General features: G+C 68.0%; 81 protein-coding genes and 5 pseudogenes. 53 read left to right on the top strand and 33 right to left on the bottom strand.

The window, feature by feature from the left end; all coding sequences use genetic code 11:
• The 7 genes and pseudogenes from NN2_RS17210 to NN2_RS17175 form a co-directional block, all read left to right on the top strand.
• Window positions 1-368 (top strand): annotated as a pseudogene (locus NN2_RS17210) (LLM class flavin-dependent oxidoreductase); the annotation flags it as partial.
• A 2-nt stretch (window positions 369-370) separates the two neighbouring features.
• Complete coding sequence (locus NN2_RS17205; protein ID WP_063014837.1) at window positions 371-1,735, top strand: NtaA/DmoA family FMN-dependent monooxygenase; 1,365 nt, start codon at window positions 371-373, stop codon at window positions 1,733-1,735.
• Window positions 1,732-2,865, top strand: a complete 1,134-nt coding sequence (locus NN2_RS17200; RefSeq protein WP_063014835.1) for an LLM class flavin-dependent oxidoreductase — start codon at window positions 1,732-1,734, stop codon at window positions 2,863-2,865. Before NN2_RS17205 ends, NN2_RS17200 begins: the two co-directional genes overlap by 4 nt.
• A gap of 93 nt (window positions 2,866-2,958) precedes the next feature.
• A complete protein-coding gene (locus tag NN2_RS17195; protein ID WP_063014833.1) occupies window positions 2,959-3,822 on the top strand; it encodes an alpha/beta fold hydrolase in 864 nt (287 codons plus the stop codon).
• 9 nt (window positions 3,823-3,831) lie between these two features.
• Window positions 3,832-4,434 carry a TetR/AcrR family transcriptional regulator gene (locus tag NN2_RS17190; RefSeq protein ID WP_063014831.1) on the top strand — a complete coding sequence of 201 codons (603 nt, stop codon included), beginning with the start codon at window positions 3,832-3,834 and terminating at the stop codon, window positions 4,432-4,434.
• A 578-nt stretch (window positions 4,435-5,012) separates the two neighbouring features.
• Window positions 5,013-5,993, top strand: a complete 981-nt coding sequence (locus NN2_RS17180; protein WP_146098559.1) for a terpene synthase family protein — start codon at window positions 5,013-5,015, stop codon at window positions 5,991-5,993.
• A 149-nt stretch (window positions 5,994-6,142) separates the two neighbouring features.
• Entirely contained in the window at window positions 6,143-7,276 is a 1,134-nt protein-coding gene (locus NN2_RS17175) for a polyprenyl synthetase family protein (protein ID WP_082857041.1), read from the top strand.
• Window positions 7,277-7,348: 72 nt separating this feature from the next.
• On the opposite strand, the gene NN2_RS17170 is transcribed toward NN2_RS17175, so the two are convergent.
• Entirely contained in the window at window positions 7,349-9,262 is a 1,914-nt protein-coding gene (locus tag NN2_RS17170; protein ID WP_104363860.1) for a vWA domain-containing protein, read from the bottom strand.
• Window positions 9,263-9,337: 75 nt separating this feature from the next.
• Here NN2_RS17170 and NN2_RS17165 point away from each other — a divergent pair, with 75 nt between their 5' ends.
• The 5 genes from NN2_RS17165 to NN2_RS17145 all read left to right on the top strand — a co-directional run bounded on the left by NN2_RS17165 (window position 9,338) and on the right by NN2_RS17145 (window position 14,050).
• Window positions 9,338-10,024: a TetR/AcrR family transcriptional regulator gene (locus NN2_RS17165; protein ID WP_051755614.1), complete on the top strand. Its 687-nt coding sequence runs from the start codon at window positions 9,338-9,340 to the stop codon at window positions 10,022-10,024.
• Window positions 10,025-10,161: 137 nt separating this feature from the next.
• The gene (locus tag NN2_RS17160; RefSeq protein ID WP_063014825.1) at window positions 10,162-10,980 is read left to right on the top strand and encodes an SDR family oxidoreductase; all 819 of its coding nucleotides are present in this window, start codon (window positions 10,162-10,164) and stop codon (window positions 10,978-10,980) included.
• Window positions 10,981-11,017: 37 nt separating this feature from the next.
• Window positions 11,018-12,241, top strand: a complete 1,224-nt coding sequence (locus NN2_RS17155) for an acyl-CoA dehydrogenase family protein (protein WP_063014823.1) — start codon at window positions 11,018-11,020, stop codon at window positions 12,239-12,241.
• Between the two features lies 1 nt (window position 12,242).
• Window positions 12,243-13,013, top strand: a complete 771-nt coding sequence (locus tag NN2_RS17150) for an SDR family oxidoreductase (RefSeq protein WP_063014820.1) — start codon at window positions 12,243-12,245, stop codon at window positions 13,011-13,013.
• A complete protein-coding gene (locus NN2_RS17145) occupies window positions 13,010-14,050 on the top strand; it encodes a phosphotransferase family protein (protein WP_063014818.1) in 1,041 nt (346 codons plus the stop codon). The genes NN2_RS17150 and NN2_RS17145 overlap by 4 nt, the downstream gene beginning before the upstream one ends.
• An 11-nt stretch (window positions 14,051-14,061) precedes the next feature.
• On the opposite strand, the gene NN2_RS17140 is transcribed toward NN2_RS17145, so the two are convergent.
• Entirely contained in the window at window positions 14,062-15,042 is a 981-nt protein-coding gene (locus NN2_RS17140) for an Acg family FMN-binding oxidoreductase (protein WP_063014813.1), read from the bottom strand.
• A gap of 147 nt (window positions 15,043-15,189) precedes the next feature.
• The gene (locus tag NN2_RS17135; protein ID WP_146098558.1) at window positions 15,190-16,353 is read right to left on the bottom strand and encodes a PucR family transcriptional regulator; all 1,164 of its coding nucleotides are present in this window, start codon (window positions 16,351-16,353) and stop codon (window positions 15,190-15,192) included.
• Window positions 16,354-16,802: 449 nt separating this feature from the next.
• Here NN2_RS17135 and NN2_RS17130 point away from each other — a divergent pair, with 449 nt between their 5' ends.
• From NN2_RS17130 to NN2_RS17115, 4 genes are all read left to right on the top strand, one after another.
• Window positions 16,803-17,345: a DUF8020 domain-containing protein gene (locus tag NN2_RS17130; RefSeq protein WP_063014862.1), complete on the top strand. Its 543-nt coding sequence runs from the start codon at window positions 16,803-16,805 to the stop codon at window positions 17,343-17,345.
• A gap of 209 nt (window positions 17,346-17,554) precedes the next feature.
• Window positions 17,555-18,472 carry a DAPG hydrolase family protein gene (locus tag NN2_RS17125; protein ID WP_245658741.1) on the top strand — a complete coding sequence of 306 codons (918 nt, stop codon included), beginning with the start codon at window positions 17,555-17,557 and terminating at the stop codon, window positions 18,470-18,472.
• Between the two features lie 25 nt (window positions 18,473-18,497).
• Window positions 18,498-18,704, top strand: a complete 207-nt coding sequence (locus NN2_RS17120) for a hypothetical protein (protein WP_227463150.1) — start codon at window positions 18,498-18,500, stop codon at window positions 18,702-18,704.
• Window positions 18,705-18,798: 94 nt separating this feature from the next.
• Window positions 18,799-19,590: a tetratricopeptide repeat protein gene (locus tag NN2_RS17115; protein ID WP_063014809.1), complete on the top strand. Its 792-nt coding sequence runs from the start codon at window positions 18,799-18,801 to the stop codon at window positions 19,588-19,590.
• Here the strand turns inward: NN2_RS17115 and NN2_RS17110 are convergent.
• Window positions 19,578-20,306, bottom strand: a complete 729-nt coding sequence (locus tag NN2_RS17110) for a M50 family metallopeptidase (protein ID WP_218022031.1) — start codon at window positions 20,304-20,306, stop codon at window positions 19,578-19,580. The two genes, NN2_RS17115 and NN2_RS17110, sit on opposite strands and share 13 nt — an antisense overlap.
• Window positions 20,307-20,429: 123 nt before the next feature.
• On the opposite strand from NN2_RS17110, the gene NN2_RS17105 reads away from it, so the two are divergent.
• Window positions 20,430-20,765, top strand: coding sequence for a hypothetical protein (locus tag NN2_RS17105; protein ID WP_051755615.1), 336 nt, complete (start codon window positions 20,430-20,432; stop codon window positions 20,763-20,765).
• A 50-nt stretch (window positions 20,766-20,815) separates the two neighbouring features.
• Here NN2_RS17105 and NN2_RS17100 read toward each other — a convergent pair whose 3' ends face one another.
• Window positions 20,816-22,369 (bottom strand): succinic semialdehyde dehydrogenase, encoded by a 1,554-nt coding sequence (locus NN2_RS17100; protein WP_063014808.1) that lies wholly within the window; start codon window positions 22,367-22,369, stop codon window positions 20,816-20,818.
• A 243-nt stretch (window positions 22,370-22,612) separates the two neighbouring features.
• On the opposite strand from NN2_RS17100, the gene NN2_RS17095 reads away from it, so the two are divergent.
• The 5 genes from NN2_RS17095 (at window position 22,613) to NN2_RS17075 (ending at window position 27,871) form a co-directional block, all read left to right on the top strand.
• Complete coding sequence (locus NN2_RS17095; protein ID WP_063014806.1) at window positions 22,613-23,839, top strand: MFS transporter; 1,227 nt, start codon at window positions 22,613-22,615, stop codon at window positions 23,837-23,839.
• 216 nt (window positions 23,840-24,055) lie between these two features.
• Window positions 24,056-26,500 carry a sensor histidine kinase gene (locus tag NN2_RS17090; RefSeq protein WP_063014804.1) on the top strand — a complete coding sequence of 815 codons (2,445 nt, stop codon included), beginning with the start codon at window positions 24,056-24,058 and terminating at the stop codon, window positions 26,498-26,500.
• Window positions 26,478-26,903, top strand: coding sequence for a roadblock/LC7 domain-containing protein (locus NN2_RS17085; protein ID WP_030514365.1), 426 nt, complete (start codon window positions 26,478-26,480; stop codon window positions 26,901-26,903). Before NN2_RS17090 ends, NN2_RS17085 begins: the two co-directional genes overlap by 23 nt.
• Window positions 26,900-27,283, top strand: a complete 384-nt coding sequence (locus NN2_RS17080; RefSeq protein WP_030514366.1) for a DUF742 domain-containing protein — start codon at window positions 26,900-26,902, stop codon at window positions 27,281-27,283. The genes NN2_RS17085 and NN2_RS17080 overlap by 4 nt, the downstream gene beginning before the upstream one ends.
• 6 nt (window positions 27,284-27,289) lie before the next feature.
• Complete coding sequence (locus NN2_RS17075) at window positions 27,290-27,871, top strand: GTP-binding protein (protein ID WP_030514367.1); 582 nt, start codon at window positions 27,290-27,292, stop codon at window positions 27,869-27,871.
• A 30-nt stretch (window positions 27,872-27,901) separates the two neighbouring features.
• Here NN2_RS17075 and mtnC read toward each other — a convergent pair whose 3' ends face one another.
• The 4 genes from mtnC to NN2_RS17055 form a co-directional block, all read right to left on the bottom strand.
• Window positions 27,902-28,633: an acireductone synthase gene (mtnC, locus tag NN2_RS17070; protein WP_063014802.1), complete on the bottom strand. Its 732-nt coding sequence runs from the start codon at window positions 28,631-28,633 to the stop codon at window positions 27,902-27,904.
• The gene (locus NN2_RS17065) at window positions 28,630-29,202 is read right to left on the bottom strand and encodes a 1,2-dihydroxy-3-keto-5-methylthiopentene dioxygenase (RefSeq protein WP_063014800.1); all 573 of its coding nucleotides are present in this window, start codon (window positions 29,200-29,202) and stop codon (window positions 28,630-28,632) included. Before NN2_RS17065 ends, mtnC begins: the two co-directional genes overlap by 4 nt.
• Window positions 29,199-30,911, bottom strand: coding sequence for a bifunctional S-methyl-5-thioribose-1-phosphate isomerase/methylthioribulose 1-phosphate dehydratase (locus NN2_RS17060; protein ID WP_063014798.1), 1,713 nt, complete (start codon window positions 30,909-30,911; stop codon window positions 29,199-29,201). Before NN2_RS17060 ends, NN2_RS17065 begins: the two co-directional genes overlap by 4 nt.
• Before the next feature lie 634 nt (window positions 30,912-31,545).
• Window positions 31,546-32,790: a KasA/KasB family beta-ketoacyl-ACP synthase gene (locus tag NN2_RS17055; protein ID WP_063014796.1), complete on the bottom strand. Its 1,245-nt coding sequence runs from the start codon at window positions 32,788-32,790 to the stop codon at window positions 31,546-31,548.
• A 39-nt stretch (window positions 32,791-32,829) separates the two neighbouring features.
• Between NN2_RS17055 and NN2_RS17050 the strand changes: the two genes are divergently transcribed.
• Window positions 32,830-33,414: a TetR/AcrR family transcriptional regulator gene (locus tag NN2_RS17050; protein WP_063014853.1), complete on the top strand. Its 585-nt coding sequence runs from the start codon at window positions 32,830-32,832 to the stop codon at window positions 33,412-33,414.
• A gap of 49 nt (window positions 33,415-33,463) precedes the next feature.
• Window positions 33,464-33,904 (top strand): SRPBCC domain-containing protein, encoded by a 441-nt coding sequence (locus tag NN2_RS17045; RefSeq protein WP_030514373.1) that lies wholly within the window; start codon window positions 33,464-33,466, stop codon window positions 33,902-33,904.
• A 49-nt stretch (window positions 33,905-33,953) separates the two neighbouring features.
• Here the strand turns inward: NN2_RS17045 and NN2_RS17040 are convergent, their stop codons facing one another.
• The 3 genes from NN2_RS17040 to NN2_RS17030 all read right to left on the bottom strand — a co-directional run bounded on the left by NN2_RS17040 (window position 33,954) and on the right by NN2_RS17030 (window position 36,403).
• The gene (locus tag NN2_RS17040; RefSeq protein WP_082857040.1) at window positions 33,954-34,178 is read right to left on the bottom strand and encodes a hypothetical protein; all 225 of its coding nucleotides are present in this window, start codon (window positions 34,176-34,178) and stop codon (window positions 33,954-33,956) included.
• Window positions 34,179-34,213: 35 nt separating this feature from the next.
• On the bottom strand, window positions 34,214-34,969 hold the full coding sequence (locus NN2_RS17035) for an HNH endonuclease family protein (protein WP_063014794.1): 756 nt from the start codon (window positions 34,967-34,969) through the stop codon (window positions 34,214-34,216).
• 315 nt (window positions 34,970-35,284) lie between these two features.
• Window positions 35,285-36,403, bottom strand: coding sequence for an NAD(P)H-dependent flavin oxidoreductase (locus NN2_RS17030; protein WP_030514376.1), 1,119 nt, complete (start codon window positions 36,401-36,403; stop codon window positions 35,285-35,287).
• A 336-nt stretch (window positions 36,404-36,739) separates the two neighbouring features.
• On the opposite strand from NN2_RS17030, the gene NN2_RS17025 reads away from it, so the two are divergent.
• A complete protein-coding gene (locus NN2_RS17025; protein WP_036523855.1) occupies window positions 36,740-37,189 on the top strand; it encodes an SRPBCC family protein in 450 nt (149 codons plus the stop codon).
• Window positions 37,190-37,223: 34 nt separating this feature from the next.
• Here the strand turns inward: NN2_RS17025 and NN2_RS17020 are convergent, their stop codons facing one another.
• Genes NN2_RS17020 through NN2_RS17005 form a run of 4 tightly spaced genes read right to left on the bottom strand, consistent with a single transcriptional unit; the run spans window position 37,224 to window position 41,010 of the window.
• Window positions 37,224-38,567 (bottom strand): aldehyde dehydrogenase family protein, encoded by a 1,344-nt coding sequence (locus NN2_RS17020; protein WP_063014792.1) that lies wholly within the window; start codon window positions 38,565-38,567, stop codon window positions 37,224-37,226.
• Window positions 38,564-39,244, bottom strand: coding sequence for a DNA topoisomerase IB-related protein (locus NN2_RS17015; RefSeq protein ID WP_082857039.1), 681 nt, complete (start codon window positions 39,242-39,244; stop codon window positions 38,564-38,566). Before NN2_RS17015 ends, NN2_RS17020 begins: the two co-directional genes overlap by 4 nt.
• 51 nt (window positions 39,245-39,295) lie before the next feature.
• Complete coding sequence (locus NN2_RS17010; RefSeq protein ID WP_063014790.1) at window positions 39,296-40,339, bottom strand: MerR family transcriptional regulator; 1,044 nt, start codon at window positions 40,337-40,339, stop codon at window positions 39,296-39,298.
• The gene (locus NN2_RS17005) at window positions 40,333-41,010 is read right to left on the bottom strand and encodes a HEAT repeat domain-containing protein (RefSeq protein WP_156511360.1); all 678 of its coding nucleotides are present in this window, start codon (window positions 41,008-41,010) and stop codon (window positions 40,333-40,335) included. Before NN2_RS17005 ends, NN2_RS17010 begins: the two co-directional genes overlap by 7 nt.
• A 91-nt stretch (window positions 41,011-41,101) precedes the next feature.
• On the opposite strand from NN2_RS17005, the gene NN2_RS17000 reads away from it, so the two are divergent.
• Both NN2_RS17000 and NN2_RS16995 read left to right on the top strand, forming a co-directional pair.
• Window positions 41,102-41,716: a class I SAM-dependent methyltransferase gene (locus NN2_RS17000; protein ID WP_063014786.1), complete on the top strand. Its 615-nt coding sequence runs from the start codon at window positions 41,102-41,104 to the stop codon at window positions 41,714-41,716.
• Window positions 41,717-41,787: 71 nt separating this feature from the next.
• Window positions 41,788-42,249: a DUF8821 family protein gene (locus NN2_RS16995; RefSeq protein WP_030514381.1), complete on the top strand. Its 462-nt coding sequence runs from the start codon at window positions 41,788-41,790 to the stop codon at window positions 42,247-42,249.
• A gap of 7 nt (window positions 42,250-42,256) precedes the next feature.
• On the opposite strand, the gene NN2_RS16990 is transcribed toward NN2_RS16995, so the two are convergent.
• The 3 genes and pseudogenes from NN2_RS16990 to NN2_RS16980 form a co-directional block, all read right to left on the bottom strand.
• On the bottom strand, window positions 42,257-43,297 hold the full coding sequence (locus tag NN2_RS16990) for a fused (3R)-hydroxyacyl-ACP dehydratase subunits HadA/HadB (RefSeq protein WP_063014784.1): 1,041 nt from the start codon (window positions 43,295-43,297) through the stop codon (window positions 42,257-42,259).
• A 236-nt stretch (window positions 43,298-43,533) separates the two neighbouring features.
• Window positions 43,534-43,753 (bottom strand): annotated as a pseudogene (locus NN2_RS16985) (YciI family protein); the annotation flags it as partial.
• Between the two features lie 43 nt (window positions 43,754-43,796).
• Entirely contained in the window at window positions 43,797-44,294 is a 498-nt protein-coding gene (locus NN2_RS16980; protein ID WP_063014779.1) for a pyridoxamine 5'-phosphate oxidase family protein, read from the bottom strand.
• A gap of 230 nt (window positions 44,295-44,524) precedes the next feature.
• Here NN2_RS16980 and dinB point away from each other — a divergent pair, with 230 nt between their 5' ends.
• Window positions 44,525-45,751: a DNA polymerase IV gene (gene dinB, locus NN2_RS16975; RefSeq protein WP_063014777.1), complete on the top strand. Its 1,227-nt coding sequence runs from the start codon at window positions 44,525-44,527 to the stop codon at window positions 45,749-45,751.
• Between the two features lie 16 nt (window positions 45,752-45,767).
• On the opposite strand, the gene NN2_RS16970 is transcribed toward dinB, so the two are convergent.
• Window positions 45,768-46,187 carry an NUDIX hydrolase gene (locus NN2_RS16970; RefSeq protein ID WP_030514386.1) on the bottom strand — a complete coding sequence of 140 codons (420 nt, stop codon included), beginning with the start codon at window positions 46,185-46,187 and terminating at the stop codon, window positions 45,768-45,770.
• A gap of 104 nt (window positions 46,188-46,291) precedes the next feature.
• Between NN2_RS16970 and NN2_RS16965 the strand changes: the two genes are divergently transcribed.
• Window positions 46,292-47,251, top strand: a complete 960-nt coding sequence (locus NN2_RS16965; RefSeq protein ID WP_063014775.1) for a patatin-like phospholipase family protein — start codon at window positions 46,292-46,294, stop codon at window positions 47,249-47,251.
• 245 nt (window positions 47,252-47,496) lie between these two features.
• Window positions 47,497-47,944 (top strand): annotated as a pseudogene (locus tag NN2_RS36330) (DUF4158 domain-containing protein); the annotation flags it as partial.
• Here the strand turns inward: NN2_RS36330 and NN2_RS16955 are convergent.
• The 4 genes and pseudogenes from NN2_RS16955 to NN2_RS38610 all read right to left on the bottom strand — a co-directional run.
• Window positions 47,928-48,749 (bottom strand): annotated as a pseudogene (locus tag NN2_RS16955) (APC family permease); the annotation flags it as partial. The pseudogenes NN2_RS36330 and NN2_RS16955 overlap by 17 nt on opposite strands.
• 143 nt (window positions 48,750-48,892) lie before the next feature.
• Complete coding sequence (locus tag NN2_RS39210) at window positions 48,893-49,045, bottom strand: ArsR/SmtB family transcription factor (protein WP_218022030.1); 153 nt, start codon at window positions 49,043-49,045, stop codon at window positions 48,893-48,895.
• Between the two features lie 109 nt (window positions 49,046-49,154).
• A pseudogene (locus NN2_RS38615) lies at window positions 49,155-49,496 on the bottom strand (arsenate reductase ArsC); the annotation flags it as partial.
• Complete coding sequence (locus NN2_RS38610; RefSeq protein WP_245658739.1) at window positions 49,493-50,647, bottom strand: winged helix DNA-binding domain-containing protein; 1,155 nt, start codon at window positions 50,645-50,647, stop codon at window positions 49,493-49,495. The pseudogene NN2_RS38615 and the gene NN2_RS38610, both read right to left, overlap by 4 nt.
• A gap of 138 nt (window positions 50,648-50,785) precedes the next feature.
• Between NN2_RS38610 and NN2_RS16945 the strand changes: the two genes are divergently transcribed.
• The 4 genes from NN2_RS16945 (at window position 50,786) to NN2_RS16930 (ending at window position 52,988) form a co-directional block, all read left to right on the top strand.
• Window positions 50,786-51,496 (top strand): YoaK family protein, encoded by a 711-nt coding sequence (locus tag NN2_RS16945; RefSeq protein WP_082857036.1) that lies wholly within the window; start codon window positions 50,786-50,788, stop codon window positions 51,494-51,496.
• A gap of 177 nt (window positions 51,497-51,673) precedes the next feature.
• On the top strand, window positions 51,674-52,138 hold the full coding sequence (locus tag NN2_RS16940) for a DUF6325 family protein (protein ID WP_063014771.1): 465 nt from the start codon (window positions 51,674-51,676) through the stop codon (window positions 52,136-52,138).
• An 11-nt stretch (window positions 52,139-52,149) separates the two neighbouring features.
• Window positions 52,150-52,416: an SHOCT domain-containing protein gene (locus tag NN2_RS16935; protein WP_063014769.1), complete on the top strand. Its 267-nt coding sequence runs from the start codon at window positions 52,150-52,152 to the stop codon at window positions 52,414-52,416.
• Window positions 52,417-52,454: 38 nt separating this feature from the next.
• Window positions 52,455-52,988: an OmpA family protein gene (locus NN2_RS16930; protein ID WP_063910788.1), complete on the top strand. Its 534-nt coding sequence runs from the start codon at window positions 52,455-52,457 to the stop codon at window positions 52,986-52,988.
• A 3-nt stretch (window positions 52,989-52,991) separates the two neighbouring features.
• On the opposite strand, the gene NN2_RS16925 is transcribed toward NN2_RS16930, so the two are convergent.
• The 6 genes from NN2_RS16925 to NN2_RS16900 form a co-directional block, all read right to left on the bottom strand.
• Window positions 52,992-53,828, bottom strand: a complete 837-nt coding sequence (locus tag NN2_RS16925; protein WP_156511359.1) for a hypothetical protein — start codon at window positions 53,826-53,828, stop codon at window positions 52,992-52,994.
• 74 nt (window positions 53,829-53,902) lie between these two features.
• Window positions 53,903-54,781, bottom strand: a complete 879-nt coding sequence (locus NN2_RS16920) for a phosphoribulokinase (RefSeq protein WP_063014763.1) — start codon at window positions 54,779-54,781, stop codon at window positions 53,903-53,905.
• Window positions 54,782-54,807: 26 nt separating this feature from the next.
• Window positions 54,808-55,884 carry a class 1 fructose-bisphosphatase gene (locus NN2_RS16915; RefSeq protein WP_063014761.1) on the bottom strand — a complete coding sequence of 359 codons (1,077 nt, stop codon included), beginning with the start codon at window positions 55,882-55,884 and terminating at the stop codon, window positions 54,808-54,810.
• Entirely contained in the window at window positions 55,869-56,897 is a 1,029-nt protein-coding gene (locus NN2_RS16910) for an AAA family ATPase (RefSeq protein ID WP_082857043.1), read from the bottom strand. The genes NN2_RS16915 and NN2_RS16910 overlap by 16 nt, the downstream gene beginning before the upstream one ends.
• A 25-nt stretch (window positions 56,898-56,922) precedes the next feature.
• A complete protein-coding gene (locus NN2_RS16905; RefSeq protein WP_063014759.1) occupies window positions 56,923-57,345 on the bottom strand; it encodes a ribulose bisphosphate carboxylase small subunit in 423 nt (140 codons plus the stop codon).
• Between the two features lie 41 nt (window positions 57,346-57,386).
• A complete protein-coding gene (locus NN2_RS16900; protein ID WP_062964442.1) occupies window positions 57,387-58,829 on the bottom strand; it encodes a form I ribulose bisphosphate carboxylase large subunit in 1,443 nt (480 codons plus the stop codon).
• 192 nt (window positions 58,830-59,021) lie between these two features.
• Here NN2_RS16900 and NN2_RS16895 point away from each other — a divergent pair, with 192 nt between their 5' ends.
• The gene (locus NN2_RS16895) at window positions 59,022-60,017 is read left to right on the top strand and encodes a LysR family transcriptional regulator (RefSeq protein WP_245007374.1); all 996 of its coding nucleotides are present in this window, start codon (window positions 59,022-59,024) and stop codon (window positions 60,015-60,017) included.
• 2 nt (window positions 60,018-60,019) lie between these two features.
• On the opposite strand, the gene NN2_RS16890 is transcribed toward NN2_RS16895, so the two are convergent.
• Window positions 60,020-62,077 (bottom strand): TcpD family membrane protein, encoded by a 2,058-nt coding sequence (locus NN2_RS16890; RefSeq protein ID WP_146098557.1) that lies wholly within the window; start codon window positions 62,075-62,077, stop codon window positions 60,020-60,022.
• A 921-nt stretch (window positions 62,078-62,998) separates the two neighbouring features.
• Between NN2_RS16890 and NN2_RS16885 the strand changes: the two genes are divergently transcribed.
• Together NN2_RS16885 and NN2_RS16880 are read left to right on the top strand one after the other, a co-directional pair.
• Complete coding sequence (locus NN2_RS16885; protein ID WP_030514401.1) at window positions 62,999-63,457, top strand: MarR family winged helix-turn-helix transcriptional regulator; 459 nt, start codon at window positions 62,999-63,001, stop codon at window positions 63,455-63,457.
• A gap of 98 nt (window positions 63,458-63,555) precedes the next feature.
• Window positions 63,556-64,539, top strand: a complete 984-nt coding sequence (locus NN2_RS16880) for an aldo/keto reductase (protein ID WP_063014749.1) — start codon at window positions 63,556-63,558, stop codon at window positions 64,537-64,539.
• Between the two features lie 3 nt (window positions 64,540-64,542).
• Here NN2_RS16880 and NN2_RS16875 read toward each other — a convergent pair whose 3' ends face one another.
• Window positions 64,543-64,935, bottom strand: coding sequence for a PASTA domain-containing protein (locus NN2_RS16875; RefSeq protein WP_030514403.1), 393 nt, complete (start codon window positions 64,933-64,935; stop codon window positions 64,543-64,545).
• Between the two features lie 317 nt (window positions 64,936-65,252).
• Between NN2_RS16875 and NN2_RS38965 the strand changes: the two genes are divergently transcribed.
• Window positions 65,253-65,384 (top strand): hypothetical protein, encoded by a 132-nt coding sequence (locus NN2_RS38965; protein WP_255401990.1) that lies wholly within the window; start codon window positions 65,253-65,255, stop codon window positions 65,382-65,384.
• Between the two features lie 90 nt (window positions 65,385-65,474).
• Here the strand turns inward: NN2_RS38965 and NN2_RS16870 are convergent, their stop codons facing one another.
• A complete protein-coding gene (locus NN2_RS16870; protein ID WP_063014747.1) occupies window positions 65,475-65,903 on the bottom strand; it encodes a CBS domain-containing protein in 429 nt (142 codons plus the stop codon).
• 230 nt (window positions 65,904-66,133) lie between these two features.
• Between NN2_RS16870 and NN2_RS16865 the strand changes: the two genes are divergently transcribed.
• From NN2_RS16865 to NN2_RS16795, 15 genes are all read left to right on the top strand, one after another.
• A complete protein-coding gene (locus NN2_RS16865; RefSeq protein WP_174554979.1) occupies window positions 66,134-66,541 on the top strand; it encodes an Rv3143 family two-component system response regulator in 408 nt (135 codons plus the stop codon).
• A 344-nt stretch (window positions 66,542-66,885) separates the two neighbouring features.
• Window positions 66,886-67,266, top strand: coding sequence for an NADH-quinone oxidoreductase subunit A (locus NN2_RS16860; RefSeq protein ID WP_030514407.1), 381 nt, complete (start codon window positions 66,886-66,888; stop codon window positions 67,264-67,266).
• A gap of 103 nt (window positions 67,267-67,369) precedes the next feature.
• A complete protein-coding gene (locus NN2_RS16855) occupies window positions 67,370-67,924 on the top strand; it encodes a NuoB/complex I 20 kDa subunit family protein (protein ID WP_063014745.1) in 555 nt (184 codons plus the stop codon).
• A gap of 170 nt (window positions 67,925-68,094) precedes the next feature.
• A complete protein-coding gene (locus tag NN2_RS16850) occupies window positions 68,095-68,721 on the top strand; it encodes an NADH-quinone oxidoreductase subunit C (RefSeq protein WP_063014843.1) in 627 nt (208 codons plus the stop codon).
• Window positions 68,721-70,052: an NADH dehydrogenase (quinone) subunit D gene (gene nuoD / locus NN2_RS16845; protein ID WP_030514410.1), complete on the top strand. Its 1,332-nt coding sequence runs from the start codon at window positions 68,721-68,723 to the stop codon at window positions 70,050-70,052. Before NN2_RS16850 ends, nuoD begins: the two co-directional genes overlap by 1 nt.
• A complete protein-coding gene (nuoE, locus tag NN2_RS16840; RefSeq protein WP_063014743.1) occupies window positions 70,049-70,810 on the top strand; it encodes an NADH-quinone oxidoreductase subunit NuoE in 762 nt (253 codons plus the stop codon). The genes nuoD and nuoE overlap by 4 nt, the downstream gene beginning before the upstream one ends.
• Window positions 70,810-72,165 (top strand): NADH-quinone oxidoreductase subunit NuoF, encoded by a 1,356-nt coding sequence (gene nuoF, locus NN2_RS16835; RefSeq protein ID WP_063014741.1) that lies wholly within the window; start codon window positions 70,810-70,812, stop codon window positions 72,163-72,165. The genes nuoE and nuoF overlap by 1 nt, the downstream gene beginning before the upstream one ends.
• Window positions 72,162-74,630 (top strand): NADH-quinone oxidoreductase subunit G, encoded by a 2,469-nt coding sequence (locus NN2_RS16830; protein ID WP_063014841.1) that lies wholly within the window; start codon window positions 72,162-72,164, stop codon window positions 74,628-74,630. The genes nuoF and NN2_RS16830 overlap by 4 nt, the downstream gene beginning before the upstream one ends.
• 1 nt (window position 74,631) lies before the next feature.
• Window positions 74,632-76,485 carry an NADH-quinone oxidoreductase subunit NuoH gene (gene nuoH / locus NN2_RS16825; RefSeq protein WP_063014839.1) on the top strand — a complete coding sequence of 618 codons (1,854 nt, stop codon included), beginning with the start codon at window positions 74,632-74,634 and terminating at the stop codon, window positions 76,483-76,485.
• Complete coding sequence (locus NN2_RS16820; RefSeq protein ID WP_082857034.1) at window positions 76,482-77,381, top strand: NADH-quinone oxidoreductase subunit J; 900 nt, start codon at window positions 76,482-76,484, stop codon at window positions 77,379-77,381. The genes nuoH and NN2_RS16820 overlap by 4 nt, the downstream gene beginning before the upstream one ends.
• A complete protein-coding gene (nuoK, locus tag NN2_RS16815) occupies window positions 77,378-77,677 on the top strand; it encodes an NADH-quinone oxidoreductase subunit NuoK (RefSeq protein WP_025350204.1) in 300 nt (99 codons plus the stop codon). Before NN2_RS16820 ends, nuoK begins: the two co-directional genes overlap by 4 nt.
• A 1-nt stretch (window position 77,678) precedes the next feature.
• Window positions 77,679-79,583 (top strand): NADH-quinone oxidoreductase subunit L, encoded by a 1,905-nt coding sequence (gene nuoL, locus NN2_RS16810; RefSeq protein ID WP_063014738.1) that lies wholly within the window; start codon window positions 77,679-77,681, stop codon window positions 79,581-79,583.
• Complete coding sequence (locus NN2_RS16805; protein ID WP_063014736.1) at window positions 79,580-81,229, top strand: NADH-quinone oxidoreductase subunit M; 1,650 nt, start codon at window positions 79,580-79,582, stop codon at window positions 81,227-81,229. Before nuoL ends, NN2_RS16805 begins: the two co-directional genes overlap by 4 nt.
• The gene (gene nuoN / locus NN2_RS16800; RefSeq protein WP_063014734.1) at window positions 81,226-82,851 is read left to right on the top strand and encodes an NADH-quinone oxidoreductase subunit NuoN; all 1,626 of its coding nucleotides are present in this window, start codon (window positions 81,226-81,228) and stop codon (window positions 82,849-82,851) included. Before NN2_RS16805 ends, nuoN begins: the two co-directional genes overlap by 4 nt.
• A gap of 110 nt (window positions 82,852-82,961) precedes the next feature.
• On the top strand, window positions 82,962-83,783 hold the full coding sequence (locus tag NN2_RS16795) for an SAM-dependent methyltransferase (protein ID WP_063014732.1): 822 nt from the start codon (window positions 82,962-82,964) through the stop codon (window positions 83,781-83,783).
• The last annotated feature ends 142 nt before the right edge of the window (window positions 83,784-83,925 follow it).

Below are 83,925 nucleotides of genomic sequence, written 5' to 3'. Positions count from 1 at the left end.
CCGCCGCCCTGCGCACTCGGCTGCGCTCCGCGGCCGCCGCGGCCGGCCGGACGCCCGACGAGGTGCGGATCCTGCTCGACGTCGAGGTGCATCTCGCCGCGACGGAGGGCCGGGCCCACGCGGAGCTCGACCAGCTCGACGCCTGGGGGCCTGCGGCCCCGGCCGCGACCGTGCGCCACCTCGGCACCGCCGACGGACTGCGCGCGCTGCTCGACCGGACTCGGCGCGAATGCGCCGCCGACGGTCTGGTGTTGCGGCCACTGGCGATACCCGCGTTCAGCGCCGCACTCGTCCATCCAGCACGCAGCCTGCGCGGCCGCCTCGGCCTGACGCGCCCCGCCAACCGCTACGCACTCGCCCGAGGATGAGGATGCCGAAACAACAGGTACGCAAGCAGATTCACCTGGCCGCCCACTTCCCCGGGGTGAACAACACCACGGTGTGGAGCGTGCCGGAATCGGGCAGCCAGATCGAGTTCGACTCCTTCGTGCACCTGGCGCGCACCGCCGAGCGCGGCCTGTTCGACTTCTTCTTCCTCGCCGAGGGGCTGCGGCTGCGCGAACACCGCGGCCGCATCTTCGACCTCGACGTGGTCGGTCGTCCCGACACCTTCACCGTGCTCAACGCGCTCGCCGGGGTCACGACCCGCCTCGGCCTGGCCGGCACGATCAACACCACGTTCAACGAACCCTACGAACTCGCACGGCAATTCGGCAGCCTGGACCACCTCTCGGGCGGACGGGCCGCCTGGAACGCGGTCACCTCCTCCGACGCGTTCACCGGCGAGAATTTCCGCCGCGGCGGCTATCTGGACCACTCGCAGCGCTACGTGCGCGCGGCGGAGGTGGTCGACGCGACCCGCGCGATCTGGGACAGTCGCGCCGGCGGGGCGCCGGTCGTCGACCGCGAACGCGGGGTATTCGGCGGCCCGGCGTCCCGATTCGCCTATCGCGGAACGCAATTCGATATCGAAGGCGTCTACGGGTTGCCGGCGAGCCCGCAGGGATATCCGGTGCAGATTCAGGCCGGTGATTCCGAGGAAGGCCGGGACTTCGCCGCCGCGAAGGCCGATGCGATCTTCAGCCGCCACGGCGAACTCGAGGACGGGCGCCGGTTCTACACCGACATCAAAACCCGGCTCGCGAAGTACGGCCGCCGCCGCGACGATCTGAAGATCCTTCCCGCCGCCACTTTCGTGCTCGGTGACAGCGACGCCGACGCGCAGGAGCGGGCCCGGGAGATCCGCCTGCAGCAGGTGGGGCCGCAGACCGCGATCGCCTTCCTCGAACAGGTCTGGGGCCGTGACCTTTCCGGCTACGACCCCGACGGGCCGCTGCCCGACATCGATCCGGTCGACAACGCGAACATCACCCGCGGACGCGTCCGGCACGCCAAGGATCCGCGCGCGATCGCCGAGGACTGGCGCGCCAAGGCCGCCGCGGAGAAGCTGAGCATCCGCGAATTGATCATCGAGGTGACCGCGCGCCAGCAGTTCGTCGGCACGCCCGCTCGGGTCGCCGCGGAGATCGATCGGTACGTGCAGTCCGACGCCGCCGACGGATTCGTGCTTGTCCCGCATCTCACGCCCGCCGGCCTCGACGAATTCGTCGACAAGGTCGTTCCCGAACTTCAGGAGCTGGGCAGTTTCCGAACCGAGTACACCGGTGTGACCCTGCGCGAACATCTGGGTCTGCGCCATCCGCATCTCGGCAGCGAAGGAGTGCGAGCGTCATGACCGTGCCGTTGTCGATTCTGGATCTCTCCCCCGTCAGCGCCGGATCCACACCGCGGCAGGCGCTGCGCAACACCATCGATCTGGCCCGTCACGCCGAGGCGTGGGGGTATCGCCGATTCTGGGTCGCCGAACATCATTTCGTCGCGGTGGCCTCCTCGGCGCCGACCACCCTCATCGCGTTGATCGCGGCCGCCACCGACAGCATCCGCGTCGGCTCGGCCGCCGTGCAGGCCGGTCAATACACCTCCGCGGCGGTGGTCGAGGCGTTCGGCACCATCGACGCGCTGTATCCGGGACGGCTGGATCTGGGCCTCGGGCGCTCGGCGCATCGGATCGCGGAGGTGCGCTCGGCGGGGGTGAAACCCGTACCCGCGCCCGACCGCCCGACCCGGGTGCGCGATGGTGTGGTGATCCCGCCGCCGTTCAGCCCCGGGCGGCTGCTGGATACGACCCGGCTGGCGGCGAGTTTCGAGGCGCTGCAACTGCCCGGGACGAAGCCACTGGACTACGGCCGTCAGGTCCGCGAGATCCGCGACCTGCTCTCCGGGAACTACCGCAGCTCCGAAGGTGTTGCCCTGCATGCCGTTCCGGGCGAGGGCGCCGAGGTTCAGCTGTGGCTGTTCGGAAGTTCCGGCGGTGAGAGCGCCCAGCTCGCGGGCCGGCTCGGACTGCCGTTCGCGGCGAACTACCACGTCTCCCCCGGCACGATCGCGGAGACGGTGGAGGCGTATCGCGCCGCCTTCCGGCCCTCGGCGGTTCTCGACCGGCCGTATCTGGTGGTGTCGGCGGACGTGGTGGTCGCCGACGACGACGCGACCGCCACCCATCTGGCCTCGACCTACGGCCATTGGGTCTACAGCATCCGCAGCGGCGCCGGCGCAGCCGAATACCTCGATCCCGATACCGCTCCCCCGCTGACCGAACAGCAGCAGCGCCTGGTGCACGATCGCGTCACCACTCAGTTCGTCGGCGCGCCGAATGTGGTGGCCGAACGACTCTCGGCGCTGCAGCAGCTGACCGGCGCCGACGAACTCGTGGTCACCAGCGTCACCTACCGGCACGAGGACAGGCTGCGCTCGCACGAACTGCTCGCCTCCGAATGGGGTCTACCGCAGCTCCGCGCGGCCTAGGGCGGCGCCGCCGCTGGTGAACCGACTCCCGGACCGATGAGTTTCGGCCGCGGGACGAGTCTCCTCAACAGACGCAACCGCAGAGGAGTCGCCATGTCGCGTCATGGTCAACGCTCGTCCGAGCATCTGGTCGCCGTCGGTGACATCGACCTGTGTGTGTCCACCTTCGGAGACCGGCGACGGCCCGCGGCGGTGCTGCCGTCCACGTCGGGGCTCTTCTGGGAGGACGAGTTCTGCGACCGGCTGGCCGCCGCCGGCCGCTATGTCCTGCGCTACGACATCCGTGACACCGGCCGGTCGACCGCCTACCCGACCGGCTCTCCCGGCTACACCCTGCGTGATTTGGCTTCCGACCTGGTGGGGCTGATGGATCTTTTCGAACTTTGGCGAGCCCATCTGGTGGGGTTCTCGGTGGCCGGATGGATCTGTCAGCTCGCCGCGCTCGATCACCACGACCGGGTGTCGGCCCTGACGTTGATCAACACCAGGCCGACGTCTCCCGGCCCCGCGGACCCCGATCTGCCCGACCACTCCGACCGGATCATGGGCTTCTTCGCCGCGACACCGCCTCCGGACTGGTCCGACCGGGCCGCGGTGATCGACTACCGCGTCGAACAAGCCCGGATGCTCTCGGGCGCATACGGTTTCGACGAACAGCAAGCGCGACGGCAGGCGCGGCGCACGGTCGATCGCACCACCGATATGGGCTCCAGCGTGCTCAACCTGGCCTTCGTCGATGCGGGCGAGCGCTGGCGGGAGCGGCTGGGCGAGCTCACCGTGCCGACCCTCGTCGTGCACGGCACCGACGACCCGTTCTTCCCGTACGGCAACGGCCAGGCCATGGCCCGGGAGATCCCGGGCGCCGATCTGCTTCCCCTGCCCGGCATCGGGCACGAGCTGCCGGCGTCCACATGGGATCAACTGCTCATCGCCATGCTGGCACTCGAGGACACATAGAATGGACTCGTGAGTCCATTGACGGCCAAGGGGGCGGCCACCCGGCAACGCATCATCGAGGGCGCCGCCGCCGAAATCCGTGACCGCGGAGTCACCGTCGCCACCCTCGACGACATCCGGGCCCGCACCCGTACATCGAAAAGCCAGCTCTTCCACTACTTTCCCGACGGCAAAGAGGAATTGCTGCTGGCGGTCGCGCAGCACGAGGCCGATGCGGTGCTCGCCGACCAGCAGCCCTATCTCGGCGCGCTGGACTCCTGGGCGGCGTGGCAGCGCTGGCGCGACGTGGTGGTCGAACGGTACCGGGAGCAGGGCCGGTTCTGTCCCCTGTCGGTGCTGATGTCGGAGCTGGGTCGCACCACTCCCGGCGCCCAGCAGGTGAGCGCCGCCCTGCTGCGGCGATGGCACGGCGACATCGAGCGCGGCATCCGCGGCATGCAGAGCCAGGGCGAGATCGCGGTGCGACTCGACGCGGGCCGCGCCGCGGCCGCCCTGCTGGCCGGAATCCAGGGTGGTGTCGGCATCCTGCTGGCGACCGGTGACATCGGTTTCCTGGAGGCCGCCCTCGACACCGGAATCGACGCCCTGCGAACCGCCGACGAAACCTGCTGAACTGCAAGGTTTTCGGGCTGCCTCCCGGAGGTTCCGAGACATTCGCCGGCCCGGTTCGCGCTGCGCCGGGCGGGTAGCCTGCCGTAAGCTTGGCGGCGCCCGCGAAGGGTGGCGAAACGAGGGGGCCATGAGTTGTTCGCAGTATCGAGGGCGACGACCCGATCGGCATGCTGTGCCCGATTGCCACGATCGTGCTGAGGTCGGTGTCCGCCATCGCTCGTCGGCTGCACGCCGAGCACGAAACGCACGCACGTATGCGGCCGTCGAATGCCCGCCGAGTCCTCCCGTGGGGTACGGCGCCGCGCCGACCCCGGCCGGGCGGCACGGGCAGACTTCCGTGCCGGCCGTCGACGATCGCCGGGTGAATGCTCTCGGGCAGGTGGCGTATCCGCCGCTCGACTCGGGCGAGCTGTCCACTGTTCGGTCGAATCCGTCGGGAGCCGGGGTGCATGAGGGGTTGCGATCCGAATCCGTTGTGGCACTTCGTCTTGTCGTCACCCGGGATCGACCCGATATCGCAAACCGAATGCCCGGATTGCGGTACTCGCGTTAAACTGCTTGGGAGATAGGCGGTTTCGATGCATGTAACTGAGTTCTTCATGCCGTTCGATTCGGAGGGGGCCAATCCCGCCGAATCGGAGGCCGAGCAGGCCATGTGGGCCTGGCTCGAACGTTGTGATCTGGTTCCCTCGGAGCCGACCCGCCGGCGCATGCGCCGGACCCGGCCGGCTCGCATGTACGCGCTGTGGTGCCCGTATGCCGAGGCGGACGCGCTGGGATTGCTGAGCAGATTCACCGCATGGGCATTCATCGTCGACGATCAGTTCGACATCGAAATTCCCGACCCGGCACGGACATTGGCGACCATCACCGCACTGGAGGAGGTGTTCGAACCCGGCGCCCGACCGACAGGGGTCCTCGCGGTGGCCTTCGCCGAACTGTGGCGCGAACTGTGCGCGGGACGCTCGAGTCGGTGGCGTCACGCGGTGCGCACCGAACTCTCGGCATGGCTGTGGACCTACTACACGGAGAGCATCGGGCGGCTCACCGATCGCTATCCCGATCTGGACGACTACCGCGCCCACCGGCGGGACTCGGTGGCGCTGTACGTCTTTCTCGATATCAGCGAGATCGCCGAGGGCGTCGACCTGTGCGCGGGCGCGCGGGCGCTGCCGGCATTGCGCGCGATCCGGGAGGCATCCGTCGAACATATGGGCCTGTTCAACGACATTCTGTCCATCGATTCCGACGAGGCGTCGGATTATCTGTACAACTCGGTGCTGCTGGCCGAACGTCAGCTCGGTCTCGACCGGGACCGTGCGGTCGATGTGGTCGACCGCATGCTCACCGCATGCGTGCGCCGCATGCTCGCGGGCATCGACGCGCTGCCGGCCGAACTCGACGCGGCGGGACTGTCCGGCCGCGACCGCACCGATATCCTCACCATCGCGACCTGCTACACCCGATACGTCCGAGCCAACTTCGACTACCATTATCAGGCCGCGCGCTACACCAGCGCGCCGCGCGAGGCACTCGAGCACGGCGCTCCCCTGGCCTGACGACGAATCCGCGGGCGCAGGCGTTGCGCAAACGCAACCCGGGCCATCGCCCGGCCCGCGGGTTCCGGTGCGACGATGAATACTTCACGCACCGCCGACCGCGACGCGGAGCGGGCGCGGCGGCTGTGCCCTAGCGAGCGGGGCCGGTAATGCGAGCATCCAAACCCACCACTTACTCTCCGGCGCAACATCTTCCCACAGCGGACCGCAAGGACTGCGCGGTCGCCCGTGAACCCGGGCGCCGTCCACGCGCCACCACCGATGCCGCCCCGGGCGCGCGCACCGCGGCGACCCTGCTCGCCGATGCCCGCACGGCGATCGCGCCGGTCCTGCGGGCCGCCGTCGCCACCCTCGGCCACCCCCTCGACCGGATGGCCGGTTACCACTTCGGCTGGTGCGACGCCGAGGGCAACCTGCGCGCCGGCTCCCACGGCAAGGGGCTGCGCCCGGCACTGACTCTGGCCGCCGCGGCCGCCTGCGGCGCACCGGCCGCCGATGCCGTACACGCGGGCGCCGCGGTCGAACTGCTGCACAACTTCTCCCTCGTCCACGACGACGTGATGGACGCCGATCCACTGCGCCACGGCCGGCCCACGGTCTGGCGGGTGTGGGGCACCACCAATGCCACCTTGCTCGGTGACGCGTTGCAGGCCTTGGCATTCGCGGTGCTCTCCGACGGCGGAGTGCCGGAGGAGGCCGGCGCCGCCGCGGTGATCCGGCTGGCCCGCACCGCCGCGACCCTGTGCCACGGCCAATATCAAGACTGCGATTTCGAAACCCGCCCGGATGTGAGCGTCGAGGACTACCTGGCCATGGCGGCCGGCAAAACCGCTGTGCTGCTCGGCTGTTCCTGCGCCCTGGGCGCGTTGTGCGCGGGTGCGGATTCGCGAACGGTGGCCGCGTTCAACACCTTCGGCCGCAATCTCGGCCTGGCGTTCCAACTGGTCGACGACGCCATCGACATCTGGGGCGATCCGGCGGTGACCGGTAAACCCGCGCTCAGCGATCTGGCCGGCCGGAAGCGGTCGTTTCCGGTGGTGTGCGCGTTGGCCTCCGACACCGATGCGGGCCGCGAACTGGCCCGGCTGTACCGCGAGCCACGTCCGATGACCACGGCCGACGTTGCGCGCGCCGCCGAACTGGTCGCCGCCGCCGGTGGGCGTGAACTCACCCGCGAATACGCCGACCGGGCATTGCGTTCCGCGCTCGCCGGGCTGCCGTCAGGCGTCGCCCGGGGCGATCTCGAAACCCTGGCTCACGTGGTGGTCCGGCGGAACAGGTGAGCCGGTCCGTCATCACTCGCAAGCGATCACGGACCGGCCCTCGATTTCCGCCGGCTCCTCGGTAGCGGTGCCCTAGGGACGGGTGTCCTTGCGGCGGCTTCGTATCACCACCAGCGCGCCGAGCAGCAGTCCGAGGAGGACCACGCCGGCGATGACGGCCGCGACGACCGTCGGCGACACCCCGTCGCCGGATTCCGAGGCGGCCGACGCCCGCGATTGCCCGCCGTTGTTCGACGAGGACGAAGCCTCCGGTGTCTGCGTGGCATGCTCACCGAATATGCCGGCCGGCGTGGCGGATTCGTACCGCGGTCCGGGCTCGGCAGCCCCGCCGACGGTCACATCCAGGCGAATCGGGACGGGCGCACCGAGTCCTTCGACATTCGAGGCGCTGACCGAGACGGCGATGTAGTACCAACCGGCCAGGCTCTGTTCGGCGCTCTTGGCGTCCCCGGCCGTGCGATTGCTGTAGCGCACCGGCAACGTCGCCAGCGGACCACCGGCCGGCATCGTCGCCGATTCTCCGTTGTAGCTGCCGAAGTCGTGGTCGATCTCGGTGCGAATCGGCGAGTACAGCGTGGTCGTGACCCGCGACAGACCGTCGAGTCCGCGCTTGTCGGAATCGAGGAAATTCACCCGGTATGCGAGGCCCTGGCCCCATCCGAGCGCGACCCGATAGAAGACGAACTCGCCGCGCTGCAAGGTGTCGGAATAGCTACCGGAACCTTCCAATGTCGTTGCGGCATTGAACGATCCACTTCCCGAGACCGCGACGGCACTACCGGCCGGTGGCGTAAAGGCCGTCGGTGTGGCCGAGGCGGGCGGACCGGGGTCGCCGGCCGCGGGCTCGATTCCGAACAGCAACTCCATCGGCATCTGCTGCGGGCTGGTGTCGGCGACGCCGTGCCACTCGGGTGCGAAGTAGTAGCGACCGCCGCCGCGGCACGCGTTCGCGGCGCTGTCGGATCCGGAGTCGGTCTTCGTCGCGCCGTCCCACGCCTTCGTGACGGTCAGTGCCACGCCGTCACTGGTGTTCACCACCTGCTCGAACTCGAATACGTTGCAGTCCTTGCCATCCTCGCCGTAGACGCGCAGGTACAGAACGCTGTTGTCGTTGCCGGGCGGTTTCTGCCGGACGTGCGGGAAGGCCAGCGTCGCACTGAAGTAGGCCATCGCGCCCTGCGGCACGTCCAGTGCGTAGTACTTCGTCTCGTGCTGGGCGATCGTGTCCAGATATCGGCCCGGCCCGGCGACCGGCGCGTCCCGATAGGTCGTGGTGCCGGAAATCGGCGCGCCGACCGGCGTGTACGTGCGCAACGCCGCCTGACTCACCCGGGGCAGGACACGTTCGAGGGATGCGCCGTCGGCGGCGTCGGTGTACGTACCGCCGGTCTGCTGTGCGATGCACGTGAGCTGTTTGCGCGCGGGCCCGTCCACACCGAATCCGATGGCATGCACCACGATCGTGGCGCCCTGACGCTCGAGTTCCCGGGCGACTTCACACGGATCCGGTGGCGCGCAGGTGTCTTCGCCGTCGGAGACGAGGACGACCGACCGCGGGCCCTGCTTCGGAAGCGCGTCGGCGGCCGTGCGCAGCGCGGCGCCGATCGGCGTATATCCACTGGCCTCGACACCGTCGACGGCGGTATTCAGAGCCGCTCTGTCGATGATGTCGGCGCCGTGCAGCGTGCGCACGTCCGCACATCCGGCGGTCTTTTCCGCATCCGAGGATCCCGTTCCGGTCCCGTACACGGTCAGCCCCACCTTCGACCGGGCCGGGGCCGCGGCGACGAAACTGTGCACGGCGGCCTTGGCCGCATCCAGTTTCGTGCCGCCGGCGGGATCCGGAGCCCGCATGGATCCCGAGGCGTCCAGCACCAGCATGGTGGGGGCGTACTCGGGTTGCTGTTGCGCGTGCGCCGGAACCGCGGTGAGCGCAACCGCCGCTGCTGCCGCCCCGAGCGTCAACAGCTTCCTCAATATCGACATACTCTCCACTCCGATGACTTCCAAGATCAACAGACCCTACGTGCCGCCATCGGCCTCGTCGGCTATAACTGCTGCATGGGAAAGTTCGGCGAGGATGGTCGCAGCACGGACGCGGCGCCGTCGATGGCCCGGACTTCCCTGCTGAGGGAATTGCCGACCACCGAGCGCGGATTGCGTACCCGCTCGACGCTGATCGCCGCCGCGCGCCGCGTCTTCGAGACCAGCGGCTATCTCGACACCCGGCTGGTCGACATCACGACCGAGGCGCACTGCTCCTCCGGCACCTTCTACACCTACTTCTCCAGCAAGGAGGAGATTTTCGCGGCGGTCCTGGAGGTCGCCCAGGAGGACATGATGCACCCGGGGATGCCGCATGTTCCCGAGGCCGACGATCCGGCCGCCGTGGTGGCCGCGAGCAACCGCGCCTACTTCGAGGCCTATCAGCGCAACGCCAAACTGATGGGCCTGCTGGAACAGGTGGCCAATATCGACCCCGAATTCCGGGTGCTGCGCCAGCGCCGCGCCGAGGCATTCATCGATCGCAACGCTCGCAGTATCGAATCGCTGCAACGTCGCGGGCTGGCCGATCCCGAGCTGGATCCACTTCTCGCCTCGCGGGCGCTCTCCGGGATGGTCAGCCGCCTGGCCTTCGGGCATTTCGTGGCCGGTGACGACACCGATCGCCCGGTCGACCTGGACGAGCTCACCTATACCGCGACCCGCTTGTGGGTCAACGCGCTGCGTATTCCGGCCAAGTCCTGACTCGCCGTTTCGCCCTCCGGCGCGGCGCGGACCTGCTACAACAGCGGAGTGCGGCGCCCGCGCACACCCGAAATTGAACTTGACGTCAACCTCAACTACGGTGGGGTGACATCACGGACACGGACAGGGGTACGGCAGTGCAGGTTGCGCAGAAGGTGGCCATCGTGACCGGCGGCGGAGGGGGCATCGGCGGCGCTCTCGCCGCCCGCCTCGCCGAAGCGGGCGCGCGAGTCGTCGTCGCCGATCTCGACGAGGCCGCCGCGAAGAGCGTCGCCGACGCCGTGGCCGCCGACCATCCCGGTGCCTGCGTGAGCGCGGGGGCCGACGTCAGCGATCCCGAGGCGATCGCCGGTCTGATCACGCTGGCGGAGAACACGTTCGGCCCGGTGGACCTGTACTTCGCGAACGCCGGCATCGCCGGTGCGGCCGGGCTCGACGTCGCCGAGGCCGACTGGGACCGGTCCTTCGACGTGAACGTGCGCGCGCACATCCGCGCCGCCACCCAGCTCGTACCCCGATGGCTCGAGCGCGGCGAAGGATATTTCGTCAGCACCGCGTCCGCGGCCGGACTTCTCACCCAGATCGGGTCGGCCACCTACTCGGTCACCAAGCACGCCGCTGTCGGCTTCGCCGAATGGTTGTCGGTCACCTACGGCGACCAGGGGATTCGGGTCAGCTGCCTGTGCCCCATGGGGGTCGACACGCCCCTGCTGTATGCCGGGCGCGACTCCGGCGACCGGCTCGGCGCGGCCTCCACCCGGGCGGTGACCGCCGCCGGGGAGGTGCTCGAACCCGCGCAGGTCGCCGACGCCGTACTCGCCGCGATCGACGCCGAGCAGTTCTTGATCCTGCCGCATGCGAGTGTGCTCGAGATGTATCGGCGCAAGGGGGCCGACTACGACCGCTGGCTGGCCGGCATGCGCCGGTACCAGCGCAGCTTGCTCGACGAGAGCTGAAGCGTCACAACAGATTTCACAACGATCAGGAGATCACATGTCGATGTTCGACATCTCCGAGCGGGCCGAGAAGTATCGGGCCCAGCTGCTGGAGTTCATGGATTCGCACGTCTACCCCGCCGAGGCCGTCTACGACGAGCAGATGCGCGCCGCCGGCGATCCGCATTTCCAGCCGCCGATCCTGGAAGAGCTCAAGGCCGAGGCGCAGCGGCGGGGCCTGTGGAATCTGTTCCACCCCTACCCGGAATGGGGTCCGGGTCTGACCAACCTCGAGTACGCGCCGCTGGCCGAGATCATGGGCCGCAGCCACCTGGCGCCGGAGGCGTGCAACTGCAATGCCCCGGATACGGGAAATATGGAAGTCTTCACGCTCTTCGGCACCGACGAGCACAAGGAGAAGTACCTGAAGCCGTTGCTGGCGGGCACGATCCGCTCGGCGTTCGCGATGACCGAGCCCGCGGTCGCCAGTTCCGACGCCACCAATGTGGAACTGTCGATGGTGCGTGACGGCGACGAGTACGTGCTCAACGGCCGTAAGTGGTTCGCCTCCAACGCCTTGCATCCGAACTGCACCGTGCTGATCGTGATGGGCAAGACCGATCCCGACGCCGCGCCGCACCGCCAGCAGTCGATGATGGTGGTCCCCATCGACGCACCGGGCGTGACCGTCATGCGCGGCCTGCCGGTCTTCGGCTATCAGGACCGCGAGGGGCATGCCGAGATCGATTTCGAGAATGTGCGCGTACCGCTGAAAGATGTGCTGAAGGGCGAGGGCGAGGGCTTCGCGATCAGCCAGGCCCGGCTCGGCCCCGGCCGCATTCACCACTGCATGCGGGCCATCGGAATGGCCGAACGCGCCCTGGAGCTGATGTGCCGGCGCGCGAGTACGCGCATCACCTTCGGCAAGCCGATCGCCGCCAACGCCAATATCCAGGACTGGATCGCCGAGGCGCGCATCGATATCGAGATGATCCGGCTGCTGACCCTGAAGGCCGCCTATCTGATGGACACCGTCGGCAACAAGGAGGCGCGCACCGAGATCGCCGCGATCAAGGTGGCCGCGCCGAATATCGCCCTGAAGATCGTCGACCGGGCCATTCAGGTCCACGGTGGCGCCGGTGTCACCGACGACTTCCCGCTCGCCATGGCGTGGGCGCATCTGCGCACGCTGCGGCTGGCCGACGGCCCCGACGAGGTGCACAAGCGCACACTGGCCCGGCAGGAACTGCGCAAGTATCGAGATGTGAAGGCGGACAACTGATATGCCGAACGCGGATCTGACCGGCCGCACCGCGATCGTCACCGGCGCCTCGCGCGGCATCGGCCTCGCGACCGCGCAGGCCCTCGCCGCGGCCGGGGCCAACGTGGTGCTGACCTCACGGGATCAGGAATCGGCAGACGCGGCGGCCGCACAGGTGGAGGGCAACGCGCTCGGCATCGCCGCGCACGCCGTCGACGAGGAGGCCGCGCGCAGCTGCATCGACCGCACCCTCGAGCGGTTCGGCAGCGTCGACATCCTGGTCAACAACGCGGGCACCAATCCGGCGTTCGGCCCGGTGATCGATCAGGACCACGGCCGGTTCGCCAAGATCTTCGACGTCAACCTGTGGGCGCCGATCCTGTGGACGTCGCTGGCGACCAAGGCCTGGATGGGTGAACACGGCGGCGCGGTCGTGAACACCGCCTCGATCGGCGGTATGGGTTTCGAGGCGAACCTCGGTCTCTACAACGCCTCCAAGGCGGCGCTCATCCACCTCACCAAGCAGATGGCGCTGGAACTGTCGCCGCGGGTCCGGGTCAACGCCGTCGCGCCCGGCGTGGTGCGGACCAAGCTCGCCGAGGCTCTGTGGCGCGAGCACGAGAATCTGGTGGCCGACGCAACCGCACTGGACCGGATCGGCGAACCCGACGATATCGGGTCGGCGATCGCGTTCCTGGTATCCGACGCCGCGCGCTGGATCACCGGTGAGGTGATGGTCGTCGACGGTGGGCAGCGACTCGGCCACCCGGCGGCATTCCGGGCGGCACCGTGACCGCCACGCCGGAGCAGGCCGGGGGCATCGACACCGCCGCCGTCACCCGGTGGATCGACGGTCTGGGGTTCGGGCTGACCGGCGCCCCGACCTTCACCCGGATCGGTCTCGGCCAGTCCAATCTCACCTATCTGGTGCGCGACGACGCCGGACACCGCTGGGTGCTGCGGCGGCCACCCCTCGGCCGGCTGCTGGCCTCCGCGCACGATGTGGTGCGCGAGTCGCGGATCATGTCCGCGCTGGCCGGAACCGATGTTCCGGTGCCGGAAATCCTTTCCGTCACAACGGATTCCGAGGTCTGCGACGCGCCGGTGGTGCTGATGGAATACGTCGACGGACAAGTCGTGGACACCATGGAGGTCGCGGAGTCGCTGACTCCGCAACGGCGCCTGGCCATCGCCCGGTCCCTGACCCACACGCTGGCGCGTATTCACGCGGTCGATCTCGAGGCGGTGGGGCTGGCGGATCTGGCCAGTCACAAACCGTATGCGCAGCGGCAGCTGAATCGATGGTCGCGGCAGTGGGAGCACTCGCGCACCCGCGAGGTGCCCGAACTCGACGATCTCACCCGCCGGCTAGCCGGATCGATTCCGCCGCAACGGGAAACGACATTGGTGCACGGTGACTTCCACCTGCGCAACGTGATCACCTCGCGGGAGACCGGCGCGGTGGTGGCCGCGCTGGACTGGGAATTGTCCACCCTCGGCGATCCCCTCGCGGATATGGGGAGTCTGCTCGCCTACTGGGTCCAGCCCGGCGAGGACCTCGGCGGTGACTTCCCGGCGTCGGCACTGCCGGGTTTCCCGAACCGAGCCGAGATGGCGCGCGCCTACCTCGACGAAACCGGCCGTGACCGCGACGCCCTCACCTTCTGGCATGTGCTGGGCTTGTGGAAGCTCGCGATCATCGCCGAGGGCGTGATGCGGCGCGCAGCCGATACGCCGAGCAACAAGGCCGCCGCGGGGACGCCGACCGTCGAACGCATCGACGCGATCGTCGCCCACGCCCGCGAGATCGCGGCGGCCGCGGGGCTCTAGCCGCGGATCGCTCAGATCGCCACAGGGGTCGCGAGTACCTCGGTGACGGGTCGCCGCGGCGTCTGCGGCAGCGACGCCGCGCCGGCGGGCAACCAGCCCAGTCGCACTATCGTCTGCGGGTAGGCGCACTCCAACAGCACGCTTCGGCGAATGTGGGAGCGCAGGTCGGGCATGGCCAGCGGTTCGGACTGCAGACTGGATGACAGGCCCAGCGTGGTCGCCGACAACAGCAGCGCGCTGAGCGCTTCCCCCGCCCGCAGCCGAGAGAGCGGGTCATCGCCGGCCGTGCACATCACCAGCCATTCGGCGGCCTCGGGTTCGGTGGCCGGATCGGCCAGTTCCGGTGACTCGAACCGGCGCCTGGCGATCTCGTCATCGGCACGCGGGGCCGGCGTATTCGCGGCCGGGACACCGTCCGAGGTCCCGTGCCGACCGCTCCAGACCGCCAGCTCGTGCAGATATGCGGGATCGGCGGCGTGGCGCAGCGAGGCGACCCGGGCGGCTTCGGCCAATTCCGGGCGCAGCTCCCGCGGCACCTGCCGGGCGGCGGCGCCGTAGGACCGGGCGGCGGCGGACACCTCCCGCACGAACGCCTGCGGCACCGGTCGCGCGCTGTAGCGGGGGCGATCCGACTGCCGGTGGCCGATCGCCGCGGCGAGTTCGATATCGCGCGGCGACGGCCGGTACGGGCGCACGGTGATGGCCGCGAGGTGATCGGGATCGGCGTCGTCGGGAAGGTAGGTGACCCGCGCGGACCAGCCGCGCACGGCCAGCGCCACCCGCATGTGATGCAGTGCCGCCCCGCAGCTCAGGAGCAGTGCGCGCTGGGCCGGATCGGTCACGACCAACTGCCGCGACCGGTCGGCGTACAGGTGGGCGGCGTCCTCGCGCAGCGACCACCGCCACGGTTGGGTGTTGTGCACCGAGGGTGCGCGCACGGCCATATCGACAGCGTCGGCGAATACCGCGGTGACCGGATCGGCGAATGTCATGGTGCCGGTCCTTTCCTTTCGAGCGTCGCACGGACATCTGGGCGCGGTGCCCGGATCTCGGGCCCGCGTCGTTCCCATGTATCGATCAACCGCCGGCCCGGGCGCGGAGTTTCGTAATAGTTGACAAAATGTGGACGATTCTCCTTATTAATCGACGCACGAGCCCGGGTGACCGGAACACAGTTCCCGATAGCGCAATGCCCACCACACCTGCTGCATCACGTGCGGATCCTTCAGTGACGCACCCGTGAGCTCCTCGAACCGGGACAGCCGATAGCGGACCGTGTTGTGATGCAGATACAGCCGATGACCGGTCTCGCTGGCATTGCAGCCGGCCGCCAGATAGGCATCGACGGTCTCGAGGATCGCGTCGGCGTCGACGTCGACGAGCGGGTCGATGTAGCGGCGGACCATCGCGGCCCCGACATCGCTGTCGCCGACGACGGCCGGTAGGAGGCCGAGGTCGGTGAGCGTGTGGCGCCCCGGACGCCCGAACAGGCGCGCGGTCTCGGCGACCCGGCCGGCGATATGCAGCGAATGGGGAACCCGCTCGAGCGGACAGGCCGGGCCCACCCCGAGGAACACTCCGGCCGAGGGTGCGGAATCGTCGCGCGGATCGCAGATGCCGACCACATCGCGTTCCAGGATCGCCACCACACCACCCGGCGGCCGGAATCCCGGCCGTTGCCGCAGCTCCCACTCCGTCTGTTCCGGCTCCGCGGTGATCGCGCGGAAGGCCGAATACGTCGCGTCCAGGCGGAGTCCGATGTGTTGGGCACGGCGGCGCAGCTCACCGGCGGGCAAAACGCCCTCGGTCAGCGCCCGCACCATATCGTCGCGCCGGGTATCGAGGCGGCGGGTGATCTGCGCTTCGGCTTCGCGGTGGGCGGAGGTGAATGCGACGGTGGCCGCGTCCGAGGCACGCAGCAGGGAACCGAGGACCGACAGCAGCGCCGAGCCGCGCCGGGTCGCCCAGTGTTCGGAGGTACTGATGCGTTCGATCACCTCTCCCACCACGATCTGCCATCCGCGCAGCATCGCGTCGAGCGGCACACCGAGTTCGGCCCGCAACGCGCCGTAGGCTCGGAATTCCGCGAGCTCCTGCTCGTCCAGTGGCCGATCGGCCGCGGTGGCGGTGATCAGACGATCGATTACGGAGGCGATCGACGGCGTCAGGCTGGCGGCGGCAATCCCCCGGTACGCCGGAATCTCCCGCTGCAGCCGGGTACAGATGTGGTCGGCCAGCTCGACGGAATCGCCGATCGCGGAGGGGGGCAATCGCAGGGGCGTCGAACCGTCGTCGTCGCTCACATCGATCGACAATACGGCGCGCGGGTGCGGGACCGAAGGTGTTCGCGGTCGGGCCGCCGAGTCGGAAGGAATCCGTTGTCGCAGTACCCCGGCCTTCGCGGCATCGAATCGGTGGCGCCGAGTCGATCCGGTATGGGTGTGGGCGTGGCGCGGATTCCGGAGCGGTCGGGTACGCCGCGGGAGCCGGGAGCATCGCCGGAATGCGCGGTTCGGACCGGCCACGGCGTTCGCCCGGCTGCGCTTCCGGCGGCCGTCTGCTTCCAGGCCGGTCGCGACGATTCACATTCCTCGCGAACAACAGGCAAACCCACTGTGCGCGAAGCGATTTCGGGAACCGCGAATCGGAAACCGAACACCGGCGCGCTATCTGGGTAAGAATGAGAACGGCCGAGATCCGGCCACAGGGGACATGTCGGCCCGGCCGGGCCGACGGAATGTGGGGAAAGATCATGAGAGCCAAGAAATTCGCCGCTACCGCGCTACTGGCCGTCGGTGCCACCACCGCGGCCGCCGGCGTCGCGCAGGCCGCACCGGCCACGGCCTCCGAGATCGCTGTGCGCGGGGTCGAACAGGGCGTCGGCTTCGTCACCGCGCCGACGGCCGACCACACCGGTCTGACGACCACCGTGGACGCCGGATCCTTCACCGTCACCGGTGATGCGGTCACTCTCACCGATGCCGCCGGCCGTGCCGTCGCGTCGGTGCCGCTCGGTCTGCGCACGGCGTCCGGAACGGTCGGCCTCACACCGCGCATCGACAACGCCGGCCGGACCCTCACACTGACGCCGCAGTCGGCCACCGATCGGACCGCACAGGCCATCGACGAGGCCTCCGACACGCTCGCCCGCAAGCAGTACAACGCGGGCGTCGGCGCCCTGGTCGGCGCCGGAATCGGTGCGGTGCTGGGCTTCTTCCTCGGTGGTGTCGGCGCCCTGGTCACCATTCCGATCGGCGCCGGGATCGGAGCCCTGATCGGCTACTCCACGCCGTAGCCTGCACCTCGCGCGGCCGTGCGGTCCCTCGCCCGGCGAACCCGCACGGCCCGCGACGGGCCGCCCGATCACCATATGCGGCGGCCACACTGGGACATGTCATGATCATGTCGCCGCCGGGCCGGTGAACCCACCGGCATTCACGAATCCTGTTGGGAGCCGCCATGATCGGCGCGCCTGCGCGACGCGCGCGGCAGTAGCCTCGTCGCATGGTGAAATCGTCGGCTCTCTCGCGGCGCAGGGCATTGGCGCTGGCGGCCGTCGGCGCGGGGGCGTTCGCCGTGGTCCGGTCGTCACCTGCTCACGCCGACGGGCCCGACAACGTCCGCTACGGCGGGTATTCCGCGCAGGACCGCGCCCAGCCCTATGCCCACTTCATGACCGAGCACACCGCCCCACCGCAACCGGCGGTCGCCGCCGCGTACGCGGGGCCACCCACCCCGGCGGAACGTATTCCGCCCTTCGCCGCGCTGACCGCGGAGCTGGGCCCGTCCGGCTACGCGCCGATCGAAACCGGATACGGGCACACCGATTCCGGAATTGTCTGGGTGGCGGTACGCACGGAGATGCCGCGCGTGACCGCCGCCATGTGGGATTGGTGGTTCGGGTGGCATCTGGTCGAATCCGCCCGGTACAAGCTGTGGCATCCGGATGCGCACATGTACGCGGAGGTCGCGGCCGACCGGACGGGCGGGGCGATGCCGGACCGGCAGCGGTATGTCGGCAACATCTCCTACGTCGATGAATACATCGGCCCGAAGTTGCAGCAGCTCGCCATCGCCTTCCACGATCCGGTCGCCTACGGGTTCACCGTCCCCGACGACCACACCGTGGTGCTCGGACGGGTCGGCAGCAGCGTCGCGCCCGTCGACCTGGGCTGGCTGGCCCACCAGGTCCGCCCCGTCGCCGGTGGATGCGAGATGCGCAGCCGCTTCTATCTGCGCATCTACGGAGTCCACACCCTGGATCCGGTGCACACCGCGCGTGCGGTGCAGCGCGGTGCCGCCGCCGACGTCGACGACCTCGTACCGGGACTCGGCCTCGCTCGTGATCTGCTGTTGCACTGCGGGCAGGAGATGAACCATCTGGCTCGCTTCCTGCCCGAGCTGTACCACGAATTCGCCTGACGGATTCGGCAGTCACAATGGTGGAGTGCCGGATTCGCAGATCTCCCCCGCCGTCGCCGCGCTGATCCGCTGGCAGGACAGCGGTGGCGTCTGGCGCGTGCTGGGCAGGCGCGGCACGCACGTGACCATCGGATTGTTCGAATGCACCGGCGGAGACGAGGTGGACCGCATCGTCTCCGCGGACCCGGCCCTGCGGGCGTTCATCGGGCAGCGCGGCAGCAGCGAGGACTGAACCCGCCGGTTCGGCGCCATTTTCCGGCCGCAGGGACTACGGTGTGCGCGGCAGCGCATCGATTCCCCCTACAGCTGCGGCGAAAGGCGGCGCGATGGCCGGTACCGGTGAGGCGAATCGCCCCCTGGCCGAGCGATATCCGGGCACCGAGCCGGTCGATTGGCGCGATCTCACGGTCCATCCGATGTACTCGCAGCGCCTGGGAGCGGAACCGACGGTGGTGCGGTTGTCGCTGCGCGCCGCGGCGCCCCCGTCGGGATTGCTGGGCCTGGGCATCGGGTTGTCGGTGATCGACGGCTCTGTGATGGTGCGCGGAAGCAGGCTGGCGGGCGTCGATGTGTGGAGCGATGCCCTCGCCGAGGGGATCGATCTACGCCTGTCGGGAACCGGCCCGGCGGCCGCCTACACCCTCACCCCGGTGTGGATGACGGCCGCGGGCGCGGTCGAATCATGGACGGGCAACTACGGACTCGTCGTCGAACGCGGCTCGGGTGCGACCATGGTGCTGCGCTGCAGTACCGGCGTCGGCGAACCCGATTTCGGCGAATTGGTGGTGGCGGTGACCGCCACCGTCGACGCCGCCGGCGATCAGGACCGGTTCCGGTCCGCGCTCTACCACCTCGGCGTGGAGGCGCACACTCGCGGCGACCTCGACCAGGCCCGGCGGCTGTGGCGGCAGGCGGCCGATCTCGGGCATACCGGAGCGGCCTACGATCTCGGCGTACTCGGTTATCGCACACGCGAATTCGACGAGGCGCAACGCTGGTGGCGTGTCGCGGCCGAGCAGGGCGACCCGCGCGCGATGGCCGGTCTCGCGGAAGTGCTCGAACGCCGGGGTGATTCGGATGCGGCCCGCCGGTGGCGTGCACAGGCTCAGGACGGCTGAATCCCCAGTAGCTGCCCCGCACCCAGCATCAGCGCCGCAAGAGTCAGCAGGCCGAACACGACGACCCACAGCCGCGCGGGAATGCGGGTGAGCCAGGCCAGCTGATCGGCATCGGATCCGTCGCCGCGCACCGACACCTGCCACAGTTCGATCACCGCGCGCACGCCGCCGAACAGCAGGAACCACGTGACCACATAACCGAAGACACCCTGCCACACCGCGGTTCCGTACCAGGACACCGCGAAGGCGGCCCCGCCCACGCAGATCACGGCGAGGAAGCCGAACAGGTTGCGGATCACCACGATCAGCACCACCAGCGCCGCGATGAGGATCCACAGCATCATCGTCTGGCGTCCGGTGCCGAGCAGGATCGCGAATCCCAGCCCCACCGCCGAAGGGGCCGGATAACCGGCCAGAGTGGTCAGCACCATCCCGAAACCTCGTGGCTTGCCGCGAGATACGGTCACCCCCGAGGTGTCCGAATGCAGCCGGATACCGCTGAGGGTGCGGCCCGTGCAGATCGCCACCACCGCGTGGCCGATTTCGTGGGCGATCGTCACACAGGTCCGCAGCACTCGCCACACCGGCCGGTAGAGCACAACCACCAGCGCCGCCGCTGCCGTCGCCAGCACCACCCATACCGGCGGCTGCGGGGAGATCGTCGTCAATTTATCGGTTACCGACGACACCGCATCGGCCGTTCGAGACAGCTGCACCGCCGTAGGGTAGCGGTCCGTCCGATTCGGCCGGATACGACGGGGTATTCGGCCGGTGAACGCTTAGGCTTGCGGTCGAATTGCCGGGATCGGCCCGGCACGCGGCCTCGACGAGGAGACCAGATGACACCCAGGGCCCATCGCAGCATCGCCGCGCTGTTCGGCACCATCGCAGCGGCCGCGGTGACCGCGGGCCTGCTGAGTGGATGCTCGGACGTGCAGCGCGCGATCAACAAGGGTGGCGACACCCCGTGCAGCGACTACGTCAAACAGGACGCCGACACCAAGCGGGTCACGATCACCAAATTCGTGAAACAGCAGACGAACAACGATCACGAGCCCGCCGGCACCCAGGTCGACGCCACCATGGCGGCGGTGGACTTCCTGTGCGCCAACCAGCGCAACGCCGACACACCGATCAAGAACGCGAATCTGACCGGAATCTTCTTCAACCAGTAGGTGCGCGCCGGGTCGGCCACCGGGGGCTCCGGTGACCGACCCGGTGTCGCTCAGCGTCCCGGCAGGTAGCGGAAGCTGCGCGCGAGCGTCATCAGCAACGCCTGCCACTTCGACTGCGGAATCCCCAGCGGCGCATCCAGATTCATTCCGCGGGTGACGACCACCGTCTGCGGTTCGGTGAACTTCAGCAGGCCGTCGGGGCCGTGGCGCCGACCGACACCGGAGATGCCCATACCTCCCATCGGTGCGCCGGTGCTCCCCCACGCCGGTGCGTAACCTTCGTCGACACAGACGGTTCCGGTGCGCAGCCGGGCCGCGATGGCCTGCCCCTCGGACGCGCTGCTCGCCCATACGCTGGCGTTGAGCCCGTATTCGGTGTCGTTGGCGCGGGCGATCGCCTCCTCGACATCGGCGACCGGATAGATCGAGACCAGCGGGCCGAAGGTCTCGTTGCGGCCGCATTCCATCTCGTCGGTGACCTTGCTCAGGACGGTCGGCTCGAAGAACAGCGGCCCCAGATCGGGGCGCGCGTTGCCGCCGGCGAGAATTTCGGCGCCCTTGGACGTGGCATCGGCGACATGCTTGGTGACGGTCTCGAGCTGCGCCGGTGAGATCAGGCTGCCGATATCGGTCGAGAAGTCGTAGGCCGCACCGAGTTTCGCGGCGCCGACCGCCTTGACGAACTTCTCGCTGAACTGCGCCGCGATCGACTCCTCGACGTAGATCCGCTCGATCGAGATGCACAGCTGGCCGGCGTTGGAGAAGCAGGCACGCACGGCCGCCTTGGCGACCTTGTCCAGATTCGCGCCGCGGGCCACGATCATCGGGTTCTTACCGCCGAGCTCGGCGGAGAATCCGATCAGCCGCTTGCCGCACTGCTGGGCCAGTTCGCGCCCGGTGGCCGAGGAGCCGGTGAACATCAGGTAGTCGCACCGGTCGACGATCGCGGTGCCGACCACGCCGCCCGGGCCCGGAATCACCTGCAGCACATCGCGGGGCAGACCCGCGCGCAGCAGCAACTCCACGCTGGCCAGCGACGAGTACGGTGTCTGGCTGTCGGGTTTGACCACGACCGCGTTGCCGGCCAGTAGCGCCGGGATCGAATCGCCGATCGACAGCACCATCGGATAGTTCCACGGCGCGATGACGCCGACCACACCCTTGGGCTGGGTGCGTACCTGCGCGCGGTTGAGCACCGGGAACGCACCGGGCACCGAATGCGGTGCCAGCAATTTCGGCGCGACGCGCGAGAAGTAGCGGGCCGCGAACATCATGCCCAGAATTTCTTCCTGCGCCGCCCACCGGGCCTTGCCGGTTTCGGCCTGGATCACGTCCATCAGGTATTCGCGCTCGCTGATGATCAGTTCGCGGAAGCGTTCCAGCACCGCCGCCCGTTCCTTGGGCGTGCGTTTCGCCCATTCCGCCTGCGCGGCGCGGGCGCGGGTGAACGCGGCGCTCACATCATCGGCGGTACCCACCGGCACCTCGCCCAGCGGCTGCCCGGTGAACGTCTCGGCGATGGTCTTGTTCGCGTGTTCACGGGAACCGTCGACGGACGCGAACGCCCGCAGACGCTCGAACACCGCAGCTTCCGGCACGGGCATCGTCGCCTCCTACTTGTGAGTAATGTAACCCTCCGATACACATAATCTACCGCGCGCTGCGCGGGCATATCTCCGCCCTGGGACGGATATTGTCCCGGACTTTCGGCGGGGTGGGCCACCGCGCGGCACATGCGTCACACCGGGGCGCTCCGGCGGGGCGTTTTCCCTGCCCCGGCCGCATACCGATGCGATCATGGATCCGATCGGGGCGGCGGGCGGATCGGCGACGACCGGAGGCGGATCATGGCGGCTCGGCGAGCCGATGCGCGGCCCAGGCGGGACCCGGCCCCGCCGCTGGGGGCCTGGGGTTTCGTGGTCCGGTTCGGAATTGTCAGCTTGCTGGCGGATTTCGTGTACGAAGGGGCGCGGTCGATCACCGGGCCGCTCCTGGGCTCGTTGGGTGCCTCCGGATTCGTCGTGGGCGTGGTGACCGGAGTGGGTGAGGCGGCCGCGCTGGTGCTGCGCCTGGTCTCGGGCCCGCTGACCGACCGGACGCGGCGGTTCTGGGCGTGGACCATCTCCGGCTATGTGCTCACCGTGGTCAGCGTCCCGCTCCTGGGCCTCGCGGGGGTGCTGTGGGTGGCGGCCGCGTTGGTGATCGCCGAACGGGTCGGCAAGGCGGTGCGAAGTCCGGCCAAGGACACGTTGCTCTCGCATGCCACCACGGTCACCGGCCGCGGTCGCGGCTTCGCGGTGCACGAGGCGCTCGATCAGGTCGGCGCGGTCGCGGGGCCGCTGACCGTCGCGGCGGTTCTGGCTGCGACCGGCGACGATTTCACTCCCGCCCTCACCATGCTGGCGATCCCGGGTGCGGCGACGCTGCTGTTGTTGGTACGCATCCGAATCCGTGTTCCCGATCCGGCACGATTCGAACCCGCCGCCGCGGCGCCTCGGCCCGGAAGCTCGAGAGTTCCGCTGCCGCGCCGGTTCTGGCTGTATTGCCTGTTCACCGCCGTCTCGATGCTCGGCGCCACCACCTACGGCGTGCTGTCACTGCACATGGTGGCGGCCGGGGTGTTCACGGCGGCCACGGTGCCGGTGGTCTATGCCGCGGCCATGGGAGCCGACGCCGTGGCCGCGCTGGCCTCCGGCTGGCTGTACGACCGCGTGGGCGCGAAAACACTACTCGTCCTGCCGGTTTCGACGGCGCTGGTGCCGGTCTTCGGTTTCGCGGGTGACATGGGCGCTGTGCTGGCGGGTGCACTGCTGTGGGGTGCGACGGTCGGTGTACAGGAATCCACGCTGCGCGCCGTGGTGGCCGATCTGGTTCCGGCCGATCGCCGCGCCACCGCCTACGGCATCTACGCCGCCGTCCTCGGCGCCGCCACCGCCGCCGGCGGCGCGATCACCGGATTCCTCTCCGACACATCGTATTCGGCATTGATCGCCACCGTCGTCGTGGTCGAGTGCGCGGCCGTGGTCGTCCTGTCCGCTCTCGCCGCCCGCCGCCGCCCAGCGGCGGGCCGGTGACAGAACACGCTGACTCACCGCGGTATTCGAGCGCAGATATACCTAACACTGTTCAAACGTGTGACTTGCCACAATGTCTTCGACGGCGGTCATCTTCGCCACACTTGATAATCCGACCCTGAACTGCAAACTCATACCGGGCCGCAAAAGTCAATATAGGTCTCGCTCAGTGGCATCCGCCCTGAAGTTTGAAACATCGCCCGTTATGTTGTGCCGATGTTGAGAGCGAGGCTCGGTATCCGAACCCGCATCCTGGCCATCGCCGTGATTCCGAGCTTGACATTGCTCGGAATCGGTGTGGGCACAGCGGGTTATCTGGTACGGGAGGGGCAGCACGCCAAGGACTGGGCATCGATCCTGGGCAATGCCAATGTGCACACTCGCGAGATGATCGCCGCGGTCGAACAGGAACGGATGCTGTCGCTGTGGCATCTGGCCGGTGAGCACGGCGACCCCGCCGCTCTCGGCGCGGCGCGCACGCGAGTGGACAACGCCCTACAGGCCCTGGCCGCCACCGAGAACAAACTGATGACCAGCGGTTCGAATCCGATGGGTGACGACACCGGCGGATTCGAAACCCTCAAGAAGCAACTTCCGGCCATTCGCGGCGGGATCGACGCGGGCGCGCTGCCGATTCCCGAAACCTACGCCATCTACAACCGCATTCTGGATGCCGTCGTCGTCGGCACCAATCTCACCATCCCGACCGCGCCCGACGCCGCGGTCGCCCAGCAGCTCGCCGGCGGTCTGCGCACGCTGCACGCGATGGAGGGCATGTCGCGCAGCGCCGCCCTGACCGCGGCCGAACTCAACGGCCAGATCCTGGCCGGGCAGATGCGCGACGACTACCGCAACCTGGTCGGCTACTACCGCACCGAACTCCCCCAGCTCGCCGCGGATCTCACCGGGCCCCCGGCGGACAAGATCAAGACCGTCATCGCCTCCCCGGCCTGGCAGCAGCTGGCCGCGATGGAGGACTACCTCATCCATCCGCCGGCGCCCAGCAAGAACGGCGAATTACCGCCGCCGCCGATGAGTTTCGCCGATTGGCGCACCTCGGCCGAACAACTCGGCGACCAGCTGCTCGCCGCCTGGCAGTATCAGAACGACCACGCCAACCAGACCGCCGTCGACGACGGCGACCGCACCGCGACCAACTCGCTGTGGGCCGGCGCCGGCGTGCTGGCGATCGCGATCATCGCCTTCCTGCTCTCGCTGTGGCTGGCCAACCGGTTGATCGGGCGGCTCAAGCGGCTGCGCACCGAAACCCTCGCGCTGGCAGAGGTCCGCCTGCCCGAAACGATGCGCCGCCTGAGCGAGGGCGAGAACGTCGATCCCGAGATCGAGGCGGCCCGGCTGGACTTCGGTCACGACGAGATCGGTTCGGTGGCCAACGCGTTCAACCGCGCCCACACCGCGGCCGTCGCCGCCGCGGTCACCGAGGCGCGCACTCGTGAGGGCGTGCGCGCGGTATTCCTCAACATCGCGCACCGCAGCCAGATCGTGGTGCACCGCCAGCTCGAGATTCTCGACGAAGCCGAACAGCGCCAGGAGGATCCGGCGCTGCTCGAGACCTTCTTCCGGCTCGACCACCTGGCCACTCGCGAACGCCGCAACGCCGAGAATCTGATCATCCTCGGCGGCGGCGAACCCGGCAGGCAGTGGCGGCGCCCGGTGCCGCTGGTCGAGCTGGTACGCAGCGCGATCGGTGAAACCCTCGACTACGCGCGGGTTCGCGCGCATCGGATGCCGCAGGTGTTCATCGTCGGCAACGTGGTCGCCGACCTCATCCACCTGCTCGCCGAGCTGGTCGACAACGCCACCTCCTTCTCCCCGCCGCAATCGCGGGTCGAGGTGAGCAGCAACGTGGTCGGCAAGGGCGTGGCGATCGAGATCAGCGATCAGGGCATGGGCATGCCCGCCGACGAACTCGAACGCGCCAACGAGATGCTGCGCAACCCACCGGATTTCGGTGTGGCCACACTGTCGGCCAATTCGCGCCTGGGCCTGTTCGTGGTCGCCCAGCTGGGTGCTCGCCACGGCATCACGGTGCGGCTGTCGGAATCCGACTACGGCGGCATCCGCGCCATCGTGCTGGTGCCGACCGCCGTCGTCGCCGCCGACGCGCCGCTGGCCGACCATCTGCCCGAACGCTTCGCCGGCCGCCGTCCCGAGCCCGCGATGACCGGTGAGATGCCGGCCATCCCCGCGGCCGAAACGACCTCGGCCGCAACGTCGCTGGCGACCCTGTCGCCGCCGCAACCGCAGGCCTGGTCCGATTACCCGCGCACCGACAGCGCGCCACGCACCGACGACCGGAGCTGGGCCGACACCCCGGCCCGGCGCGAGGCTCCGCCGCGCCACGAGCTGCCCGCGACGCCCACCGACCAACCGGCCCGTCGCAGTCCGCAGCGCCCGTCCTACACTGGCAGCGATGCTCGCCCACCGTTGCCCCGCCGTCGCCGACAGGCCAGTCTGGCACCGGAATTGGCGCACGACCCCCAACCCGATGCTGCGTCCCCGCAGCGGCCGCGCTCGGCGGAACAGGCACGAGACCTGATGTCCGCCATCGAGAACGGAACCAGGCAGGGGCGGCGATCGCAGCCCGGCCCCACCCCGGACGAACAGGAAGGCGAAGGTGACTTCTTCCAACGCAGGTGATCTGAACTGGCTGCTCGACGATCTGGTCGATCGCCTGGCCGGGGTGCGCTACGCGGTGGTGCATTCCACCGACGGGCTGCTGCTGGGCCGATCCACGTCGATGAGCCGCGAGGACGCCGAACACTTCGGCGCCATGTCGGCCACGCTGTACGGGCTGGCGCGCAGCGCCGGAAACCGGTTCGACGGGGGCGGCGTACGCCAGGCCGTCATCGAACTCGACCGTGCGGTACTGTTCGTCACCGCGGCCGGTGACAACGCATGTATCGCATTGCAGGCCAACGAGAACGCGAATCTGGGTATGGTGGCCTACGAAATGAATCTGACCGTGCAGCGAGTCGGTGGTTACCTGTCCACCGATCCGCGTAACGGTCTGGCCGAGCACGTGGAGCATAGATTGTCATGACGCGCTTCGGTCAACCGTGGTTCGACGATGCGGCCGGCCCTCTGGTCCGACCGTACGCCGTGACGCGGGGCCGCACCATGGGGGCGGGACACGATCTGGACATGCTCACCCTGGTGGTGACCGTGTCACCGGGTCCGCCGCTGCGGCGCGTCGAACCCGAATACGCGGAAATCGTTCGGCTGTGCCGGACTCCGCAATCGGTGGCCGAAGTCTCGGCGAGACTCAAGCTACCGTTGGCGGTGACCAAGATCCTCGTCGGTGATCTCATCGGCGAGGGTTTGCTGAATTTCCGGGCCCCCGCCCGGACCGACACCGATACCGGCGGGACCGGCGAACTGAACATTTTGCGAGCAGTACTCGATGGAATCCGAAAGCTGTAGAACACCGTGCCTGATATTTCGTCCTCGGCCGACCTGGCTGCCTCGGTCAAAATCCTCGTAGCCGGCGGTTTCGGCGTCGGGAAGACCACCATGGTGTCCTCGATCAGCGAGATCACTCCGCTGCGCACCGAGGAATTGATCACCGAATTGTCCACCGGCATCGACGATCTGTCGGGCGTGGAGGGCAAGACCACCACCACCGTGGCGCTGGACTTCGGTCGCATCACCATCGACCAGAACCTGGTGCTGTACCTGTTCGGTACGCCCGGCCAGGACAGATTCTGGTTCCTGTGGGACGAATTGGCGCGCGGCGCTCTCGGCGCGGTGGTCATAGCCGATACCCGCCGGCTCGAGAACTCCTTCGCCGCCATCGATTTCTTCGAACGGCGCGGACTCTCGTTCGCGGTCGCGGTGAACTGCTTCGACAACGCCCCGGTCTACACCACCGAGGAGGTGCGCGACGCGCTCGATCTCGACGCCCACATTCCCGTGGTGCTCTGCGATGCGCGCGACCGCAGCTCCTGCAAGACGGTGCTGATGACGCTGGTCGAACATCTCATCGCGCGAGCCACCAGCTCGGTGGCCTGAGCGTTCCGAGCGTCGGATCGGCGCGGCCGCTCAGCGGGCGGCCGCGACCGGATCCAGCTCGGCGAAGCTGCCGATCCACCGATGCGGCGTCCGCGGCGCATTCGGCTCCCCGGCACGGGTGACGCCGACCGCTTGCCAGCCCGCGGCCACCGCGGCATCCAACTCGTCGGGATGGTCGGACAGGAACAGGATCTCCCCCGCCGGCACGCCTATCGCCGCCGCGATGCGGCGATAGGACTGCTCCTCGCGCTTCGGCCCGGCATTGGCCAGGTCGAACCAGCCGCTGATCAGCGACGCCAGCTCGCCCCCGCGCGCATACGCGAACCAATCCTGTTGATTGCGTACCGAACCCGACGAATACACCCACAGGGTGAGTCCGGCGCCGTGCCAGGCACGCAGCGCCACGGGTGCGTCGGGGAAGAACTCGCCGAACAGGGCGCCCTCCCGGAATCCCCGTGCGCAGATCACCCCCTGCGCGGTCTTCAGCGGCGCCGCCTTGACGTCGGAATCGAGCCAGCCGCACAAGATGCCGGCGATCTCGTCGAGACCGGCGTCGGGCCGCCCGGCCAGGTCACGGGTCTGCTCGATCACGGTCTTCGCGGTGCCGTCGGAGTCCTCCGCCAGCCACTGCGGCAGTCGGCGGCGGGTGTAGCCGTACAGATCTTCGCGGACCGAGCTGGTGGGGCTGGTGGTGCCCTCGATATCCACGACGACCGCCCGGATCGGCCGTGCCCGGTTGTCGTCTCGATGCTCGTCGCTCATGCGGCGACGAGCTCGTCCAGCGTCGGAAAGCCCTGTGCGATGGGATCGCCGGTGAAATCGCCGATCCAGCCGTCGGCCTCTTCGAAGAACCGGATCGCCACGAAGTCCGGCCGGGTTCCCATATCGAACCAGTGTCGCGTCCCCGCGGGCACCGACACCAGATCACCGCCCTCGCAGACCACCGCGACCACCTCCGGTTCCAGGTGCAGATAGAAGCAGCCGCGACCGGAGACGAAGAAGCGCACCTCGTCCTCGGCGTGGCGATGCTCGGACAGGAACTTCTGCCGCGCCGCGCGGGCCTGCTCGGGCCACTGCGGATCGCTGTCGTCGGGATGCAACCGGGCCAGATCGATGTGGCGGTAGCGGCCGTCGGCGTTGAGATCGCCGATCCGATCCCGGTAGTGGCCGAGGATCTCCTCGGACGCGATGTCGGCGGTCACGGCCTGAGCGGGCCAGCGGTCGAAAACGATTCCGCGCGTGGCGAGCTCGGCCGCGATGCGGTCCGGGTCGGTGGTGTGCAGGCGCACGTCGGCCGGATCGGTATCGGCCGCGATATGCAACAGGGTCATTGCGGTTGCTCCTCGAGAATGCGGTCGGTGGAGATGTCGCGGCGCCCGGTGAGCGACACCAGTTCGCACAGGGCTTCCAGGCATTCCGCGCGGTCGCGGGCCTGCGCGAGATCGGCGCCCCAGGCGGTGATGCCGTGCCCGGCGATGAACAACACCGGCGGGGCCGCCGGATGTGCGCGCAGATACCGGTCGATCTCCGCGCCGATCAGCGACACGTCGGCGTGGTTGGGAAATACCGGAATGTCGATGGTGTCGCCGGAGCGCAGACCCTTGATCAGTTCGAAACCGGTGAACCGCATCGGGTTCGGGGCGCCGACGGAGGCCGCGGTCGCCCGCGGTGAATGTACGTGCACCACCGCCGCGGCCTCGGTCGTGCGGTAGATCGCGGTGTGGATCGCGGTCTCCGCGGAGGGACGGCGGTCTCCGGCGATCGGTTCGGAGTTCTCGATCCGCACCCGGACCATATCCGCGGCGGTCAACTCGCCTTTGGACAGGCCGCTGCCGGTGACAACCGCGGTGGGATCCGGGGCCGTATTCGATGCCACGCCGGAAGCGCCGTCACGGACGGAGATGTTGCCGGCGGTGCCCGGCATCCAGCCGCGGGCGTAGAGGTCGCGCGCCAGGGTCGCGATCGCGGCGGCGTTCGGCGAATCGGCGGGGTCCTGGGCACCGGAATCGGCGGCGCGGGGATCGGGGGGCACGATCGCCTGCGCCGCAAGCGGATTCGCCTCGTCGATCAGGCCGTTCTCGGTGACCACGGCCGTCACCAGTTCGGGCGGTGTGACGTCGAAGGCCGGGTTGAAGACCGCGGTGCCCTCGGGGGCGGCCGCGTAGTCACCGACGTGGGTGATCTCGGCCGACCCGCGCTGTTCGACGACGATGCCGGCGCCGGTCGCGGTCGCCGCGTCGCGCGTGGATTCGGGGGCCACCACGATGAACGGGATGCCGTGATGGCGAGCGGCCAGTGCCAGTCCGTATGTGCCGATCTTGTTGGCCACCGAGCCGTCGGCGGTGATGCGGTCCGCTCCGACGATCACGCAGTCCACCTGCCCGGTCGCCATCGCCCAAGCGGCGGCGGAGTCGACCGTGAGCCGATGCGGAATGCCGGCCTCGGCCAGTTCCCAGGTGGTCAGGCGCGCGCCCTGCAGCAGCGGGCGGGTTTCGTCGACCAGGACGCTGTCGATCACGCCGCGCGCGTGCAGCACCCGCAGCGCCCCGATCGCCGTGCCGAACGCGGTGGTGGCCAGGCGGCCGGTGTTGCAGTGGGTGAGCATCCGCAGGGGACGGTCCGGGCACAGCCGTTGCACCAGGTCGGCGGCGTGTTCGGCGGCGGCCCGGTTGACCCGGCCGTCTTCGGCGAGCAGAGCCTCCGCCTCCGCGAGCACCCCCGCCGCGCCGCCGTCGTCGAATTTCGCCAGGGCTCGTCGCACGCCCCAGGACAGATTCACCGCGGTGGGCCGGGCGGCCTCGATCCGGACGGCCTCGGCTCGGACCTGTTCGGGATCGTCGGGATGGGCGAGCGCGGCGAGGGCGACTCCGAAAGCGCCGGTCACGCCGATCGCGGGGGCGCCGCGCACGGCCAGGGTCGCGATCGCGTCGATCACCTGGTCGACCGTCGTCAGCCGCAGCGTGCGCACCTCGTGCGGCAGCGCGCGCTGATCGATCGTCACCACGGCACCGTCGACCCACGTGATCGAACTTTCACCCATTCCGCGCACAACCCTCACCACTCGACCCTGCTACCCCTCAAACGGTAGCGAATCAGAGGCCATCGGCCCGCACCAGGTTTACCCTCGCCCGGATCCGATCCCCTGGCTGCCGGCGGCGGTCGTGAGCACTCCCGACAACGGCAGTGTGTGCAAACGTGCACCGCGTGCACGGCGGCAGGAGGTCCGACTCCGCTGTGGCGCTCGTCGCGAACCGTCGCGATCCGGCATGTGCGTGCAGCGAGTGGCCGTCTGTACCCGTCGGTGCGCACCGCAGTGACGGCGTCGGCAACCGCCCGGCGCGGACCGCAGTGACAACGTCTGCGGGACACCTCGGCGGTACGCGCCGGCGGCGCGACCCAGTGCTGCCGGCACGCCGATCTCGCCGGGCGCACTCGTCGGCCCAGGGCGATGCAGTCGGCGGCATCACGGTCGACCGGCCCCGAACCATCCGTACGCCGAACTCGCTCGAAGACGCTGCCGGTCAGGGTTTTCCGTCGCTGTATGGGCGAAATGTCCTGCCGTTACCGCAGTTCCGGAGCAGTTTTCCACAGTCGGCGTGTCATCCACAACAATCGGTGGACAAGCGTGAACAGCGGTTGTTCCACATCGCCGGAGCTGCCGCGGTTCCAAGACCTCAAGCGCGTCCGAATGCGAGTGTGACGTTGTGTCCTCCGAAGCCGAAGGAATTGCTCAACGCCTGTGAGATTCGCTGTGGACGAGCGATCCCGTGCACGATGTCGAGTTCCACGCCGGGGTCCGGATTGTCGAAATTCAGTGTGGGAGGCACGGTCTGGTCGCGCAGTGTGCACAGGGTGAGGATGGCCTCGAGCGCGCCCACCGCACCGATGGAATGGCCGAGCGCGGATTTCGGCGCGTACACCGAGGCGTGCTCGGCCACGGCCGCAATGGCATTGGCCTCCGAGGCGTCACCGATCGGTGTCGAGGTGGCGTGCGCGTCGATGTGGTCGATATCGGCAGCGGTCAGCTCCGCGGTGGCGATGGCCTTGCGCATCGCCCGGGCCGCGCCGGCGCCGTCGGGGTCGGTGCCGGTGATGTGGTAGCCGTCGGAAGTGATTCCCGCGCCGAGAATTCGGCCGTGCACGGTGGCCCCGCGGGCCCGGGCGAACTCCTCCGATTCCAGAACCAGCAGCGCCCCCGCCTCTCCGAAGACGAACCCGTCGCGATCGCGGTCGAACGGCCGTGAGGCCAGGCCGGGTTCGTCGTTGCGGGTACTCATCGCCCGCATCATGGCGAAGCTGGCGATCGGGATCGCTTCGATATATCCCTCCACGCCACCGGCGATCACCACGTCGGCCTCCCCCGTGCGAATCAGCCGCCACGCGTGCGCGATCGCTTCGGCACCCGACGAACACGCCGAGGTCGGCGCGTAAACGCCTGCCTTCGCGCCGAATTCGAGCCCCACCCGGGCGGCCGGCCCGTTCGGCATCACCATCGGAACCGTCAGCGGCGGCACCTTGCGATATCCGCCCTCGCGCATCGCGTCGACCGCCGTGAGAAAGGCATCGCCGCCGCCGAGTCCGGTGCCGACGGACACCGCCAGGCGTTCGGCGTCGACCTCCGGTGTCCCCGCCTCCGACCAGACCTGGCGGCCCAGTACCAGCGCCAGCTGCTGCACATAGGAGTGCCGGCGCTGTTCGATGCGGGTCAGGTGAGCGCCCGGATGTTCGGTCAGCCGCCCGCCGATCCGCACGGGCAGGTCGTACCGCGTCACGAATTCGTCGGTGAGCGGGCCGATCCCGCTCTTGCCTGCCAGCAGTGCCGACCAGGTGCTGTCGAGGTCGGGGCCGAGGCAGGTGGTGGCGGCCATGGCGGTGACGACGACGTCCCGCGACGTTTGTGTAGCAGTCGTTACACTCATGCGGATATGAATACCCGTAGCGACCGCTACAGTCAACATGTGCCTCGACCACTCGACCAGGCCCGGCGCGCGGAGCTGCTCGCCGGGGTGATCGCCTATATCGGCGAATACGGGTTGACCGAACTGTCGCTGCGTCCGCTGGCGGAATATCTCGGAACCAGCTCGCGCATGTTGATCCACTATTTCGGGACCAAAGAACAGATGCTGATCGCGGCGCTCGAGACCCAGCGCCCCGATATCGCGGGCATGTTCGCCGACGTTCCCGATCTGCCGGCCCTGCGCCGCCGCCTCATCGAATCGTTCAGCGTCAACATCACGACCGAATGGGTGTCCAGCACGCGGGTGCTGTTGCAGGTGATGGGGGTGGCCGCGGTGCCCGGCAGCCCCTTCCGTTCCTACGGTGAGGACGCCGTGCACGTGCTGGTCACCGCGCTCACCGATGTGCTGAGAAGCTTCGACCCCACCGTCGCCGATCCGGAATCGACCGCCACTCTGCTCGTTTCGGGTGTGCGTGGGTTGCTGCAGGATCGGTTCGTCACCGGCGACACCGCCCGCGTGTCACGTGCGGCGCGGTTACTGATCACCCAATCGCTCACATTGCCCGAACCCGGTGCCGGTCGATGAGCGGGCCCGCGGTATCGCTGATGGAACAAGTTTCAGTATTGTTGCCGCCATGGCTTTCGTGATCGATGACACCGTGGAGATCGACGCACCCGCCGAGGTGGTGTGGAAGGTGCTGACCGACCTGGGCAGCTACGGTGAATGGAATCCGTTCGTCGCCGAATGCCGCAGCACGCTCGAACCCGGCGACCCGATCGAGATGCATGTGCGGCTGGGTTCGCCGAAGCCGCGCAAGCAGGTCGAATACGTCCGGACCCACACCCCCGGAACCGAATTCAGCTACAGCATGAAGCCGGTACCGCTGGGCATCCTGCACAGCCTGCGCTCGCACACCGTGACGCCGCTCGACAACGGGCGTACCCGGTACCGGTCGCATTTCGAACTGGGCGGCTTGCTGGGGCCGGTTGTGACGCTGGCGCTCGGCAAGGCGCTGCATTCCGGATTCGGCGGCATGACCGCGGCGGTCAAGCAGCGCGCGGAATCGCTGCGCTGAGCATCGATGCGCGCAGCGTCGCGGACGGTCGACTTCTGGGGCCGGGCGCTCAGGCCTCGAACGGGATCGTGTTGCCCGCGGCGTCACGGTTGCCGCGACCGGCGTCGATCGCGCTGACGAGTTCGGCGACGTCGGTCCAGGTGCGGGCGGGTTCGCCATCGAGATTGCCAATGTGATACCAGGTTTCGGTATCCCGATAGCGAACCAGTCCCCTGCCCTGCTCGTCGACGGTGACATCGAGTTCGCCGGACACCGTCCCTTCCTCGTCGGTCATGACGGCGGCCTTCCCGGTGATTTCGATGATGTCGCCTATGTGAACTCTCCTCGGTGGAGGCAGTCGTCGACCGCGGTGCGCATTGCGGTCTGTTCCGCCGTGTCGATGGTCAAACCGTATTTTACCTTGATGCGAATGTAGCGCTGAACGTACTCGCACCGGAACACGCCGGGTGGCAGATAATTCGCCGCATCCTGGTCACCCTTGGACCGGTTGGCCGACGGGTCGGAGGCGACCAGATTGATCGCGTCGTTGGCGATATTGCGGCGCGTATCGGTATCGGCGGATTGCGCGCCGGAACGCCAGGCCTCTGCCAGGGGGACGATATGTTCGGCGTCGACTCCGGCGGGGTCGGTGATCCATTTGTAGGGCTTGAGTTTTCCGGTCTTGGCGTCGAGTACGCCGTAGCGGTCGCGCCAGCCGCCGTCCTTGCCGAGAGTCAGTTTGCAGGTCGCGGCGTCGAGGGTCACCGATCCGGTGGCATCGCGCAGCATCATCACATCGCGGGTGGTGCATTTGGCGTACTGGGCGTATTTGTCGCCGAATCCGTGTTCGGGAGTGTTCTGATCCCAATGCGGGAATTGTTCGCGGCTGTACCCGGTCATCGGCGCTTCCGGTGCGACCACGAGTTTGCCCAGCAGGGCGTTGACTTCTTTACCGGAAAAGGTCGCGGCGGCAGCGGAATCGGGTTTCGGATCGTTCTTCTTGCCGGTGTCGTCGATGAAGCTGTACACCACGGCCAGCACGACGGCGAGGAGGACGGGCGCCACGATCGCGGCCAACCGGCGCATACCGGGAGAGGATATCTTCACCACCGCGCCCCGATCGTGTCGCCGGTCGCGCACCGGGGGCCGCGGAATGCCCGGGGCCGGAAAGCGGTGCCTTCGAGCGCAATCCGAGCAAACTTCCGGACGGTGGGGTTCTGATCAACTTGCCGGCCGCATTCGTGCCGTTCACCATATGTACTTCTCATCGCGCATACAGAGTGTCAACCGGCACCGGCAAACCGCAAGTGCACCAGTTGCTTCCGTAGCCGCTTCGATATGGAGTCCAGGCCGGAGAGAACTGTCCGGCAGGGCGCGGCGGGCCCTGCCGGACAGGCTTGTTCAGCTGTTGAGCTTGTTCAGCCGCTCGCAGGCCTCGAGGTATTCCTCCATCAGGCGCTGCATGACGTCGGAGGTCCGCTCGACCTTGTTCATCATGCCGACGACCTGGCCGACGGGGTTGAAGTTGACGTCCTTGGCCGCCTCGGGATAGCGGTGGCCGCGCTTGACGCCGTCGAGGGCGACCATCATCTGCAGCGGCATGCCCAGCGGATCCGGGGTGTCCGACCGCTCCCACGCCTCGGTCCAGTCGTTGCGCAGCATGCGGGCCGGCTTACCCGTCCACGCCCGCGACCGGACGGTGTCGTGGCTGGTGGCATCGATGTAGGTCTGCATCTGCGCGGGCGGCACATTGGCCTCCTCGACGGTCAGCCAGATCGAACCGGTCCACGCACCCGCGGCGCCCATCGCCATGGCGGCGGCGACCTGGCGGCCGTTGCCGATACCACCGGCGGCGAGCACCGGCAGATCGCCGACGGCGTCGATCACCTGCGGCCACAGCACGAGAGAGGAGATCTCACCGCAGTGGCCGCCGCCCTCGGTGCCCTGGCAGACCACGAAGTCCAGGCCGGCGCGCTTGTGGTTGAGCGCATGCTTGACCGAGCCGCACAGTGCGCCGATCAAACGGCCGGAGTCCTGGACCTTCTTGATGATGTCGTCGGGCGGGGTGCCTAGCGCGTTGGCGACCAGCTTCGCCTTGGGGTGTTTCAGGATGACGTCGACCTGCGGACCGGCCGTGGTGGCGGTCCAGCCCAGCAGCTGCTCGTGATGTTCGTCCTCGGGCAGCTTCGGGACGCCGTGGTCGGCGAGGATCTTCTCGGCGAAATCCCGGTGGCCCTGCGGAACCAGTTTGGCCAGTTCGGCTTCCAGCTGCGCGGGGCTCAGCCCGTCGATGCCCTTGCCCTCGTACTTGGACGGGATGACGAGGTCGACGCCGTACACGCCGTGCACATGTTCATCGAGCCAGGCCAGTTCGACCTCCAGCTCCTCGGCGGTGAAACCGACCGCCCCCAGGACGCCGAGCCCGCCGGCGTTGCTCACCGCGGCGGCCACGTCGCGGCAATGGGTGAAAGCGAAGATGGGGACATCGATGCCCAGTCGTTCGCAGATCTCGGTATGCATGGCGGGGTGACTCCTCTGGTCTTCCGGCGCTGGAACTTCGCCACAACACTAGAACACGTTTCATATTCAGACTAGTGACTCATCGGTCAGGAATCGAGAGCTGAGCCGAAAATGCCGGTCGACGGCGGTTACACGCCGTTGTCGAGGAGGGGGTCATCGACCCGTTTTCGTCATTCAGTGTGGGCAACATGTTCTAGTTGGTGGTTGATCGACCGCTATGTCGAGTCTGCGCCATCCGGACGCGCGGCAACCTTTGCCGACCGGCCGGTTCCGCCTGCGCCGCCCGGAGACGTGGAATGCTCGTGCCATGGATGTGATCGGGCCGGGGGTCTGCCGGTGACCTACGAATCGGAATTGGATCCGGCCGCGGTGGAGATCGGCGGGTTCTTCCCGCACCCTCCGGCACTGCTGTGGCGGGCGCTGACCGAACCGGATCTGGTCGAACGCTGGCTGATGCGGTCGATCGGGCTCGAACCGGTGGTGGGCACACATTTCATCTTCGCCGTCCCGACCGAGCCGAGCGCGGAGATCGCGTGTGAGGTGCTGGCGGCCCGCGCGGGTGAGCAACTGACCTACACCTGGATCGACCTGCGGGCGAAGTTTCCCGCCCGGTGGGTGGTCGACTGGGTGCTCGAGGCGCAGGGGCGCGGGACGCGAGTGTTGTTGACGCAGACCGGTTTCGACATCGGCGATCGGCGGCAGAAGATGGCCCGCAACGCGATGGAGCGGGGATGGCGGGGCACCTTGAACCGGCTGCACGAGGTGCTCGACGAGGTCGAATCCTGACCCGGTCGAATTGTGTGCTCTGCCGGGTGAACGCTCAGCGCCGCGGCGGCGCGGGCTCCATGTGCACCACCTTGGTGGTGGTCATCTCGTCGAGAAGTTCGGGGCCGTAACCGAATCCGGTGCCGGACGTGCCGCGCGGTTGTGCCGCGCCGCCGGGTGCGCCACCGAAGACCGAGTTGATCTTCACCGTGCCCACCGGCAGTGTGCGCCAGGCCTGTTGCATATGTTCCATCGAGTCGGTCAGGACCGTCGCCGCCAAGCCGTAGTCGTCGCGGCATGCCGCATCGAGGCCCGTCGCGAAATCCGCGACCACCTGGACGGGTGCGATCGGCCCGAAGGTCTCCTCGCGGACGACGCGCATTCCGGGGCGGCAGTCGGTGAGCACCGTCGCCGGATAGGCCGTGCCGGGCCCCTCGGGAATGTGCCCGCCGACCAGCGCTTTCGCGCCCGCTGAGAGCGCTTCCCGCACGTGCGCGTGCACCTGCGTACGCAGCCGCTCGTCGACCAGCGGTTGCGGATCGAGATTCCACCGCCGCGCCTGTTCGCACAGCGCCGAAACGAACTGCTCGGCGACATCGCGATGCACGTAGATCCGCTCCACGGAGACGCAGATCTGCCCGGCGTTGGCGAAGGCGCCCAGTGCGGCCTGCTCGGCGGCCCATACCGGGTCCACATCGGCGTCGACGATCAGCGGATCGTTTCCACCGTTCTCCAACAGCACTTTCGCGCCCGTGCGCGCACCGGCCGTGGCGATGGTGCGCCCGGTGGCGGTGCCGCCGACGTGGGCCACCACATCCACGCCGGGCAGCCCGGCCAGTGCCGCGCCCACCCGTCCGTCGCCGCGCACGGTCTGCAATACGCCGTCGGGGCAGTGCGTCTCGAGCAGTCGCCCGAACAGCTCACCGGTTCGGGGGCACCGTTCACTGGGCTTGTGCACCACCGCGTTTCCGGTGGTGAGCGCGGCACCGACCAGCCCCGCCGCGATGGCGACCGGATCGTTCCACGGTGTCAGGGCGACCACCACGCCGCGCGGCGGCGCGATCATGAAATCCGTTGCGTCCCAACTGCCCTGCAGAGTGTGGCCGCGATGGACGGGCCCCAGCTCGGCGTACTGGTCGAGCGTGCCGGCGCCGGCCAGCACCCCCTCCCGGCCCGAGGCCGCCGGGCGGCCGGTCTCGGCTTCGAGGGTGGCGGCGAGCTCGTCCGCGTGCTCGCGCAACGCGGCAGCCCCGGCGCGCAGCGCCTCGGCTCGGCTCGCCGCGGGCGTGCGGGCCCAGCTCGACTGTGCGGTGTGCGCGGCGTCCACGATGGTCATCAGGTCCAGGTTTCCCGTCACCGACTCGGCCTCGATGCGGGTCGCGTTGTCGATCTCGGTCATGGGCGTGGAGTACCCCGGCGTTCTCCGGCAAACTTCTCGGCACCGGGGTGTTGCCCAATGCCTCGGCCACCTCGGTCATCACCTGCCGCACGGCGCTGTTGCGACGACGCTGCGAATTCGGGCATTCGGTGGCCGCCAAGCCGGCGGCGGATTCCGCCTTTGGCCACATAGTCGAATCGCATCTCCTTCCCCGAGACCCGGACCTGTTCGTGCAACAGCGTGGCCACGCCGCGGGTGCCGTTCTCCTCGGCGTATTCCTCACTGCCAATGCGGAAGACGCCGCGGTCGAGCAGGCCGATCACGACGGCCTCCACGCGGCGCCGATCCAAGCCGGAACGCCGCAGATCGGCGCCGACCTGCTCGCGCAGGCTCGGTAGCTGTGCCGCCACCTCGAGCATGCGGTCGAACTTCTCCTCGTCGCATCCTCGCCGCCACTGTTCGTGATACAGGTACTGCCGCCGCCCCGCCGCGTCCACCCCGACCGCTTGAATGTGCCCGTGGGCGTGCGGGCAGATCCACACCTTCCGCCAGGCCGGCGGGATCACCAGGTCGTCGATGCGTTGCGTCGCTTCGGGATCGGTTACCGCGAAGCCGTTCTCGTCGACATAAGCGAAGCCCTTGCCCCGCCGGACCCGGCCTATTCCGGCACCGTAGGGCGTGCTGCGCCGCAACCGCATCACGACACTCCTCTCGTCCCGCGCATCGCGCGATACCCGCGCGGGACGCGATCATGCGAGTTCGGTGGAACCGCGGTCGCCGCCGCGGGGCGCCGGTGGCTCTTGTTCGAGCGTGCGGACGAGAGCCGCGGCGAGCAGAGCGACCGTCCGATCGTCGTCGTTCATCAAGGGCCGCAACGTATTCAGTGCGAGGGAGCCGGGCAGCTCGGCCAGCGCCTGGGTGAGCCGGAGCCGCACCGGTGAACCCGGCGGGTGCGCGGCCAGCTCGCCGGCCAGTGCATTCAGAATGTGATCGGCCCATTTCGCGTCCCGGGCCAGCGATCCCAGGAGTTCGGCCGCCTCGACATCGTTCGGGCCTTCGATCACGGTGGCGACGAGTTCCGGAACCGCTCGGGTCTCCCCGCGCGCGCCGAGGGCGAGGGCGGAGATTCTGCGGACGGTCGGGTCCGCGTCGGTGAGCGCGTCCAGTAGCACCGCGCCGGCCTCCTCCTCGGGTATCTCGGCCAGTGCCGAGGCCGCCCGCCGCCGGACCTCGACATCGGCGGAGTCCAGGCCGGAGGCCACGTGCAGCACACCTTCCGCTCCGGCCCGGGCGAGCGCCCACCGCAGCGCTCCGGCGACATAGGGATCGGATTCGGTGAGCACCGCCTCGGCGAGCAGTTCGGCCGGCATCTCCTCGGCCGGGGCGAGGACGGCCTGCTGCCGCCGGGCGGCATCGGACGACCCCAGTCCACGCAGGAGCTCGACGATGCGCAGCGCGTCCTGCCAGCCGGAGGGTTCGGCCGCCTCGACCGCACGCAGCCGTTCGAGCAGCTCCCGGTCCCGGCTCAGCCGTTCTTCGGTCGCCCGCACCAGGTCGCCGACCAGTGCGGACGGTGTGAAGCCGGGGTCGTCGAGGGCCCGCCCGATCTGAGTCAGGGACAAGCCCAGCGACCGCAGACCCTCGACATGGAAGATCCGACGGATGTCCGCGACGGAATATTCGCGATAGCCGCCGACGGTGCGGCCGGTCGGCCGCACCAGCCCCAGGGAGTCGTAGTGCCGGAGCATGCGGGCGCTCACTCCCGAGTAACGGGCCACCTCGCCGATCAGCACGCGGTCGACTCCTCCCGGTCCGGTCCGAGCGCACGAACCCGTCTGGCCTGGTCGATCGCGAGGTCGAAACCGGCGTCCGGATCGTGCAGCAGGACTTCGGTGGCGCGCGCGTGTGCCCGCACCACCGGATCCGGGTTCGTCGTCGCCGACCGCAGGACCGGCTCGACGACCTCGCCCAAGGCGACCAGGGCGCGGCTCAGACTCAGCCGCACCTCGCGGTCACCGCGGCCGAACTGGGTCGCCAACGTCTGCGCCAGTACGTCCTTGTCGGCGTCGGGCACCAGGACGACGGCGGCCCGCCACGCACTGCGCGCGACGTCGTCGTCGGCGTCCTGCAACAACGACCGCGTGATCGCGGGCCAGGCGCTGCGGTCCCCGATCTTGGACAGGGTATGCAGCGCCTGGCTGCGCGCCTGGGGACGGTCCGAACCCAGTTGCGCACGCAGCTTCGGAACCGTCACCGCAGCCGGAAACCGGGTGAGCGCCCAGGTGAGCATGTCGCGCACGAAGAAGTCCGGCTCGATCGCGCACCGCTCGACCAGCGCATCGACGGCGTCGGCCGCGGGACGGGTGCCGAGCGCGAGCGCCGCCTCGAGCCGTGTCGACGAGTTGTCCGCCGCCAGCGCGTCGAGTAGTCGCATGTTCTGTGGGTTCCTGTGTGTCGAAGTCATCGGGACCACCTCCGGCAGTCAAGTGAAGACCTTGTCACGATGGCAAGGTCAAGTACACGCACCGGACCGAGAGAAGAAGAGGCAACAGACCATGAGCGGACGCACGCCCAGCCAGTGGGAAGAGATCACTGCGGCCGATCCGGCACATTCGACGTGGTACGTGGAGCGCTTCCGGGCGATGGCGGCCGAGGGCGCGGACATCGTGGGCGAAGCGCGCCTGATCGATGCGATGGTCGGGCGCGGTAGCCGGATTCTGGACGCCGGATGCGGGCCGGGGCGGCTGGGCGGCTACCTGTATCGCGCCGGACATGTCGTGGTCGGAGTCGACGTCGACCCGGTGTTGATCGCCGCGGCGGAACAGGACCATCCCGGTCCGACCTGGCTGGTCGGTGACCTCGCCGAACTGGATCTGCCCCGTCGCGGGATCGAAGCCGGCTTCGATGTGATCGTGTGCGCGGGCAACGTGATGACGTTCCTGGCGCCCTCCACCCGAGGCGCGGTGCTGTCCGGTTTCGCTCGCCATCTGGCGCCGGCCGGGCGAGTGGTGGTCGGATTCGGCGCCGACCGCGGTTACGATTTCCCGCAATTCCTGGCCGACGCCGAAGACGCCGGACTGCGAGTGGATCTGCGGCTTTCGACATGGGATCTGCGCCCGTTCACCGACGACTCCGGCTTTCTGGTGGCGGTGTTCTCGCGCGCGGAGTGAGACCGCGCCTGCCCGGTTCGCGCCGCGCGACGCTGTAGAGTTCGACCGACACACTCGCGGAGGAGTTCGCCATGACCTACACAGTGGACTTCACGACGGTATCGACCGAAGGCCTCGAATCGTCCCCGGTCGCGGACGCATTGGCCGGCCTGCGCGCCAACGAGGCCCGATACTTCAAGAACAAGTACGACCACGTCTTCACCGTGGAGCCGGCCAAGGAGGCCCAGTCGACCGTCGACTGGGTCAGCCGGATCCTCGAGGACGAACGCGGCATCGTCATCGCCTCCCGTCCGCTCGAGGCCACGGCCTTCGAAGCGGACGGCATCCGCTTCGCCTACGTCTTCTACGAAAGCGGCCTGTCGATCAACGTCATGTATTCGATCGACGATTCCGGTAAGCGAGCGGTGGGTTTCAAGCTGTCCGACGGGATGGAAATCCCCACGGAACTCTCGTCTTTCAAGTTCGCGAGGCAGAAGTCGAAGCTGGCGGGCACGATCCGCGGCTCCTACTTCGTCATCAAGAACCAGTATTGATTCGCGGTCAGGCCAGGCGGACATCCGCCGTGGCAAGGCCGAAAACCTTGCGGCCCGCCGACTTCGCGACGATGACGACGACCGCCGTCCTGGTCTCGGGATCGATCGACTTGATGCGGCCCGTGAACTCCACCGTGCCGGCGGCGTCGGCCTCGATAACGGTGTAATTCGACAGCCGGACACCGTATCTGATCACCGCGCCCGGGTCACCGAGCCATCCGGTGACGAAGCCGGCCCCCAAACCCATCGTGAGCATGCCGTGCGCGATCACGTCGGGAAGTCCCGCGAGCGCGGCGATCTCGGCATGCCAATGGATGGGATTCGCATCCCCGGAGACCCCGGCGTAATTCACCAGATCACCGCGCGTCAGGTTCACCGACCGCGCGGGAAGTTCGGCACCGACGGCGATGTCCTCGAATCGAGGCGCGGTATGCGGGGTGCGCGTGCGTGAGACAGGCGAAAGGCGCACCGCGGCACCGGAATCCGAGTCTGCCGGCGGCACGTTCACCTCCGCGGTAGCGGTCGTGATCCGGGGAATGGTGTCGAGACCGCTCATGACGACGCGTTCGATCGTCTCGCTGATCTCGGCGCCGACGTCCGCACCGGTGAGGCCGAGGACGGTCGTGTGCATGATCTGCGCGATGTCACCGGATCCGTCGGTGAAGGTGTTGGTGATGGTGAGCAGATCCCTGCCCCCGATACGACGCACCGAGGACAATTCCACATCGCTGACCAAGCGGTCGCCGGTGAGCACCGGCTTGTACATCTCGAATACCTGGTCCGTCTGCACGACCACGTCGTAGCCGTTCATGACGTCCTCCAGCAGCCGGCGATTGGCCAGCATCGCGACGGTGGAGATAAAGGTGGTCGGCGCGATGAGCCCGGCGTATCCGAGCTCACGGGCGGCGTCCTCGCTCCAGTGTGCCGGGTGGAAGTCCTGTACCGCTCGCGCGTACTCGCGGATCTTCTCCCTTCCCACCTCGTAGAAGTCGTCCGTGCGATAGCGATGCCCCACCAGCCCGGTCACATCGAACGTCGCCTCCACCAAGGCCTCTCCTCCATTCGGATCACGTCGACACTCGCACCGGCAGCACCGGATTCACGAGTGAGACATCACCTTCTCACACGACACCGGCTTCGGCGCGCGGCGCGAAGCTCACTCGGTTGATGTCGTCGGGCGGTCGGGTCGACGACGCAGCAAGGTCCGCACCCGTGCGGCCTCGCGGGTGAGGTGGTCACGCTCCGGCACGCTGGTGGCGGCGGCCGATGCCGCGGCGTACAGGTCGGCTGCCCGCCCGCACCGGGCGCCGCGGACAACTCACCGGCCAGTTCGAGCGCCCGCCCGATGATCGACGTATTCGCCGGTGGTCTGCAGTCGTGCGGCGAAGTCTTCCGTGTATTGCACGTGGGCGGTGATCTCCTCCGGGGCCCACTGATCCATCGGTACGTCGTTGACCGCCGCGGGCGCACCCCGATAGTGCTCGAGCAGTAGGTATTCGGGCATCATCGTCTCCTCGGTGGGCACGGCACGGAACCGGCCGTGGTGGTCAGGCCCGCTGACGTTCGGCCCGCTGCCGGACCAGTTCCTCGACCGCACTGGGCAGGGTGTTGTCGAAGTCGATGAGCTTCACCCAGGTCGGGGTGATGACGATCCGGACCATGCCGTCGTAGAGCGAGCGGACTTCCGCCTCCCACTCCACGCGCTGTTCGGGGGTCATCTCGTAGCTGCCGTTCATCTGCAGGTATTCCTCGGGGATGCCGTCGACGACGTCGAGTTCGGCATGTCCGCGCAGAAGAAGGATCTTCGGCGGATGAACCTCGGTGTCGATCGTCAGCGCGACCTGAGGATTGTGCCGCAGCGAGTGCAGTTTCGGGGCGTTCTTCGTCGTGCAGAGCACGATCTGCGAGCCGTTCCAGGTGAACGCGATCGGGACGTTGCGCGGGGTGCCGTCCTTGGCGACGTACGCCAGACGCAGCAGGTCGCGGGCCAGCAACTCCCGGCTGATCGGGCGGTCGAGGATTTCGGTGATCTCGTGCTGTTCCATGACTGTCGCTCCTGTGTCGGTGGTCGAGCGGGCCGTTCTCGGTTGCTCGTATCTCTGGGACGGAGCCGGTTCGGCGTTCTCGACATCGGTGGCGAATGTTTGACGAAATTTTTTCGAGGCGTCCGTTCCATCCGAGTCGGTCGATCCCGTGCGTTCCGATGCTCGCACCCCTGGGACGGAGCCGCCCGAGACCGTAGGCGGCGCCACGAGAGTGGTCTAGTATCGAACATGTGTTCGCATCGGATGAGGGGGCGGAGGAAGGGGGCCGTCAGGGGCGGGCGGCGATTTTGCATGCCGACCTGGATTCGTTCTATGCGTCTGTCGAGCAGCGGGACGCACCGGAGTTGCGGGGAAAGCCGGTGATCGTCGGGGGCGGGGTGGTGCTGGCGGCCAGTTACGAGGCGAAGGCGTACGGGGTGCGGACGCCGATGAATGCGCGGCAGGCGTTGCGGCTGTGTCCGCATGCGGTGGTGGTGCCGCCGCGGATGTCCGCCTATGCGCAGGCGAGCCGGGCCGTATTCGAGATCTTCCGCGACACCACGCCGGAGGTCGAGGGCATCTCCATCGACGAGGCCTTTCTCGATGTCGCTGGGCTGCATCGCATTTCGGGCGCCCCGATCGATATCGCGGCCGGATTGCGGGCGCGGGTGCGGGCCGAGGTCGGACTGCCCATCTCGGTCGGCGTGGCGCGAAGCAAATTCCTCGCCAAGGTGGCCAGTGCGGTGTGCAAACCCGACGGCCTGCTGCTGGTGCGTCCCGAGGCCGAACTCGAATTCCTGCATCCGCTGCCGGTCGAACGGCTCTGGGGAGTGGGCGAGGTGACCGCCCGGACATTGCACGAACACGGCATCACCCGGATCGGGCAACTGGCCGATACCGACCCGATGGAGTTGTGCGGTCTGCTCGGTCGCGCCGCCGGCCGGCATCTGCACGCCCTGGCCTGGGCACGCGATCCGCGCCGGGTCGACACCGGTCGCCGGCGCCGATCGATCGGTGCGCAACGCGCGCTGGGGAACCGGCCTCGCACCGATGCCGAGATCGAGGCCTACCTGCACGGCCTGGCGGATCGGCTCGGGCACCGGTTGCGGGCGGCACGACGGATCTGCCGAACCGTGGTGCTGCGCTTACGGTTCGCCGATTTCGGTCGCGCGACCCGTTCGCACACCCTGCCGACCGCCACCGACGACGGGGCGACGATCCTGCAGGCCGCCCGCACTCTGCTCGGCGCCGCTCGCCCCCTGATCGAGGAGCGCGGCATCACCCTCATCGGCCTGGCGCTGACGAACCTGCAGAATACGGATCCGCGGCAGCTGATGCTGCCGTTGGACGCCCGCCCGGACACCACGCTCGACGCGGCACTGGATGCGGTGCGCGACCGCTTCGGCGCCGGAACCGTCACCCGGGCCGCACTGCTCGGGCGCGGTGAGGGCTTGTCGGTGCCGCTGCTCCCCGACTGATTCGCCGGGCCCAGAGTCACTGCGCCGGTAGCAGTCCGCGTGCCACCAGATCATCGAACAGCACCTGGTCGACAGGCGGCACCGCGGCCCGGTCGGCGTAGGTGAACCAGGCGATTTCGGCGATTTCACTGCTCGGCTCGATGGTGCCGGCGTAGTCCGCGGTGTAACAGCTCATTCGCACCGAAACCTCGGTGGCGCCGGGCAATTCGGCCTCGTAGGTGCCGACGTGGGCCACCGATTCCGGAATCAGCACCACGGTGAGCTCCTCGGAGATCTCCCGGATCAGCGTCTGCCGATCGGTCTCCTCCCCCTCGCGCTTGCCGCCGGGAATGTAGAACTCGTCCTTGCCGTCCGGGCGGGCGCACAGGATCCGGCCGTCCTCGATCAGCACCCATGCCACGGTATCGATGAGGCGTCGTGACGATTCGATCCGCATCCGCGCAGCCTACCCGGGTGTACCCCGACCGCCCGGCGTCGGACGACGCCTCCGCGGCCGCGTGATAGACAGAGCTGAACGCAGTGATCGGAAGGTGTGGTGCGATGCCGGACAGTACACAGCCGACGGGTCCGGTGGAGCTGATCGCGCGACGCTTCCGCCGCGGCAGCGCCGCCGGCGAGCATCGCGATGGGGCCCGCCTGGCCCTGGTCATCGAGGGTGGCTCGGCGCGCGGTGTCTATTCGCACGGCATGGTGACCGGTCTGGAAGAACTCGGGGTGCTGCGGTGTTTCGACGCGGTCTACGGCGCCTCGGCCGGCGCGCTGAACGGGGCGTGGCTGCTGTGCGGGCGAGCGGCGCGGGCACGGCGCGCCTGGCATTCCGATGTGGTGCGGCGGGTGATCTCCCCGGCCCGGGCGTTGCGCGGCGGTCGGGTCGTGGACACCCGATATCTGGTGCACACCGTGTACGAGCGCGTCGTCCCGATGGATTTCGCGGCGATCCTCGGCAATGCGGTCACCTTCCACCCGATCGGCACCGATATCGCCGACGGCAGCGCCGTCGATCTGCGCCCACACATCAGCGATATCCCCACCCTGCAGCGCGCGCTGCGCGCCAGCACCTGCATGCCGGTTCTGGCCGGACGTCCTGTGGCGGTGGGCGACGGGCGCTACGTCGACGCCGGACTGTCCGAATCGGTGCCGATCACCACCGCCCGCGCCCAGGGCGCCACCCACATCGTGCTGCTGCGCACCCGGCGGGCCGATGAGAAGCCCAGCGTCCCTTCGGATTTCGAACGGCGCGTGGTCGCGCGGGCGCTCGGCGCTTCGGGCCCGAAAGTGGCCGAGAGCTGGTTCGCCCGCGCCGCGCAATTCGCAGCCGACGAGCACCGCATGACGGCCGACCCGTCGATTCTCCAGATCCGCCCACCCCTGGGCGCGCCAACGATCGGCCGGGTCGCCCGCGATTCCGCGGTTCTGTTGCGCGCCTTGGACCTGGGGCACGCGGCAACCTTGGCGGCGCTCGGCGGCGCGCTCGAATCCGCGGGAGACGTGGCAATCTGAGTCGGCTGCAACTGTCGAATCCACCCGAATCCCGGCAACGACCTGCGGCAACTCCCCTTGCGGATCGAGCCGGCTTACCTGTTCCGGGGCCAAGTCGGGGTCCCGGTAGCAACTGCCGAAAACACAACGGATATGGCGTAGCCGCGGTTGGCCGAGGCTGAATCACGGGTTCGGTCTGCGGTGATCGCTGGTTGCTGGTTGGGTTGGCTCCCAACGTTATTGGTTGGTGCCGGAGCTCAGGATTCGTGGCAACGCGGGTGTTCGCGGATGGGGATTTGGCGCGGCTGCGGGAGTTCCCGGAGATCAGCCGCGAGGAGCTGTTTCGGTACTTCACCCTGTCGCCGGCCGATGCCGCCTTCATCGATCCCGGGCGTGGTCGCGGTCCGGCCGATCGGCTCGGGATTGCGATCGCGTTGTGCACCCTGCCGTGGTTGGGGTTCGGGCCCGATCGCGTGGTGACCGCCCCGCCGGTGGCGGTGGCGCGGCTGGCCGAGCAGTTGAAGGTCCATCCCACCGAGTCGGGTGATCCGGCCAGGCCCGGTGAGCATGGTCGAACGCATCGCCCACGCCCGTGCGCAGGCCCAGTGCGAGACCTACGACCGTCTGGCCTACGAGTTCACTCCGGCCCGCTGCGGCGAGCTGGACGCGCTGCTGGTCACCGATGTGTCGCTGGGGGTCACGCCGCCGCGGTGGACCTGCGGCGAACGAGATAGATCGCGGCGCCGAGCACAACGACCGCGCTGCCGGTGAGCACCGACAGCGCTGGCAGCGTGCAGGCAAGGACCAGGCAGCCGACCAACCCGACCACGGGGATCAGCCGCGCTGGTCGGCCCTCGGATGGGGTCAGTGTCCAGGCGGCCGCGTTGGCGATCGCGTAGTAGAGCAGTACGCCGAAGGACGAGAACCCGATCGCGGCACGGACATCGGTGGTTGCGGCGGCGATGGCGACGATCGCGCCGACTGCCAGTTCGGCGTGATGCGGCACGCCGAATCGGGGATGGACCGCTGCCAGGGCGTGCGGTAGATGCCGGTCGCGGGCCATCGCCAGCGTCGTGCGCGAGACTCCGAGGATCAGGGCGAGCAGCGAACCGAGCGCGGCGATCACGGCTCCGATGCGCACCACCGGCTCGAGCCAGCCGACACCGGCAGCCGCCACCACGCTCGACAGCGGAGCGATCGTTTCCGACAATCCTTGCGGCCCGAGCACGCTCAGTGCCGCGACAAGCACAACCGCGTACACGAGCAAAGTGATTCCCAAGGCGAGCGGAATCGCGCGGGGAATCGTGCGGGCGGGGTCGCGGACCTCCTCACCGAGGGTGGCGATGCGCGCGTATCCGGCAAAGGCGAAGAACAGCAGTCCCGCTGCCTGCAACACCCCGACAACGGTGATGTCCGAACCCCATTGCAGCCGTGCGGCATCGGCGGTGCCGCAGGTGGAGGACGCGACCACCACCGCGGCGAGCACGGCCAGCACGATCGACACGATCACCCGGGTCAGCACCCGTCGCGCCTACGCCATCGCGATCGTCAAGACCGTCGACGCCCTCGACGAGCCCGGCCCGATCGGGCGCTCACGCGCCCTGGAACTCCCGGCGCGCCGCGGTCGGCAAATGGCTGCACTGGTGCGCTCGCGCAGAGGAACTACTCCAGCTCAACATCGAAGACCTGGATGGCGGTGACGAGGCCACCGTCGCGTAGTAGTCGCAGGTGGTAGGAGATCAGATTCTGTGGCTCGCCCACGCGGGCCACCAGCTCTCGCACGCGATAGTCGCTGTCCGACAGCTCGGTCAGCAACTGCCAGCGCAGCGGGTGCGCGGCGAGATGAACAAACTTCGGCGGCCGTGGCTTGAAACCTCGGGTACGTGGCGTCGTCGCTGCCGTGTGAGGCCGCCGGGTCGGGGATGCTCCAGTGGATCCATCGAGGGTCGTCACCGAAGTCCGGACAGACCTCCCGGGCCTTGTCGCATAGGGTGATCACCGCATCGAAGCGATGATCGGCGAGGGTGTCGAGGCGGCGGGGAAGGCGGCCGGCCAGGTCGATGCCGTACTCCTGCCGCAGCACTCGCACCGTGTCGGTATGCATGACCGGCTTCGGATTGCTTCCGGCGCTGAACGCCTCGACTCGGCCGCCCGTGCGCAAGCGCAACAGCTCTTCGGCGATCGCGGAGCGGGCGCTGTTGCCGGTGCAGACGAACAGCACCGCGAACGGCGTCGAGGGTTCGAATGCGGTGGGCGCGGGCGTCATTCGCAAGGCCGGGTGCAGTACTGTCCCGGCTCCGGCGAGCAGCTCGGCGCTGTGGTCCAGGTCCAGGTGGTAGTAGCTGTCTCGGCCGTCGTGACTGCTGCGCGTCGGAGTAGCTCCGAGTCGACATGTTCGTCGTCGAACATGCTCACGGTGAGTGTGTTGTCGATGGTTTCCCACGTTCCGGCGATCCGGCCACCGACGAGGACCAGGGGCGAGATCCAGCCGGCGGTCCGGCTGACCTTCGTGCGATGGGCCGGAGGGAGGAGGACCGGATCCGTGGTGCCGGGGCCGAGAACGTATTGGTCGAAGGGACCGAGCAGGCGGACGCTGTCGGTGGGAGTGGTGGCGGCCAGATCGGCGGCGTCCTCGGTGCGGATCCAGGTCCGGCGGCCCTCGACATCGACTTCGGTGAGTTCGGATCCCAGATCGGAGAACCATTGGCGCACAGTGGTTTTGCGCAACACGCCGCGGATGAGCCAGGCGTTGAACGCCTCCGGCGTGCCCGGACCGTAGGCGCCGAGATAGGCGTGGATCAGGCGTGACGCCGCGATGTCGGTGGGCGGCAGGCCGCTCCAATCGCTCACCGCATGCGCCGGGGCGGTGAAGGTCACCGATGATCCGCGAGCGGGCCCGTAACACAGCACCCCCTGCCAGGCCAGCGGTTTCAACAGCGCGCCCCAGCCGGACCGCAACTGCTCACCCATCGCCGCGAAGCGGCGGTCACGTACCAGTTCGTCGACCAGTTCCGTCCGGCTCAGCACGGCGCCGCCGTCGAGCAGTTCGGCGACCGCGTCGGTCAGCGCCTTCACTTCCCCGGGGTCGGCGCCGAAATTGCGTTGCCACGCGGGCTTCTCCCAGGTGCGCGCCGAGGCGATCAGAGCCAGTGCGGCGGCCGCGGTCTCGGGTGTCATCGCGTGCAGCGTGCCGCGCATCGCCCACGTCTTCAGCAGCTCGCCGGCGTCGAGAGCACGGACGAGCTCTCCGGGTGCTCCCCCGCGCCGCACGGCCACCGCGGTCTCCGCGGCGGACGTCACCTGCGCCTGCACCCCGGCCAGTCGCCGCGCCACCGCGACCGCATCCCCGCCGTCACGCGCTTCGACGAAGCCTCGCCGCAATCGCCACGCGAACACCTGACCCCATGTGACCTTCACCGCACCTCCCACGTCCGCACACCCGCCGATCCGCGCGCTCACATTACGGCTCGCCACCGACAACCACGGAGGCGTGACGCCTCGCACACCTCGAGGGCAATTCATGCGTGTTTGTGCATGTATTGCTAGTCTGTTGCCGTGACTCCTAAATCCGAAGACTCCCCCGAGCCGTTCTGGACGCTGGAGACCCGGCTCGCCTCGGCACTGCTGATCCTGGCCGGATTCGTGGGCGCGGCCGCCTACACCCACTCCGAGGGCTATTTCGTCACGTTCATGACCGGCAACACCGAGCGTGCCGTCATCGGCGGATTTCTCGGCGACTACACCCTCGCGGCCGGCGCCTTCGCCCTGATCGTGTTCTTTCTCGCCGGCGTCCTGGTGGCCTCGATCTGCCGCCGGCACTGGTGGCGCAATCATCCGCACGGCGCGACCATGCTCGCCACCGCCGCCCTCACCGCGGCCGCCGTCCTCGACACGATTCTCTACCGGCACGACTCCGATCTCGGACTGGTGCCGATCCTGCTCGTCTCGTTCGCGATGGGGTCGCTGAACACCTCGTTCGTCAAGAAGGGCGAGGTGTCGATCCCGGTCACCTACGTCACCGGAACCCTGGTGAAATTCGCTCAGGGCGTGGAGCGGCATATGGCCGGCGGCACCCATCGTGAATGGCTGGGCTACGCGGTGCAGTGGCTGTCGTTCGCCGCCGGCGCCTTGATCGGCGGTCTGGTCTCGCTGGTCGTCGAGGGCGGCGACATGCTCTACACCGCCGTCATCGCCTCCGCGATCGTGGCCGCCTACACCTGGCGCGCGGACCTCAGCTGGGTGCAGCGCCATCCCTCGTCGGACTGACGCGCGCTCCTGCGAGTAACGGGCGCGGCCGTGGTATCTGCGCGACCGGCGGCACCGAATCATAGATGTCAGGTCGTCTCGCCGGCCGCGTTCGCGCTGTCGCCGACCCGCCCGGACCTGGGTTGCGGTGGAGGTAGGTCTCAGAGGGTTCGTATCAGAGGGTCAGGCGTCGGAGAAATGAGGTATCCGGTGAACACTGCTGCCGATATCGACGAGATGGGTCCGATCGACTATCTCGTCATCGAGTTTCCCGCCGACCGGCAACCGGACGGATCGGCGTTGCCGCTGCTGCGAGATCTGGTGGACCGCGGTGTCATCCGAGTCCTGGATCTGGCCTTCGTGCACAAGGATGCCGACGGTTCGCTGACCGGGATCGACATCGCCGATGTCGGGTTGACCGGAGACCTGGATGTGACCCTGTTCGCCGAGGCGGCGACCGGGTTGCTCGACGAGGGTGATCTGCGCGAAGCCGGTAACGCCTTGGAGCCCGGCCATTCGGCCGCGGTCCTCCTCTACGAGAACGCGTGGGCGGCCCCACTGGCGGTCGCGTTGCGGCGCAACGGCGCCGAACTCGTCGCGTCCGGTCGCATTCCGGTGCAGGCCATCCTCTCGACCCTCGACAAACTCGAGGCTGATACCTAAGGAGAAGCAGCATGCCCGGACTACTTCGTGGCGTCGCCCGCACCGCGGTGGTCGCCGGAACGGCCACGGCCGTATCCAATCGCGTGTCGCGCCGTCAGGGCCAGCGCTGGGCCGCGCAGGAGGAGTATCAGTACCAGCAACAACCGCCGCCGCCCGCACCGAGCGGCGGGGGCACCGACCGCATCGCCGCCCTGAAGCAATTGGGCGAGTTGAAAGCCCAGGGGGTGCTCACCGAGCAGGAATTCGAATCGGAGAAGGCGCGCATTCTCGCGTCGTGACCACCGGGCGCCACCACACGGAGATCAGGAGAAGCAGCATGAAACTCGTCAAGGCGGTAGCAGTGCTGGCGACCGGTGCGGCAGCGCTGATTCCGATCGCCGCATGTTCCTCGGACAACAACAGCAGTCCGGCCACGGTCACCACGACCACGGAGCACGGCGAGCACACCGATATGCGAAGCAGTCTCGCCACCACGGCCTCGTCGGTGGTCGGCTCGGCCCTCAACTCCGCGCAGCAGGCGGTGCAGAACGCGATCAACAGCGTCCTGTCCGCGGCGCCGATCACCTTCGACAAGGGCAGCTCCGATCTGAGCCCGACCGACGTCGCCACGATCAAAGCGGTGGCGCTTCCGCTCAAAGGCAACGACACCGCGGTGAAGATCGAAACCTACGCCGTCGACTCGAACTCCGGGGCGGCCGACTCGCTCGCCGAGGCGCGGGGCAACAACGTCGCCACGGCCCTGCAGAACGAGGGGATCGACAAGGGGCGCATCTCCGTCCACGCGGAGGGCAATCCGATCGAGTCGAACGTGCAGATCGATCAGGCGACGATCTCCGTCACCATGAAATAGCCGTCACCGTTCGGCGGCCGGCTCGCCGCCCTCCGCCTCCATGCGCGTCGGGCCGGGCATCAGCACCTTGGTGATCGTCGCCGCCCCGACCACCACCAGCGACAGCACGAAAAGCCAACTGATGGCGGTGAACACCGGGCCCAGCAGCCCGAACTTGGCCTGCGCGGACGCCGTGATCTTCGGCAGTACCAGACGTCCCGCCGCCCGGACCGCCGTCAGTCCGACAGCTGTCAGTGCCCCGGTCGTCCACAGTGCCGGCCCGCGCAGCTTGCCCAGCGTGAGCAGGTACGCGCAGAGGGTCCACACGATCATCCACACCAGCAACTCGCCGCCGACGGTGAGAGGCAGCCCGAAGTAGCGCAGTCCGGCGAGTTCGCGCACGGCCCCGATGGTCGCCGCCGAGAATGCGACGACGAGCAGGACCACCGGCCAACGCCAGGCATCGCGCAAACCGATCGCCGGCACATCCCACAGCTTGCCGTAGATCCGGGCGAGGGTTTTGGCGAACGAGGCGCCGCTGATCACGACCATCAGCAACCCGACGACCCCGAACGCGGCGAATGTCGGATCGCTTGCCGCGACGACACCGAAGGCGGACCGGAACGTCGCCCGGTCCAGGCCCAGCTGGTCATCGATCGCGCGGGTCGCGAGATCCAGCTGGGAGAAGACGGACCCGGCGATGATCACGGGCAGCACGCAGGTGAAGATCTTGGCCGCCAGCGTCATCGATCGATCCACGATTTCGATATCGGCGAATTCGCCGATCACCTGCCGGAGCGGCCCGGACCAGGAACCCGGTGAACCCCGGCGCGCCACGGCCGTCGTGGCGCTCAGATTCATCGACCACATACCGTCGATTCAACTCCGGCCGATGCGTGTGCGCGAGCGCCGAAACAACGATATTCGTGGCCGGGTTATGCGCGCGGGCCGGGTCGCTTGTCCATCAACCGCAGAATGAGCGGGGTGAAGATCAGCTGCATCGCCAGATCCATCTTGCCGCCCGGCACCACGATGCAGTTCGGGCGCGACATGAACGAATCGTGCAGCATCGACAGCAGATACGGGAAATCGATCACCTTCGGATCGGCGAAACGGATCACGACGAAACTCTCGTCGGCGGTCGGAATGCTGCGGGCGGTGAACGGATTCGAGGTGTCCACGGTCGGCACCCGTTGAAAATTGACGTACGTGCGCGAGAACTGCGGGCAGATGTACTTCACGTAGTCGGGCATGCGCCGCAGGATCGTATCGATCACCGCCTCGCTGGAATAGCCTCGCTCGGTCTTGTCACGAATGACCTTCTGAATCCATTCCAGGTTCACGATGGGCACCACACCCACCAGCAGATCCGCGTAACGCGCCACATCGACGGTGCCGGTGACCGCGGCGCCGTGCAACCCCTCGTAGAACAGCAGGTCGCTGCCGGGGGCGAGTTCCTCCCACGGCGTGAACGTGCCCGGTTCCAGTCCGTAGGGTTTGGCCTCGGTCTCGTCGTGCAGATATTTGCGTACCAGGCCGACGCCGGACTGGCCGTAATCGCGAAAGAGGCTTTCCAGTTCGGTGAGCAGATTGGCCTCCGGGCCGAAATGCGAGAAATGCAGGTTCAGATCGGCTTCGGCCTCGGCCATCGCCGCCTGCATTTGGCCGCGATCGTAGCGATGGAACGAATCCCCCTCCACGATCGCGGCATTGATGCCCTCCCGCCGGAAGATCTCCTGGAAGGTCCGGGTGACACTGGTCGTTCCGGCGCCGGAGGAACCGGTAATGGCGACCACGGGATGCTTGCGCGACATGACGTCTCGATTCGATCAGCCGGCGTTCAATGGCGCGCCGGTCGGAACAGGGTGCGGGTGCCGAACAACGACGCGTCGAACGGTGGCCCGGCATCGGGTTCACGGTGATAGCGCTCGATCCGGCGCACCTCGTTGAGCGATCCGAAAACCAGCGGGATCTGCTGATGCAGGTGCTCGGGAATCACCTCGAGCACCCGTTCATGGCCGGTGGTCGCGGCACCGCCGGCCTGTTCGATGACAAAGGCGATGGGATTGGCGCCGTAGAGCAGCGAGACCCGCCCCGGCCGGCCGGGATCGCGGGTGTCGTACGGATACAGGTAGACCCCGCCGCGGGTGAGGATATGGAAGGCGTCGGCGACCAGCGACGCCACCCAGCGCATATTGAAGTCGCGCGACCGCGGCCCCTCCACCCCGTCGAGACATTCGTGCACATAACGCCGCACCGGGCGCTGCCAGAACCGCTCGTTGGCGGCATTGATCGCGAATCCCGAGGTGTCCTCCGGAATGCGCATGCGGGGATGAGTGAGGACGAAGGCGCCGATCTCCCGATCGAGAGTGAATCCGTCGACTCCGCTGCCGGTGGTGAGAACCAGCATCGTCGCCGGGCCGTACAGCGTGAATCCCGCGCACACCTGCCGTACGCCCGGTTGCAGAAAATCCGCCGCCTGCGGCGCCCGCCCGTCCTCCGGTGCGCGCAGCACACTGAATATCGTGCCGACCGGCAGGTTCACGTCGATATTCGAGGAGCCGTCCAGGGGATCGAAGGCCAGCATGTATTTGCCTCGGCGCACCTCCCCCGGCACCGGATGGAATCCGTTCATCTGTTCCGACAGCAGCGCCGACAACGGCCCGCTCGATTCGGATTGCTCCACCATGATGTCGTTGGCGATGGCGTCCATGCGCCGATGCAGGCTCACCGGCGGATCCGTGCCGTCGGTTGCGCCGAGCGCGCCCACGATGCGACCGCGGGTCACCTGATTGGCGATGATCTTCGCCGCGGTGGACACCACATTGAGCAGCGCGGAGAATTCCCCGGAAGAACCGGGATGCCGATGTTCCTGTTCGATCGTGTAGCGGGTGAGGGTTTTCATTCCGTCGGGCATGCCACCTCCTCCGCGGCACGCGCACCATCGCCGAAAACGCTGCTGCCGTAGATGTCTTCGGCCGTCAGCGTCATCAGATCGGCCTTGCCGAGCGGGCGATGCTCCTGCACGAGCCGATTGGCCTGGCGCAGCCGGCACCGGTCCACGGCGTTGCGGACACTGCGCGCATTCGCGAACCGCGGCCGCGCCATCCGCGCATCCAGGTAGTCGTCGAAGGCCGCTGCCGCCGAATCGCCGAACCGGAAATTCTGCTGTGCCACCATCACTTCCGCGATCGCCAGCAGTTCCTCGCGCGTGTAGTCCGGGAATTCGATGTGGTGGGCCACCCGCGAGGACAAACCGGGATTCGCGGAGAAGAACGTCTCCATCCGGTCCGGATATCCGGCGAAGATCACCACCAGGCTGGAACGTTCGGTCTCCATCTCCTGCAGCAGGATCTCGATGACCTCCTGTCCGTAGTCCCGCTCGTTCTCCGGCCGGAACAGGTAATAGGCCTCGTCGATGAACAGCACTCCCCCCGCCGCTTTGGCCAGTGCCTCCTTGGTCTTGGGGGCGGTGTGGCCGATGAACTGGCCCACCAGGTCGTCACGGGTCACCGTGTGCACCTTCGGTTTCCGGATGTAGCCGAGGGCATGCAGCATCTCCGCCATCCGCAGGGCGACCGTCGTCTTCCCGGTGCCGGGACCGCCGGTGAAACTCATATGCATGGTGGGACGGTCGGCCTGCAATCCGAACCGCTGCCGGGCCCGGTCGATCAGCAGCAACGCCGCGATCTCGCGCACCCGCTGCTTGACCGTGGCCAGCCCGATCAGTTCCGCATCGAGGCGGGCCAGGGTGTCCTCGACGTTCTTACCGGCCAGATCCGTCGACAGATCGACGGTCGCGTCGTCGGCCAGCGTGATTTCCGACGGGTCGGGATCCGCGGGCGGCTCGATGTGATTCGCACCCGCACCGCTCGCCCCGGGCCGGTACATCCGGAATCCCGATCCGCTGCCCGGTGTGCCGCCGGACATCGCCGGCCTCCCGTCCACCATCGCCTCAGTCCCGGTAGCGCGCGCCCGCGGGCACGTCGGTGGCGTAGGACCGCAGGCCGTAGTGCTGCCGGCGATCCTCGGTCTCGGTGCGTACCACCAGGAAGCCCGGTTCGTCGGCGGGCCGCTGCACCAGGAAACTCAGTGCGGTCGTCTGCCTGCCGTAACTCGCGTCGTAGGCGTTGACGCGGATGTAGTGGTGCGGGAACGTCGAACGGCAGGCGTTCACCTCGGCGAGCACACCGTCGGGTTCGTCGAGGTCGAACAGCGGCAACCCCCACATCTCCCAGTAGACGTTGCGTGGATGCGGATCGTCGGTGTACTCGATCGAGACGGGCCAGTTGTTGAGCAGCGCATAGCGGATCTGAGCGCCGATTTCGGTATCGGTCAGGTCGGGCAGATGGGAGAACGTCCCTTGACGCAGATGCATTGCGTCTCCTTGTGTGTCGTCGGGTCGATCGGGCCGGGCGGTCAGGCGGTGACCGTCGGTACCGCGTCGGGGGCGTCGGTGGAGGTGTAGTCGAAGGTGACATCGCCCCAGGTCGCGAGCGCGACGTCCAGTGACGGACAGATCCTCGCGGCGGCGCGCAGGGCGTCGGGCCCCTCCTTCAGCAGATCGCGACCTTCGTTGCGCGCCTTGACCATTGCCTCCAGGGCGACCCGGTTGGCCTCCGCGCCCGCGGCGATACCCATCGGGTGGCCGATGGTGCCGCCGCCGAACTGCAGGATCGCGTCGTCGCCGAACAGATCCAGCAGTTGATGCATCTGTCCCGCGTGGATTCCGCCCGATGCCACCGGCATCACTCCGGGCAGACTCGCCCAGTCCTGGTCGAAGAAGATGCCGTTGCGCGGATTGGCCGGAATGTGGTTGTCGCGCAACGTATCGTAGAAACCCTTCACCGTGTGCGGGTCCCCCTCGAGCTTGCCGATGACGGTGCCGGCGTGCAGGTGATCCACGCCGATGAGGCGGCACCATTTCGCCAGCACCCGGAAGCTGACACCGTGGGTCTTCTGCCGGGTGAACGTCGAATGCCCGGCCCGGTGCAGATGCAACAGCATGCCGTTGCGCCGCGCCCACTTCGACATCGACTGCATCGCCGTGTAGCCGACGGTGAGGTCCATCATCACGATCACGCTGCCGAGCGATTTCGCGAACTCCGCGCGCTCGTACATATCCTCCATCGTGGCGGCCGTGATATTGAGATAATGACCCTTCAATTCTCCCGTTTCCGCGGTCGCACGGTTCACGCCCTCCATGGCGAACAGATAGCGATCGCGCCATCGCATGAACGGCTGCGAGTTGATGTTCTCGTCGTCCTTGGTGAAATCGAGGCCGCCCTTACACGCCTCGTACACCACCCGTCCGTAGTTGCGCGCCGAGAGGCCGAGTTTCGGCTTCACGGTCGCCCCCAGCAACGGCCGGCCGTACTTGTTCAGATATTCCCGTTCCATAACGATTCCGTGCGGCGGTCCCTGAAAGGTCTTGACATAGGCCACCGGAATACGCATGTCCTCGAGCCGCAATGCCTGGAGCGGTTTGAAACCGAAGACATTGCCGATCACCGAGGACGTGAGATTGGTGATCGAGCCCTCTTCGAAAAGGTCCAGATCATAGGCGATATAGGCGAAATACTCTCCCGGCCGCCCCGGTACCTCCTCGACCCGATAGCATTTGGCCCGGTAGCGGTCGTGCGCGGTGAGCCGGTCGGTCCACACGACAGTCCATGTGGCAGTGGAGGATTCGCCGGCCACGGCAGCTGCCGCCTCGATCGGGTCCACCCCCGGTTGCGGCGTCACCCGGAACACCGCCAGCACATCGGTATCGCACGGTTGATAGTCCGCGTCGTAATAGCCCATCGACGCATACGAGTGCACGCCCGGATCCCAGCGGTCACGAGTCGATTCGTCGGTCATCGGTCCTCCTGTATTTTGCGGGACACCCGCACCCGGTCGGCGTCGCGAGCCGCTGCGCGAATCTCACCTGCGACACCTCTTGGGATGGTGCGGCGAGTGCGCAGATTCAGGATGCGGGCACCGCCCGGCGAGGACAATTCGATTGTTTCCGGTCTCGCTCAACCGAATCGTTGAGTTTGCTACCGTCTGTAGATGGGAACGGTGAGTGCGGTCCGAATGGAAACGTTCCTGGCTGTGGCCCGGCACAACAGCATTCGGCGCGCCGCTGCGCAACTGCACATCACCGAGGCGGCCGCATCGGCGGCGGTGGCACATATCGAAAAGCAGCTCGGCGCGAAACTGATCGCGAAATCCGGACGCGGTATCGCACTCACCGAGGCGGGGCGGGTCTATGCCGAATACTGCCGCAGCATCCTGGGTTTGATGAAAGAGGCGCATGCCGCGGTCCGCCGCGCCGAAACGGGGCGGTTGCGTATCGGGGTGGTGGCGACCGCCGGGGAATACGTGCTGCTGCGGCTGCTGGTGTCGTTTCGCGACCGCTACCCCGAGATCGAACTGGGTCTGTCGATCCACCCGCGCGATCTGCTGTTCATCGAATTACAGCACCACGAAACCGATCTCGTGATCGCCGGGCGTCCGCCGCGCGACACCGGACTGGTGGTGCGGGCGCGCCGGCCCAGCCGCCTGGTCGTGGTGGGAGCGCCGGGACGATCCCACGATCCGCGCACCACGACCTGGCTGTTGCGCGGCCCCGGCTCGGGCACCAGGGACACCACATTGGCCCTGCTGGATCGGCTGCAGATCCGCCCACCCGCCCTCACCCTCGGCACCCACGGCGCCGTCCTGGCCGCCGCCCGGGAAGGGCTGGGGATCACGCTGATTCACAGCGACGCGGTGGAAGCCGATGTGGCGCAAGGCAATCTGGTCGTCGTGCCGGTCGAGGGAACACCGCTGGACCGGCCGTGGCATGCGGTGACGACCGGCACCCCGACTCCGGCGGCGCGCCTGTTCGTCGCGCATATGGTCGATCCTGCCCGGGTGGGTGACCACGCCTTCCACCCGACCACCGACCACCCCGCCGGCCCCTTGCCGACCACCTCCGCCGCCCCCGACCCGGCCCCGAAGCGTCATTCGGCCACGCGACGCCCCGGCACCGGACCGGAAGTGTCTCCACGGCCGGAGCCGTAGCGTCACGGCTGCCAGGGATCGGCGCCCATCTCGGGCTTGAGATGGTGCAGATTGGTGATCCGGCGTGCGGATTCCCGCAACTGGCGCCTGTGCTGCTCCAACGCGGGGTCGTTGGTCACCACCGACCGGTGATATCTCTCCGCGATCGCCAGGTGGTTCTCGGCCAATCGGTTGCCGATGTAGTAGCGGGTGTCGCGACCGGCATTGTTCCACTGGTCCGGAGTGATCCGGCGTATCGCCGTCTCGGAGTCCCAGGATCGCTCGACCAGCCGCACGAAATTGTGATCGATCGCGGCGCCGTCCTCGGGAGCGTTGGCGTGGCGCCTGAAGTTGGCCGCGGCCACCACCGCCTGCGCGGAGAAAGCCTCGTGCGCGCGATCGCCGACGTGGTTGTCGACGGCCATCGACGCGGCGAGCGCCTTTTGCAGCGGGGCGAACCCGTACGGCGACGCGTCCCGGAGGCTCGCCTTCTGCACGGCCAATGCCCGCAGCGCGTCGATGACTCCCTGATCGGTGGCTCCGGTCGCCAAAAGGGTGGGAGCGAGGTACAGATCCGGCACCCGGCTGTCGGTCAACCCGTCCAGCGCGTTGGCCACGCCGAGGGTCGACTCCAAACCGTCGCCGCCGGCGCGCGCGAGCGCCTTCTCGCGCCAGTTCAGCCGGTTCAGCTGGAGCCATTGCGCACCCTCGCGGTTCAGGGGCGCGCTGTCCATATTCGCCAGATCCGCGCGCTTGCGCCGTAGCGCGAACGGATTCAGCGGTCCCATGGTGCGCCCGGCGGCCCAGGCGGCGATCGGTGACGAGTTCAAGGTGTTCAGGGCCGCCACGGTGGTCAAAAGCTTCGTCGGAGAATGCCCGCCGGATCCGCCACCGGGCATGCCGAGGGCGGTCTTTCCCCCGGCCCCCGTGGCGAAGCCACCCTGGGTCGCGAGTGCGAATCGGTTGGCGATCCAGTCGTTTCCTCTGTCCAGGTTGAAATCGAGGCGGCGCAGCTGCGTGATCGCGATGATCTCGACACACACGACGATTATCAGAACCGCGAACACCTGGCCCTGCGCCTGGTCGAACAGGCCGCCGAGAAGGACGAGATATATCCCGAGAAATATAATGAAGGCCACCATTTTGAATCCGGACACGAAGGAATGCACGAGACTTCGCACCAGATGCGTCTGGGTGGGTCCGTATATGAATCCGCCGGCGGCGAACCCGAATATCGTCATGAACGCGTAGTAGATGGCGTCGAACGCCGTGCGCATGATTTTGAGTGCCATGTAGACGCCGAACAGGATTGTTATCAAGCCGCAGAGGATCAGCACCAGGCCGGTACCGACCTGCGACATCGTCGGATGGTCGATGCGGTGGATCGCATCCATGTCATGACAGTTCTCCAGGCCCGAGTGCAGCAGATTCTTGCTGCCGGCCGTGATTCCGGCGGTCCACGCGTTCCGGCACGCGGAATTGCCGTCGATGACATGTCCGAAATTCCATACCTGCACCGGCTTGCGTACCAAGTTGTCCGCCAGGCCGCTCTGGATGTTCTTCACGAATTCACCGGCCGCGGGCATGGATCGGCCTTGCAGGCCCGCTACCACGGCAATGCCGAGGTCGCGGCCCTGGGCCATCAGTCCGTCGGAGGAGAGGACATCGGCCAGCGGGTTCGCCAGGAAGAACGGTCCGGCTATGCCGATGAGAATCATCGTGACCGCTTGTGACGTGGCTTTGGAATGGAATCCGCGCACGACGAACCAGGCCACGACGAGTGCGCCGATGGTTGCCGCGGTGACGAGCATCATCGGAGTCGCAAGCTGTTCGGTGAGTGCGGAGGCCAGCCCGCGCAGCGGGTTTGCCAGCATATCCAGCCATTTGAAGCTGAGGGCCATGCCGATGAGCCATATGGCGGTCGTCATGATGACGACGTACAGGATCAGTTCGAACCCGAGAGCCGACCACAACACCGTGGTGCCGGGATGCAGTATTCCGGGGTCTTTCGTGGCGAATTGATAGTTCGCCAGCGGGGCCCCGGTGGAATCGTGTATCTGCATCCAACTGACGGCATCCACGGACGAACTGTCGTCTCCGGTATCGGTACCGGGTTGCGCCCGCGCCATTCCGATCATGCCAGGCGGTGCGAGGACGGCCAGCACCGAGAGAAACAGGAAAAGAAAGAGCCGGCGGCGTATCGGCGAAATGCCGGGCTTCGACGGACTCGCCATCGGCTGTGAAGCTGCGGTAATGCGATCGATTCTCATCGGTCGTGCCAACTTCCGGTAAGAGAGCAGCGTTGTAGCCGTGCCGAAAGCCGCCCTTCGACTCGGGGCGTTTTTTACATGCTCGGACTACCCGCCGCTCGCATTGTCGAGGGGGTTCACACAGGTGACGCGCGGCCGGAACCCGAGCCGCCGCAGACAGAATTCGGCTACGGAGCCCAGCGTTCCGGCTTCGATATCAGTGCTGTTGCAGACTGCGATGCCGACAACCAGTGCAACGCAGACGGAAAGGCGTGATCACCCGAGTCGCGTCGTCATCGCAAGCGACGGCGACCGCGTCTCCAGGCGGTGAAACGGCGATCGACGTTACATCGCGAGCTCAGCTCGAGCGCGGGCGTCCCACTCGGGGTTTCGAGTGGTCGAAGCGCTGTGTTGCGCGCGGAGTTCGTTTGCCGCTGTGTTCATCGCCGTCCTGAGTCCGTTAACCCATTATTCAAGTCCAAGATACCCTGTGCCCGAGGCATTTTCGACTCTCCAGGCCTGGGACGCCGGGCCCGGAACGTCCGCCGTCGATCCGGCCGGCAGCGTGTCGCGCGGGAACAGTGCGCAACCGCCACGCGGAACGCGGCCGGGTCGGCCGAAGAAACACGCGGCGCCGTCGATGAGCAGGCCGAACGCGTCGGGATCGAGCGGGAGGGCATACTTACTGAATCGGATATCGCCGACGGTGCGGCTGCCGACGGTCCCAGCACACGCGTAGGAGCGACAACGCCCATGATCCAGCAGGAGCGCGCACGCAGCGCGGAGGAACTTGCCGAGGCGGCGGATCTGTATTTCGCGCTCGGCAGGATCACCCGGCTCCTGCGGCGCTCCGGCGACCTGGGTTCGCTGAGCCCCGGTTCGGCGGCGGCACTGGGCACGCTGGTCCGCAGCGGTCCGATGCGACTGGGCGATCTGGCCGCCGCCGAACACGTCACCGCCCCCACGATGTCGCGCATCGTGTCGGGTCTGGAGAAGTACGGATACCTCGAACGCACCGCCGACCCGGCCGACGGCAGAGCTCAGTTGCTGACCGTCACCGAACAGGCGAAATCACTGGTCAACGGACTCACATCGGCCCGGATCCAGCGCTTCGCCGCCGCCCTCGACGATATCGATCCGCAGCAGCGCCGCACGCTCGGCGACGCACTGGCCGTGCTCGTCGCACGGCTCGACGACGACGGCTCCCGGTAACGGCTTGACTTGGAGCGCACTCCAAGTCGTAGCGTCGGCCTCGTGAGTTCGCAGGGACTCACCATCCAATCCGATGGCACCTCAGGAGGACCGCTCGCATGATCGCGACCAGGAAACTCGGCGAATTGACCGTCGGCGCACAGGGACTCGGCTGCATGGGCATGAGCCAGGCCTACGGTGTGCGCGACAACGACGAGGAGTCGATCGCCACCATCCATCGCGCCCTCGACCTCGGGGTGACCCTGCTCGACACCGCGAACGTCTACGGCGCCGGCGCCAACGAGGAGTTGGTGGGCCGGGCCATCGCCGGTCGGCGCGACCAGGTGGTCCTCGCGACCAAATTCGGCATCGTGTGGGGCGAGGGCGGGAGCATGGGCGCCCGGGGCGACGCCGCCTACGTCGCGCAGTCCTGCGACGAATCGCTGAAGCGCCTCGGCGTGGACCACATCGACCTGTACTACCAGCACCGCGTCGACCCGAATGTGCCGGTCGAGGAGACCTGGGGCGCGCTGTCGGAGCTGGTCACCGCGGGTAAGGTCCGCTACCTCGGCATCTCCGAGGCTTCCGCGCAGACCATCCGCCGCGCGCACGCCGTACATCCGGTGACCGCACTGCAGAGCGAATGGTCGCTGTGGACGCGCGGTATCGAAGCGGAGGTTCTGCCCACCTGCCGTGAACTCGGCATCGGAATCGTGCCGTTCTCCCCGCTCGGGCGCGGCTTCCTCACCGGCTCGATCACCTCCACCGCCGATCTGCCCGCCGACGACCTGCGCCGCGCGCTGCCCCGCTTCGCCGACGACAACATCGACCGCAACCTGGCCGTCGTCGCCGAACTGCGTGCGATGGCGGAGGAAAAGGGCGTGACCGCAGGACAATTGGCGCTGGCCTGGGTCCAGTCCCGCGGTGACGACGTGGTCCCGATTCCGGGCACCAAGCGCCGCACCTATCTCGAGCAGAATGTGGCGGCCACCGAGATCGAGCTCAGCGCCGAGGATCTGGCGCGGATCGAGGCCGCCGCCCCGGCCGATGCCTTCGCCGGAGCCCGGTATCCCGAGCACCTGGCCCGCGCCGCCGGCAAGTAGCGATCAGTGCGGGACGTCGACCGTCAGCGTGACCGGGGTGTCCGCGGCGACCGGCGTCCCCGCCTCCGGCTGCTGTGCGGTGACCGTCCAGGGGGTCGTCGCAGCGCCCGGATCATGCATCACGTCGCGGCCGTCCGCGGTGGTGATACCGGTGACGTCGAAGCACAGCGCCGCACCGACCACGGTCTGTCCCAGTGGCTTCCCGCGGAAGTCGGGTAACGGACGAGGCCACGGTTGCGCGCCGCAGTCCTGGCCGGCCGCCGCCGCGACGGAACTCGATTGCGCCGCAGCGGATGTCGCGGTGGCGCCGCTCGCCTGGTCGCCGGAGGAGCCGCCGCAGGCCCCGACGGTACAGGCGACAGCGAGCAGGGACGCGGCGAATGCGATGCGGCGCATGAATGTCCTTCGGATCGAACGGCGTGTTCGGCGCCGCCGACCAGCGAACGGACGCGCGTGCAACGCACCCTAATACGCGATCGGTCACCGATCGAATCGGCCGGATCACCGCCCGGATATGCGACGTGGTCGGCGGCCGTTCGGAACGCTCCACAACGCAGACGCCGGGCGGTGAGCTCCGAGGGACAGCGCACGTCTCGAACCCCACCCGATACACCCGATGCCGGCATCGGCGACCTCGTGGTTCCGAACGAACCGCCCGAGGGAATTCTGCTCCGAAACGGCGCGCGCAGATAACCTTTCGTGGTTACGAACCGGTGAATATCCAATCACCGTGCGGCAATGACGGATTCGGCGGCCGCCGTCACGATGCGGTGGCGAGGCTCGACACCCTCACGTCGATCGCGGCGAACATCGTCAGCCTGCCGCAGGCGTGGGGCCTGGCCTGATTGTCACCGCCACCGACCGTGCCCGCGTCCCGGTGGGCCCGGGCACGGTGCTGCCGCGGCCGCACGTGCGGCCGGATCCGGACCGGACACTCAACCCTGCAGATATTGCTCGAGGTGCTCGCGCTCGTCCTGCAACTCCGAGATCGCGCTCTTGACCACGTCTCCGATACTGACGATCCCGACCATTCGCCCGTGATCGACGACCGGCAGATGCCGGATCCGATGTTCGGTCATCGTCGCGCGCAAACTCTCCACCCGATCCTCGGGCGAGCAGGTGTGCACGATCGCGGTCATGATGTCGGATACCGGCCGGGTCAACAGCTGCGCACCCTGTCTGTGCAGGCAGCGGACCACATCCCGCTCCGAGACGATCCCGTCCAACGCGCCGCCGGCACCACACACCACCACCGCGCCGACATTGTGTTCGGCCAGCACCGCCAGCAATCTGTCGACCGTCGCCTCCGGCGCGATCGTCACCACATCGGCCCCCTTGTTGCGCAAAACCTCCGAAATTCGCATCGTCCACCGCCCTGTCGAGCCTGTCGTTGTTACGCCCTGCCGGGACAGTTCTGCCACCGAACTGCCGCCGGTTATAAGGATCGCGCGTTTTCTTCGCGGTGACCAGCAACGATTCCGATCGGCACGATCAACCTGGCGGTGAAGCGGGCTGCGAGCGCCACGCCCGGCGCGGGGACCGTTGCCGCCCAAGCTGCCACCGCGGCCGATCCGATGGACGTAGCATCCCAAGCGTGGCCGATGCGAACCGTCCCGCGCTGCGGGTTCTCGTCTACAGCAGCGATGCCGACACCCGTCGCCAGGTGATGCTGGCGCTGGGCAAGCATCCGCATCCCGACCTGCCGCCGTTCGACTACCGCGAGACCGCCACCGCGCCGGTGGTGATCGAACAGCTCGACGCCGGCGCGATCGACCTGGCGATTCTCGACGGTGAGGCCACACCCACCGGCGGAATGGGGCTGGCCAAACAGCTCAAGGACGAAATCGCCGACTGCCCGCCCATCGTGGTGCTGACCGGCAGAGCCGACGATGCCTGGCTCGCCGCGTGGTCCCGGGCCGAGGCGGCGGTCGCGCATCCGCTGGACCCGTTCCAGCTCACCTCGGCGGTCACCACGGCTCTGAACGCTCGCCCCGCCGCCTGATCAGCGCTTTCCCGGTCGGCCGACAATCTCGTCGGCCGACCGTTTTCGTGCGCGCCGAGGGTCGCGGCGCGCCCGGCTGCGGGGAGGCCATTGCGCTGGTTCGGTCATAAGTGACAGTTCCGAATTCGATCAAACACCGGGGCGGAACCGTGAGTATTCAGAAAGAGCAGTTGTAGGCTGTGCTGTAGCTCACACGAGCGTGGCTGTTGATATGAATGGCGCCCTGCCTGCCCTGTCGTCCCGCGCTCGCGCTCGAGCTGCGCTTCGGGGTGAGACTGGCCCGGCAGACGACGATGTCAGCCCCGCCTCGGCAGTTGCCGGCGAGGGAGAGGGGTTGTGCCGTTGTGAATACCCAGGTGCCGACTCTTGTGCTCGGTGCGATCGCTGCCGCGTTCGCGCTGGGATCGGTGTTGCTGGCGGCCGTGATCGGCCCCAAACGCTACAACCGCGCCAAACTCGAAGCCTACGAATGCGGTATCGAACCCACCCCGCACGCCATCGCCGGCGGGCCGGGAAATGCTGCGGGACAACGCTTTCCGGTGAAGTACTACCTCACCGCGATGCTGTTCATCATCTTCGACATCGAGATCGTATTCCTCTATCCGTGGGCGGTGCACTTCGATGCCCTCGGCGTCTTCGGGTTGGCGGCCATGGCGCTGTTCATTCTCAACGTCTCGGTTGCCTACGCCTACGAGTGGAGGCGCGGCGGCCTGAGCTGGGACTGAACGCGGGCGGGCCGCTCGGCCCGTCGGCACCGCATACCCAACCCGTCGTCCCGGCGTCCGCCGGGACCGAGGATTCGCACACGGAAGTGAGAGTTGATCCGAGATGGGGCTCGAGGAGAAATTGCCCAGCGGCTTCCTGCTGAGCACGGTCGAACAGTTCGCCGGATACCTGCGTAAGGGCTCGCTGTGGCCCGCGACGTTCGGGCTGGCCTGCTGCGCGATCGAGATGATGGCCACGGGAGCCGGTCGCTTCGACAGCGCCCGCTTCGGGATGGAGGTCTTCCGCGCCTCCCCCCGGCAGGCGGACCTGATGATCGTCGCCGGCCGGGTCAGCCAGAAGATGGCGCCGGTGCTGCGCCAGGTCTACGACCAGATGACCGAACCCAAATGGGTGCTGGCGATGGGGGTCTGCGCCTCCTCCGGCGGCATGTTCAACAACTACGCCATCGTGCAGGGTGTCGATCATGTTGTGCCCGTGGACATCTACCTACCCGGTTGCCCACCGCGTCCGGAGATGCTGCTGCACGCCATCTTGACACTGCACGAGAAGATCCAGCAGATGCCGCTGGGTGTCGACCGCGCCGAGGCCGTGCGCGCGGCCGAGGCCGCCGCGCTCGCCTCCACCCCCACGATCCGGATGGAGGGATTGCTGCGATGAGCCTGGACGCACCGCGCAGCGCCGGCGATCCGCACGACAGCCCCGCGGACACCGAATCCTCCCCCGGCGCGGGCGGTTCCGGCCCGGCCGGCGAACCGGCGATCGAACCCGAATCGCGCGGCCCCTCCCCCGACCGTCCCGACGACGAGGTCATCGGCGTGCGTCGCGGCATGTTCGGCGTCCGGGGCACCGGTGACACCTCCGGGTACGGACGGCTGGTGCGGACCGTCGCGCTGCCCGGCAGCACCCCCGCGCCCTACGGTTCCTATTTCGACGAGGTGGTCGCCGCCCTGGCACAGTCGGTGGGAGACGAGGTATTTCGCGCCGCGATCGAGAAGATCGTGGTCTTCGCCGGGGAACTGACCCTGCACGTGCGGCGGGAACGGGTGGTGGAGGTGGCGCGCGCGCTGCGCGACGACCCGGCGTTGCGCTTCGAACTGTGCCTCGGCGTGAACGGCGTGCACTATCCGGACGACACGGGCCGCGAACTGCACGCCGCCTATCACCTGCTGTCGATCACGCACAACCGCCGGGTGCGGGTCGAGGTGTCGGTACCGGATTCGGATCCGCATATGCCCTCGCTGTTCGCGGTGTATCCGACCACCGACTGGCACGAGCGCGAAACCTACGACTTCTTCGGCATCGTCTTCGACGGGCACCCGTCGCTGACGCGGATCATGATGCCCGATGACTGGCGTGGACATCCGCAGCGCAAGGACTACCCGCTCGGCGGGATCCCGGTCGAGTACAAAGGCGCGCGTATTCCGCCGCCGGACCAGCGGAGGACCTACAGCTGATGAACCACACCGAAATCACCGGCGCCGCAACGGATCCGGTCGCCGAGAGCCCGGCGGTCACGGTCGTCGGACAGGACTGGGACGATGTGCGCGAGGCCCTCGACGGCGCCGCGGAAGAGCGCATCGTCGTCAATATGGGGCCACAGCATCCGTCCACGCACGGCGTGCTGCGGCTGATCCTCGAGATCGAGGGCGAAACGGTCACCGAGGCGCGCTGCGGAATCGGCTACCTGCACACCGGCATCGAGAAGAATCTCGAGTTCCGCAACTGGGTGCAGGGCGTCACGTTCGTGACCCGGATGGACTACCTGTCCCCGCTGTTCAACGAGACGGCCTACTGCCTGGCCGTGGAGCGGCTGCTCGGCATCACCGACGATATTCCCGAGCGGGTGAACATCGTCCGCGTCATGCTGATGGAACTCAACCGCATCTCCTCGCATCTGGTCGCGCTGGCCACCGGAGGTATGGAACTCGGCGCGCTGACGCCGATGCTGTTCGGCTTCCGCGAGCGCGAGCTGATCCTCGACATCTTCGAAACGGTCACCGGACTGCGGATGAACCACGCCTACATCCGTCCGGGCGGACTGGCACAGGATCTGCCGCCCGACGCGGTGGGCAAGATCCGGGATCTGCTGGCGCTCATGCCGAAACGGTTGCGCGATATGGAGTTGCTGCTCAACGAGAACCCGATCTTCAAGGCGCGCACGCGCGGCATCGGATATCTCGACCTGGCCTCGTGTATGGCTCTGGGAGTGACGGGCCCGGTCCTGCGCTCGACCGGACTGCCGCACGATCTGCGCAAGTCGCAGCCGTACTGCGGCTACGAGGACTACGAGTTCGACGTCATGACCGACACCGGATGCGACTGCTACGGCCGCTACCTGATCCGCATCAAGGAGATGAAGGAGTCGCTGAAGATCGTCGAACAGTGCCTCGACAAACTCCGCCCGGGCCCGGTCATGGTGTCGGACAAGAAGATCGCGTGGCCGGCCGATCTGAAGCTGGGGCCCGACGGCCTCGGCAATTCCGCCGAACATATCGGCACCATCATGGGCACGTCGATGGAGGCGCTGATCCACCACTTCAAGCTCGTCACCGAGGGTATGCGGGTGCCGCCCGGCCAGGTGTACACATCAGTGGAATCCCCGCGCGGCGAACTCGGCGTCCACATGGTCTCCGACGGCGGAACCCGGCCCTACCGCGTGCATTTCCGCGATCCCTCGTTCACGAATCTGCAGGCCGTGGCGGCGATGTGCGAAGGCGGCATGGTCGCCGACGTGATCGCCTCGGTGGCCAGCATCGACCCGGTGATGGGTGGTGTCGACCGATGACAGCCGAACCGATTCCCGCGACCGCGACCGGTCGCGATCCGATCCTGCTGCAGTTGTCGCAGCGGCCCGTCCCCTACCCGCCGCAGGTACAGGAGAATCTGCGGGCGGAGGCACGGGAGATCATCGATCGCTATCCGCACTCGCGCTCGGCGCTGCTGCCGCTGTTGCATCTGGTGCAGAGCGTCGAAGGGTATGTCAGCGGCACCGGGATCGCGTTCTGCGCCGAACAACTCGGGCTCACCGACGCCGAAGTGACCGCGGTCGCCACCTTCTACTCGATGTATCGCCGCACCCCGACCGGGGACTATCACGTCGGAGTCTGCACCAATACGCTGTGCGCGGTCATGGGCGGCGACGAGATCCTGGCCGCGCTCACCCGACATCTGGAGATCACCCCCGGGGAAACGACCGCGGACGGGTCCATCACGCTGGAACATCTGGAGTGCAACGCCGCCTGCGATTACGCCCCGGTCGTCATGGTGAACTGGGAATTCTTCGACAACCAGACCCCGGAGTCGGCCCGCGCGCTCGCCGACGCGCTGCGAGCCGGACGCGAGGTCACCGGCACGCGCAGCGCCGCACCGTTGTGCAGCTTCCGCGAAACGGCCCGCATCCTCGCCGGATTCCCGGATCGGCGGCCCGACGCCAACGAGGGCACCCCCGGAGAAGCCACGCTCGCCGGTCTGCGCGTGGCGGCCGAGCAGTCGACACCTGCTGCACCGCAGGGTGATTCGGATAGCGAACAGGGGGAACGGTGATGACGCTCGCGCCCGTACTCACCCGCTACTGGGATCAGCCGCAATCGTGGACCCTCGACACCTACCGGGCACACGACGGCTATCGCGCCCTGTCCCGGGCGCTGGGCATGCATCCCGACGAGGTCATCGCCACGGTGAAGGACGCCGGGCTGCGCGGCCGCGGCGGCGCCGGATTTCCCACCGGCATGAAATGGGGTTTCATCCCGCAGGATCCCGAGGGCTCGCCGGCGGCCGGTAAGCCGCACTACCTGGTGGTCAACGCCGACGAATCCGAGCCCGGCACCTGCAAGGACATCCCGTTGATGATGGCGACCCCGCATGTGCTGGTCGAGGGCGCCATCATCGCCGCCTACGCGATCCGCGCCGCCCATGCGTTCATCTATCTGCGCGGCGAGGTCGTGCCGGTGCTGCGCCGGCTCCAAGCCGCTGTCGAAGAGGCTTATGCCGCAGGCTATCTGGGCCGCGACATTCTCGGTTCGGGCTTCGATCTCGACCTGATCGTGCACGCCGGTGCCGGCGCCTACATCTGCGGTGAGGAAACCGCCCTGCTGGATTCGCTCGAGGGCCGCCGCGGCCAGCCTCGCCTGCGCCCGCCCTTCCCCGCCGTCGCCGGCCTGTACGCGTGCCCGACCGTGGTCAACAATGTGGAGTCGATCGCGAGTGTGCCGGCCATCCTGCACAACGGCGTCGAATGGTTCCGTTCGATGGGGTCGGAGAAATCGCCGGGCTTCACCCTGTACTCACTGTCCGGACACGTCACCCGGCCGGGACAGTACGAGGCGCCGCTGGGTGTGACGCTGCGCGAACTTCTCGGTTACGCCGGCGGCGTGCGCGCCGGGCACACCCTGAAGTTCTGGACTCCCGGCGGCTCCTCCACGCCCTTGTTCACCGCCGAACACCTCGATGTGCCGCTGGACTACGAGAACGTGGGTGCGGCCGGATCCATGTTGGGCACCAAGGCATTACAGATCTTCGACGACACCACCTGCGTGGTACGCGCGGTCCTGCGCTGGACCGAGTTCTACGCCCACGAATCCTGCGGAAAATGCACCCCCTGCCGGGAGGGCACCTACTGGCTGGTGCAGCTGCTGCAACGGCTGGAGTCCGGCGGCGGTACCGACGCCGATCTGGACACCCTGCTCGATATCGCCGACAACATCAACGGCAAATCGTTCTGTGCGCTCGGGGATGGTGCGGCCAGCCCGATCGTGTCCTCGCTCAGATACTTCCGCGACGAATACGCCGAGCACATCCGGCTGGGCCGGTGCCCGTTCGATCCCGCTCGCTCGACCGCCTGGGCCGCCGCCACGGCCGCGACCGCCACCGCAGCGACGCCTGCCGAAGGAGTGCGATGACCGCGACAGTGAGCCACGACAGCAGTGGCGTCATCCCTCAGGACATGGTCACCGTCACCATCGACGGCACGACGATCGCGGTGCCCGTCGGAACGTTGCTCATCCGGGCGGCCGAACTCGTCGGAATCCAGATCCCCCGCTTCTGCGATCATCCGCTGCTCGATCCGGTCGGGGCGTGCCGGCAGTGCCTGGTCGAGGTGGAGGGGCAGCGCAAGCCCGTCGCCTCCTGCACGATGGCCGTCACCGACGGGATGATCGCCCACACCCAGATCAGTTCGCCGGCCGCGCAGAAGGCGCAGGCCGGGGTGATGGAGCTGCTGCTGATCAACCATCCGCTGGATTGCCCGGTCTGCGACAAGGGCGGGGAATGCCCGCTGCAGAACCAGGCGATGTCCAGCGGCCGGCCCGAATCACGCTTCGAAGGGGTGAAACGCACCTACCCCAAACCGATTCCGCTCTCACCCGCGGTGCTGCTGGATCGGGAGCGGTGCGTGCTGTGCGCCCGCTGCACCCGGTTCTCACAGCAGATCGCCGGTGATCCGTTCATCGAGTTGATGGACCGTGGCGCACTGCAGCAGGTCGGGATCGCCGACGGCGAGCCGATGGACTCCTACTTCTCCGGCAACACCGTCCAGATCTGCCCGGTCGGCGCCCTCACCGGCACCACCTACCGCTTCCGCGCCCGCCCCTTCGACCTGGTCTCGAGTCCGGCGGTGTGTGAGCACTGCGCCGCCGGTTGCGCCCAGCGCACCGACCACCGCCGCGGAAAAGTGTTGCGCCGCTTGGCCGGTGATGATCCGCAGGTCAACGAGGAATGGAATTGCGACAAGGGCCGGTGGGCCTTCACCTACGCGACCGAACCCGACCGGATCACCACTCCCCTGATCCGCGACGACAGCGGCGTCCTCGTTCCGGCCTCGTGGTCGGAGGCGCTCGCGCGAGCGGGTGCGGGACTGGCCGCCGCCCGCGGGAACGCCGGAGTGCTGGTGGGCGGCCGGGCCACCGTCGAGGACGCCTACGCGTACGCCAAATTCGCGCGTATCGCACTGGGCACCAACGACATCGATTTCCGTGCTCGCGCCCATTCCGCCGAGGAAGCCGAATTCCTGGCCGCGGCGATCGCCGGACAAGGGGTGCGGGTGGACTACGGGGCGCTGGATTCGGCGCCGGTCGTCCTGCTCGCCGGACTCGAACCCGAAGAGGAATGCCCGATCCTGCATCTGCGGCTGCGCAAGGCCGCCCGCACCTCGGCGACCGCGATCTATTCGCTGGCCGCCTACGCGAGCCGGGGGCTGCGACGGCTATCGGGCCGGTTGATCCCAACCGTGCCCGGGGACGAGGCGCGGCTGTTGCAGGCCCTGGCGGTGGCGGGCGCCGGATACGAATGCCCGCCCGATCCGCCGGGACTCGACGAACTCGCCCGCGCGCTGCGCCGCCGCGGCGCGGTGATCCTGGCCGGCGAACGACTGGCGACGCTGCCCGGCGCGCTGTCGGCGGTGGCGGCGCTGGCCGAGACCACCGGCGCCACGGTCGCATGGGTGCCGCGCCGCGCCGGAGAACGCGGCGCGCTCGAAGCGGGCGCGCTGCCCGGTCTGCTGCCGGGCGGCCGCCCCATCGCCAATGCGCGTGCGCGCCGGCAGGTTCAGCGACTCTGGCAGGTCGACGAACTGCCGGCCGCACCCGGACGCGATACCTCCGCGATCCTCGACGCCGGCCGTCACCCCGGCGCGCTGCTGATCGGCGGTGTGGAGATCGCCGATCTGCCCGATCCCCGCGCCGCCCGGGCCGCCCTCGAGGCCGCCGCCTTCGTGGTCAGCCTGGAATTGCGGCACAGCGAGGTCACCGAGCGGGCCGATGTGGTGTTCCCCGTCGCCTCGGCCATGGAGAAGGCGGGAACATACCTGACTTGGGAGGGCCGGCCGCGGCCGTTCGGCGCCGCTCTCGGTGATGCGACGGTGCGGCGGCAGGCTGCTCCGCTGGCCGATCATCGCGTGCTGCATTCGCTGGCCGACGAGATGGGTGTGCGACTGGGCTTGCCGACGGTGGAGGCCGCCCGCGCGGAATTGGACGCCCTGGGTGTCTGGGACGGGCCGCGGCCGCAGCCCCCGGCGCATCCGTCGGCCGCACTACCGGATACCGAAACCGGCACCGCCATCCTCGCCGGCTGGCGCATGCTGCTCGACAACGGCCGCATGCAGGACGGTGAACCGAATCTCGCCGGCACGGCACGGCCCGCGGTGCTGCGGCTGTCGCCGGCCACCGCCGCCGAAATCGGCTCGGCCACCGGCGATTCGGTGCGGATCAGCACCGGGCACGGTCGCATCGTGCTGCCGCTCGAGATCACCGAGATGCCCGATCGCGTCGCCTGGCTGCCGTGGAATTCGGCGGAGTCGACGGTCAACGACCGGCTCACCACCGCCCTCGGTCACCGCGTGCGCATCCAACGGGAGGACCCCCATGAGTGAGATGTCACCGGCTGTGCTGGTCTCGGCCCCGGCCGATCTGTCCGCGTTCGGCCACGACCCGTGGTGGCTGGTCGTGGTCAAATCCATCGGTATCTTCATCTTCCTGCTGCTCATCCCGCTGCTCGCGGTGGTGATCGAGCGCAAGGTGGTGGCCTGGATGCAGATGCGGGTCGGACCCAATCGGGTCGGGCCGCGCGGTTCGCTGCAATCCATCGCCGACGGGGTGAAGATGCTCCTCAAAGAGGACATCGTCCCGGCGATGGTCGACAAGCCCATCTACATTCTGGCGCCGATCGTCGCGTTGATTCCGGCGGTGATGGCGTTCGCGGTGATACCGCTCGGACCGGAGGTGTCGATCTTCGGCACCCGCACACCGCTGCAGTTGACCGATATGCCGGTGGGGGTGCTCTATATCCTCGCGATGACCTCGATCGGGGTCTACGGCATCGTGCTGGCGGGATGGTCGTCGGGATCGACGTATCCGCTGCTCGGTGGTCTGCGGTCGACCGCGCAGGTGATTTCCTACGAGATCGCGATGGCGGCCTGTTTCGCGGCGGTGTTCCTGCTGGCCGGGACCATGTCCACCTCCGGCATCGTGGATCGGCAGTGGGGCACCTGGAACATTTGGCTGCTGCTGCCGTCGTTCGTCATCTACGCGGTGGCGATGGTCGGCGAAACCAACCGCGCCCCCTTCGATCTCCCCGAAGCCGAGGGTGAACTCGTCGGCGGTTTCCACACCGAATACTCGTCGCTGAAATTCGCGATGTTCATGATGGCCGAATACATCAACATGGGCACCGTCTCGGCGCTGGCCACCACACTGTTCTTCGGCGGCTGGCACGCACCCTTCCCGCTGAACCTGTGGGACGGCGCGAATTCGGGCTGGTGGCCGCTGCTGTGGTTCACGCTGAAGGTCTGGACGTTCCTGTTCGTCTTCATCTGGTTGCGCGGGACGCTGCCGCGGTTGCGCTACGACCAGTTCATGAATCTCGGCTGGAAGTTGCTCATTCCGGTGTCGCTGCTGTGGGTGATGATCGTGGCGACGCTGAAGGTGGTGCAGGACAACGGCCACGACGTGCAGACCACGGGCCTCGTGATCGCCGGCGTGATCATCTCGGTGGGCCTGCTGGCGACAATGCTGCGCGCCGGGCGTGCCGGTGACAATATCGCACCGGAAACCACTGGGACGCAACAGTTCTCGGACTTCCCGGTGCCGCCGATGCCCGAGACCGCGCCGTCTGCCACCAAAGCCGGTCTGCTGGAACCCATCGGCGGATTCTGGGTCACCTTCGTCACGATGTTCAAGAAGAAGAACACCGAGTTCTACCCCGAGGAGAAGGTGCCGACCGCGCCGCGCTACCACGGCCGCCACCAGCTCAACCGCCATCCCGACGGCCTGGAGAAGTGCATCGGCTGCGAACTGTGCGCGTGGGCCTGCCCGGCGGACGCGATCTACGTCGAGGGCGCCGACAACACCGACAGCGAGCGCTACTCCCCCGGCGAGCGCTACGGCCGCGTCTACCAGATCAACTATCTGCGCTGCATCGGCTGCGGACTGTGCATCGAGGCGTGCCCCACGCGGGCATTGACGATGACCAACGAATACGAGATGGCCGACGACAATCGCGCCGATCTGATCTACGAGAAGGACCGGCTGCTCGCCCCGCTGGGCGACGGGATGATCGCCCCGCCGCACGCCGCCTATCCGGGCGCCACCGAGGAGGACTACTACCTGGGCGCCGTCCCCGCCGCCCCCGGCACCGACCGCGATACCGGGCTCCGTCCCACCGGCACCACCGCCGCGGACACCGGTCTCGAACCGGCCGCCACCGGTGCCCAAGGAGGTGCGCAATGACCCCGGCCGCGAATGTGCTTGCCGCCGAAGCTGCCACCCGTACCTCGCCCGGGGAGGCGGTGCTGTTCTGGGTCCTGGCCGTGGTCGCGGTGGCGGGTGGTCTCGGCATGGTGTGTGCCCGCAAGGCCGTGCACTCCGCGCTGTGCCTGGCGGCCACCATGATCACCCTGTCGGTGTTCTACATCGCCCAGGACGCTTTGTTCCTGGGCGTCGTGCAGATCGTGGTGTACACGGGCGCGGTCATGATGTTGTTCCTGTTCGTCCTGATGCTCGTCGGCGTCGATTCGGCCGAATCGCTGCGGGAGACGTTGCGCGGGCACCGCATCGCCGTCGTCGTGGTGGGTGTCGGATTCGGGCTGCTGCTGATCGGGGCGATCGCCCGGGGCGTGCGCGACGATTCGGTCGCGGCCACCGGTCCCGGATTCGGCGCCGACCCGATCGGCGCGCTGGCCGAGTTGATCTTCGTGCGTTACGTGTGGGCCTTCGAACTCACCGGCGCGCTGCTGATCACCGCCACCATCGGCGCGATGATCCTCGCGCATCGGGAACGGTTCGGTCCGCGCACCGGGCAGCGCGAACAATCGCAGCGGCGCCTGCGCGAAGGCCACCGCATCACGCCCCTGCCCACCCCCGGTGTCTATGCCCGCCACAACGCCGTCGACGTGCCGGCCCGGCTGCCCGACGGCTCGTTCGCCGAACTGTCGGTGAGCACCATCCTGCGCCATCGCCGCCGCCGCGCCCACACCGAGGACGCGGTGATCGGTATGGGAGAAGGCAACGGCGGCAACGGCACCGGATCGAACGGCAGTGAATCGAACGGCGGTGGCGAGAACGGACGCAGCGACAGCAACGGCGCCCATGCGACCGGCGACAACGAGAGGAAGGCTCCGCGGTGAATCCGGACAACTACCTGTATCTGTCCGCCCTGCTGTTCACCATCGGCGCGGCCGGGGTGCTGGTGCGGCGCAACGCGATCGTGGTGTTCATGTGCATCGAATTGATGCTCAACGCGGTCAATCTCGCCTTCGTCACCTTCGCCCGGCAGCACCACAACCTCGATGGGCAGGTGTTCGCGTTCTTCACGATGGTCGTCGCCGCGGCCGAAGTCGTCGTGGGCCTGGCGATCATCATGACCATCTTCCGCACCCGCCGCTCGACCTCGGTCGACGACGCCAACCTGTTGAAGTACTGACGTGGGTACCGGGAATCTGCTCTGGCTGCTGCCGGCCCTCCCCGCCGCCGGCGCGCTGATCCTGCTGCTGGCAGGACACCTGAGCGACCGCTGGGGGCATTGGCTGGGCTGCGCGACCGCGGTCGCCTCGTTCGGCGTGGCGGTGTGGGCGTTCGCCGAGATGCTCGGCCGCGCCGGCGCCGATCGAGCGGTGTCACACAACTTCTTCAGCTGGATACCGGTGGCCGGACTGCAGGCGGAGTTCTCGCTGCAACTCGATCAGCTGACGATGTGTTTCGTCCTGCTGATCACCGGCGTCGGCTCGCTGATCCACATCTACTCGGTCGGCTATATGAGCCACGATCCGGCGCGGCGGCGGTTCTTCGCCTACCTCAATCTGTTCCTGGCCGCGATGCTGATCCTCGTCATGGCCGACAACTATCTGGTGCTCTATCTCGGCTGGGAGGGCGTGGGCCTGGCCTCGTATCTACTGATCGGGTTCTGGCACGAGAAGCCGTCCGCGGCCGCGGCGGCGAAGAAGGCCTTCGTGGTCAACCGTGTCGGCGACATGGGGCTGGCGATCGCGCTGTTCCTGATGTTCGCCACCTTCGGTTCGGTGGATTTCGGGCACGTGTTCGCCGGTGTCCCGCAGGCGAGCGAAGGCACCCTGACCGCTCTGGGCCTGCTGTTGCTGCTCGGCGCGTGCGGTAAATCCGCGCAGGTGCCGCTGCAGTCCTGGCTCGGCGACGCGATGGAAGGCCCGACTCCGGTGTCGGCCCTCATCCACGCCGCCACCATGGTGACCGCGGGTGTGTATCTGATCGCGCGGTCGAACGCGATCTTCGACGCGGCCCCGGCGGCGCGCGCGGGCGTGCTGGTGGTGGGCGCGGTGACGCTGCTGTTCGGCGCCGTGATCGGCTGTGCGAAGGACGACATCAAGAAGGCGCTGGCGGCGTCCACGATGAGTCAGATCGGCTATATGGTGCTGGCCGCCGGACTGGGCCCCGCCGGATATGCCGTGGCGATCATGCATCTGCTCACCCACGGCTTCTTCAAGGCCGGATTGTTCCTCGGCGCCGGATCGGTCATGCACGCGATGAACGACGAGACGGATATGCGCCGTTACGGCGGGCTGCGAAAGTACCTGCCCATCACGTTCGTCACCTTCGGGCTCGGCTATCTGGCGATCATCGGGGTGCCGCCGTTCGCGGGGTTCTTCTCCAAGGATCGGATCATCGAGGCCGCGTTCGGCTACGGCGGCGCGAACGGCATCACCCTCGGCGCCGCCGCGCTGCTCGGCGCCGGGATCACCGCCTTCTATATGACGCGCGTGATGTTGTTGACGTTCTTCGGCGAAAAGCGTTGGACTGCGGACGATTCCGAGCCGCAGCCGCATCCGCACGAAGCCCCCGCGGTGATGACCGGCCCGATGATCGTGCTGGCGATCGGCTCGGTGTTCTCCGGCGGAGTGTTCGTCTTCGGATCGTCGCTGCAGAACTGGCTGGCACCGGTGGTCGGCACCGAACACGCCGAAAGTGTCGTGCCGGCGTGGGCGGTCACCGTGGCCGCGCTGGTCGTGGTCGCGATCGGTGTCGCGGTCGCCTACCGCCAGTACGCGCGACGGCCGGTGCCGCGCACCGCCCCGCAGGAGGTCACACCATTGACCGTCGCGGCTCGCCGCGATCTGTACGGCGACGCGTTCAACGAAGCCGCGTTCATGCGTCCGGGCACCCACCTGACCCGCTCGCTGGTCTTCCTCGACAACCGCGGTATCGACGGCATCGTCAACACCACGGCCGCGGTGATCGGCGGCCTGTCGGCGCGAATCCGGCGCGTGCAAACGGGTTTCGTGCGCTCGTACGCCCTGTCCATGTTCACCGGCGCGGCCCTGGTGGTCGCGGCCCTGCTGGCGGTGAGGTTGCTGTGACGGAGTATCCCTGGCTGACCACACTGTGGGTGCTGCCTCTGGCCGGCGCCGTCGTCGTGCTGGCCGTTCCGGCCGGCCGGCGCACGGTGGCCCGGGTGACCGGACTCGTGTTGTCGCTGGCCACCTTGGCCGTCGCGATCGTGGTCGCGGTGCGGTTCGATCCCGGCGGCCCGCAATACCAACTCGTCGAATCACACCGCTGGATACCGGCTTTCGGCGCCGGCTACACCCTCGGCGTCGACGGCATCGCGCTGGTGCTGCTGCTGTTGACCGCCGCACTGGTGCCGCTGCTGATCCTCGCCGGATGGAAGGACGACCGCGAAGCGGGCGGCGGGCGGCGGGTCGCGCACATCTACGTCGCGCTCACCCTGATCGTCGAGTCGATGGTGCTGATCTCGTTCGTCTCGCTCGACATCCTGCTGTTCTACGTGTTCTTCGAGGTCATGCTGATCCCGATGTATTTCCTCATCGGCGGATTCGGGCCCCGCACCAGCGGCGGTGAATCGGCGGCCGCGGAACTGGCACTGCGGCAGCAGCGTTCGCGCGCGGCGGTGAAATTCCTGCTGTACAACCTGTTCGGCGGCCTGATCATGCTGGCCGCCGTGATCGGGCTCTACGTACTCACCGCACGGGCACATCTCGGCGGTGCGGGTGGCACCTTCGATTTCCGGGCGGTCACGGCGGCGGCGAATTCCGGGCAGCTCGGCGCCGGTCCGGCCGTGCTCAACGCGCTGTTCCTCGGCTTCATGTTCGCCTTCGCGGTGAAGGCGCCGCTGTGGCCGCTGCACACCTGGCTGCCCGGCGCGGCGGTGTCGGCCACACCGGCGAGCGCGGTACTGATGATGGCGGTGGTCGACAAGGTCGGCACCTTCGGCATGCTGCGCTACTGCCTGCTGCTGTTCCCGGCCGCCTCGACCACCTACGCGCCGATGATCAGCGTGCTGGCGGTGATCGGCATCCTCTACGGCGCGCTGCTGGCCATCGGGCAGACCGATGTGATGCGCCTGATCGCCTACACCTCGATCTCGCATTTCGGCTTCATCATCCTCGGCATCTTCGCGATGACCAATCAAGGCGGGTCGGGTGCGACGCTGTACATGGTCAACCACGGCATCTCGACCGCGGCGCTGTTCCTCATCGCGGGATTCCTGGTGTCGCGCCGCGGAACTCGGGTGATCGCGGAATTCGGCGGGGTACAGAAGGTGGCGCCGGTACTGGCGGGCACCTTCCTGATCGCGGGCCTGGCGACGCTCTCACTGCCCGGCCTCGCGCCGTTCGTGAGCGAATTCCTCGTCCTGGCCGGCACGTTCACCCGCTATCCGGTGGCGGCCGTGTTCGCCAGCGGCGCACTGGTGCTGGCGGCGCTGTACGTGCTGTGGATGTACCAGCGCATGATGACCGGACCGGTCCGCAAGGGCAATGAGCGATTGCAGGATCTGCTGCCGCGCGAACTGCTGGTCGTGGTGCCGCTGCTGGCGGCGTTGCTGGTCCTCGGCGCGTATCCGAAACCGGTTCTCGACCGGATCAATCCGGCGGTGGCCGGCACGCTCACCACCATCGGCAAACACGATCCGGCGCCTACGGTCGCGCCGGATGCCGCGACCGTACCGGCCGCGACCACTCCGAGCGGAGGTAACCACCGGTGAATCAGCTTCTGGCCGCGACGGTTCCGGCTCCTTCGATCGAATATCACGCTTTGGCACCGATGCTCGTCGTCTTCGGTGTGGCCGTCGCCGGGGTGATCGCCGAGGCGTTCCTGCCCCGGTCGTGGCGCTATCCGGTCCATCTGGTGCTCGCGCTGGGCGGTTTGGTGGCGGCATTGGTGGCCGTGATCGCGCTCGCCGGGACTCATGCCACGGTGGCCGTCGGCGCGGTCGCCGTCGACAACGTGACGCTGATGCTGCAGGGCACCATCCTGGTGGTGGCGATTCTCGCGGTCGCGCTGATGGCCGAACGCGGTATCGAACCGCGGCTGGCGCGCGAAAGCCGGGAGGGCCCCGGGACCTGGAGCCGGGCGGCCGCGGCGGCTTCCGGTGCGGTCGTCGTCGACGCCTTCACTCCGCAGGCCGCGGCGGTGCCGGGCAGTTCGGACGAGATCGCGGCGGCGCGGGCGGGCATCACCACCACCGAGGTGTTTCCGCTGACCCTGTTCGCGGTCGGTGGCATGCTGCTGTTTCCCGCGTCCAACGATCTGCTGTCGATGTTCGTCGCGCTCGAGGTGCTGTCGCTGCCGCTGTATCTGCTGTGCGGGCTGGCGCGGCGGCGGCGGCTGCTGTCGCAGGAGGCGGCGCTGAAGTACTTCCTGCTGGGCGCGTTCGCCTCGGCGTTCTTCCTGTACGGGATGGCGCTGCTGTACGGCTACGCCGGCACGATTCGCTTCTCCGGGATCGCCGACGCCGTGGCGCGCGATTCCGGCTCGAAAACCCTTGCGGTGCTGGGTGTGGCGATGCTGGCGGTGGGGTTGCTGTTCAAGATCGGCGCCGTGCCGTTCCAGTCGTGGGTGCCCGATGTGTATCAGGGGGCGCCGACCGCGGTGACCGCGTTCATGGCCGCGGCGACCAAGATCGCGGCGGTGGGAGCTCTACTGCGCATCCTGCAGGTCGCGGTGCCGGGACTGAGTGCGGACTGGCGTCCGATCCTGGGCGCCGTGGCGGTGGCCACGATGGTGCTGGGCGCGATTCTCGCCGTCACTCAGACCGATGTGAAGCGCATGCTCGCCTACTCCTCCATCGCGCACGCCGGCTTCATCCTCACCGCGCTGGTGGCGGCCAATTCCGACGGGGTCTCGTCGGTGCTGTTCTATCTGGCCGTCTACGGCGTGAGCACGGTCGGCGCGTTCGCGGTGGTCACGCTGGTGCGCGACCGCGTGGGAGACGAGGCCACCGCATTGTCGGCATGGGCCGGGCTCGGTCGCCGTTCGCCGTGGCTGGCAACGGTTTTCGCGTTGTTTCTGCTGTCGTTCGCGGGCATTCCGCTGACCAGTGGCTTCGTCGGGAAATTCGCGGTGTTCTCGGCGGCCGCCTCCGGACATGCGGCGTATCTGGTGATCGTCGGTGTGATCTCGAGTGCGATCGCCGTGTTCTTCTACATTCGCGTCATCGTGCAGATGTTCTTCACCGATCCCCCGGAGGCGCCGCCCGCCGTGGTCACCGCGCCGGTGACCACGATGGTCGTCATCGTCACCGGCGCCGCCACCCTGGCGCTGGGTATCGTGCCGCAACCGCTGCTCGACCTGGCGAACCGCGCGGTCGGGTTCGTCAGCGGATGATGCCGGAGACTTCGTCGGGGACAACGGTTCTCGTCGAGGCCGCACCGAAACGTCAACGGTGGCTCTAGGATCGAGTCCGACGACGACCTCCGCGCACAGAAACTGGTGTCATGACCGACAGCGCCGCACAGGTGGATCAATCGAAGCCGAGCATCGCCCGCGTGTACGACTATCTGCTGGGCGGGCGCGACAATTACGCCGTCGACCGCAAGGTCGGTGACTACTTCATCAACGATCTACCTGGTTCGGTCGCCATCGCCTATGCCAATCGGCAGGCCATGATTCGCGCGGTCGCCGATATCGCCGAATCCGGTGTGCGCCAGTTCATCGATATGGGCAGCGGGTTGCCGACCGTCGACAATGTGCATCAGGTCGCCCAGCGTCACCTCGACACCGCGCGCGTGGTGTACGTGGACAACGATCCGATCGTGCTGGCCCATGGTCGCGCCCTGCTGTCCGCCGACGACAACACCACGGTCATCCACGCGGATCTGCGCGATCCGGAGGCCATCTACTCCCATCCGGACCTGCGGCGGCTGATCGATTTCGACGAGCCGGTGGCGGTGATCTTCAGCGCGATCCTGCACCACCTCAACAACGACGAGAACCCGGCCGACTTGGTGAAGTGGTGGACCGACCGGATCCCGGTGGGCTCGCAGATCTATATCTCGCATTTCCGCTCCGGCTTCAACGAGGAGACGCAGGCCGCGGAGGAGAAGCTCCAGGCGACCTTCGGGCGCGGCCGCTGGCGTTCGGACGAGGAGATCCTCGATCTGTTCGGCGATCTCGAGGTGCTCGAGCCGGGGCTGGAGATCTGCGCCCGGTGGCGGCCCGCCGAAACCGACGCCTCGGTCTCGCGCATCGGCCCCGCCGAGCGCGAACCCACGCTGTGGGAACAACTGATCGCATGCGCCCTGGCCCGCAAGTCGTAGCGGTCACACGTCGCGGGGCACTAAGCTTCCGGGCACCATGTGCGCACCTCGGATCGTCCGGATCGCCCACGACGGTGCCGATTTCGCGACGGTCCCGTCGCGGCGCGCCTTGGCGGGCGCGGCCGGCCTCGCGGCGCTGGCG

It is taken from the genome of Nocardia nova NBRC 15556 (assembly GCF_001613005.1).
GTDB lineage: Bacteria > Actinomycetota > Actinomycetes > Mycobacteriales > Mycobacteriaceae > Nocardia > Nocardia nova.
The sequence above is the reverse complement of the archived record's forward strand: the minus strand, read 5'-3'. Positions and strand labels throughout refer to the sequence as shown.

Bases quoted from the DNA above. Each gene is read 5' to 3' on its own strand.
- NN2_RS17105 (WP_051755615.1), top strand. From the start codon at position 20,430: ATGACACCCAGGGCCCATCGCAGCATCGCCGCGCTGTTCGGCACCATC.
- NN2_RS16910 (WP_082857043.1), bottom strand. From the start codon at position 56,897: ATGTCCGGCGGCACACCGGGCAGCGGATCGGGATTCCGGATGTACCGG.
- NN2_RS16795 (WP_063014732.1), top strand. From the start codon at position 82,962: ATGACCGACAGCGCCGCACAGGTGGATCAATCGAAGCCGAGCATCGCC.
- NN2_RS17090 (WP_063014804.1), top strand. From the start codon at position 24,056: ATGTTGAGAGCGAGGCTCGGTATCCGAACCCGCATCCTGGCCATCGCC.
- NN2_RS17115 (WP_063014809.1), top strand. From the start codon at position 18,799: ATGGCCGGTACCGGTGAGGCGAATCGCCCCCTGGCCGAGCGATATCCG.
- NN2_RS16905 (WP_063014759.1), bottom strand. From the start codon at position 57,345: ATGCATCTGCGTCAAGGGACGTTCTCCCATCTGCCCGACCTGACCGAT.
- NN2_RS17055 (WP_063014796.1), bottom strand. From the start codon at position 32,790: ATGAGTGTAACGACTGCTACACAAACGTCGCGGGACGTCGTCGTCACC.
- nuoH (WP_063014839.1), top strand. From the start codon at position 74,632: ATGTCACCGGCTGTGCTGGTCTCGGCCCCGGCCGATCTGTCCGCGTTC.
- NN2_RS17195 (WP_063014833.1), top strand. From the start codon at position 2,959: ATGTCGCGTCATGGTCAACGCTCGTCCGAGCATCTGGTCGCCGTCGGT.
- NN2_RS17045 (WP_030514373.1), top strand. From the start codon at position 33,464: ATGGCTTTCGTGATCGATGACACCGTGGAGATCGACGCACCCGCCGAG.
- NN2_RS17200 (WP_063014835.1), top strand. From the start codon at position 1,732: ATGACCGTGCCGTTGTCGATTCTGGATCTCTCCCCCGTCAGCGCCGGA.
- NN2_RS16895 (WP_245007374.1), top strand. From the start codon at position 59,022: ATGGGAACGGTGAGTGCGGTCCGAATGGAAACGTTCCTGGCTGTGGCC.
- NN2_RS16855 (WP_063014745.1), top strand. From the start codon at position 67,370: ATGGGGCTCGAGGAGAAATTGCCCAGCGGCTTCCTGCTGAGCACGGTC.
- NN2_RS16830 (WP_063014841.1), top strand. From the start codon at position 72,162: ATGACCGCGACAGTGAGCCACGACAGCAGTGGCGTCATCCCTCAGGAC.
- NN2_RS17035 (WP_063014794.1), bottom strand. From the start codon at position 34,969: ATGCGCCGGTTGGCCGCGATCGTGGCGCCCGTCCTCCTCGCCGTCGTG.
- NN2_RS16820 (WP_082857034.1), top strand. From the start codon at position 76,482: ATGACCCCGGCCGCGAATGTGCTTGCCGCCGAAGCTGCCACCCGTACC.
- NN2_RS17080 (WP_030514366.1), top strand. From the start codon at position 26,900: ATGACGCGCTTCGGTCAACCGTGGTTCGACGATGCGGCCGGCCCTCTG.
- NN2_RS17005 (WP_156511360.1), bottom strand. From the start codon at position 41,010: ATGACTTCGACACACAGGAACCCACAGAACATGCGACTACTCGACGCG.
- NN2_RS17130 (WP_063014862.1), top strand. From the start codon at position 16,803: ATGAGAGCCAAGAAATTCGCCGCTACCGCGCTACTGGCCGTCGGTGCC.
- NN2_RS16995 (WP_030514381.1), top strand. From the start codon at position 41,788: ATGACCTACACAGTGGACTTCACGACGGTATCGACCGAAGGCCTCGAA.
- NN2_RS16920 (WP_063014763.1), bottom strand. From the start codon at position 54,781: ATGTCGCGCAAGCATCCCGTGGTCGCCATTACCGGTTCCTCCGGCGCC.
- NN2_RS17140 (WP_063014813.1), bottom strand. From the start codon at position 15,042: ATGACATTCGCCGATCCGGTCACCGCGGTATTCGCCGACGCTGTCGAT.
- NN2_RS16885 (WP_030514401.1), top strand. From the start codon at position 62,999: ATGATCCAGCAGGAGCGCGCACGCAGCGCGGAGGAACTTGCCGAGGCG.
- NN2_RS16875 (WP_030514403.1), bottom strand. From the start codon at position 64,935: ATGCGCCGCATCGCATTCGCCGCGTCCCTGCTCGCTGTCGCCTGTACC.
- NN2_RS16850 (WP_063014843.1), top strand. From the start codon at position 68,095: ATGTTCGGCGTCCGGGGCACCGGTGACACCTCCGGGTACGGACGGCTG.
- NN2_RS17180 (WP_146098559.1), top strand. From the start codon at position 5,013: ATGCATGTAACTGAGTTCTTCATGCCGTTCGATTCGGAGGGGGCCAAT.
- NN2_RS16925 (WP_156511359.1), bottom strand. From the start codon at position 53,828: ATGAATCTGAGCGCCACGACGGCCGTGGCGCGCCGGGGTTCACCGGGT.
- NN2_RS16965 (WP_063014775.1), top strand. From the start codon at position 46,292: ATGCCGGACAGTACACAGCCGACGGGTCCGGTGGAGCTGATCGCGCGA.
- NN2_RS16980 (WP_063014779.1), bottom strand. From the start codon at position 44,294: ATGGAACAGCACGAGATCACCGAAATCCTCGACCGCCCGATCAGCCGG.
- NN2_RS16880 (WP_063014749.1), top strand. From the start codon at position 63,556: ATGATCGCGACCAGGAAACTCGGCGAATTGACCGTCGGCGCACAGGGA.
- NN2_RS17125 (WP_245658741.1), top strand. From the start codon at position 17,555: ATGGTGAAATCGTCGGCTCTCTCGCGGCGCAGGGCATTGGCGCTGGCG.
- NN2_RS16940 (WP_063014771.1), top strand. From the start codon at position 51,674: ATGAGGTATCCGGTGAACACTGCTGCCGATATCGACGAGATGGGTCCG.
- NN2_RS16915 (WP_063014761.1), bottom strand. From the start codon at position 55,884: ATGCCCGACGGAATGAAAACCCTCACCCGCTACACGATCGAACAGGAA.
- NN2_RS16935 (WP_063014769.1), top strand. From the start codon at position 52,150: ATGCCCGGACTACTTCGTGGCGTCGCCCGCACCGCGGTGGTCGCCGGA.
- nuoD (WP_030514410.1), top strand. From the start codon at position 68,721: ATGAACCACACCGAAATCACCGGCGCCGCAACGGATCCGGTCGCCGAG.
- NN2_RS17065 (WP_063014800.1), bottom strand. From the start codon at position 29,202: ATGACCCTGTTGCATATCGCGGCCGATACCGATCCGGCCGACGTGCGC.
- NN2_RS17170 (WP_104363860.1), bottom strand. From the start codon at position 9,262: ATGTCGATATTGAGGAAGCTGTTGACGCTCGGGGCGGCAGCAGCGGCG.
- NN2_RS16930 (WP_063910788.1), top strand. From the start codon at position 52,455: ATGAAACTCGTCAAGGCGGTAGCAGTGCTGGCGACCGGTGCGGCAGCG.
- NN2_RS17150 (WP_063014820.1), top strand. From the start codon at position 12,243: ATGCCGAACGCGGATCTGACCGGCCGCACCGCGATCGTCACCGGCGCC.
- nuoF (WP_063014741.1), top strand. From the start codon at position 70,810: ATGACGCTCGCGCCCGTACTCACCCGCTACTGGGATCAGCCGCAATCG.
- NN2_RS16870 (WP_063014747.1), bottom strand. From the start codon at position 65,903: ATGCGAATTTCGGAGGTTTTGCGCAACAAGGGGGCCGATGTGGTGACG.
- NN2_RS17095 (WP_063014806.1), top strand. From the start codon at position 22,613: ATGGCGGCTCGGCGAGCCGATGCGCGGCCCAGGCGGGACCCGGCCCCG.
- NN2_RS17015 (WP_082857039.1), bottom strand. From the start codon at position 39,244: ATGCGGTTGCGGCGCAGCACGCCCTACGGTGCCGGAATAGGCCGGGTC.
- NN2_RS17155 (WP_063014823.1), top strand. From the start codon at position 11,018: ATGTCGATGTTCGACATCTCCGAGCGGGCCGAGAAGTATCGGGCCCAG.
- nuoE (WP_063014743.1), top strand. From the start codon at position 70,049: ATGACAGCCGAACCGATTCCCGCGACCGCGACCGGTCGCGATCCGATC.
- NN2_RS17175 (WP_082857041.1), top strand. From the start codon at position 6,143: ATGCGAGCATCCAAACCCACCACTTACTCTCCGGCGCAACATCTTCCC.
- NN2_RS17100 (WP_063014808.1), bottom strand. From the start codon at position 22,369: ATGCCCGTGCCGGAAGCTGCGGTGTTCGAGCGTCTGCGGGCGTTCGCG.
- NN2_RS16900 (WP_062964442.1), bottom strand. From the start codon at position 58,829: ATGACCGACGAATCGACTCGTGACCGCTGGGATCCGGGCGTGCACTCG.
- NN2_RS17205 (WP_063014837.1), top strand. From the start codon at position 371: ATGCCGAAACAACAGGTACGCAAGCAGATTCACCTGGCCGCCCACTTC.
- NN2_RS17040 (WP_082857040.1), bottom strand. From the start codon at position 34,178: ATGACCGACGAGGAAGGGACGGTGTCCGGCGAACTCGATGTCACCGTC.
- NN2_RS17060 (WP_063014798.1), bottom strand. From the start codon at position 30,911: ATGGGTGAAAGTTCGATCACGTGGGTCGACGGTGCCGTGGTGACGATC.
- NN2_RS17165 (WP_051755614.1), top strand. From the start codon at position 9,338: ATGGGAAAGTTCGGCGAGGATGGTCGCAGCACGGACGCGGCGCCGTCG.
- NN2_RS17020 (WP_063014792.1), bottom strand. From the start codon at position 38,567: ATGACCGAGATCGACAACGCGACCCGCATCGAGGCCGAGTCGGTGACG.
- NN2_RS17000 (WP_063014786.1), top strand. From the start codon at position 41,102: ATGAGCGGACGCACGCCCAGCCAGTGGGAAGAGATCACTGCGGCCGAT.
- NN2_RS16970 (WP_030514386.1), bottom strand. From the start codon at position 46,187: ATGCGGATCGAATCGTCACGACGCCTCATCGATACCGTGGCATGGGTG.
- mtnC (WP_063014802.1), bottom strand. From the start codon at position 28,633: ATGAGCGACGAGCATCGAGACGACAACCGGGCACGGCCGATCCGGGCG.
- NN2_RS17030 (WP_030514376.1), bottom strand. From the start codon at position 36,403: ATGCATACCGAGATCTGCGAACGACTGGGCATCGATGTCCCCATCTTC.